Origin of the sequence: Mycolicibacterium aromaticivorans JS19b1 = JCM 16368 (assembly GCF_000559085.1) — a bacterium.
Classification (GTDB): domain Bacteria; phylum Actinomycetota; class Actinomycetes; order Mycobacteriales; family Mycobacteriaceae; genus Mycobacterium; species Mycobacterium aromaticivorans.
Map to the genome: position 1 here is coordinate 2,630,295 of NZ_JALN02000001.1, position 113,765 is coordinate 2,744,059.

At 67.2% G+C, this 113,765-nt stretch carries 116 protein-coding genes and 3 tRNA genes (2 of these 119 cut by a window edge); 59 read left to right on the forward strand and 60 right to left on the reverse strand.

The genetic code is table 11. The annotated features are described in order from the left end of the window. On the reverse strand, positions 1-690 hold the 5' end (the start) of the coding sequence (locus Y900_RS12735) for an arylsulfatase (protein ID WP_036342182.1). 921 nt of this gene lie to the left of the window's left edge; 690 of the gene's 1,611 nt are visible here — the first part of the coding sequence; it begins with the start codon at positions 688-690; its stop codon lies off the left edge, out of view. Positions 691-827: 137 nt separating this feature from the next. On the opposite strand from Y900_RS12735, the gene Y900_RS12740 reads away from it, so the two are divergent. Continuing rightward, a complete protein-coding gene (locus Y900_RS12740; protein WP_036346610.1) occupies positions 828-1,187 on the forward strand; it encodes a hypothetical protein in 360 nt (119 codons plus the stop codon). Between the two features lie 286 nt (positions 1,188-1,473). Beyond that, positions 1,474-1,890, forward strand: a complete 417-nt coding sequence (locus Y900_RS33900) for a hypothetical protein (RefSeq protein ID WP_237752551.1) — start codon at positions 1,474-1,476, stop codon at positions 1,888-1,890. A gap of 45 nt (positions 1,891-1,935) precedes the next feature. On the opposite strand, the gene Y900_RS12750 is transcribed toward Y900_RS33900, so the two are convergent. Further along, positions 1,936-2,541 carry a TetR/AcrR family transcriptional regulator gene (locus Y900_RS12750; RefSeq protein ID WP_036342186.1) on the reverse strand — a complete coding sequence of 202 codons (606 nt, stop codon included), beginning with the start codon at positions 2,539-2,541 and terminating at the stop codon, positions 1,936-1,938. Positions 2,542-2,968: 427 nt separating this feature from the next. On the opposite strand from Y900_RS12750, the gene Y900_RS12755 reads away from it, so the two are divergent. Both Y900_RS12755 and Y900_RS32870 read left to right on the forward strand, forming a co-directional pair. Then, positions 2,969-3,883, forward strand: coding sequence for an SDR family NAD(P)-dependent oxidoreductase (locus tag Y900_RS12755; protein ID WP_081845091.1), 915 nt, complete (start codon positions 2,969-2,971; stop codon positions 3,881-3,883). 740 nt (positions 3,884-4,623) lie between these two features. Further along, positions 4,624-4,815, forward strand: a complete 192-nt coding sequence (locus Y900_RS32870) for an LmrA/YxaF family transcription factor (protein WP_202807778.1) — start codon at positions 4,624-4,626, stop codon at positions 4,813-4,815. A 28-nt stretch (positions 4,816-4,843) separates the two neighbouring features. Here Y900_RS32870 and dnaB read toward each other — a convergent pair whose 3' ends face one another. The 9 genes from dnaB to Y900_RS12805 all read right to left on the reverse strand — a co-directional run bounded on the left by dnaB (position 4,844) and on the right by Y900_RS12805 (position 14,548). Next, positions 4,844-7,078 carry a replicative DNA helicase gene (gene dnaB, locus Y900_RS12765; protein ID WP_036342191.1) on the reverse strand — a complete coding sequence of 745 codons (2,235 nt, stop codon included), beginning with the start codon at positions 7,076-7,078 and terminating at the stop codon, positions 4,844-4,846. Positions 7,079-7,561: 483 nt separating this feature from the next. After that, positions 7,562-8,020: a 50S ribosomal protein L9 gene (gene rplI / locus Y900_RS12770; RefSeq protein WP_036342194.1), complete on the reverse strand. Its 459-nt coding sequence runs from the start codon at positions 8,018-8,020 to the stop codon at positions 7,562-7,564. Positions 8,021-8,037: 17 nt separating this feature from the next. After that, positions 8,038-8,292: a 30S ribosomal protein S18 gene (gene rpsR, locus Y900_RS12775; protein ID WP_005142196.1), complete on the reverse strand. Its 255-nt coding sequence runs from the start codon at positions 8,290-8,292 to the stop codon at positions 8,038-8,040. A 61-nt stretch (positions 8,293-8,353) separates the two neighbouring features. Next, entirely contained in the window at positions 8,354-8,875 is a 522-nt protein-coding gene (locus Y900_RS12780) for a single-stranded DNA-binding protein (protein WP_036342206.1), read from the reverse strand. 104 nt (positions 8,876-8,979) lie between these two features. After that, positions 8,980-9,270, reverse strand: coding sequence for a 30S ribosomal protein S6 (gene rpsF / locus Y900_RS12785; RefSeq protein ID WP_036342207.1), 291 nt, complete (start codon positions 9,268-9,270; stop codon positions 8,980-8,982). Between the two features lie 111 nt (positions 9,271-9,381). Next, entirely contained in the window at positions 9,382-10,020 is a 639-nt protein-coding gene (locus Y900_RS12790; protein ID WP_036342209.1) for a DJ-1/PfpI family protein, read from the reverse strand. Then, complete coding sequence (locus Y900_RS12795; RefSeq protein ID WP_237752687.1) at positions 9,989-11,563, reverse strand: glycosyltransferase family 87 protein; 1,575 nt, start codon at positions 11,561-11,563, stop codon at positions 9,989-9,991. The genes Y900_RS12790 and Y900_RS12795 overlap by 32 nt, the downstream gene beginning before the upstream one ends. 68 nt (positions 11,564-11,631) lie before the next feature. Further along, positions 11,632-13,968, reverse strand: coding sequence for a transglycosylase domain-containing protein (locus Y900_RS12800; RefSeq protein WP_036342213.1), 2,337 nt, complete (start codon positions 13,966-13,968; stop codon positions 11,632-11,634). Between the two features lie 145 nt (positions 13,969-14,113). Then, entirely contained in the window at positions 14,114-14,548 is a 435-nt protein-coding gene (locus tag Y900_RS12805) for a DUF5318 domain-containing protein (RefSeq protein ID WP_036342215.1), read from the reverse strand. A gap of 111 nt (positions 14,549-14,659) precedes the next feature. Between Y900_RS12805 and Y900_RS12810 the strand changes: the two genes are divergently transcribed. The 5 genes from Y900_RS12810 to Y900_RS12830 all read left to right on the forward strand — a co-directional run bounded on the left by Y900_RS12810 (position 14,660) and on the right by Y900_RS12830 (position 19,210). Continuing rightward, entirely contained in the window at positions 14,660-15,514 is an 855-nt protein-coding gene (locus Y900_RS12810; protein ID WP_036342217.1) for a DUF1707 SHOCT-like domain-containing protein, read from the forward strand. Positions 15,515-15,654: 140 nt separating this feature from the next. After that, positions 15,655-16,200, forward strand: a complete 546-nt coding sequence (locus tag Y900_RS12815; protein ID WP_036342219.1) for a PadR family transcriptional regulator — start codon at positions 15,655-15,657, stop codon at positions 16,198-16,200. Between the two features lie 57 nt (positions 16,201-16,257). Next, entirely contained in the window at positions 16,258-17,361 is a 1,104-nt protein-coding gene (locus Y900_RS12820) for an inositol-3-phosphate synthase (protein WP_036342221.1), read from the forward strand. A gap of 71 nt (positions 17,362-17,432) precedes the next feature. Continuing rightward, positions 17,433-18,359, forward strand: coding sequence for an Rv0045c family esterase (locus Y900_RS12825; RefSeq protein ID WP_036342224.1), 927 nt, complete (start codon positions 17,433-17,435; stop codon positions 18,357-18,359). Between the two features lie 65 nt (positions 18,360-18,424). After that, the gene (locus tag Y900_RS12830) at positions 18,425-19,210 is read left to right on the forward strand and encodes an LLM class F420-dependent oxidoreductase (RefSeq protein ID WP_036342227.1); all 786 of its coding nucleotides are present in this window, start codon (positions 18,425-18,427) and stop codon (positions 19,208-19,210) included. Here the strand turns inward: Y900_RS12830 and Y900_RS12835 are convergent. Next, positions 19,207-20,379 (reverse strand): cytochrome P450, encoded by a 1,173-nt coding sequence (locus Y900_RS12835; protein ID WP_036342229.1) that lies wholly within the window; start codon positions 20,377-20,379, stop codon positions 19,207-19,209. The genes Y900_RS12830 and Y900_RS12835 overlap by 4 nt on opposite strands. 112 nt (positions 20,380-20,491) lie before the next feature. On the opposite strand from Y900_RS12835, the gene Y900_RS12840 reads away from it, so the two are divergent. The 4 genes from Y900_RS12840 to Y900_RS12855 all read left to right on the forward strand — a co-directional run bounded on the left by Y900_RS12840 (position 20,492) and on the right by Y900_RS12855 (position 24,257). Then, complete coding sequence (locus tag Y900_RS12840; RefSeq protein ID WP_036342232.1) at positions 20,492-21,157, forward strand: GntR family transcriptional regulator; 666 nt, start codon at positions 20,492-20,494, stop codon at positions 21,155-21,157. 113 nt (positions 21,158-21,270) lie between these two features. Beyond that, entirely contained in the window at positions 21,271-22,995 is a 1,725-nt protein-coding gene (locus tag Y900_RS12845) for an ABC transporter substrate-binding protein/permease (RefSeq protein WP_420329816.1), read from the forward strand. Beyond that, positions 22,995-23,735, forward strand: coding sequence for an amino acid ABC transporter ATP-binding protein (locus tag Y900_RS12850; protein ID WP_036342234.1), 741 nt, complete (start codon positions 22,995-22,997; stop codon positions 23,733-23,735). The genes Y900_RS12845 and Y900_RS12850 overlap by 1 nt, the downstream gene beginning before the upstream one ends. A 63-nt stretch (positions 23,736-23,798) precedes the next feature. Further along, positions 23,799-24,257, forward strand: coding sequence for a MarR family winged helix-turn-helix transcriptional regulator (locus Y900_RS12855; RefSeq protein ID WP_036342236.1), 459 nt, complete (start codon positions 23,799-23,801; stop codon positions 24,255-24,257). Between the two features lie 38 nt (positions 24,258-24,295). On the opposite strand, the gene ggh is transcribed toward Y900_RS12855, so the two are convergent. Further along, a complete protein-coding gene (ggh, locus tag Y900_RS12860; RefSeq protein ID WP_036342238.1) occupies positions 24,296-25,636 on the reverse strand; it encodes a glucosylglycerate hydrolase in 1,341 nt (446 codons plus the stop codon). A gap of 52 nt (positions 25,637-25,688) precedes the next feature. On the opposite strand from ggh, the gene Y900_RS12865 reads away from it, so the two are divergent. Continuing rightward, the gene (locus Y900_RS12865; RefSeq protein WP_051660041.1) at positions 25,689-26,393 is read left to right on the forward strand and encodes an SDR family oxidoreductase; all 705 of its coding nucleotides are present in this window, start codon (positions 25,689-25,691) and stop codon (positions 26,391-26,393) included. A gap of 81 nt (positions 26,394-26,474) precedes the next feature. Here the strand turns inward: Y900_RS12865 and leuS are convergent, their stop codons facing one another. Continuing rightward, positions 26,475-29,342 carry a leucine--tRNA ligase gene (gene leuS / locus Y900_RS12870; protein WP_036342241.1) on the reverse strand — a complete coding sequence of 956 codons (2,868 nt, stop codon included), beginning with the start codon at positions 29,340-29,342 and terminating at the stop codon, positions 26,475-26,477. 223 nt (positions 29,343-29,565) lie between these two features. Between leuS and Y900_RS12875 the strand changes: the two genes are divergently transcribed. Genes Y900_RS12875 through Y900_RS12885 form a run of 3 tightly spaced genes read left to right on the forward strand, consistent with a single transcriptional unit; the run spans position 29,566 to position 31,881 of the window. Next, positions 29,566-30,513 carry an LpqN/LpqT family lipoprotein gene (locus tag Y900_RS12875; protein WP_036342243.1) on the forward strand — a complete coding sequence of 316 codons (948 nt, stop codon included), beginning with the start codon at positions 29,566-29,568 and terminating at the stop codon, positions 30,511-30,513. Positions 30,514-30,536: 23 nt separating this feature from the next. After that, a complete protein-coding gene (locus tag Y900_RS12880; RefSeq protein ID WP_036342245.1) occupies positions 30,537-30,878 on the forward strand; it encodes a hypothetical protein in 342 nt (113 codons plus the stop codon). A gap of 16 nt (positions 30,879-30,894) precedes the next feature. Beyond that, positions 30,895-31,881, forward strand: a complete 987-nt coding sequence (locus tag Y900_RS12885; protein WP_036342247.1) for a bile acid:sodium symporter family protein — start codon at positions 30,895-30,897, stop codon at positions 31,879-31,881. Here Y900_RS12885 and Y900_RS12890 read toward each other — a convergent pair. Continuing rightward, positions 31,868-32,473, reverse strand: a complete 606-nt coding sequence (locus tag Y900_RS12890) for a YqgE/AlgH family protein (RefSeq protein ID WP_036342250.1) — start codon at positions 32,471-32,473, stop codon at positions 31,868-31,870. The genes Y900_RS12885 and Y900_RS12890 overlap by 14 nt on opposite strands. 71 nt (positions 32,474-32,544) lie before the next feature. Here Y900_RS12890 and Y900_RS12895 point away from each other — a divergent pair, with 71 nt between their 5' ends. The 4 genes from Y900_RS12895 to Y900_RS30255 all read left to right on the forward strand — a co-directional run bounded on the left by Y900_RS12895 (position 32,545) and on the right by Y900_RS30255 (position 37,747). Next, positions 32,545-33,816, forward strand: coding sequence for an MFS transporter (locus tag Y900_RS12895; RefSeq protein ID WP_036342253.1), 1,272 nt, complete (start codon positions 32,545-32,547; stop codon positions 33,814-33,816). Between the two features lie 74 nt (positions 33,817-33,890). Beyond that, positions 33,891-34,664 carry a TIGR03084 family metal-binding protein gene (locus Y900_RS12900; RefSeq protein WP_036342255.1) on the forward strand — a complete coding sequence of 258 codons (774 nt, stop codon included), beginning with the start codon at positions 33,891-33,893 and terminating at the stop codon, positions 34,662-34,664. Positions 34,665-34,706: 42 nt separating this feature from the next. Continuing rightward, on the forward strand, positions 34,707-35,282 hold the full coding sequence (locus Y900_RS12905) for a molybdopterin-dependent oxidoreductase (protein WP_036342257.1): 576 nt from the start codon (positions 34,707-34,709) through the stop codon (positions 35,280-35,282). After that, positions 35,279-37,747 (forward strand): putative bifunctional diguanylate cyclase/phosphodiesterase, encoded by a 2,469-nt coding sequence (locus Y900_RS30255; protein WP_051660042.1) that lies wholly within the window; start codon positions 35,279-35,281, stop codon positions 37,745-37,747. Before Y900_RS12905 ends, Y900_RS30255 begins: the two co-directional genes overlap by 4 nt. Here the strand turns inward: Y900_RS30255 and Y900_RS12915 are convergent. Further along, positions 37,657-38,169, reverse strand: a complete 513-nt coding sequence (locus tag Y900_RS12915) for a hypothetical protein (protein WP_036342258.1) — start codon at positions 38,167-38,169, stop codon at positions 37,657-37,659. The genes Y900_RS30255 and Y900_RS12915 overlap by 91 nt on opposite strands. Positions 38,170-38,176: 7 nt before the next feature. Beyond that, the gene (locus Y900_RS12920; protein WP_036342260.1) at positions 38,177-39,637 is read right to left on the reverse strand and encodes a CCA tRNA nucleotidyltransferase; all 1,461 of its coding nucleotides are present in this window, start codon (positions 39,635-39,637) and stop codon (positions 38,177-38,179) included. 72 nt (positions 39,638-39,709) lie between these two features. Between Y900_RS12920 and Y900_RS12925 the strand changes: the two genes are divergently transcribed. From Y900_RS12925 to Y900_RS12960, 8 genes are all read left to right on the forward strand, one after another. Beyond that, a complete protein-coding gene (locus Y900_RS12925; protein ID WP_192827508.1) occupies positions 39,710-40,504 on the forward strand; it encodes an NUDIX hydrolase in 795 nt (264 codons plus the stop codon). Further along, complete coding sequence (locus tag Y900_RS12930; protein ID WP_036342262.1) at positions 40,501-42,831, forward strand: DUF6049 family protein; 2,331 nt, start codon at positions 40,501-40,503, stop codon at positions 42,829-42,831. The genes Y900_RS12925 and Y900_RS12930 overlap by 4 nt, the downstream gene beginning before the upstream one ends. Next, positions 42,828-46,355, forward strand: coding sequence for a murein biosynthesis integral membrane protein MurJ (gene murJ, locus Y900_RS12935; protein ID WP_051660043.1), 3,528 nt, complete (start codon positions 42,828-42,830; stop codon positions 46,353-46,355). The genes Y900_RS12930 and murJ overlap by 4 nt, the downstream gene beginning before the upstream one ends. Positions 46,356-46,426: 71 nt before the next feature. Beyond that, positions 46,427-46,990 (forward strand): RNA polymerase sigma factor SigM, encoded by a 564-nt coding sequence (gene sigM / locus Y900_RS12940; protein ID WP_036342264.1) that lies wholly within the window; start codon positions 46,427-46,429, stop codon positions 46,988-46,990. Positions 46,991-47,002: 12 nt separating this feature from the next. Then, positions 47,003-47,497 (forward strand): RsmA family anti-sigma factor, encoded by a 495-nt coding sequence (locus Y900_RS12945; protein WP_081845093.1) that lies wholly within the window; start codon positions 47,003-47,005, stop codon positions 47,495-47,497. A 79-nt stretch (positions 47,498-47,576) separates the two neighbouring features. Then, a complete protein-coding gene (trxB, locus tag Y900_RS12950; RefSeq protein WP_036342266.1) occupies positions 47,577-48,548 on the forward strand; it encodes a thioredoxin-disulfide reductase in 972 nt (323 codons plus the stop codon). Then, a complete protein-coding gene (gene trxA / locus Y900_RS12955) occupies positions 48,545-48,877 on the forward strand; it encodes a thioredoxin (protein ID WP_036342267.1) in 333 nt (110 codons plus the stop codon). The genes trxB and trxA overlap by 4 nt, the downstream gene beginning before the upstream one ends. A gap of 202 nt (positions 48,878-49,079) precedes the next feature. After that, positions 49,080-50,327, forward strand: coding sequence for an N-acetylmuramoyl-L-alanine amidase (locus Y900_RS12960; protein WP_192827509.1), 1,248 nt, complete (start codon positions 49,080-49,082; stop codon positions 50,325-50,327). Here the strand turns inward: Y900_RS12960 and Y900_RS12965 are convergent, their stop codons facing one another. The 9 genes from Y900_RS12965 to rpmH form a co-directional block, all read right to left on the reverse strand. Next, the gene (locus Y900_RS12965; RefSeq protein WP_036342270.1) at positions 50,328-51,056 is read right to left on the reverse strand and encodes a hypothetical protein; all 729 of its coding nucleotides are present in this window, start codon (positions 51,054-51,056) and stop codon (positions 50,328-50,330) included. A gap of 228 nt (positions 51,057-51,284) precedes the next feature. Then, a complete protein-coding gene (locus Y900_RS12970; RefSeq protein WP_036346629.1) occupies positions 51,285-52,286 on the reverse strand; it encodes a ParB/RepB/Spo0J family partition protein in 1,002 nt (333 codons plus the stop codon). A 12-nt stretch (positions 52,287-52,298) separates the two neighbouring features. After that, complete coding sequence (locus Y900_RS12975) at positions 52,299-53,231, reverse strand: ParA family protein (RefSeq protein WP_036342271.1); 933 nt, start codon at positions 53,229-53,231, stop codon at positions 52,299-52,301. Beyond that, positions 53,228-53,935, reverse strand: a complete 708-nt coding sequence (gene rsmG / locus Y900_RS12980) for a 16S rRNA (guanine(527)-N(7))-methyltransferase RsmG (protein WP_036342272.1) — start codon at positions 53,933-53,935, stop codon at positions 53,228-53,230. Before rsmG ends, Y900_RS12975 begins: the two co-directional genes overlap by 4 nt. A gap of 47 nt (positions 53,936-53,982) precedes the next feature. Next, complete coding sequence (locus Y900_RS12985; RefSeq protein ID WP_036342274.1) at positions 53,983-54,546, reverse strand: Jag family protein; 564 nt, start codon at positions 54,544-54,546, stop codon at positions 53,983-53,985. Positions 54,547-54,580: 34 nt separating this feature from the next. Beyond that, positions 54,581-55,660, reverse strand: a complete 1,080-nt coding sequence (yidC, locus tag Y900_RS12990) for a membrane protein insertase YidC (RefSeq protein WP_036342275.1) — start codon at positions 55,658-55,660, stop codon at positions 54,581-54,583. Further along, positions 55,653-55,931 (reverse strand): membrane protein insertion efficiency factor YidD, encoded by a 279-nt coding sequence (gene yidD, locus Y900_RS30900; RefSeq protein ID WP_081845094.1) that lies wholly within the window; start codon positions 55,929-55,931, stop codon positions 55,653-55,655. The genes yidC and yidD overlap by 8 nt, the downstream gene beginning before the upstream one ends. Further along, the gene (rnpA, locus tag Y900_RS12995) at positions 55,928-56,284 is read right to left on the reverse strand and encodes a ribonuclease P protein component (RefSeq protein WP_036342276.1); all 357 of its coding nucleotides are present in this window, start codon (positions 56,282-56,284) and stop codon (positions 55,928-55,930) included. The genes yidD and rnpA overlap by 4 nt, the downstream gene beginning before the upstream one ends. 18 nt (positions 56,285-56,302) lie before the next feature. Next, the gene (rpmH, locus tag Y900_RS30905; protein ID WP_046365060.1) at positions 56,303-56,446 is read right to left on the reverse strand and encodes a 50S ribosomal protein L34; all 144 of its coding nucleotides are present in this window, start codon (positions 56,444-56,446) and stop codon (positions 56,303-56,305) included. Positions 56,447-57,004: 558 nt separating this feature from the next. Between rpmH and dnaA the strand changes: the two genes are divergently transcribed. The 10 genes from dnaA (at position 57,005) to Y900_RS13045 (ending at position 68,910) form a co-directional block, all read left to right on the forward strand. After that, a complete protein-coding gene (gene dnaA, locus Y900_RS13000; RefSeq protein WP_036342278.1) occupies positions 57,005-58,507 on the forward strand; it encodes a chromosomal replication initiator protein DnaA in 1,503 nt (500 codons plus the stop codon). Between the two features lie 511 nt (positions 58,508-59,018). Beyond that, positions 59,019-60,206: a DNA polymerase III subunit beta gene (gene dnaN, locus Y900_RS13005; RefSeq protein ID WP_036342279.1), complete on the forward strand. Its 1,188-nt coding sequence runs from the start codon at positions 59,019-59,021 to the stop codon at positions 60,204-60,206. Between the two features lie 27 nt (positions 60,207-60,233). After that, a complete protein-coding gene (gene gnd / locus Y900_RS13010) occupies positions 60,234-61,127 on the forward strand; it encodes a phosphogluconate dehydrogenase (NAD(+)-dependent, decarboxylating) (protein ID WP_036342280.1) in 894 nt (297 codons plus the stop codon). A gap of 9 nt (positions 61,128-61,136) precedes the next feature. Then, the gene (gene recF, locus Y900_RS13015) at positions 61,137-62,285 is read left to right on the forward strand and encodes a DNA replication/repair protein RecF (protein ID WP_036342281.1); all 1,149 of its coding nucleotides are present in this window, start codon (positions 61,137-61,139) and stop codon (positions 62,283-62,285) included. Beyond that, complete coding sequence (locus Y900_RS13020; protein ID WP_036342282.1) at positions 62,282-62,845, forward strand: DUF721 family protein; 564 nt, start codon at positions 62,282-62,284, stop codon at positions 62,843-62,845. Before recF ends, Y900_RS13020 begins: the two co-directional genes overlap by 4 nt. Before the next feature lie 223 nt (positions 62,846-63,068). Next, entirely contained in the window at positions 63,069-65,081 is a 2,013-nt protein-coding gene (gene gyrB, locus Y900_RS13025) for a DNA topoisomerase (ATP-hydrolyzing) subunit B (protein ID WP_036342283.1), read from the forward strand. A gap of 38 nt (positions 65,082-65,119) precedes the next feature. Next, positions 65,120-67,651 carry a DNA gyrase subunit A gene (gene gyrA / locus Y900_RS13030; RefSeq protein ID WP_036342284.1) on the forward strand — a complete coding sequence of 844 codons (2,532 nt, stop codon included), beginning with the start codon at positions 65,120-65,122 and terminating at the stop codon, positions 67,649-67,651. Between the two features lie 29 nt (positions 67,652-67,680). Further along, entirely contained in the window at positions 67,681-68,565 is an 885-nt protein-coding gene (locus tag Y900_RS13035) for a DUF3566 domain-containing protein (protein ID WP_036346632.1), read from the forward strand. A 69-nt stretch (positions 68,566-68,634) separates the two neighbouring features. Continuing rightward, positions 68,635-68,708, forward strand: a tRNA-Ile gene (locus Y900_RS13040). Between the two features lie 129 nt (positions 68,709-68,837). Beyond that, positions 68,838-68,910: transfer RNA gene (locus tag Y900_RS13045), tRNA-Ala, on the forward strand. Between the two features lie 21 nt (positions 68,911-68,931). On the opposite strand, the gene Y900_RS32395 is transcribed toward Y900_RS13045, so the two are convergent. Together Y900_RS32395 and cwsA are read right to left on the reverse strand one after the other, a co-directional pair. Continuing rightward, entirely contained in the window at positions 68,932-69,078 is a 147-nt protein-coding gene (locus Y900_RS32395; protein WP_157838251.1) for a hypothetical protein, read from the reverse strand. 200 nt (positions 69,079-69,278) lie between these two features. Then, complete coding sequence (gene cwsA / locus Y900_RS13050) at positions 69,279-69,689, reverse strand: cell wall synthesis protein CwsA (protein WP_036346635.1); 411 nt, start codon at positions 69,687-69,689, stop codon at positions 69,279-69,281. Positions 69,690-69,795: 106 nt separating this feature from the next. On the opposite strand from cwsA, the gene Y900_RS13055 reads away from it, so the two are divergent. Then, complete coding sequence (locus tag Y900_RS13055; RefSeq protein WP_036342285.1) at positions 69,796-70,323, forward strand: peptidylprolyl isomerase; 528 nt, start codon at positions 69,796-69,798, stop codon at positions 70,321-70,323. Between the two features lie 67 nt (positions 70,324-70,390). On the opposite strand, the gene Y900_RS13060 is transcribed toward Y900_RS13055, so the two are convergent. Together Y900_RS13060 and crgA are read right to left on the reverse strand one after the other, a co-directional pair. After that, positions 70,391-70,810, reverse strand: coding sequence for a PH domain-containing protein (locus Y900_RS13060; RefSeq protein WP_036342286.1), 420 nt, complete (start codon positions 70,808-70,810; stop codon positions 70,391-70,393). Between the two features lie 155 nt (positions 70,811-70,965). Beyond that, a complete protein-coding gene (crgA, locus tag Y900_RS13065) occupies positions 70,966-71,247 on the reverse strand; it encodes a cell division protein CrgA (RefSeq protein WP_036342287.1) in 282 nt (93 codons plus the stop codon). A 49-nt stretch (positions 71,248-71,296) separates the two neighbouring features. Here crgA and Y900_RS13070 point away from each other — a divergent pair, with 49 nt between their 5' ends. Both Y900_RS13070 and Y900_RS13075 read left to right on the forward strand, forming a co-directional pair. Further along, complete coding sequence (locus Y900_RS13070) at positions 71,297-72,088, forward strand: DUF881 domain-containing protein (RefSeq protein WP_051660045.1); 792 nt, start codon at positions 71,297-71,299, stop codon at positions 72,086-72,088. A gap of 28 nt (positions 72,089-72,116) precedes the next feature. Then, positions 72,117-72,800, forward strand: a complete 684-nt coding sequence (locus Y900_RS13075; protein ID WP_036342289.1) for an aminodeoxychorismate/anthranilate synthase component II — start codon at positions 72,117-72,119, stop codon at positions 72,798-72,800. Here the strand turns inward: Y900_RS13075 and pknB are convergent. From pknB to Y900_RS13110, 7 genes are all read right to left on the reverse strand, one after another. Then, on the reverse strand, positions 72,784-74,667 hold the full coding sequence (gene pknB, locus Y900_RS13080) for a Stk1 family PASTA domain-containing Ser/Thr kinase (RefSeq protein WP_036342290.1): 1,884 nt from the start codon (positions 74,665-74,667) through the stop codon (positions 72,784-72,786). The genes Y900_RS13075 and pknB overlap by 17 nt on opposite strands. Beyond that, entirely contained in the window at positions 74,664-75,944 is a 1,281-nt protein-coding gene (locus Y900_RS13085) for a serine/threonine-protein kinase (RefSeq protein WP_036342291.1), read from the reverse strand. Before Y900_RS13085 ends, pknB begins: the two co-directional genes overlap by 4 nt. 66 nt (positions 75,945-76,010) lie before the next feature. Next, on the reverse strand, positions 76,011-77,486 hold the full coding sequence (pbpA, locus tag Y900_RS13090) for a D,D-transpeptidase PbpA (protein ID WP_036342292.1): 1,476 nt from the start codon (positions 77,484-77,486) through the stop codon (positions 76,011-76,013). After that, positions 77,483-78,886, reverse strand: coding sequence for a peptidoglycan glycosyltransferase RodA (locus tag Y900_RS13095; protein WP_036342293.1), 1,404 nt, complete (start codon positions 78,884-78,886; stop codon positions 77,483-77,485). Before Y900_RS13095 ends, pbpA begins: the two co-directional genes overlap by 4 nt. Then, positions 78,883-80,469 carry a PP2C family protein-serine/threonine phosphatase gene (locus Y900_RS13100; protein WP_036342294.1) on the reverse strand — a complete coding sequence of 529 codons (1,587 nt, stop codon included), beginning with the start codon at positions 80,467-80,469 and terminating at the stop codon, positions 78,883-78,885. Before Y900_RS13100 ends, Y900_RS13095 begins: the two co-directional genes overlap by 4 nt. After that, a complete protein-coding gene (locus Y900_RS13105) occupies positions 80,466-80,933 on the reverse strand; it encodes an FHA domain-containing protein FhaB/FipA (RefSeq protein WP_036342296.1) in 468 nt (155 codons plus the stop codon). The genes Y900_RS13100 and Y900_RS13105 overlap by 4 nt, the downstream gene beginning before the upstream one ends. A gap of 150 nt (positions 80,934-81,083) precedes the next feature. Then, a complete protein-coding gene (locus Y900_RS13110; RefSeq protein WP_036342298.1) occupies positions 81,084-82,532 on the reverse strand; it encodes an FhaA domain-containing protein in 1,449 nt (482 codons plus the stop codon). Positions 82,533-82,757: 225 nt separating this feature from the next. Between Y900_RS13110 and Y900_RS13115 the strand changes: the two genes are divergently transcribed. Beyond that, positions 82,758-82,840: transfer RNA gene (locus tag Y900_RS13115), tRNA-Leu, on the forward strand. Between the two features lie 62 nt (positions 82,841-82,902). On the opposite strand, the gene Y900_RS13120 is transcribed toward Y900_RS13115, so the two are convergent. Next, positions 82,903-84,054: a GGDEF domain-containing protein gene (locus tag Y900_RS13120; protein WP_081845095.1), complete on the reverse strand. Its 1,152-nt coding sequence runs from the start codon at positions 84,052-84,054 to the stop codon at positions 82,903-82,905. 162 nt (positions 84,055-84,216) lie between these two features. Then, positions 84,217-85,317, reverse strand: a complete 1,101-nt coding sequence (locus Y900_RS13125) for a GGDEF domain-containing protein (protein WP_051660046.1) — start codon at positions 85,315-85,317, stop codon at positions 84,217-84,219. Positions 85,318-85,469: 152 nt separating this feature from the next. Here Y900_RS13125 and Y900_RS13130 point away from each other — a divergent pair, with 152 nt between their 5' ends. Further along, complete coding sequence (locus Y900_RS13130; protein WP_036342300.1) at positions 85,470-85,739, forward strand: YdeI/OmpD-associated family protein; 270 nt, start codon at positions 85,470-85,472, stop codon at positions 85,737-85,739. Here Y900_RS13130 and Y900_RS13135 read toward each other — a convergent pair. Beyond that, complete coding sequence (locus Y900_RS13135; RefSeq protein ID WP_036342302.1) at positions 85,736-86,341, reverse strand: TetR/AcrR family transcriptional regulator C-terminal domain-containing protein; 606 nt, start codon at positions 86,339-86,341, stop codon at positions 85,736-85,738. The genes Y900_RS13130 and Y900_RS13135 overlap by 4 nt on opposite strands. A gap of 76 nt (positions 86,342-86,417) precedes the next feature. On the opposite strand from Y900_RS13135, the gene Y900_RS13140 reads away from it, so the two are divergent. From Y900_RS13140 to Y900_RS13160, 5 genes are read left to right on the forward strand one after another with little or no spacing between them, the layout of a single operon-like run. Then, on the forward strand, positions 86,418-87,401 hold the full coding sequence (locus Y900_RS13140; RefSeq protein ID WP_036342304.1) for a nitrilase-related carbon-nitrogen hydrolase: 984 nt from the start codon (positions 86,418-86,420) through the stop codon (positions 87,399-87,401). Next, positions 87,398-89,029: an amidohydrolase gene (locus Y900_RS13145; RefSeq protein WP_036342306.1), complete on the forward strand. Its 1,632-nt coding sequence runs from the start codon at positions 87,398-87,400 to the stop codon at positions 89,027-89,029. The genes Y900_RS13140 and Y900_RS13145 overlap by 4 nt, the downstream gene beginning before the upstream one ends. Next, complete coding sequence (locus tag Y900_RS13150) at positions 89,026-90,369, forward strand: APC family permease (protein ID WP_036342308.1); 1,344 nt, start codon at positions 89,026-89,028, stop codon at positions 90,367-90,369. The genes Y900_RS13145 and Y900_RS13150 overlap by 4 nt, the downstream gene beginning before the upstream one ends. Next, on the forward strand, positions 90,366-91,109 hold the full coding sequence (locus Y900_RS13155) for a YqjF family protein (protein WP_051660047.1): 744 nt from the start codon (positions 90,366-90,368) through the stop codon (positions 91,107-91,109). The genes Y900_RS13150 and Y900_RS13155 overlap by 4 nt, the downstream gene beginning before the upstream one ends. A gap of 27 nt (positions 91,110-91,136) precedes the next feature. After that, the gene (locus Y900_RS13160) at positions 91,137-91,412 is read left to right on the forward strand and encodes a hypothetical protein (protein ID WP_036342311.1); all 276 of its coding nucleotides are present in this window, start codon (positions 91,137-91,139) and stop codon (positions 91,410-91,412) included. Here Y900_RS13160 and Y900_RS13165 read toward each other — a convergent pair whose 3' ends face one another. The 7 genes from Y900_RS13165 to Y900_RS13195 all read right to left on the reverse strand — a co-directional run bounded on the left by Y900_RS13165 (position 91,413) and on the right by Y900_RS13195 (position 95,902). Further along, positions 91,413-92,186 (reverse strand): cyclase family protein, encoded by a 774-nt coding sequence (locus Y900_RS13165; protein ID WP_036342312.1) that lies wholly within the window; start codon positions 92,184-92,186, stop codon positions 91,413-91,415. A 9-nt stretch (positions 92,187-92,195) separates the two neighbouring features. Further along, positions 92,196-93,029 carry an acyl-CoA thioesterase domain-containing protein gene (locus Y900_RS13170; protein ID WP_237752552.1) on the reverse strand — a complete coding sequence of 278 codons (834 nt, stop codon included), beginning with the start codon at positions 93,027-93,029 and terminating at the stop codon, positions 92,196-92,198. Between the two features lie 26 nt (positions 93,030-93,055). Continuing rightward, entirely contained in the window at positions 93,056-93,397 is a 342-nt protein-coding gene (locus tag Y900_RS13175; RefSeq protein WP_036342315.1) for a GNAT family N-acetyltransferase, read from the reverse strand. Between the two features lie 8 nt (positions 93,398-93,405). Continuing rightward, positions 93,406-94,371, reverse strand: coding sequence for a pirin family protein (locus tag Y900_RS13180; RefSeq protein ID WP_036346653.1), 966 nt, complete (start codon positions 94,369-94,371; stop codon positions 93,406-93,408). A 28-nt stretch (positions 94,372-94,399) separates the two neighbouring features. Then, on the reverse strand, positions 94,400-94,816 hold the full coding sequence (locus Y900_RS13185) for an EVE domain-containing protein (RefSeq protein WP_036342316.1): 417 nt from the start codon (positions 94,814-94,816) through the stop codon (positions 94,400-94,402). Positions 94,817-94,946: 130 nt separating this feature from the next. Further along, the gene (locus Y900_RS13190) at positions 94,947-95,258 is read right to left on the reverse strand and encodes a hypothetical protein (protein ID WP_131536164.1); all 312 of its coding nucleotides are present in this window, start codon (positions 95,256-95,258) and stop codon (positions 94,947-94,949) included. Positions 95,259-95,302: 44 nt separating this feature from the next. Then, positions 95,303-95,902, reverse strand: coding sequence for a TetR family transcriptional regulator (locus Y900_RS13195; protein ID WP_081845096.1), 600 nt, complete (start codon positions 95,900-95,902; stop codon positions 95,303-95,305). A gap of 57 nt (positions 95,903-95,959) precedes the next feature. Between Y900_RS13195 and Y900_RS13200 the strand changes: the two genes are divergently transcribed. After that, the gene (locus tag Y900_RS13200) at positions 95,960-97,099 is read left to right on the forward strand and encodes a 3-ketosteroid-9-alpha-monooxygenase, oxygenase component (protein WP_036342322.1); all 1,140 of its coding nucleotides are present in this window, start codon (positions 95,960-95,962) and stop codon (positions 97,097-97,099) included. A gap of 3 nt (positions 97,100-97,102) precedes the next feature. Here the strand turns inward: Y900_RS13200 and Y900_RS13205 are convergent, their stop codons facing one another. Next, positions 97,103-97,513: a WhiB family transcriptional regulator gene (locus Y900_RS13205; RefSeq protein ID WP_036342324.1), complete on the reverse strand. Its 411-nt coding sequence runs from the start codon at positions 97,511-97,513 to the stop codon at positions 97,103-97,105. Positions 97,514-97,642: 129 nt separating this feature from the next. On the opposite strand from Y900_RS13205, the gene Y900_RS13210 reads away from it, so the two are divergent. From Y900_RS13210 to Y900_RS13235, 6 genes are read left to right on the forward strand one after another with little or no spacing between them, the layout of a single operon-like run. Next, the gene (locus Y900_RS13210; RefSeq protein WP_036342325.1) at positions 97,643-98,383 is read left to right on the forward strand and encodes a helix-turn-helix domain-containing protein; all 741 of its coding nucleotides are present in this window, start codon (positions 97,643-97,645) and stop codon (positions 98,381-98,383) included. Beyond that, the gene (locus tag Y900_RS13215; RefSeq protein WP_036342327.1) at positions 98,380-99,168 is read left to right on the forward strand and encodes a C40 family peptidase; all 789 of its coding nucleotides are present in this window, start codon (positions 98,380-98,382) and stop codon (positions 99,166-99,168) included. Before Y900_RS13210 ends, Y900_RS13215 begins: the two co-directional genes overlap by 4 nt. A 47-nt stretch (positions 99,169-99,215) precedes the next feature. Beyond that, on the forward strand, positions 99,216-99,575 hold the full coding sequence (locus Y900_RS13220; RefSeq protein WP_036342329.1) for a DUF4226 domain-containing protein: 360 nt from the start codon (positions 99,216-99,218) through the stop codon (positions 99,573-99,575). Positions 99,576-99,633: 58 nt separating this feature from the next. Beyond that, positions 99,634-101,034 (forward strand): DUF4226 domain-containing protein, encoded by a 1,401-nt coding sequence (locus Y900_RS13225; protein WP_036342331.1) that lies wholly within the window; start codon positions 99,634-99,636, stop codon positions 101,032-101,034. A 1-nt stretch (position 101,035) separates the two neighbouring features. Then, positions 101,036-101,353, forward strand: a complete 318-nt coding sequence (locus Y900_RS13230) for an ESX-1 secretion-associated protein (protein WP_036342333.1) — start codon at positions 101,036-101,038, stop codon at positions 101,351-101,353. After that, positions 101,350-101,655, forward strand: coding sequence for a DUF2694 family protein (locus tag Y900_RS13235; RefSeq protein WP_036342336.1), 306 nt, complete (start codon positions 101,350-101,352; stop codon positions 101,653-101,655). The genes Y900_RS13230 and Y900_RS13235 overlap by 4 nt, the downstream gene beginning before the upstream one ends. Before the next feature lie 4 nt (positions 101,656-101,659). Here Y900_RS13235 and Y900_RS33440 read toward each other — a convergent pair whose 3' ends face one another. The 7 genes from Y900_RS33440 to Y900_RS13265 are packed head-to-tail and all read right to left on the reverse strand — an operon-like array spanning position 101,660 to position 105,607. Further along, entirely contained in the window at positions 101,660-101,785 is a 126-nt protein-coding gene (locus Y900_RS33440; RefSeq protein ID WP_272945549.1) for a hypothetical protein, read from the reverse strand. Positions 101,786-101,822: 37 nt separating this feature from the next. After that, positions 101,823-103,076: a lipase LipE gene (gene lipE, locus Y900_RS13240; RefSeq protein ID WP_036342337.1), complete on the reverse strand. Its 1,254-nt coding sequence runs from the start codon at positions 103,074-103,076 to the stop codon at positions 101,823-101,825. Continuing rightward, positions 103,073-103,558, reverse strand: a complete 486-nt coding sequence (locus Y900_RS13245; RefSeq protein ID WP_109751069.1) for a peroxynitrite isomerase — start codon at positions 103,556-103,558, stop codon at positions 103,073-103,075. Before Y900_RS13245 ends, lipE begins: the two co-directional genes overlap by 4 nt. Positions 103,559-103,582: 24 nt before the next feature. After that, positions 103,583-103,990 (reverse strand): VOC family protein, encoded by a 408-nt coding sequence (locus Y900_RS13250; protein ID WP_036342341.1) that lies wholly within the window; start codon positions 103,988-103,990, stop codon positions 103,583-103,585. Positions 103,991-104,037: 47 nt separating this feature from the next. After that, positions 104,038-104,445 carry a VOC family protein gene (locus tag Y900_RS13255; RefSeq protein WP_036342343.1) on the reverse strand — a complete coding sequence of 136 codons (408 nt, stop codon included), beginning with the start codon at positions 104,443-104,445 and terminating at the stop codon, positions 104,038-104,040. Positions 104,446-104,472: 27 nt separating this feature from the next. Then, complete coding sequence (locus tag Y900_RS13260) at positions 104,473-105,114, reverse strand: class I SAM-dependent methyltransferase (RefSeq protein ID WP_036342345.1); 642 nt, start codon at positions 105,112-105,114, stop codon at positions 104,473-104,475. Positions 105,115-105,166: 52 nt separating this feature from the next. Continuing rightward, on the reverse strand, positions 105,167-105,607 hold the full coding sequence (locus Y900_RS13265) for an STAS domain-containing protein (protein WP_051660048.1): 441 nt from the start codon (positions 105,605-105,607) through the stop codon (positions 105,167-105,169). Between the two features lie 458 nt (positions 105,608-106,065). Here Y900_RS13265 and Y900_RS13270 point away from each other — a divergent pair, with 458 nt between their 5' ends. Next, positions 106,066-106,929 carry a rhomboid family intramembrane serine protease gene (locus Y900_RS13270; RefSeq protein WP_036342347.1) on the forward strand — a complete coding sequence of 288 codons (864 nt, stop codon included), beginning with the start codon at positions 106,066-106,068 and terminating at the stop codon, positions 106,927-106,929. Between the two features lies 1 nt (position 106,930). On the opposite strand, the gene Y900_RS13275 is transcribed toward Y900_RS13270, so the two are convergent. The 4 genes from Y900_RS13275 to Y900_RS13290 all read right to left on the reverse strand — a co-directional run bounded on the left by Y900_RS13275 (position 106,931) and on the right by Y900_RS13290 (position 110,267). Next, positions 106,931-107,383: a hypothetical protein gene (locus tag Y900_RS13275; protein ID WP_051660049.1), complete on the reverse strand. Its 453-nt coding sequence runs from the start codon at positions 107,381-107,383 to the stop codon at positions 106,931-106,933. 75 nt (positions 107,384-107,458) lie between these two features. Further along, complete coding sequence (locus tag Y900_RS13280; RefSeq protein WP_036342353.1) at positions 107,459-108,079, reverse strand: LutC/YkgG family protein; 621 nt, start codon at positions 108,077-108,079, stop codon at positions 107,459-107,461. Beyond that, complete coding sequence (locus Y900_RS13285) at positions 108,076-109,530, reverse strand: lactate utilization protein B (RefSeq protein WP_036342356.1); 1,455 nt, start codon at positions 109,528-109,530, stop codon at positions 108,076-108,078. Before Y900_RS13285 ends, Y900_RS13280 begins: the two co-directional genes overlap by 4 nt. Further along, positions 109,527-110,267, reverse strand: a complete 741-nt coding sequence (locus Y900_RS13290; RefSeq protein WP_036342359.1) for a (Fe-S)-binding protein — start codon at positions 110,265-110,267, stop codon at positions 109,527-109,529. The genes Y900_RS13285 and Y900_RS13290 overlap by 4 nt, the downstream gene beginning before the upstream one ends. 156 nt (positions 110,268-110,423) lie before the next feature. On the opposite strand from Y900_RS13290, the gene Y900_RS13295 reads away from it, so the two are divergent. Together Y900_RS13295 and Y900_RS13300 are read left to right on the forward strand one after the other, a co-directional pair. Then, positions 110,424-112,325 carry a potassium transporter Kup gene (locus Y900_RS13295; RefSeq protein WP_036342361.1) on the forward strand — a complete coding sequence of 634 codons (1,902 nt, stop codon included), beginning with the start codon at positions 110,424-110,426 and terminating at the stop codon, positions 112,323-112,325. A 36-nt stretch (positions 112,326-112,361) separates the two neighbouring features. Then, positions 112,362-113,570 (forward strand): FAD-dependent oxidoreductase, encoded by a 1,209-nt coding sequence (locus Y900_RS13300; RefSeq protein WP_036346657.1) that lies wholly within the window; start codon positions 112,362-112,364, stop codon positions 113,568-113,570. A gap of 42 nt (positions 113,571-113,612) precedes the next feature. Here Y900_RS13300 and Y900_RS13305 read toward each other — a convergent pair whose 3' ends face one another. Beyond that, positions 113,613-113,765: the final stretch of a TetR/AcrR family transcriptional regulator gene (locus Y900_RS13305; protein ID WP_036342363.1), read on the reverse strand. 468 nt of this gene lie beyond the right edge of the window; only the last 153 of its 621 coding nucleotides appear in the window; its start codon lies beyond the right edge, outside the window; the stop codon is at positions 113,613-113,615.

The following is a 113,765-nucleotide window of genomic DNA, read 5'->3' on the forward strand; positions in this document are numbered from 1 at the left end:
CAGTGCGTCCGGTCCCGCGTCATAGCGGCCGTGGTAGGCGGCGATGGTTTCCTGTGGCGCGTGCAACGGCCAATGCGGCGCCTGGAAGGGCAGGTAGGCGAAGAAGGGTTGATCCTCGGCGTTCTCGGGACGTTCACGGAGATACCGCAGCAGCGTGTCGGTGTACGCATCTGACGAGTAGAAGTCCTCGCCTACGGTGACGAACTGATCGTCCTCGGTGAACATCGTCGGCACCGGAGAAGGCCGGCCACCCCCGCGGGTGCCGTAGTGGCTGGCACCGGCCGGCAACAGGGCGAAGGAGCGGTCGAATCCCCTTGCCCACGGCGACCTGTCGATCGTGTCGCCCAGATGCCACTTGCCCGACATGAGCGTCAGGTAACCGGCGTCGCGAAGCAGTTCGGGCAGCGCCACGACCCGGTCGTTCAGATACCCCTCGTAGCCGGGGGCGCCGCGGAACTCAGGGGCGGCCATCTCGAGCATCGTGCCGATTCCGGCGACGTGGTGATCGGCTCCGGTCAGCAGCATCGCCCGCGTCGGCGAACACGCCGGAGCGGAATGGAAATCGGTGAGCCTGACGCCCCGGTGGGCCAGTCGATCCAGGTTCGGGGTATTGATCTCACCGCCGAACGCGCCGATATCGGAGAATCCGAGGTCATCGGCCACGATGACCAGAAAATTGGGACGAGTCACGCTGAAGCATCCTGTCACGGCCCACCACCAGACCCGCCGTTAAAGTGTTATTTCACCCGCGCCGCCACCTAGGTCTCTCGCGAACGCCGTCGCTTGGTTGGCGGGCTGGGGATTCTGCGAGGTCTAGCGTGGGCGGAATGGGTTTGTTCAGCCATGAGGAGTTCCCGGATCCGGCCGCCGGCGGTGGTGGTGGTGGAGCTGTTGAGCGAGCTCGGGGTGCCCAGGTGGACGAGTACGGGGTGGATGAACCTGTGGTCGTGGGTCCGGGGTTGCCGCCTGAGGATGGTTCGTGCGGTCAGTTCACTGTGCAGTTTCACGTGTCGACGTCAATGCTGACCGGGCTGACACGTATTGCGGGCCTGCGTGGGGTGAGCGTGCCTGAGGTGTGCCGGCAGGTTATCGGCGTGTTTGTTGCCCAGCAGGAGGGTGAGCTGGGCGCATTGCTTGCCGCCGAGGCCGAGGCGGCTGATTACCGGCCGAGTTTGGGCGAGGCGTAGCCGGGCTGAATCGCCCACTGGCACATCAGATTTCCCTCAAACCGGATCTTCGAAGTCCGGGCCGCCGCACACCGGTCATCGTTTTGGAACCCGGCACTACCGGACGACCGATAACCGACGTCCCCGCCAGACCGACATGAGGCGAGCTGGCGCGCACGTCGGTAAGGACGGCCGATTGTCATAGGACGACGACCGGGTCGCTCGACATGCGGCTCGCTCCGCTAGACCTCTCCGCAGGATCTGCAGGAGATCGGTGGCCGGAACACCCAGAGCTGCGATGGGGGCAGTGTTGCGAACACAGCCATCCCGCCGTCGAGCCCGGGGCGCCGGGCCGGCCGCGGCCGTCGGGTGGTCAGCGCGGCAATTGGGCCGAGGGCAGGGCGGCGCGGCCGGGCTATCGACGGGCCGACGCGCGCCGGGGCCTGAGGTCCGCGATGCGGTCGAGGACGTCGTCGAGTGCGGTTGCCAACGGGGCGGGGTCGCGGCGGACCTGCGCGAGCAGCATCCCGCCTTCGACCGCGGCCAACAGCACGGTCGCCAGGCGGTTGGGGTCCGCGGTGCGGCGCAACTCGCCCCGGTCGTACATGGCCTGCAGGCCGGCGGCGAACACGACGACTGGGACGACTACGACCAGACGATGGCCCAACAGCGCCGGACAGCGGTCCTCATCCGGCCCGACCGGGTCTACAGCAACCGCAACTGACTACGGAGCACGGCACCGGTTCGCGGAGATCCGTGCGGTGTTGCATCAGGCGGCCTGCGCCGTGGCGAAGGAAGCGATGTGATCGATCGTGGTGTTCAGTGCGGTCCACAGCGGCTCGGCGTCGCGCAAGGCCTTGGATACCAGGAGCCCGCCCTGCAGGGCCGTCAGCAACGCCAGGGCCAAGCGGTCGACGTCGGCGCCATCGTCGAGCGCGCCGCGGGCCCTCATCGCGAACAGGCCGTCACGGATGGCGCCCCGCCACCGTCGATAGCCGACCACGACGTCGTCTCGAGCGGCCTCGTCACGATCGGACAGCTCGCTGGCCAACGAACCCAGCGGGCAGCCACCCCGAAAGTCGTTGGCCCGCGCCGTTTCCACGATGACCTCGGCCCAGCTGCGCAACGCGTCGATGTCGTCGAGGCGCGCGAGCAGGGGTTCGTGAAACCCGACGAGCGTGTCGCTCCAATGTTTGATCACCGCGCACGTGAGGGAGTGCTTGTCCTTGAAGTAGTGGTAGATCTGCGATGCGCTGACGCCGGCAGCGGCCTGGATGTCTTCGGCACTGGTGCCCGCCACACCCCGCTGATACATCAATCCGGCGGCGGCGACCACGATGCGGTCGCGGGTCGCCTGACCCTTGCGCGTGATCATTGGTCGAGGATAGCGGTTTTGGTGTTGACATTCCAGATTGGCTGCGGTTTCCTGGAATGACCAATCCAGACGAGTTGCCGCCTGGCAACAGACGACGTACGCCAGCTAGGCGCCGTCGAGCGTCGGTAATAGCTGTTCAAAGACAATAAGGCTCGTGCGTGCAGGCGCGTTCTCGGCGGGTCGGTCGATCGTTCGACCATTGCTCGCGGGCCCATTTTTTGGAATTGACATTCCAGATTTCCTGGGTCAAGGTTGTGGAATGAGCAATCCAAAGTCTGGACGGGGCGGCCGCGACACAGCGCCACGATCTGTTCCATCAACAGCTACGCCTTAGAGCCACCTGGAGGCGAAACATCCTGCCCCGCAACGCATCCAGGCGCAACAGTCCCAATATTCACACCGCGATTCTCAAGATGAGGAGTTGTCCATGAGCAAGAACCCTTCCCCGAGCGGCCGTTTGCGAGGCCAAACCGTCTTGGTCACCGGCACCACCAAGGGTGGCATCGGGTACGAGACCGCCCGCCTTCTCGGTGACGAGGGAGCTACCGTCCTGACCCATGCCCGTACCCCGGAGGCGGCGCGCGTCAGCGTTGAGAGCCTCGTCGTCGACGGCAATGGTGCGGGCACGTTCGTCCCGGTCGCCGCCGATTTGAGCTCGATCGCAGGCGCGCGAGCGCTCGCAGAGGCCGCCCGCGCCGCCGCCCCCCAGGGCATCCATGGTCTGGTCAACAACGCCGGCGCCGGGTACAACGAGCGGCGGTTGTCCCCTGATGGCATCGAGATGACGATGGCCATCAACCACGTCGCGGTAGCCGCACTGACCGACGCGCTCCTGGATTCGTTGCACGCGGGTGCGGAGTCCTTGGGACGACCGTCGCGGGTCGTGAGCATGACCGCGTTGATCGAAGGGCGCGGGAACGTCGAAACCGACTGGTCCTTCCCGGGCAAGTACTCCCAGACTCAGGCCTACTTCAACGCCAAGTTGACCAACCTGTTGTGGGTCTATGCGATGGCGCGCCGGCTCGACGGGCTGGGGATCACCGTCAACGCGGTCAGCCCCGGCAGTGTGAACAGCGGGTTCGGCGCCAAGGCCGGCGGGGTCTTCGGGCTGATGATGAAGCTGGGCTCACCGTTCTACGGCCACGCCAGCAAGGGCTCCGCCGGGGTCATCCGGATCATGACCGATCCCGCCCTGGCTACCGTCACCGGCGGCTACCACACGCCATCGAAGCAAAAGAAGTCCTCCAAGAAGTCCCGCACCGAGCACCTGCAGGAGCAGGTCTACCTGCAGACCGAACGCACCCTGCGTGTCCACCGCGACAACCAACAGGAACGTCGGTGATGACCGCGCATCACAGCGTGTCGAGTAGCGGGTCACCGCGGCCGAACGAGTGCGTCAGCAGCAGATGGTGATCGTGCGCGCGCTTGTAGGACGTCGACGCTGAGCTGGCCGCTACGCCGCGGTGTAGCGGTGTAGCGGTGTAGCGGTGTAGCGGTGTAGCGGTGTAGCTGCCAGCTCACCATCAGCCCGCCCGACCAGGCGTGGTCTTTCCGGCTGGTGCGCGCCCGACGGGAATCAGAGGAATCGGAGAGGGGGATCAGGTCAGCGGACCCCACAGCGACGGATCTCGCCGACCTGGCCAGAAGCGATGACAGCCAACCATTCGGTCACCGAAGCGCACCGACTGACTGCCAAGGGGCGGGCCACGCGGGAGCGAAACGTCGTGGCAGCAGCGCAGCTGATGTACGACCGCGGCGTCGCCGGGACGAGCCTCGGCGACGTCCAGAAAGCGGCGGGCGTGGGTCCCTCACGGTCTACCACTACTTCGGGGATAAGGAATCCCTCATCAGGGCCGTCATCGCCCACCGCCTGCACACCGTCTTGGCCACCCTCGACGGGCTGGACAGCATGGAGGGGTTGCGCGCCTGGCGAGACGTCGTGGTCGACGCCCAGCGCCAACGCACCGCCGCCGGCGGCTGCCTGGTCGGGGAACTGGCCGAGCCCTACCCTCAGTGGCGCGCCGACCTCGCTGACGGAATCGACCAATGGGAGACCGCGATCCGCACGGGTCTACAGGCCATGTGCAACCGGGGGACCCTGTGTGCCGCACGGCCAACCCCGAACGCCTCGCGACCGCGCTGCTGGCGGCAGTGGAAGGCGGAACACTGCTCGCGCAGGTGCGCCGCGACCACGCGCCGCTGGCAACCGCCCTCGACGAGGTCCTCGATCGCATCGAGCACCTGCGGCCCCGCCGCGCGCCGCCCCGCCGCTGAGGCGGCAGCACTGCACATCCGATGACCGTTACCGCGCCATGTTCGTGAACCGCGACAAATGCAGCTGGTGCGCCACCGTGACCGTACGCGTCGGCCCCGCACGGTGTTTCGCGACGATCAGATCGGCCTCACCACCCCGCGGGTCGTCGGTCTCGAAGGCATCGGGCCGGTGCAGCAGGATCACCATGTCGGCGTCCTGCTCGATGGAACCCGACTCGCGAAGGTCGGCCAGCATCGGCTTCTTGTCGGTGCGCTGCTCGGGACCGCGGTTCAGCTGGCTCATCGCGACAACCGGAACTTCCAGTTCCTTGGCCAAAAGCTTGATCTGCCTGGAGAATTCGGAGACTTCTTGCTGGCGCGACTCGACTTTCTTTCCCGACGTCATGAGCTGCAGGTAGTCGAGCACGATGAGCCGCAATCCCGCCTTCTGATGAAGCCGGCGGGCTTTCGCGCGGATCTCCATCATCGTCAGGTTCGGCGAATCATCGATATACAAAGGGGCTTCGCTGATTTCGCTCATCCGGCGCGCCAAGCGCGTCCAGTCGTCGTCGGTCATCTTTCCCGAGCGCATGTCGGCGAGCTTGATCTTCGCTTCGGCCGAGAGCAGTCGCATCACGATCTCGGACTTGCTCATTTCCAGCGAGAACACGATGCTCGGAAAGCGGTGCTTGATCGAGCAGGACCGCAAAAAATCCAAGCCCAGAGTCGAGTTGTGGGTCGGGATCATCGCCCGCCCCGCGAGGTACATGTGGTCGCCGTTGTCGACCTCGACGCATCGAACCGGAACGCTCGCGATCGGCCGAACGTCGGTGATGAAGCGCGACGACACCCGCACGTTCCCGCCGGCCCGCCGTTCCTTGTGCAACAAGGCTTTCCGCGTTAGCCCGAACACCTCGTCATCGGTGGAGAAGTTCAGGATGAACGCCGTCGAGCTTGCGACGCGGCGGCAGCCATAACCAAGGCTGACGATCAACTCGAACACGTCATCGGCCAGGCGCGCATCAGTCGTCGAAAAATCAACCGACCCGTCGCTGCTCACCACTCCGCTGGCATCCAACAACCCGCCAAGCACTGCGCGCCGCTGCGCTTCGGAGGCACGCAAGTATTCGGCGGGAATCTGCGTGGCTTTGAGGGCGCCGATCTCGCTGCCCTCGCCCTCGACTCGCATGACGATCTCGGGTTCGGCTGGACCCATTCCCTGGCCCAGCCACACCCCCAGGGTGTATGGCGGCACATGGAGTGGACGATCCGCCGCCTGGAGGGGCTTCGAATTGGCCACCGCGTGGTTCCGGAGCAATGTCTCCGCAATGTCGCGCGTAGTCCTCACAAGCGCTGACTTCCGCGAAGCGCGGGTCTCGGTCAGCCACTGGTGCTCAGCGTCCGCGATCAGGACTGTGCCGTCGGAGAATTCGACCTCGTAGCACGGCCTGCCCACCATGACGTCCGTTGCCGCGACCACACGCGTGGGGCGTCCGTCGGCATCGATCAGGTAGTCCCCGACCGTGACCTCGCCCATCGTGGTCCAGCCCGTCGGAGTCGGCAGCGGCGTGTCCAGAGCCAGCGCCTTGCCCATACCGGGCCTGGCCGCCACCACGATCATCTGACCCGGATGCAGACCGTTGGTCAACGCATCGAGCTCCTCGAAGCCCGTCGGCACGCCCTTGGAAAGACCGCCGTTCGAGGCGATGGCGTCGATCTCGTCCATCGTCGGCTGCAGCAGATCTTCCAGCGGCAGGAAATCCTCAGCGGTGCGTCGCTCGGTGACGTCGTAGATCTCGGCCTGTGCGCGGTCCACGATCTCGTTGACGTCGGCACCTTCTGCGCCGGCGTAGCCGTATTGGACCACCCGGGTGCCGGCCTCCACGAGGCGCCGCAACAACGCCTTCTCCGCCACGATGCCCGCGTAGTACCCCGCGTTGGCCGCGGTGGGCACCGTCGAGATGAGCGTGTGGAGATACGGTGCGCCACCGATGCGGCGCAGCAGCCCGCGGCGGTCCAGCTCGGCGGCGACGGTGACGGCATCCGCGGGCTCACCGCGGCCGTAGAGGTCCAGGATCGAGTCGTAGACGTTCTGATGGGCCGGCCGGTAGAAGTCACCCGGGCGCAGCCGCTCCAACACATCGGCGATGGCGTCCTTGGACAACAGCATGCCGCCCAACACCGATTGTTCGGCTGCCAGATCCTGGGGAGGCTGGCGACCAAAGTCCTCAGACGGAGGAGGACTGTCCATCCCGGGCTGACCGAGATCGTCGACGACCGCCATTGGGCTGCCCCCACCTCCTCTTGAATCCGTCGAACTTCTGTTCGATGCACTATCAGAGGTGTACCCCACGCCCCCGACAAGCATTCGGCGTCACGATGATGAACCGCACTGCCGACGGCTCACGCTAGACGTTGCTGGGGCCCTCGCAAACCGAGCCTGTTCATCAACCTGTTAGTGGTTTGTGGATAGCTGGCAAAAGAGGTGTTGAGTCGTTGGGGAGAACCTGTGGATGACCGGCCGATTTTGGGTTATCCGCCCAGCTAAACGCAGGGTAGCGCCAGGTGAGTGTTGTGGATGGCAAGTTCGTCGGCGTGTCGGCCTCGGTTGCGATCTCGGGCGTGTTGTGTTGCCGGAGGTTATGCGCCAGGTTAACGGACGGTTAGATTAGCTGTGGCGACCCCGCCCGGAAGTGTTCGCCAGAAATACAGCAATTCCCCGGGGGCAGCCTCGCAGGGCCGCCACCCGGGGAATTGACGCGGACGGCTAACTCTGGGCCACGACGTCGACGGTGATGTCGACGTTCACCTCGGGGTGCAGGTGCACTCCGACGGTGTGGGCGCCAGTCGCCTTGATGTGTGCCTTGGGCAGCTGCACGGTGCGCTTGTCCAGGCTGGGTCCGCCGGCCTTCTTGATGGCGCCGACGATGTCGTTGGCGGTCACCGAGCCGAACAGCTTGCCCGAGTCCGCGGCCGACTTCACCGGCAGCTGGATCGAACCCAGCGCGGTGATGGCGGCCTTGATCTCGTCGGCGTGCTCACGATCGCGCACGGTCTTGGTCTCGCGGGCACGACGGATTTCGTCGGCCTGCTTCTGTGCACCGCGGGAGGCCACAATGGCCAGGCCGCGCGGCAGCAGGTAGTTGCGTCCGTAGCCGTCCTTCACCTCGACGGTGTCGCCGGCGGTTCCGAGGTGCTCGACCTCAGCGGTCAAAATCAGCTTCATCTCGATACTTCCGTTCTCTACCGCGCCGCCGACGTGAACGGCAGCAGAGCAACCTCACGCGCATTCTTGACGGCGATCGCGATGTCGCGCTGGTGCTGCACGCAGTTACCGGTCACCCGGCGGGCGCGGATCTTGCCGCGCTCGCTGATGTAGGTGCGCAGCAATTGCGTGTCCTTGTAGTCGATGTCCTGCCCCTTCTTCGAGCAGAACACGCATTTGCGGGTCTTGACCGGCTTTTCCGGTGCGGGACGCCGCTTGTTGGTCTTGGCCATGGGTCAATCTCTTTCGTTCTTCACAGTCGCGCCGTTGGCGCACAAAGGATTTCGTTGGGTATCAGAAGGGCGGTTCGTCGTCACCGCCGGCGAACGAACCCGACGCCGGGGCACTGCCCCACGGGTCGTCGCCCGACTCACTGGCCGCTGCTGCCGCCGGACGGGAGCCCCCGCCACCGCCGCCGCCGAAGCCGCCACCACCGCCGCCGCCGCCGCTGCGCGAGGCCTTGTTGACCTTGGCGGTGGCGTAACGCAGTGACGGGCCGATCTCGTCGACCTCTAGCTCCACAACGGTGCGCTTCTCGCCCTCACGGGTTTCGAAGGAACGCTGCTTCAGCCGGCCCTGAACGATCACCCGCGAACCGCGGGTGAGGCTCTCGGCCACGTTCTCGGCCGCCTCACGCCAGATGTTGCAGCGCAGGAACAGCGCCTCGCCGTCTTTCCACTCATTGGTCTGACGGTCGAACGTGCGGGGTGTGGACGCCACCGTGAAATTGGCGACGGCTGCACCCGACGGGGTGAACCGCAGTTCGGGATCGGCCGTCAGATTTCCGACGACGGTGATGGTCGTGTCACCGGCCACAAGGTCCTCCTGGCATAGGCGGATGGATTCACCGCGAAGCCTACGTAAGAGCTCCGACGCGCGGCGCGCTTATCCACTCAGCGGATAGTGAGTCCGAGCTGGACTCAGTGCTTATCGGTCCGCATCACCTTGGTCCGCAGCACGGACTCATTCAGGTTCAGCTGCCGGTCGAGCTCGGACACGGTGGCCGGCTCGGCCTTCACGTCGACGACGGCGTAGATGCCCTCGGCGTGCTTGGCGATCTCGTAGGCCAGACGGCGCCGGCCCCAGATGTCGACCTTGTCGACCGATCCGCCGTCACTCCGGATGACGTTCAGGAACGTCTCCAGGGACGGGGCAACGGTGCGCTCGTCGAGAGTGGGGTCAAGGATGACCATGATTTCGTATGGACGCATGGGAACCTCATCACCTCCTATGGTCGTAGCGGCCACGGCGTGTCCGTGGCAGAAGGGTCGCCTGCGTCGGCAACCTGCACAGGGTACCGGAGTGCAGGCTGATCAGCGAAATCAGTTCCGCTGGCCGTAGTACTCGAGCGCCAGCTGCAAGGTGGCATCGGAGACCTGGTCCACCGCGCCGGCCTGGAACGGCGGCTGCGGGTCGTACTCGATCATCAGCTGGCTGGCCTCCGCGGCCCGCCGTCCGACCAGCAGCTCGACCAGCCGCAGCGCCATGTCGATGCCACTGGATACCCCGGCTGCGGTGATGATGCGCTCCGGCAGATGCTCGACGACCCGCTGCGGGGTGTAGATCGCGCCGAAAGACTCCAACAGCTCGGTGGCCCGCCAATGCGTCCCGGCCGTCAAACCGGTCAGCAGGCCCGCGGCCGCCAGCACCAGGCTGCCGGTACACACCGAGGTGGTGAAGGTGGTGTGCCGGTGCACCTCGCGGACCCAGTCCAGGACTGTGGTGTCCTCGACGAGCGTGCGGGTGCCGATTCCGCCGGGGAACACCAGGATGTCGGGTTCGGTCACGTCGTCGAAGGTGGCGTCGACCGTGAGCCCGAGCATTCCATTGTCGCTGCGGACCTCGCCGCGACGATGCCCGACGAACACCACGTCGATCGACGGGATGCGCTGCAGGACCTCGTAGGGGCCGATCGCATCCAGAGCGGTGTTACGCGGGAACAGTGCTATCGCGACTTGCATCCGGTGCCTCTTCTTCTTCGGACGCATCGGCCGCTGCCGTCGCACGTGGGCGCAACCACCGCGGGAACCACGTCGGGTACGCGTCGGCGGCGCCGTCGAACACGCCCCCGGCGGGATCGTCCACCCGGCCGCCCCACCGCACCACATCCAACTCAGGCCGGTAGATCTGCCGCACGACCAACACGATCAGGGCCACCACCGCGATGTCGCGCAGCAGCACGGTGGCGGTGAACCACTGCTCGGGCAAGCCCTTGTTTGCCTCGCCGTACAAGTAGTACATCCGCGGAACCCACACGAGCATGTCGATGGTCATCCACGCCAACAGAATTCGGCGCTGCGGCAGGGCCAGCACCGCCAGCGGCACCAGCCACAGCGAGAACTGCGGACTCCACACCTTGTTCACCAACAGGAACGCCGCCACCGTGAGGAACGCGAGCTGCGCCACCCGGGGCCGCTGCGGCGCGGTCAGGGCGATGTACGCGATTGCCGCACAGCACAACACGAACAGCACGGCGACGACGACGTTGAGGATCACCGGCGGCTGCCAGAAACCCAGGTTCGTGTCGAAGCCGTCCCAGCCGGTGAACGACTTCACCACGTTGTACAGGGAGTCCATGTCATCCCCGCGCCGGGAGTTGAGCCGGAAGAACTCCGACCAACCGCGCGGAAACAGGACCATCACCGGGAGGTTCACCGCGAACCAGGCACCCACCGCAGCCACCACGGTCTTGGCGGCGTCGGGCATCCGATCGGTGCGGATCGCCAGCACCAACAACGGCAGCAGCAGCAGTGCCGGATACAACTTGGCCGCCACCCCGAGACCGATCAGGATTCCGGCCAAAACCGGCTTCTTGCGCGCCCACGCCAGCAGGCCACCGATCGCCAAAGCCGTTGCCAGCGCATCGAAATTGGTGAAGATCTGGAAGATCAGAACCGGGGACGCGGCCACCAGCGCGGCATCCCACACGCGCCGGCCCGCCAGCCACGACGACGCCCACACCGTCGTCAGCCAGGCCAACGCCAGCCCGATCGCCGCGAAGTTGAAGAACATCACCACTTCGGCGACCGCAGGCAGCGACACCATCTTGGCGACCGCTGTGTAGGTCTTGGCCAGTGCCATCGCCACGTACTGGTACACCCCGGTCAGCACGGGATATTCCATATAGCGCACCGCGGGCTTGCCGTCGTAGCGAATCTGCGGCCGGCCGCTCGAGTCCGTCTCGATCCAGCTCGACTTGTACGGAAAGCGGCCCTGGCTCAACAACTCTGCGCCGTAGAGCGGCACGGTGTCGGAGTAGCACAGCTCGAAGTAGGCGCGTTGATTCTGCCAGTTGGCCACCCGCTGATCGGGTGAGCCGGTACCCACCGTCTGCAGACACGGCGCCTTCGTCGACCAGCCCAGCGCCAGCACCACCAACGCCATCAGGAACATGACCCGCAACGGGGTGAAGATCCGGGTTCGGCCGATCAACGCGTGCCGGCCCACCGGACCGCCCACGACTTCCGAGAGTGCCGCGCCGACAGTGTCATTGCGGCTCGGCATGTCACGGTCGTCAGCGCTGCGCCGATCCTCGGCCAGCGGTGCGGGTGAGACGGTGGCGCGGCCGTCGATCACGGCGGCGGAGGCGGTAGCTGCACGCCGGGGTCACCACCGACCGGTGCCGGCTGGTCCGGCCCACCCGGTGGTGGCGGCGGCGGACCACCGCCCGGCGGAATCGTGATGGTGGTCGGCGGTCCGAGCGGAATCGTGATGCCCGGTGCCACTTCGATACTGGGCTGGATGACCGTCTCCGACGGCGGCGCGGGCGGCGGAGGCGGCGGCGGCGGGACACCGGCGTATCCGCCGATCTCGGTCGGCTTGGGGAACGACTCGTTTTCGGTGCCCTTCAGCGCGCCGTCCATCGTGGCCTTCCAGATGTCCGACGGGATGCCCGAGCCGTACACCTGCCCGCCCGACGACGTGACCAGAGGCTGCGTGCCGTCGGTGGTACCGACCCAGACAGCCGTCGACAACGACGGGGTGTAGCCGACCATCCACGCGTCGCGGTTGGCGTCAGTGTCGCCGAGCTGATTGGTTCCGGTCTTGGCCGCCGACGGCCGGCCACCCGCCAGGTTATGTCCGCGCGAATAGCCGGCGATCGGCTGCATCGCCGCGGTCACGTTGTCGGCGACCGCCTTGGGAATGCGCTGCTCGCCGCTGTTGTCGGCGGTGCTGGCGTCGAAGAGCACCTCACCGCGGGAGTTGACGACCTTCTGCACGAAGTGCGGCTTGTGATAGACGCCGGAGTCGGCCAACGTGGCGTAGGCCGACGCCATGTCGATCACCCGCGACTGGTACTGGCCCAGCACCACACCATTGTTCGGCGGGCCGCCCTTGCCGTCCTCGGACAACGTGTGGGCAACCCCGGGGAAGCTTTCCGCAACGCCGGCCCGGTGCGCGGCGTCGGCCACATCACTCGGGCCGTTCTTGAGCTTGAGCATCAGCCGGTAGTAGGAGGTGTTCAGCGAACGCTTGAGTGCCTCCGCGATGTTGCAGACACCGCAGCCCTCACCCTCGACGTTGGTGATCTTGATCCCGTTCACGGTGACCGGGGAGCTGTCGATCTGATAGCCCAGCCCCATGCCCTGCTCGAGCGCGGCCACCAACGCGAACACCTTGAACGACGAGCCGGTGGGCAGACCGGCCTGCGCGAAGTCGAAGCCCTGCGCGTCCGAGCCGCCGTAATAGGCCTTCACTCCACCGGTTCTCGGGTCGATGGACACCACCGCCGACCGCATGTCCGGCATCTCGCCATTGAGATACTTCGACACCGCGTCCTCGGCGGCTTTCTGCGCCTGCGGGTCGATCGTCGTGGTGATCTGCAGGCCCTGGGTGTTCAGCGTCTGCTCATCGATGTTGAACAGGTCGAGCAGTTCCTTGGTGACCTGACGTTCGATCAGGCCGTTCGGCCCGGTCGTGACGTTGTTCGAACGGGCCTGCTCCGGCGACACCGTCGGCGGGAAAACCTGTTGGGAGCGTTCGTCCTTCGACAGCGCGCCCATCGACACCATGCCGTCGAGCACCCAGTTCCACCGCTTGGCCGCACCATCGGGGTCGACCGCGGGATCCAGGGTCGACGGCCGTTGGATCAGCGCGGCCAGCAGCGCACCCTCGGCGACGGTCAACTGCTCGACCGGCTTGTCGAAGTACGCCTTCGACGCCGCGGCGATGCCGTAGGCACCGCGACCGAAATAGATGATGTTCAGATACGCCTGCAGGATTTGGTCTTTGGACCACTCGCCGGTCATCTTCGTGGAGATGACGAGCTCCTTTGCCTTGCGCACCAGGCCGCCGACCCCGGATCGGGCGTCACCGACGAGCGCGTTTTTCACATACTGCTGGGTGATCGTCGACCCGCCCTGAAGGTCGCCGCCGAAAAGGTTGTTCTTGAGCGCGCGAGCAAAGCCGGTGAAGGAAAAGCCCGGATTGCTGTAGAAATCGCGGTCTTCGGCGGCCATCACCGCGTTGCGGACCTGGACCGGCACCTGGTCGATGTTGACGTCGACCCGGTTGCCTTCCGGCGGAACGATTTTCGCCAGTTCGGAGCCGTCGCTCGCCAGGATTGTCGACACCTGGTTGGTGCGCAGATCCCCGGGCTGAGGCACCTTGACGATCAGGTAGGCCATCCCGAAGGTGATCAGCGGCAGCACGATCAAGACAACGGCGGCCAGATACACCGACCGGCGTACCCACTTCCAGTTGACCTGCTGGGAGAAGGTCGGCGGCTTGACCGGTGGCGGGCCACCCGGGCCGCCGGAACCACCCGGGCGGCGCGACGGAGGCGGCGGAAGCTTCGGCGGCGGAGTGCCGTCCAGAGCGGCCTTGACCACGTCGACCGGGTCCCGCAGCAGCGGCGGGGTGTCGCGCACCGGTTCGATGATCGACGTCAGCCGGTCATCGGGCGGCACCTGCCTGCGGGGCGCCGATCGGGATGGGCCGGAGCCGTCGCCCGCCGCCGGGAAGCGCGTCGTCGGTGGCTCGGAGCCACCGGACGCACCCTCGGCCCCTGCGCCCGTGCGGTTGTCAGTGGCAGGCCGGTCCGGACGCCCGTCGCTATTCACTGGCCGTACGCGCGCCGGAGCGCGCCGTCTGGGTGCCACGGCGTCCTCGCGTCCCGTTGGTGGGGCGCGGCGTTCCGAGCACGTAGGACTTGACCAGGTGATTCCACTCGCAGGTCCGGCATACCTCCACCACGTGTACCGAGAATTCGTCGAATCGAGTCGCCAGCAACACCAGCTCCTCGGCGGTGCGCGCGGATCCCGAAACCGCACCCAGGTGATCACCGAACACCCAGGACACCAATGTCAGCGGCTCCTTGCGGCAGATCGGGCACATCACCGAACTGGGCTTGCCGTGAAACTTGGCGGCGCGCAACAGATAGGGATTGGCGTCGCAGACCTCCGAAACCCCAGTTCGACCGGAGTACACCTCGGCCAGCAGGGAGCGTCGCCGGAGGGCGTAGTCCACCACCTGTCGCTGCAATCGCACGAGGACCAGAGTACGTCGGGGATCTGGGCAACGACACGCAACCGACTCGCAGTGCCGCCGAATACGCGGCTGGTCTGCGCTCTTGGTGCCCGAACTCTTACGATCACCGCCGTGGCGACATCGCAGACGGCCGGCACGCGCGCCAAGGACACCGACCGCAATGACACCTGCCAGATTTTGGACACCGCGCTGTCCGAGGGGCAGCTGTCGATGGCCGAGCACGAGCAGCGGGTGAAGGCGGCAACCTCGGCGACGACGCTGGGCGACCTCCGCGCCCTGGTCTCCGACCTCCAAACCGCGAACGCGCCGGTGCAGCTGCCCACGCTGCGCAGGCCGCGGCCGGCGGGCCCGGGAACCAATGGAAGCTGGGGTATCCGGCTCGCGATCATGGGTGTTCTCGTGGTGCTCGGCATCGGCATTGGCTGGGGGCTGTACGGCAACACGCCCTCACCGCTGAATTTCACCTCCGATCCGGGCGCCAAATCCGACGGAGTTGCTCCGATCGTGCTGACGCCGCCGCGTCAACTGCATTCGCTGGGTGGTCTCAACGGGCTCTTCGAGCAGATGAAGAAGAAGTTCGGCGACACCAATGGCAACCGCCTGGTCATCTATCCCGAGTACGCGTCGTTGACCCGGCCCGACCCCAACGACGACCGCCGCGAACTCAACTACTCCTACCGCGGTGGCTGGGACGATCCGACCACCTCGGGGGCCAGCAACGACGCCAAGCTGGTGGACCTGAGCACGTTCGACGCCAAAGCAATCGTCGGCGTGCTGCGGGGTGCTCCGGAGACCCTGGACATGAAGCCCGGCGACATCAAGAGCACCTATCTGATCATCGAGCCCAGCCGCGACCAGACCGTCCCGGGGACGTTGACGATCTCGGTCTATGTCTCGAGCGACTTCGGCAGCGGCTACATCCAGCTCAACCCCGACGGCTCGCAAAAACAGATCAATTACCCGTAACGGGCGAGCGCGGCTCGGGCGTGACACTCGGCGGTACTGGCGCGGAAACGTGCGCACTCAAGTAGCGCCAAATATATCGCTCCGATACTATCGCCGGAGGTGTCGAAGTGTCGTAACGGCCGAGCAAAGGAGGTGACCCGGTGCTGGAGCTCGCGATCTTGGGTCTTCTCCTCGAGTCCCCCATGCACGGTTACGAACTGCGCAAACGACTGACGGGCCTGCTCGGGGCATTCCGCGCCTTCTCGTACGGCTCGCTCTACCCGGCACTGCGCCGGATGCAGACCGACGGATTGATCGTCGAAGACACCGCCCCCGCGGGGACCACGGTGTTGCGCCGCGCCCGCCGGGTGTACCAACTGACCGATACCGGCCGCCAGCGGTTCGCCGAACTGGTGGCCGACACCGGCCCGCAGAACTACACCGACGACGGCTTCGGTGTGCACCTTGCATTCTTCAACCGCACACCGGCCGAGGCACGGATGCGGATCCTGGAAGGCCGCCGGCGCCAGGTGGAGGAACGACGCGAAGGTCTGCGGGAGGCCATCGCGCGGGCGAGCAATTCGTTCGACCGCTACACGAAACAACTGCATCAGCTGGGCCTGGAGTCCAGCGAGCGGGAAGTCAAGTGGCTCAACGAGCTGATCGCCGCTGAGCGGGTGGCCCAGAGCCACCCAGACCAGGCCTGACGCGGCCAGCAGTACCTGAACAGCAGCCAGTAGAAGTACGAGTTAGGAGAACGTCCCATGACGGAGCACAACGGAGCGTCGACAGATGTGCGGGTCGCTATTGTCGGCGTCGGCAACTGCGCGTCCTCACTGGTCCAGGGCGTGCAGTACTACCAGGACGCTGACGCGAACGCCACCGTTCCCGGCCTGATGCACGTGAAGCTCGGCCCTTATCACGTGCGCGACGTGAAGTTCGTCGCCGCGTTCGACGTCGACGCCAAGAAGGTGGGCTTCGACCTGTCCGAAGCGATCTTCGCCTCGGAGAACAACACCATCAAGATCGCCGACGTGCCGCCGACCGACGTCGTGGTGCAGCGCGGCCCGACACTGGACGGCATCGGCAAGTACTACGCCGAGACCATCGAGATCTCCGACGAGCAGCCCGTCGACGTCGTCAAGATCCTCAAGGACAACAAGGTCGACGTGCTGGTCTCCTACCTGCCGGTGGGCTCCGACGAGGCCGACAAGTTCTACGCCCAGTGCGCCATCGACGCCAAGGTCGCGTTCGTCAACGCCCTGCCGGTGTTCATCGCCTCGGACCCGGTCTGGGCCAAGAAGTTCGAGGACGCCGGTGTTCCGATCGTCGGCGACGACATCAAGAGCCAGGTCGGTGCGACCATCACCCACCGCGTGATGGCCAAGCTGTTCGAAGACCGCGGCGTCACGCTGGACCGCACCTATCAGCTGAACGTCGGCGGCAACATGGACTTCAAGAACATGCTCGAGCGTGAGCGTCTGGAGTCCAAGAAGGTTTCCAAGACCCAGGCCGTGACGTCCAACCTCACCGGCTCGCTGGCCGGCAAAGTCGAGGACAAGAACGTCCACATCGGCCCGTCGGACCACGTCGCGTGGCTCGACGACCGCAAGTGGGCCTACGTCCGCCTCGAGGGTCGCGCCTTCGGCGACGTGCCGCTGAACCTTGAGTACAAGCTCGAGGTGTGGGATTCGCCGAACTCGGCCGGCATCATCATCGACGCCGTGCGTGCCGCGAAGATCGCCAAGGACCGCGGTATCGGCGGCCCGATCATCCCCGCGTCGGCCTACCTGATGAAGAGCCCGCCCAAGCAGCTGGCCGATGACATCGCGCGCACAGAGCTCGAGGAATTCATCGCCGGTCAGTAATTCTCAGCACGAGAGTGCGGTCAGATCCGACTGGGACGCCCCATCGCGATCTGGCCGCACTTTCGCGTTAGATGGACCGGGTGATCTCCGATGACGCGCTGATCGGACTCGACGAGTTCGCCCTGCTGCCCGAGAATGCCGAGCAGGCCGGCGTGAGCGACGAATTGCCGCCGGTCACCCGGATCGAGTCCGGCCCGATCAGCGCGCTGAAGTGGGGTGCCGAGCCGCCGCGGATCGTGTTCCTGCACGGTGGCGGCCAAAACGCGCACACCTGGGACACCGTCATCCTCGGCCTGGGCGTCCCGGCGCTGGCCATCGATCTGCCCGGCCACGGCCGCTCGGCCTGGCGAGACGACGGCGACTACGGCCCCCGGCTCAACGCCGACACGCTGCGGCCAATCCTGAACGACTGGGCCCCCAGCCCACGACTGGTGGTGGGGATGTCGCTGGGTGGACTGACAGCGCTGCGCATCGCCGCCCTCGAGCCGGCGCTGGTTCCCGAACTGGTCCTCGTCGACGTCACGCCGTCCGCCCCGGAACGTCATGAACAGATGAGCCAGGCCCAGCTGGGCGCGGTCGCGTTGACGCAAGGCGAACGCACGTTCCCGAGCTTCGCCGCGATGCTGGACGTCACCGTCGCCGCCTCGCCCACCCGAAGCCGGGACTCGCTGCGCCGCGGCGTCTTTCACAATTCGAAGCAGCTGCCCGACGGCACCTGGACCTGGCGCTACGACTCCTTCCGCAAGCGCGCCGACTCAGGCGAGGGGCTACCGGCGTCGTTCGCCGGTTTGTGGGGCGACGTCCCGTCCATCACGATGCCCACCACGCTGGTGCGGGGCGCCAATTCGTTCTTCGTCAACGACGAGGACGCCGACGAATTCGCCCGCAATGCACCGGGTTTCCAGCGGGTGATCATGGTCCCCGACTCCGGTCACTCCGTACAGGGTGACCAGCCGCGCGCGCTTGTCGAGATACTGCGCGGCGTGCTCGCCGGCTGAGCCGTCCCCCGCTGGGAATACCGGCGTCGCGCGATACGTACGGTTGAGATACGTACGGTTGAGGTGTGACCTATCCCATTCGCATCGGCGTGCAACTGCAGCCGCAACATGCCCCCGACTACAACCAGATCCGCGATGCCGTCCGCCGCTGTGAGGACATCGGCGTGGACGTGGTCTTCAACTGGGACCACTTCTACCCGCTGTTCGGCGACCCCGATGGTGCGCACTTCGAGTGCTGGACCATGCTGGGCGCCTGGGCCGAGCAGACCTCCCGCGTCGAGATCGGCGCGCTGGTCTCCTGCAACTCCTACCGCAACCCGGAACTGCTGGCCGACATGGCCCGCACCGTCGACCACATCTCCGGCGGCCGGCTGATCCTCGGTATCGGGTCAGGCTGGAAGCAGAAGGACTACGACGAGTACGGCTACGAGTTCGGCACCGCGGGCAGCCGCCTCGACGACCTCGCGGGCGCACTGCCACGGATCAAGTCCCGGCTGGCCAACCTGAATCCGGCCCCGACCCGGGACATCCCGATCCTCATCGGTGGACAGGGTGAGAAGAAGACGCTGCGCCTGGTCGCCGAGCACGGCGACATCTGGCACGGGTTCACCAACGCCGAGACCTACCCCGGCAAGGCCGAGGTGCTCGACCGTCACTGCTCCGACGTCGGCCGCGACCCCGCCAAGATCGAACGGTCATCGGGCGTCGAGGGCCGCGACCGCGACACCATCGTCGCCAACGCCGAGGCGCTCACCGGACTCGGCGTGACTCTGCTGACCGTCGGCTGCGACGGACCGGACTACGACCTCGGCGCCGCCGAGGCTTTGGTGCGCTGGCGCGACAGCCGTTAGCAGGGATCGAACTCCAGCGGCAGGGATTCCAGCCCGAAGGTGCCGGCGGGCCACAACGTGGTGGCCTCGCCGGCCAACCGGTAATCCGGGATGCGCGCGTGGAATTCCTCGATGGTGAGCCGTAATTCGCGGCGGGCCAGGTGCGAACCCAGGCACCGGTGGATACCGCCGCCGAAGCCGAGGTGCACGGCCTTGGCGCTCAGGTCCATCTCGTTTGCGGTGTAGGCATACGGTCCGTCGCGGTTGGCGGTGAACAGCATCAGCATGACCTGCGAATTCGCCGGGATCGTCACGCCTTCGACCTCGACGTCGGCGGTCGTTACGCGCGGCACACCGGGCACCGGGCCATCGAGACGCAGCACCTCTTCGATGAACGGCGGGATCAGCGACGGGTCTGCTGTCAACCGGTGACGCAGCACCGGATCGTTGGCCAGGTTGAGCAGAGCGAAGCCGATGGCACCGGTGACGGTGTCGAGTCCGGCCAGGACGATCAGGAAGCACAGCCCCAAGATCTCGGCATCGGTCCACGCCTCGTCGCCGTCGAGGGCCAGGATGTTGCTGAGCATGTCGTCGCCCGGGTGGCTCCGCTTGATCTCCAGCTGTTCGGCCAGGAAGGTGAAAAGGGCTATGCTGCAGTCGATTACCGACTGTGACTGCTCGCTACCCAGTGATGCGATGTCGGCACCCTTGATGATCCCGCTGACCCAGCCGAGGAACTTGGGCAGGTGCTCCAACGGCAGCCCGAACAGCGTCAAGATGGCCTGGGTGGGGAACTTGTAGGACAGGTCGGCGACGACGTCGCAACAACCCAGCGGAGCGAACTTGTCGATGTGCCCGCGCAGCTGTGCCCGCAGTTCCCCATCCATCGCTTCCATGCGTTTGGGTCCGAACATCGGGTCCAGCACCCGTCGATAGTCCGCGTGCTTCGGCGGATCGATCGCGATCGGGATCATCGAGATGGCGTTGGCAACGCCGTCGAAAGCTTTCGCCGACGAGAACAACTCGGGGTGCTTCTGGGCGAAGCGGACCCCCTCGTAACTGGTGATCAACCACATCTGCCCGACCCGATACACCGGGCCCGGTCTACGCAGATGGTCCACGGCCGCCGTGCGCCCGCTCGGGACCGGCGTAGCCGCGTAGTAGCCGTCGGGCATTTCCGTCGTCGTCATGGTCGGAGAGTAACGAGACTCACAGTCTCGTTACCTGGGATTGCCCGAGATACCCGCAAGTAACCGGCAGGATTGCCACAAGTGCACTCGTCTGGTCACCCCGGAGAGGGAAATGCCCAAACGGTATGGGGTCAAAGAGAAAGACCTGGTTGTCGCCCACGTCCTGGACTTACTGCTCACCGGTCGGCTGCGGTCGGGAGATCGCGTGGACCGCAACAAGATCACGGCTGCCCTGGGTCTGAGTCGGGTGCCCGTCCAAGAAGCCCTCAACCAACTCGCACACGACGGCATCCTTGAGTCGCGCTATCACCGCGGCGCGTTCGTCCACCGCTTCGATGCCGACGTCCTGCGCGAACACCATGAAGTCCACGGCCTACTGACCGGTGCTGCATCCGCGCGGGCCGCCGCCGATCCCCGGCCCGACGTCCTCGACCGGCTCGCCGAGCCGATAGCCGTCATGCGCGCCTCATCCGACTCACGGGCCTTCCTCAACGCGGCCGACCTCTTCAGAGCCATCGTCCTCGACGAGTACGCCGGCCCGCGACTGAGCGCGGGCATTCGGGCCTCGCGCGGGTTCATGCCCCACGAATTCTGGGCCAGCTACCCGGACACGGTGAACCAGCTTTTGCCGCTCGCCGAAGCTGAACACGCCGCGATCCACCGCCGTGATCCCTCATCCGCCCGGCAGGCCTGCCTGGACCGCACCGACCTGATGGCCGACGTTCTCATCGGGGACCTGCGCCGACGTGGGGTGCTCACCGACTTGGGTTCCGTCTGATCGCAAGGCGCGACGGGATTGCCGCGGGCAGTACCTTGCTAATGATGGCTGAACTCTGCGACCGGGCACCGCGGGCCGGCATACGCCTGGCGGCACTGCTCTCGGTCCTGTTGATGATCGCCGGCCTGGTGGCCGCCGCGCCGGCGGGGGCAGACCAGTGCGCGCCGCCGGGGGTCGAGTCGGCCAGCGCGCTGCCGACGAACCTCGCCGCCGCAGCCAAGGGGCCGGACGAGGACAAATACACCACCGCCACGGCGCAGCCGTTGACGTCGGTCAACCGTGACGCACTCGGCCTGGTCACGCCCGGCACGCTGACGGTCGGCACGCTGTCGGATGCACCGCCGAGCATCTGCATCGACTCGAAAGGACAGTTCACCGGATTCGACAACGAACTGCTGCGGGCGATCGCCGACAAGCTCGGCTTGAAGATCTCGTTCGTCGGCACCGAGTTCTCCGGTCTGCTCGCCCAAGTCGCCGCCCGCCGCTTCGACGTCGGGTCGTCGTCGATCACCACCACCGACGCGCGCCGGCGCACCGTGGGTTTCACCAACGGCTACGACTTCGGCTACTTCTCCCTCGTGGTGCCGTCCGGTTCGGCCATCACCGGATTTCAACAACTCGGCCCCGGCCAGCGAATCGGCGTGGTGCAGGGCACCGTTCAAGAGGCCTACCTCGTCGATACCCTGCACCTGCAACCGGTGAAGTTCCCGGACTACAACACCGTCTACGCCAGCCTCAAGACCCGCCAGATCGACGCCTGGGTGGCGCCCTCGCAGCAGGCGGTCGGCACGGTCAAGCCCGGCGATCCGGCTCAGATCGTCGAAAACACCTTCAGCTTGGACAATTTCGTCGCCTACGCGGTCGCGAACGAGAACAAGCCGCTGATCGACGCCCTCAACTCCGGCTTGGACGCCGTGATCGCCGACGGCACGTGGTCGAAGCTGTACTCGGAGTGGGTGCCGCGTGCTCTGCCGCCGGGCTGGAAGCCGGGCTCGAAAGCGGCGCCGGTTCCGCAGCTGCCTGACTTCGCCGCGATCGCCGCCGCGCACCAGAAACCCGCCTCGGTCGGGGTGGCGCCGAAATCGGTGCTGACCCAACTGCGGGAGTCGTTCCTGGATTGGGACCTCTACAAGAGGGCCATCCCGGACCTATTGACCACCGGGTTGCCCAACACGCTGATCCTGACGGTGTGCGCCAGCGTGATCGGACTGCTGCTCGGCATGGTGCTGGCCGTGGCAGGGATCTCCCGGTCGCGGTGGCTGCGCTGGCCGGCCCGGATCTACACCGATATTTTCCGGGGGCTGCCCGAGGTGGTGATCATCCTGCTGATCGGGCTGGGCATCGGGCCGGTCGTGGGTGGCATCACGGACAACAACCCCTTCCCGCTCGGTATCGCCGCACTCGGGCTGATGGCCGCGGCCTACATCGGCGAGATCTTCCGCTCCGGCATCCAGAGTGTGGATGCCGGGCAGCTGGAAGCGTCCCGTGCGCTGGGGTTCAGTTACTCCTCCTCAATGCGGTTGGTGGTGGTCCCCCAAGGCGTCCGCCGGGTGCTGCCCGCCCTGGTGAACCAGTTCATCTCGCTGCTCAAAGCGTCGTCGCTGGTGTACTTCCTGGGTCTGGTGGCCAGCCAGCGCGAGCTGTTCCAGGTGGGTCGCGATCTCAACGCACAGACCGGCAACCTGTCGCCGTTGGTGGCGGCGGGCCTGTTCTACCTGTTGCTGACCATCCCGTTGACGCACTTGGTCAACTACATCGACGCCCGGTTGCGCCGCGGCCGAACGCAATCCGACGAGGATCCGCTGGCGCCGAGCGCAACGAGCCAGGAGATGGTGTGATGGCCTCGCTTCCTGAACCGGTCTCGTTGGCCTGCAAGGATATTCATCTCGCCTTCGGCCCCAACAAGGTGTTGCGCGGTGTGAACTTGGACGTGCCCGCCGGTACCACGACGGCGGTCATCGGCCCGTCGGGCTCAGGGAAATCCACCCTGCTGCGCACCCTCAACCGGCTCTACGAACCCGACCGCGGGGACATCCTGCTGGACGGCAAGTCGGTGCTGACCGACGATCCCGACGCGTTGCGCCAGCGCATCGGCATGGTGTTCCAGCAGTTCAACCTGTTCCCGCATCGCAGCGTGGTGGACAACGTCGCGCTCGGGCCACGCAAACTCAAGGGGCTGTCGGCCGGCGAATCCCGCGAGCTGGCGCTGGCCCAGCTGGACCGGGTCGGTTTGAAGCACAAAGCCGAGGTGCGACCGGCCACGCTGTCCGGTGGTCAGCAGCAGCGGGTGGCGATCGCGCGGGCGCTGGCGATGGCGCCGCAGGTGATGTTCTTCGACGAGGCGACTTCGGCGCTCGACCCCGAACTGGTCAAAGGGATCCTGGCGCTGATCGCCGAGCTCGGCTCGGACGGGATGACGATGGTCGTGGTCACCCATGAGATGGGGTTCGCCCACTCGACCGCGGAGTCGGTGGTCTTCATGGACTACGGCCAGGTGATCGAATCCGGGCCGCCCGATCAGATCTTCAGCGCCGCCGAGACCGAGCGTCTGCAGCGTTTCCTGTCGCAAGTTCTCTAACTCGGGCGCGTAATGGCGCGTATCGCGCGGTTGACAACCGCGGACAGGTTAGACTAGCGAACTATGATTGAGGCCGAGCCGCAGGTCACTGACCTGTCCGGGGACCTGCAGCGGGTCCTGTCGAAGCTCTTTTCGGTCTTGCGCCGCGCCGACACCAAGTCCACCACCGCCGGAGCCGACCTCACCCTCGCACAGCTGTCCATCCTGCTGACCCTGCTGGATCAGGGTCCGATCCGGATGACCGAGCTGGCCGCACGCGAACGGGTGCGCACCCCAACCACCACAGTGGCGATCCGCCGGCTGGAAAAGCTCGGACTGGTCAAGCGGTCGCGTGACCCCTCGGACCTGCGGGCCGTTCTCGTCGAGGTGACGCCGCAGGGGCTGGTGCAGCATCGCGAAGCGCTGGCGGTCCGGCGGGCGAACCTGGCCGCGTTGCTCTCGAAGCTGAGCGACGAGGAGCGCGAGACCTTGGCCAAGGCACTGCGACCGCTGGAGCGGTTGGCCGAGCAGGCCGAAAGCTAGTTCAGCCCCGGCGGGCAGGAGCGAAGCGACTCGGGGAGCTAGCCGAGCCAATCGAGGACCGCGGCCGCGGTCCAGGACTGTTGCATGCTGCCCAGCGGCTCGCCGGTGAACGGTTCGTAGTACTCGGCGAAGGTACCGTCGCTGGCCTGTCGAAGGCCTTCCTGGCGCAGCAACAGCGAGCGCTCCGACCATCCGCGGCGCGCGAACGCCCACGAGAACAACCATGTCAGCACCGGCCAGACCGGCCCGCGCCAATACTCGCGCGACCGAAAGTCCTTGGACACCGGCGATGTCGACGGGATCACCGCGTACCGCAGGTCCGGATGCCCGCAGAACCGCGGGCCTTCCAGTACCCGCAACAACGCCCGTTCCCGGTCGTGCGGTAGGCCGCCGCACAGCAGCGGAGCGAACTGCGCGGCGGTCTCCGTCGCAATCCACTTGTCGGCTCTCACGTCGAAATCGCGTGCGGCGCCGGTCCTTTGATCAGTGGTCTCGACGACGCCGGCCCGGAACCGCTCGGCCCACGAGTAGAGGTCGCGGACGTCGGCGTGGGGCCGCTTGTAGTCCTCGCCGATATTGGCCAGCACATCGCAGGCGACCGCGAAAATCGCTGACACGAAGACATCTTCGACCGCGAAGCTCATCACCTTCGGCAGCAGATCGTCGTCGTAGCGGACCGACTTCATCTCCTCGAGCAGCCACAGATACCGGTCGTACTCGGTGTCCGACGGGCGCTGGCTGGCGTCGGTGACAATGTGGGTGTCCTCGCGCTGATACTCCGGGAGGTTCCCCGGAATCACGTTGGCGTAGGCGGAATCCCAGCGCGGCGAGTTGTCCATGCCGGACTCCCAGCCGTGATACAGCGTGACGCGACCGTGCTCGTTCTGATCGCGGGCCTCGGCCAGCCATCGGTGCCAGCGCACCAGATCCGGCCACCGACGATCCAGAAACGACTCGGCGACCGCGCGGGTGGAACGGCCCCTGGTGCGGGCTCGGTCCAGAATGCGTTGCACCGCAATGGCATGCACCGGCGGCTGGGTGATCCCCGAGGTGTGCCTGGTGCGCGGGGCGTGCGCTGCCAATGCCGACGTGGCCCAGCGGGCCGGGCCGGGGAAGTATCCGTCGACGCCGTTGGCGAACACGATGTGCGGGATCATCCCGTTGGTCCACTGCGCGGACAGCAGGGTGTCCAGTTCGACGACAGCGCGCTCGACGCTCAGCGGTGCCAGGCCGACCGCGACGAACGCGGCGTCCCAACTCCACATGTGCGGGTAGAGCAGCGGCGCCGCGGAGGTCATCACACCCAGGTCGTTACCGCGCAGCAGGTAGGCCGCGCGGGCCGCCAACTGTGTCGGGCCGAAGCTCGGGTCATATGCCACGCGTTCATTCTGCGGCGCGAACCTGCGAAACGCAGATCGGTAGGGTAAGTGAATGGCGATCGGTGGGCAGGAGCGAAGCGACCCCGGTAAGAAAACAGCCTTGATCACCGGTGCCAGTGGCGGGATCGGATCGGCTATTGCCGATGCGCTGGCCCCCACCCACACCCTGCTGCTGGCGGGCCGTCCGTCTGACCGCCTGGACGCCGTCGCCACCCGTCTCGGTGCCACCACCTGGCCGTTGGACCTCACCGATCCCGCCGGGATCGAAGCCGCCGCCGAGCCACTCGCCGAACTGGACGTGCTGGTCCACAACGCCGGCGTCGCCTACCCGGGACGGTTCGACGAGTCGACGCCCGAGCAGTGGCGGGCCTGCTTCGAGGTCAACGTGACCGGCGCCGTCGCTCTCACCCAGGCGCTGCTCCCGGCGCTGCGCGCGGCGCGCGGGCACGTCGTGTTCATCAACTCCGGCGCCGGTCTGAACGCCTCACCCGGACTGGCTGCCTACTCGGCCAGCAAGTTCGCCCAGCGGGCGTTCGCCGATTCACTGCGCGCCGACGTCCCCGAGTTGCGGGTCACCAGCGTGCACCCAGGCCGGGTCGACACCGAGATGCAGCAGGACCTGGTCGCCTACGAAGGCGGGCAGTACGACCCGGCGAAGTTCCTCAAGCCGGAAACCGTCGCGCGGATCGTCGCCGAGGTGATCGCCGGCCCGCCCGACGCGCACACCCACCAGGTGGTGGTTCGGCCGCGCGGTTAGCCTCGCGCCGAGATCGACGTTTTGCGGCGATCTACTCGCACTTTCCCTGCCAGTTGTCGGTTTGGGCGAAAAGGGGGTGGGTCAGACGACGAGGTTCACCAGCCGGCCCGGCACCACGATGACCTTCTTCGGGGTGGCACCTGCCAGGAAGGCCTGGACCTTCTCGTCGGCGAGCGCGGCCGCTTCGAGGCCGGCCTTGTCGGCGTCGGCGGCAACGGTGATGCGTCCGCGCACCTTGCCGTTGACCTGCACCGGGTACTCGACGGTGTCGGTGACCAGATACTGCGGGTCGGCGACCGGAAACGGTCCGTGCGCCAACGACTTCGAATGGCCCAGCCGCTGCCAGAGTTCCTCGGCCAGGTGCGGCGACAGCGGCGCGACCATCAAGACCAGCGGCTGCAGCGCCGCCCGCGCAGTGACGCCCTCCTTGGTGAGGTGGTTGGTGTACTCGATCAGCTTGGCCGCGGCGGTGTTGTTGCGCAGGCCCGCATAGTCCTCGGACACACCCTCGATCGTGCGGTGCAGCAGCCGCAGGGTGTCCTCGTCGAGCGCCTCGTGTTCGGAAGCCCTTGTCTCACCGGTGGACTCGTCGACCACAAGCCGCCACACCCGCTGCAGAAAGCGGTAGGCGCCGACGACATCCTTGGTCGCCCACGGCCGAGACGCCTCCAGCGGGCCCATCGACATCTCGTACACCCGCAGCGTGTCCGCTCCGTAGCCGTCGCAGATCTCGTCCGGGGAGATCGAGTTCTTCAGGCTCTTGCCGATCTTGCCGAACTCCTGGAACACCTCTATGTCGCCGTCGTCACCGGGCAGGAAGAACTTCCCGTCCCGCTCGACGACGTCGGCCGCCGGCACGTACGCGCCGCGGGAGTCGGTGTAGGCGAAGGCCTGGATGTAACCCTGGTTGACCAGGCGGCGGTATGGCTCGCGAGAGCTGACGTGTCCGAGGTCGTGCAGCACCTTGTGCCAGAAGCGCGAGTACAGCAGGTGCAGTACCGCATGCTCGACGCCACCGACATAGAGGTCCACTCCCCCGGGATCTGCCGGGCCGTGCTCGGCCGGTCGCGGGCCCATCCAGTACTGCTCGTTCTCCTTGGCGCAGAACTCGTTTGGATTGTGCGGGTCGGCGTAGCGCAGTTCGTACCAGGAGCTGCCCGCCCACTGCGGCATCACGTTGGTGTCGCGAGTGTAGGTCTGCAGGCCGTCACCGAGGTCCAGTTCCACCGTCACCCAGTCGGTGGCTTTGTTCAGCGGCGGGGACGGCTCGCTGTCGGCGTCGTCCGGGTCGAACATCACCGGTGAGTAGTCGGCGATATCGGGCAACTCCACCGGGAGTGCCGATTCGGGCAGCGGGTACGCCCGGCCGTCGGCGTCGTACACAATCGGGAACGGCTCGCCCCAGTACCGCTGCCGCGCGAAAAGCCAGTCCCGCAGTTTGTATTCGACGCGGGCGCGTCCGCGGCCGTCCGCCTCCAGCCGCTCGGTGATCGCGCTCTTGGCGTCCGCGACGCTCAGGCCGTCAAGGTAGCTCGAGTTCACCAGCGCACCGTCACCGGAATACGCGGCCTCGGAAATATCTCCGCCCGAGATGACTTCCACGATCGGCAGACCGAATTCGGTGGCGAACTCCCAGTCGCGCTGATCGTGTCCGGGGACGGCCATGATCGCGCCGGTGCCGTAGCCGACCAGGACGTAGTCGGCGATGAAGACCGGAACTTGTTGTCCGTCAGCCGGATTGATCGCGGACGTGCCGAGGAACACGCCGGTCTTGGTCTTGTTCTCCTGGCGTTCCAGATCGGACTTGGCCGCGATCGAGCGCCGATAGGCCGCCACCGCCACGGCCGGGGTGTCGGCGCCGTTGGTCCACCGCGGGTCCACACCGTCCGGCCACTGCGCGGCCGTGAGCTGGTCCACCAGCTCGTGCTCGGGAGCCAGCACCAGGTAGGTCGCGCCGAAAAGAGTGTCGGGCCGGGTGGTGAAGACCTCGATGTCCGCGCCGTCGGCGTCGAACAACACCGACGCTCCGGTGGATCGACCGATCCAGTTGCGCTGCATGGTCTTGACCTTCTCCGGCCAGTCCAGCACCTCGAGATCGTCGAGCAGCCGATCGGAGTAGGCGGTGATGCGCATCATCCACTGCCGCAACCGCTTCCGGAACACCGGGAAGTTGCCGCGCTCACTGCGGCCGTCGGAGGTGACCTCCTCGTTGGCCAACACGGTGCCCAGCCCCGGGCACCAGTTCACCAGCGAATCGGCCAGATAGACCAGCCGGTAGCCGTCGATGACGTCGGCTCGCTCACCCGCGGAAAGGGTGGCCCACTGCCTGCCGTCATCGAGAGTGCGCGCACCGGAATCGAATTCGGCGACCAGATCGGCGATCGGACGGGCCTTGTTCTGGTCGGTGTCGAACCAGGCGTTGTAGATCTGTAGGAAGATCCACTGAGTCCACTTGTAGAAGTCCACGTCGGTGGTCGAGAAGCTGCGCCGCTGGTCGTGCCCCAGACCGAGTCTGCCCAGCTGGCGGCGAAAATTGACGATATTGGCCTCGGTGCGGATCCGCGGATGGGTACCGGTCTGGATCGCGTACTGCTCGGCGGGCAGGCCGAAGGCGTCGAAACCCAACGCGTGCAACACATTGCGTCCGGTCATCCGGAAGTAGCGCGCATAGACATCGGTGGCGATGTAACCCAGCGGATGCCCGACGTGCAGGCCCTCACCGGAGGGGTAGGGGAACATGTCCTGGACGAACATCTTGTCGTCGGGAACCGCCGAACCGTCGGCGGGTGCCAGTGACCCGACCGGGTTCGGCACATCGAAGGTGCCCCACGACTGCCAGTTGTCCTGCCAAGTGCGCTCGATCCGGCCGGCCAGCTCGGCGGTGTAGCGGAACCGCGGGGTGTCGGCGTCGGCGCTGCCCTGCGGTGCGGCGGTCGGGGTTTCGGTCACGCACACAGGGTATAAGGGCCGCTCGCGGGTCCACCCTCGCGATAGCGCTGTGTGACCCCGGTCGCACCCTGTGCAACAGCCCGGTCTCGGATGGATTGCAGTGCGGTCGACGGTTGGTTCCAGGTCTGTTCCAGCCCTATCCGGGCTGCCCGGCAGGCCGATACAGTCGGCCTCCTGACAAGGGGCCTCACCTGGCCCGACCGTGTCGAAAAGGACAGCTGCGATGATCACGAATGCCCGTAACTGGCGGGTGGTAGTAGGTGGGATGGCCGCCGGTACAGCCGCCGTCCTCGGTTTCACCGGCGCGAACGCGTCAGCGGATCCGGTCGTTCCCGTTCTGCCCGCGCCCGTCACCGTCACCCAGACCGTCACCGTCGCCCCCGAGGTCGCGGCCGCGAACGCGGTCCCCGCCGCAGTGCCCGCGGCGGCACCGGCCGCCGTCCCCCAGGTCGCCGCTGTTCCGCAGGCCGCCGCCCCGGCCGTCGCGCCTGCCGTGGCGCCTGCCGTGGCCGCACCGGAGACCCTGGCCCCCGCCGCGTCCGGCACCCTTGCCGACTTCTTCAAGGACAAGGGCGTCAAGATGGAGCCGCAGAAGGCCAGCGGCTTCACCGCGCTCAACCTGGTGCTGCCGATGCCGCGCGGCTGGACCGTCGTGCCCGACCCGAACGTCCCCGACGCGTTCACCGTGCTCGCCGACCGGCTCGGCGGTGACGGTCTGTACACCTCGAACGCACAGCTGAAGGTGTACAAGCTGGTCGGCGACTTCGATCCGAAGGAAGCCATCACCCACGGCTATGTGGACAGCCAGCAGCTGTTCAACTGGCAGGCGACCGACGCCTCGCTGGCCGATTTCGGCGGTTTCCCGTCTTCGCTCATCGAGGGCACCTACCGCGAGAACGACATGACGCTGAACACCTCACGCCGCCACGTCATCGCCCAGTCCGGCCCGGACCGCTACCTGGTGTCGCTGTACGTGACGACCGCCGCCAACCAGGTGGTCGCCACCGCTGACGCGACCGACGCCATCGTCAACGGCTTCCGGGTGGCGTCGCCGACGGCCGCGCCGCCCCCCGCTCCGGCACCCGCAGCGGCACCGCTGGCCGATGCGTCGGCGCCGGCCCCCGCGCCCGCTCCGGCCGTCCTTCCCCCGGTGCCCGCTCTGCCGCACTGAACCCGGGCTCGTATTGTGGCCCCATGTTCATCGTCGGCCTGGTGTGCCTGGCAATGGCCGTCCTCGTCGGCGGCTCAGGCGCGTGGACGCTGACCCGACCGCCCAGCGCTGACGTCACCGCGCAGGTGATGCGTGCGGTCGCACCGACCCAGTTGGCCGCCGCCGTCATGCTGGCCGCCGGCGGAGCCGTCGCCCTCGCCGCGCCCGCGCGTACCGGGCTGCTGGTCCTGATCGTGTGCGTGATCGGCGCGGTCGGAACGATCGGCGCCGGGTCCTGGCAAGGCGCCCGATACGCCGCCAGACGAGAAGCTCAGGCCGGCGGCTGCGCGGGGAGCTGCGCGAGCTGCACTCTGTCCTGCAAGTGAGTCACTCGGCGACCTGATGAGGGCGCTGCGTCGCGGCTCCGGAGTCGACCCGTTCCTGCTGCTGCTCATCGCGGTCGTCCTGCTGGCCACTGTGCTGCCTGCCCGCGGTGCGGCGGCCGACGCACTGTCGCTGATCACCAAGATCGTCATCGCCCTGCTGTTCCTGCTGTACGGCGCCCGGCTGTCCCCACAGCAGGCCTGGCACGGGGTACGGCAGTGGAAGCTGCACCTGCTGGTGCTGTCCACCACGTTCGTGGTGTTCCCGCTGCTCGGGCTCGCGGCCCGAGCGCTGGTTCCGTCGGTGCTGACCGACGATCTGTACACCGGCCTGCTGTTCCTGTGCCTGGTGCCGTCGACCGTGCAGTCCTCGATCGCGTTCACCTCGATGGCACGCGGGCACGTGTCGGCGGCGATCGTCAGCGCGTCGCTGTCGAACATCGTCGGCGTCTTCCTCACACCGCTGCTCGTTCTGGTGCTGATGCCGCTCGGCGGGGCACCCCGGGTCGACGGGTCGGCGGTGGCAGACATCGTGCTGCAGCTGTTGGCGCCGTTCGCCGCAGGTCAGCTGCTGCGCCGGTGGTTGGCGCCGGTGGTGACCCGGCACGCGGCGTTGACCAAGGTCGTCGACCGCGGCTCGATCCTGCTGATCGTCTACGCCGCGTTCTCGGTGGGGATGGCCGAGCACATCTGGAGCAGCGTGCAGCCGTGGCGGGTGGTGGCCGTCGCCGCGGTTAGCGCGGTGGTGCTGGCGGCGGTGCTGGCCTTCACCTGGATCACCGGCAGACTGACCCGGCTAGATCGCGCGGATGCGATCGTGCTGTTGTTCTGCGGGTCGAAAAAGAGTCTGGCCTCCGGGCTGCCGATGGCACTCGTGCTGTTCCCCGCCGCCAGCGTGGGCTTGATCATGTTGCCGCTGATGCTGTTTCACCAGATCCAGCTGTTCGTCTGCGCGGTGATCGCCACCCGGCTTGGCCGCGGGGCGACGGCAGTCAGTTCCGGCTGACGTCGATCGGATGGGTCGCCAGCAGCGACAGCGGTAACGGCTGGCGCCGCAACACCCGCGACCACAAGTCCACCCGCTGCTCGACCAGCACATCGGAAGGCAACGCGGACAACACAATCCAGTCGTCGCGTTCGATCTCGCCCTCCAGCTGGCCGATGGTCCAGCCGGAGTAGCCTGCGAAGATCCGCACCCCCTCGACGGCCGGGGCGATCAGATCGGGGTCGGCGTCCAAGTCGATCATCACCATTCGGCCGGCAACATGGCGCATACCGGGCATGCCCTGCGGATCGGTGCCCACCCGCAGCGTGCCCAGACACAGCGCGGCGTCACGCTTGACCGGCCCGCCGATGAACATCGTCTTGGGCTTGGCGGCCAATTTCGACCACTGCGGCAACACGTTGTAGACAGCGGTCTCACTGGGGCGGTTGAGCACCACACCCAAAGTGCCGCCGTCGTTGTGCTCGACGACGTAGATCACGCTGCGCCGAAACGTCGGCTCCATGAGATCGGTGTTGGCCAGCAGCAACGTTCCCGGTCGTACCCGATTCGCCGCAGGCGCGACGAAATCTTCGGGGTCCTCGGACTGTGCCACCCCACCATCATGGCATCAGGTAGGTGTTGCTGTGGTAACGGGCGCGTGTGGATATTTGTACTGTTGGTCCGATGGTCGACGCCCGCGCACCCGGTTCGCTCTGGCGATCCGTGCGCAGCCTGCCCGAGTTCTGGCGGTTGCTCGAGTTGCGGACCGCCAGCCAATTCGGTGACGGGTTGTTTCAGGCCGGGCTCGCCGGCGGGTTGTTGTTCAACCCGGAACGAGCGGCCGATCCGTGGGCGGTAGCGGGCGCATTCGCGGTGCTGTTCCTGCCGTACTCGATCGTCGGCCCGTTCGCCGGAGCACTGCTGGACCGCTGGGATCGCCGGGCGGTCCTGGTCGCGGCGAACCTGGCCCGGCTGGTATTGGTCGTCGGCGTCGCCGTGCTGCTGGCTGTCGGGGCCAGTGACCTGACCGTGCTGTGCGGTGCGCTGATCGTCAACGGCTTCAGCCGGTTCGTCACCTCAGGACTGTCGGCGGCGCTGCCACACGTCGTGCCGCGCCAGTCCGTCGTGGTGATGAACTCCGTCGCGACGGCCACCGGAGCCACCGCCACATTCCTGGGCGCGAACTTCATGCTGTTGCCGCGCTGGCTGTTCGGCTCCGGCGATGCGGGCGCGGCCACCATCATGTCGATGGTGGCGGTGCCGATCGCGGTCGCGTTCGTGTTGTCGCTGCGCTTCCCGCGGCACGTGCTCGGGCCTGACGACACCGCCCGCGCCGTGCACGGTTCGGTGTTCTACGCCGTCACCACCGGGTGGATCTACGGCGCGCGCACGGTGCTGACCACGCCCACCGTCGCTGCCACACTGTCCGGCCTCGCCAGCCACCGGATGGTGTTCGGCATCAACACCCTGCTGGTGCTGGTCATTGTTCGGCACAGCGACACCCCGGCCGTGGGTGGTCTGGGCACCGCTGTCATCTTCGTCGCGGCCACCGGCGGCGGCGCGTTCCTGGCCAACGTGCTGACTCCGATGTCCATCAAACGGTGGGGCCGATACGCGACCGCCAACGGGGCGTTGATGTGCGCGGCGGTCATTCAGCTGACCGGCGCCACCCTGCAGTTGGTGGTGATGATCGTGTGCGGGTTCCTGCTCGGGCTGGCCGGCCAGGTCGTCAAGCTGTGCGCCGACACCGCCATGCAGATCGACGTCGACGACGCGCTGCGCGGACATGTGTTCGCCGTGCAGGATTCGTTGTTCTGGGTGTCGTTCATCGCCGCCATCACCGTCGCCGCGGCGGTGGTCCCGGCCGACGGCCACTCGCCCGTCCTGGCTTTGACCGGCTCGGTGGTCTATCTCGTCGGCCTGGCGGTGCACAGCGCGGTCGGGCGTCGCGCGTGATCTCGGCGCGCAAACCGCCGACAGGCGAACGACAGCGCGCCGAAATCGCTCGGGGCCGGGACTAGGTTCGATCCATGGCAGCCGCGGACCCGATCATCGACGACCTGCGCGACGAAAGCGATGCGCTCGACGCCCTCGTCGCGCCGCTCGGCCCGTCCGGCTGGGCGCAGCCCACACCGGCGCCCGGCTGGACCATCGCCCATCAGATCGCACACCTGCTGTGGACGGATCGGGCGTCGCTGCTGTCGATCACCGACGAGCCCGCGTTCGGTGAACTGCTCGCCGCGGCACGGGCCGACCCGTCGGGCTTCGTCGACAAAGCCGCCGACGAGCTGTCGCTCACCCCGCCCGAGCAGCTGCTGGCGCAGTGGCGCGAGACCCGCAGGCAGCTGCACGCCGCGCTGCGCGGGGTGGCCGACGGCCGCAAGCTGGCCTGGTTCGGGCCGCCGATGAGCGCACCGTCGATGGCCACCGCACGGCTGATGGAAACCTGGGCGCACGGGCTGGACGTCGCCGACGGTCTCGGTGTCGCGGTCGCTCCGACGTCCCGGCTGAAATCGATCGCCCACCTCGGCGTGCGCACCCGCGACTTCGCGTTCACCGTGCACGGACTCACCCCGCCTGCCGAGCCGTTCCGCGTCGAGCTGACGGCGCCCGACGGCAGCTGCTGGGCATGGGGGCCCGGGGACGCGGCCCAACGCGTGACCGGGTCGGCGCTCGACTTCTGCTATCTGGTCACGCAGCGCAGGCCGAGCGGCGAGCTCGACGTTGCCGCCGAAGGAGCCGATGCCGCAAGGTGGCTCGGCATCGCGCAAGCCTTCGCCGGGCCGCCCGGCCAGGGACGCTGACGTACCGGCCGATCGTTGCTTTGGGCAGTATCATCGCCCTTCATGCGCAACCGCCTCCTGGCCGCCATCGCGGCGGGGACGGTAGGCCTCGCGGTCGGCGGGTGTGCGAGCAGTCCCGCGCAGGACCACAGCTCCTCGGCCGCAGCGGATTCGGAATCCGGCCAGGGGCGCAACCCCTACGCGCTCGGGACCGTGGATCCGCCGGCTCCGAATGCGCCGGTGCTCACGGTGACCGGCGGGACGACGTCGCTGTCGCTGACCATCGACCAGCTCAATGCCATGGGCCACGCGACCATCTCGATCGACGAACCCTTCGTCAACAAGCGCGAGACCTACAGCGGTGTGCCGCTGGCGGCCGTGCTCGCCGTGGCCGGAATCGCCGATACCGCAACGATCGACACCGACGCGATCGACCACTACCACTACGTCAGCGTCGTCAAACCGATGATCGACTCGCAGGCTTTGATCGCCACGCAGCGTGACGGCGCGCCGATTCCCTACGACCAGGGCGGGCCCATCCGGATCGTGTTCCCCGACCGCACCCCGCTGTCATCGGCGCTGGAAGCCTGGAACTGGAGTCTGACGTCGATCACGGTGAAGCATCCGGCCGGCTCGTGATCACCGACCGCTGGCTCACCCCGCCCGGCCCTCGGCTGACCCTCAACCGCGGCCAGCAGCTCGTCGCGGCCGTGCTGGTGATGCTGCTCATCGCGCTGGTCGCGATCGGCTTTCAGTCCTCGGCCGATCAAAACGCGTACAGCCAGCACAGCGCCCGCAGCGAAGCCGCAACCACCAACACGTTGTTCACCGTGCGCGACTCGCTCACCTACATCGACCGCGCGCAGCAATACCTGCTCGGCGTGGTGCCCCGGCGCGACGTCCAGCTCGCCAGGGCGATGCTGGCTCAGCGCCTGCGGGTTATCGCGACCAACGGCCTGACCGCCGCCGACAGCACCGGCCCCGACTACCGCGCGGCACTGGCCGCCCTCGACGCGGTGGTCGCCAAGGCGCCGCCCGGCCTGCTACCTGTCGGGCAGCGCGACCAGTGGGCCGGCACCATCCTGCCGCGTTCCGAGGCCCTCTCCGAGCGGGCCCACGAGCTGGCCACCGACAACCAGGTGGAACAACACCGGATGGATCGCCTCGCGGAGCGGAACCTGCTGCGCGGCAGGGTGGTCCAACTGGCCATGCTGATCTCCGCACTGATCCTCGCAGCGATTCTGCTGTGGTGGGTGTCGGCCAACGTGGTACGCCAATACCGAAGCGCCCGAAAGGCTTTCGACGACGAGCGGGAAGTGCTGCGCCAGACCGAATTTCGCCTCGATCGGGTTTCCGCGCTGGAACGCGGGCAGGCGCAGATCCTGGAACGGATCGCCACCGCGGGCCCGGTGTCATCGGTTCTGCGCCAGATCGTGCAGCTGGCCGCCGACGTCTCCGGGGCACCGGCGGTGAGAATGTCGATCGGCAGGCGCACGGTGATCTACCCGCCGGGTGCCGACGTGTCGGGAACGCCGGCTTGGACCGGTGTCGTCACCGACAATGTCGACGGGTCAGGGACGCTTCAGGTGTTCGGCGACGCCGAGGCGCTCGACGAACTCGCCCACACCGCCCTGGTGCGGTGCCGTGATCTGGCGGTGCTGTCACTCGAACGCGATGCGTCCGCGCGGCGGCTGTCCTACCAAGCCAGCCACGACGCCCTCACCGGCCTGGCCAACCGCAGCCTGCTGCTCACGCGGCTGTCGAAGAGTCTGCTGCTGTCCCGTCGCCGCGGAACTCCGCTGGCGCTGCTGTTCTGCGATCTGGACCGCTTCAAGATGGTCAACGACTCGATCGGGCACGCCGGCGGAGACCAGCTGCTGATCGAGGCGGCGCGGCGGCTGTCGGGCACCGTGCGCGAAAGCGACACCGTCGCACGACTCGGCGGCGACGAGTTCGTGGTGCTCTGCCCGGAGCTGCCGGACCGCACCCAGGCCCTCGCACTGGCCAACCGGATCCGCACCGCACTCAGCGTCCCATACACCATCGACGGCAAGGAAGCGTTCGTCGACGTCTCCATCGGCATCACCTTCGCCGACGAATCCACCGTCTCCGGTCACGAACTGATGCGCGAAGCCGACGTGGCGATGTACCGGGCCAAGCTCACCGACGGCCACCACATCAACGTGTTCGACTCGACGCTCGAAGCCGAGGTCGCCCAGCGTCTGGATCTAGACGCCGCACTGCGGCACGCCGTGGAGCGTGGCGAGCTGCGGTGCTCCGCCCAACCGATCGTGGTGCTCGACACCGGAGTGATCACCGGCTTCGAGATGCTGCTGCAGTGGCACCGCCCAGGGCTGCCCGTCCTATATCCCGGTGCGTTCATCCCGCTGGCCGAGGACAACGGGATGATCGTCGAGATCGGCCGGTGGGTGCTGCACGAGACCATTCAGACCCTCGCGCAGTGGCGCGCCGACGGGCTGGCGCTCGACCTGACGATGTCGGTCAATGTGTCGCCCCGCCAGGTGCGGGAAACCGGCTTCGCCGAAGAGGTACTGCAGATGCTGGCCGCGGCCGGGTTGCCGCCCGAGGCGCTGATGATCGAACTCACCGAACACGCACTGGTCGACCTGAGGGTGGCCCACCCGACACTGGCGAGGCTCCGCGAGGCCGGCGTCAGCGTCTCCCTCGACGATTTCGGCACGGGATATTCGTCGCTGACCCAGCTGCGCACGCTGCCCGTCGACCAGATCAAGCTCGACCGCTCGTTCGCCGCCGCCCTCGACGAGGGCGACGACAAGCAACGCGCCGTGGTGCAGTCGGTGGTTGCCCTGGCCAGAGCGCTGTCGCTGGACCTGGTGGTGGAAGGCATCGAGACCATCGCCGAGCGCGACACCCTGCTGGATCTCGGCGCCGACAAGGGGCAGGGCTTCCTCTATCACCACCCCGTGCTGTGGGACGCCGCCCGCGCGCTGCTCGAATCGGGCGGGGTGTGCCCTGTGCCGTCGGACGGCGGCTACACCGGACTGGCGTCGTCGGAGAACCCGTCACCGTCGGAGTCGACGACCGTGACGTCCCAGCTGCCGTCCCCGTCGGTGTCGACGTAACCGGTGTCGAACCCGCCGTCGGGCCCGCTCCGCAGCACCCGATCGGCCAGCCCGTCGCGGTCGACGTCCAGCATCCGGTCCTGGCGTCCGTCACCGTCGAAATCGATCGGCCCGTCCGCCGTGTGCTCGACGCCGTCGAGACCGAACCAGCGCAGCGGGCCAATCGGGCCGGCCGGCGTCATCGCCCACGTCCCCGACCCGTCGTCGGTGAAGACGTGCTCCGCGGACCCGTCATCGAGGTCGAACGCAGCGTGGTCGGCCAGCCCGTCGTCGTCGAAGTCGGCTAGCGCATCGTCGAAGGCGCCGTCGCCGTCGAGGTCCAGGCGCACCCCATCGAGCTCACCGTCACCGTCGACGTCCACCCCGGGGTGACCGCTGAACATCGCCGCCGTGCCGTCGCCGTGTCCCAGGCAGTAGTCCATACCTACCTCAGACGCCGGGCTGGTCCTTCTCGTTCCGTTCGGTCCACCACGCCAACAGTGCTGCGACGGCCTCATCGTGCTCGAGCGGGCCGCGGTCCAGCCGCAGCTCCTTGAGGAATGACCAGGCCTGCCCCACCAGTGGGCCGGGCGGGATGTCGAGCAACCGCATGATCTCGTTGCCGTCCAGGTCCGGGCGCACCCGTTGCAGATCTTCTTTGGCAGCCAGCTCCGCGATACGCGCCTCGAGCTCGTCGTAGTTGGCCTGCAGCCGCGCCGCACGCCGCTTGTTGCGGGTGGTGCAGTCCGCGCGGACCAGTTTGTGCAGCCGGGGCAGCAGCGGCCCGGCGTCGGCGACGTAGCGGCGTACCGCCGAATCCGTCCACTTGCCGTCGCCGTAGCCGTGGAACCGCAAATGCAGGTACACCAGCTGCGACACGTCGTCGACCATCTGCTTGGAGTACTTGAGCGCCCGCATCCGCTTGCGCACCATCTTGGCCCCAACCACCTCGTGGTGGTGGAAGCTCACTCCCCCATCGGATTCATGGCGGCGGGTGGCCGGCTTGCCGATGTCGTGTAGCAACGCCGCCCAGCGCAACACCAGGTCGGGCTCGCCGGGCTCCTCGAGTTCCATGGCCTGCCGCAGCACGGTCAGCGAATGCTGGTAGACGTCCTTGTGCTGATGGTGCTCGTCGATGGCCATCTGCATGCCGCCGATCTCGGGCAGCACCACCTCGCCCATCCCGGTGTGGACCATCAGGTCGATGCCTGCGACCGGATCCATGCCCAGCAGCATCTTGTCCAGCTCGACGGCCACCCGCTCGACCGTGATCCGTCCGAGCTGGGGCGCCATCTCCACGATCGCGCGACGCACCCGATCGGAGACGCCGAACTGTAGTTGGGAGACGAAGCGCGCCGCCCGCAGCATGCGCAGCGGGTCATCGCCGAATGACACCTCGGGCGCCGCCGGGGTGTCCAGGATCCGCTGCCGCAACGCGGTCAGCCCGCCCAGTGGGTCGATGAAGTCGCCAGGACCGTCCGCGGTGATGCGCACCGCCATCGCGTTGACCGTGAAGTCGCGGCGCACCAGATCGTCCTCGAGCCGGTCGCCGTAGCGGACCTGGGGGTTGCGGGACACCTGGTCGTAGCTGTCGGCGCGGAAGGTGGTGATCTCCAGCCGCTCGCCGTATTTACCGACGCCGACCGTGCCGAACTCGATGCCGGTATCCCACAGCGCGTCGGCCCATGGCCGCACGATCCGCTGAACGACCTCGGGCAGCGCGTCGGTGGTGAAGTCGAGGTCCGGGTTCAGCCGGCCGAGGACGGCGTCGCGCACACTGCCGCCGACGAGGTAGAGCGAGTGGCCGGCGGCGTCGAACAGGGCACCGACTTCACGCAACAACGCACCCTGCCGATTGAGTGCGACGAGGGCCCGGGCGAGCAGTTCGACGTCGTGGGTGGCTTCGGACACGTGGCAGAAGCGTAGTCGTGTACCGGCGAGTGCGGTCGGGACGCCATCGGTGTGCCAGCTACTATCGCTTGGGTGTCGGACGGCGAACAGGCCAAACCACGACGGCGCCGAGGGCGTCGCCGCGGCCGTCGCGCGGCCGGTCCGGCAAATCCCAACCCGGCGGACGCCGGCGCCGCCGAAACCTCGGACACCACCACCGGATCCCCCGCCGTCAACGGCAGCAACGGTCAGCCCCGGCCGGGCAAACCCGGCCGTCCCCGCCGGGCGCCGGCGCGACTGCGCACAGTCCACGAAACCTCCGCGGGCGGACTGGTCATCGACGGCATCGACGGGCCTCCCGAAGCTCAGGTGGCCGCCCTCATCGGGCGGGTCGACCGGCGCGGGCGGATGCTGTGGTCACTGCCGAAGGGCCACATCGAACAGGGTGAAACCGCCGAGGAGACCGCGATCCGCGAGGTCGCCGAGGAAACCGGTATCCGCGGGCAGGTCCTGGCCGCGCTCGGCAGCATCGACTACTGGTTCGTCACCGAAGGCCGGCGCGTGCACAAGACCGTTCACCACTACCTCATGCAGTTCTCCGGCGGTGAACTGTGCGACGAGGACATCGAGGTCACCGAGGTCGCGTGGGTACCAGTCGGTGAGCTCCCCAAACGGCTGGCCTACGCCGACGAACGTCGCCTGGCCGAGGTCGCCGGCGAATTGATCCAACTCCTGCAGTCCGACGGCGTCGCCGCGCTGCCGCCGCTGCCGCGCACCAGCCCTCGCCGGCGGCCCCAAACGCATTCCCACACCCGCAACCGTCGCTCGGACGATTCAGGACCGCGTCAATCCGGCCCGCGGACGAACGGCTGCGGACCGGGAACGTGACCACGCCGAGGCGGGTCGGCAAGCTGCCCCGGATCGTGCTGGTCCTCGGTTTCCTTGCCTTGCTCGCGATGCCAACGACCGCGCCGGCCGCCGCCGGCGAGCCCGGGTCGGCGCCCTTCCTGCAAGTGCGGGTGGACAGCGTCACCCCGGATCTGATCACCACCACCAGCGAGCCGACGGTCACCGTCACCGGCACCGTCACCAACGTCGGCGACCGTCCGGTGCGTGACGTCGTCGCCCGCCTCGAACGCGCCTCCGCGGTGAGCTCTTCGGCCGGGCTGCGCACCAATCTCGACGGGGCCAACGACCAGTTCCAGCCCGTCGGGGAATTCACCGCGATCGCGCCCGATATGCAGCGTGGACAGGCGGTCGGGTTCACCTTCAGCTATCCGCTCCGCTCGCGCACCGCGCCGTCGCTGGGCGTCGAACAGCCCGGGGTCTACCCGCTGCTGGTCAACATCAACGGCACCCCGGACTACGGCGACGCCGCCCGACTCGACGACGCCCGCTTCCTGCTGCCGGTCCTGGGTGTGCCGCCCGACCCGGCCAGCACCTCGGCCGATGCCCTGACCGACGTCGTCCCCCCGGACACCACCAAACCTGTTGCGGTGACCATGTTGTGGCCACTCGCCGACAAACCGAGGCTGGCTCCCGGGGTACCGGGTGGCACCACACCGGTGCGGCTGATGAACGACGACCTGGCCGTGTCGCTGGCCGCGGGTGGCCGGCTGGACTCACTGCTGTCGGCGGTCGATTTCGCCACCAGCCCACCGGTGGATCCCGGCGGCGACACCGCGCGGGCGCTGTGCCTGGCGGTCGACCCGGATCTGCTGGTCACCGTCAACGCGATGACAACCGGCTACGTCGTCTCCGACTCCCCCGACGGACTCGGCGCCGCCTCCCACCCCGGCACCGGGCAGGCCGCCGCGGTGGCCTGGCTGGACAAGTTGCGCGCCCTGGCCAAGCGGATGTGTGTCACATCCACGCCTTACGCGCAAGCCGATCTCGGCGCACTGCAACGGGTCGGGGACGCCGGGCTCGACGCCGCGGCAACCATCAGCGCGAGCGACATCATCGATCACATCCTGGGCGTCGCCTCGTTGCGCGGCGCGACGGTCCTCGGTGACGGACCGCTGACGCCCGCCGCGGTCGACCTGCTCGGCAGCCAGGGTTCGACGGTCGCAATCGCGGCCGCCAACTGCTCCGCCCAGGACTCCGCGACCGGGGAGCCGATGACCGCCGACGTGACCCCGCGCCGGGTCGCGCCGAAAGTGGTGGTGGCGCCGTTCGACCCGGCCGTCGGCGCCGCCCTGGCCGGGGTGGGTACCGACCCCGATCTGCCCACCTATCTTGATTCGTCGCTGGACGTTCCGCTCGACCACGACTCGATGGTCGCGCGGCGTCAGGACGCCATCGCCTCCATGCTGTGGCGGGCGCTGCAGCCGAGCGCCGAGCCGCGCCAGCAGATCCTTCTTCCCCCGCTGAAGTGGAGCCCGCAGCCCAGTGACGCGCAGTCGATGCTGACCGCGCTGGCCACCACGATCCGCTCGGGACTGGCGTTCGCCCGGCCGCTCGGCGACGTCATCAGGGAGGCGGCGCAGGCCGGCCCCGGTCCCGGCCCCGATCTGCCTCGGGACACCCGAGGCGGCTTCGACGACGATGTCGTCTCCACGGTCAACGGACAGAACGGCCGGTTGTGGGGGTTGACCGCCGCGCTCACCACCGATCCGCGCACCGGGCTGACCGGCCCGCAGTACACCGCTCCGCTACGCGAGGACATGCTGCGCGCCCTGAGCCAGACCGAGCCGCCCGATGAGCGCAACGATCTTGCCCGGCGCCGGCTGGGTGTCGTCGGTGCGACGATCAACGACCTGTTCGGCGCGGTCACCATCGTCAACCCGGGCGGTTCGTACACGCTGGCGACCGAGCACAGCCCCCTGCCGTTGGCGGTGCGCAACGACCTGGCTGTCCCGATCCGGGTCCGCCTGCAGGTCGACGCCCCGCCCGGGATGACCGTCACCGACCTCGGCGAACAGGAGATCCCGCCGGGATACCTGCCACTGCGCGTCCCCATCGAGGTGCACTTCACCCAGCGAGTCGCCGTCGACGTCACACTGCGCACCCCCGACGGGCTGCAGCTCGGTGAACCGGTGCGCCTGTCGGTGCACTCCAACGCCTACGGCAAGGTGTTGTTCGCGATCACGCTGATCGGCGGCACCGTGCTCGCGGTGCTCGTCGGACGCCGGCTCTACCACCGCTTCCGCGGCCAGCCCGACCCGGCCGACCTGGACCGCCCGCGCCGGGCCAGCGCCGAGGGCCACCGATGAAGCCGCCGCCTCGCCGGCCGGTCGCCTACGTCCGGCCCGGCCCCCGCACCCGCGCGGTGCGCGCCGAACTGTCCGACGCCGCGGTGGTGTCACGATCCTGGGGCATGGCGCTGGCCACCCTGGTCAGCCGCATCACCGGGTTCATCCGTATCGTGCTGCTGGCCGCGATCCTCGGTGCCGCACTGTCCAGTGCGTTCACCGTCGCCAACCAGTTGCCGAACCTGATCGCGGCGCTGGTGCTGGAGGCCACCTTCACCGCGATCTTCGTCCCGGTGCTGGCCCGCGCCGAGCGCGACGACGCCGACGGCGGCGAGGCGTTCGTACGCCGGCTGGTCACGCTGGCCACCACCCTGCTGCTGGTCGCCACCGTCCTGTCGGTCGCGGCGGGGCCGCTGCTCGTGCGGCTCATGCTCGGCCAGGACCCGCAAGTCAATCAGCCGTTGACCACCGCGTTCGCGTATCTGCTGCTGCCGCAGGTCATCTTCTACGGGCTGTCGTCGGTGTTCATGGCAATCCTGAACAACCGCAACGTGTTCGGCCCGCCGGCCTGGGCCCCGGTGGTCAACAACGTGGTCGCGATCGCCACTCTGGGGCTGTATCTCATTGTCCCGGGCCAGCTCTCGGTCGATCCGGTGCAGATGGGCAACACCAAGCTGCTGGTGCTCGGCATCGGAACGACGCTGGGTGTGGTGGCTCAGACCGTGGTGCTGCTGGTTGCGATCCGCGCCGAGCGGATCAGCCTGCGCCCGCTGTGGGGCGTCGACGATCGGCTCAAACGGTTCGGCGCGATGGCCGGCGCGATGGTGCTCTATGTGCTGATCAGCCAGATCGGTCTGGTGGTCGTCAACCAGATCGCCAGTACCGCGGCCGCCTCCGGCCCGGCGATCTACAACTACACCTGGCTTGTGCTGATGCTGCCGTTCGGCATCATCGGCGTCACCGTCCTGACGGTGGTGATGCCGCGCCTGAGCCGCAACGCCGCCGCGGACGACACCCCTGCCGTGCTGGCAGACCTGTCGCTGGCCACTCGGCTGACGATGGTGACGCTGATCCCCATCGTCGCGTTCATGACCGTCGGCGGTCCGGCGATGGGCAGCGCACTGTTCGCCTACGGCAAGTTCGGCGAGGTCGACGCCAACTACCTCGGTGTGGCGATCAGCCTGTCGGCTTTCACCCTGATCCCCTACGCGCTGGTGCTGCTGCAGCTGCGGGTGTTCTACGCCCGCGAACAACCGTGGACACCGATCCTGATCATCGTCACGATCACGGTCGTCAAGATCGTCGCATCGCTGGTGGCCCCGCACCTGACCGGGGACAAGGAACTCGTCGCCGGCTACCTGGGCCTGGCCAACGGTCTGGGCTTCCTGGCCGGCGCCATCCTGGGTTACGTGCTGCTGCAGCGGGCGCTGAAGCCACCGCGCGGCACCCTGCTCGACCTCGCCGTGATCCGCACGATTCTGATCACCACCGCAGCATCACTGCTGGCCGGGCTGATCGCCTACGTCATCGATCGGCTGCTCGGCCTCAAGGTGCTCACCGAAAACGGTGGCGGCGCGGGGTCGCTGCTGCGGCTGCTGATGCTCGGCGTGATCATGCTGCCGATCCTCGCGGCGGTGATGCTTGCCGCGCGGGTTCCCGATGCGGTCGCCGCGTGGGGTGCGGTCAAGCGCCGCATCACCCGCACCCCGCCGCAGACCGGCACTTCACTCGCTGCGCTCGACCGGCCGCAGGTCCCGAGGCGGTTCCCGTACCCTGAGCACAGCAATTCGTACGGAGCCACCGGCTCGACGGGGAAAGGACCGGAGGTGAACGACCAACCCTCGGGCAATACTCCCGCTGAGCCGCTCGGAGACGCCACGACGAAGATCCCGCGCCAGGCCGCGGACGACTTCCAGCCCGATGTGGCACCCGAGGTGCACCTCGGCACGGTTCCCTCAGCCGTGCCGCCCAAGCAGCCCAACGCCGACTTCGCCGGTGACCCGACCCGCGAACCGCTCGGCTTCGACTCCCCGCGAGAACCGGCGATGGAATCCGGCGCCGCGGCCGACGAGGACACCCACCTGATTCCGGGGGCCAGCATCGCCGGCGGGCGTTACCGGCTGCTGGTCTCGCACGGCGGCCCACCCGGACTGCAATTCTGGCAGGCTCTCGACACCGCGCTGGACCGGCAGGTGGCGCTCACCTTCGTCGACCCCGATGGCACCATGCCAGATGAACAGGTGCAGGAAATCCTCTCCCGCACACTCAAACTCAGCCAGATCGAACGGCCGGGCGTCGCTCGGGTTCTCGACGTCGCCAACACCGGTGCCGGTGGTCTGGTGGTTTCGGAGTGGATTCGCGGCGGCTCACTGAAGGAAGTCGCCGACACCTCGCCCTCGCCGATCGGCGGAGCGCGCGCCGTTCAGTCGCTCGCCGCGGCGGCCGATGCAGCGCACGGCGCCGGCGTCGCGCTGTCGATCGACCATCCCAGCCGGGTGCGGGTCAGCATCGAAGGTGATGTCGCACTGGCATTCCCGGCGACGATGCCCGGAGCCACCCCCGAGGACGACATCCGCGGTATCGGCGCCGCCCTGTACGCCCTGCTGGTCGACCGGTGGCCGTTGCCGGAGAAGGGTGTACCCAGTGGGTTGGAGCCCGCCGAGACCGACCCGACCGGTGAGCCACTCGAACCGCGTGCGATCGACGGCGCCATCCCGTTCCAGATCTCCGCAGCGGCAGCGCGCTCGGTGCAAGTCGGCGGTGGAATTCGTTCGGCTCCAACCCTTTTGAACCTGTTGCAGCAGGCCACCGCGACAGCCGACCGCACCGATCTGATCGAACCTGTCGATCCTGTCGGCGGCCCGGCCGCAGCTCTGCCCGCCGAGCCGGCGGATGCCGAAGCCCAGGCCCGCCGTAGGCGCAATCTCCTGATCGGCGTCGGAGTGGGAGCCGGAATCCTGGTGATCGCGCTGATCGTGCTGGCCTCGGTGCTCAGCAGTATCTTCGGCGACGTCGGTGGTGGGCTCAAGGGTGACCAACTCGGTCTGAACCCCTCGACCTCGCAGACCGCCGACACCAATGCTCCCGCCGGCGGGAGCACCGTCAAACCCGTCAAGGTGACTGTCTTTTCACCGGGCGGTGGCGCCGATAATCCGGACAAGGCCGAGCTGGCCGTCACCGGCGGACCCGGCACCGGCTGGTCCACCGATACCTATACCGACCCCAATCCGTTCCCCAACTTCAAGAACGGCGTCGGCCTGCTGCTGCAGCTGCCCCAGCCCACCACGGTCGGCAGTGTGTCTTTGACGGTGCCCAGTACCGGTACCCAGGTGCAGATCCGCTCCGCGTCGTCGGCCAACCCCACCACCTTGAACGACACCACCGTGCTGACCCAGCCCACCACATTGCAGCCGGGCGCCAACACAATTCAGGTGAATGCGAAGGCACCGACCACCTACCTGGTGGTGTGGATCTCCACGATGGGCACCACCGACGGCAAGAACAAGACCGAGATCTCCGGGCTGACGGTCAAGGCCGCTTCGTAAGGCTTCTCGGTCCTCCACAGCCGTCCCCCAGGTGAAGTGCCTGCGGACGGCGGGAAACCTACTGTCCGGCCATGCTCAGCTTCCTCGGCCCGGCCGTCGTGCGCAGCGATGCCCAGCTGCTGGCCGCCCACGTCGCCGGCGACCGCTACGCCTTCGAGGAGCTGCTGGGCCGACACCACCGCCGGCTGTACCAGCTCGCGCGCCGGAGGACCCGCAGTCCTGAGGACGCCGCCGACGTCATCCAGGACGCGATGCTGGCCGCGCACCGCGGTGCTCCCGCGTTTCGCCACGACGCGGCGGTCGGCAGCTGGTTGCATCGCATCGTGATCAACGCCTGCCTGGACCGGGTGCGCCGCAGTGCCGCACAGCCACCGACCGCGCCGTTGATCGACGAGCACGGAGTCGGTGACCGCACCGGCGAAGTCGACACCGCGCTACTGGTGCGGCGCGCGTTGATGCGCCTGCCGGCCGATCAGCGGGCCGCTTTGCTCGCTGTCGACATGCATGGTTACTCGGTGGCCGACGCGGCCGCGCTTCTCGGCATTGCCGAGGGCACCGTGAAGAGCCGGTGCGCGCGGGGACGAGCGCGGCTGAGTAGCCTGCTGCGCCCCGACGGCGCGGCCAGGCGCAGCTGACACACTGGTCGGGTGGAGCCCACGCACACCGTTACACCGGCGTCTGACGGCCCCGCAGCCCATGCGCGGCGCCCGGCCGCGCGGACCGGCCGGCTCGTGGCCGCCGGCATCGGCGCGGCGGCCGTGCTCGCCGCAATCGGACTGGGCACCGCGGCACTGCTGACATCCGGCGGGCCCGCCGCGAGCACCGCGACCAGCGCGAGCATGATCACCGTCACCCCGAAAATGCCGATCAGCAGCCGTGAGCTCAACTCACTGATCGCCCGCGGCCCGGACTTCGGGCCGCTGGCCGATCCCAATCGGCGGGCCGCGTGCCTGAGCGCACTCGGGTATCCCGGATCGGTGCAGGTCCTGGGTGCCGAGCAGGTGCAGGTCAACGGCAAGCCCGCCATCGTGCTGGTGCTACCCGGCGACCAGCCCGATGTGATCGTGGGCGTCGCCGTCGCCGCCTCGTGCAGCTCGGTGGACACCGGGCTGATCGCCGACACCACCGTGCGACGCCCATAGTGCACGGCGGGGAACAGCGCGGCCTACCCTGTTGTTTGACCAGGTGCCCCGGAAGGGCACCCGACGCAGAAAGGCTGGTATGAGCGCCAACCCAGTTCATGACGTCATCGTCATCGGATCAGGCCCCGCCGGCTACACCGCGGCCATCTACACAGCCCGCGCGCAGCTGCAGCCTCTGGTCTTCGAGGGCACGTCGTTCGGCGGCGCCTTGATGACCACCACCGAGGTGGAGAACTTTCCCGGCTTCCGTTCGGGCATCACCGGCCCGGAGCTGATGGACGAGATGCGCGAGCAGGCCCTGCGCTTCGGCGCCGACCTGCGGATGGAAGACGTCGAATCAGTCGACCTGGACGGACCCGTCAAGAAGGTGGTGACCGGCGACGGCGAAACCCACCTGGCCCGGTCGGTCATCCTCGCGATGGGCGCCGCGGCCCGCTACCTCGGCGTCCCCGGCGAACAAGAGCTGCTCGGCCGCGGCGTCAGCGCCTGCGCCACCTGCGACGGCTTCTTCTTCAAGGAGCAGGACATCGCGGTCATCGGCGGCGGCGACTCCGCGATGGAAGAGGCGACGTTCCTGACCCGCTTCGCGCGCAGCGTCACCCTGGTGCACCGCCGTGACGAGTTCCGCGCGTCGAAGATCATGCTCGAGCGCGCCCGCGAGAACGACAAGATCACGTTCCTGACCAACACCGCGGTCGACGCGGTCGAGGGTGACACCACCGTGTCGGGGCTGCGCGTTCACAACGTGCTGACCGGGGAGGAATCCACGCTGCCGGTGACCGGTGTGTTCGTCGCGATCGGCCACGATCCCCGCTCCGAACTGGTCCGCGGCGCGGTCGAGCTCGACCCGGAGGGCTACGTGCTGGTGCGCGGCCGCACCACCGCCACCTCGATCGACGGCGTGTTTGCCGCCGGCGACCTCGTCGACCACACCTACCGGCAGGCCATCACCGCGGCCGGGATGGGCTGTTCGGCCGCGATCGACGCCGAACGCTGGCTGGCCGATGCCGACGACACTGCAACCACCGAGATGATTGGAGCACACCAATGAGCGAAGGCGGCGCGACCGTAACGGTCTCCGACGACTCCTTCTCCCAGGATGTCTTGTCCAGCAATACCCCTGTGCTGGTTGATTTTTGGGCCACCTGGTGCGGTCCGTGCCGGATGGTCGCCCCCGTCCTCGAGGAGATCGCCACCGAGAAGGCCGGCGCCCTGACGGTGGCCAAGCTCGACGTCGACGCCAACCCGGCGACGGCCCGCGACTTCCAGGTGGTCTCGATCCCGACGCTGATCCTGTTCAAGGACGGTCAGCCGGTGAAGCGGATCGTGGGCGCCAAGGGCAAGGCGGCGCTGCTGCGGGAGATCGCCGACGTCGTCTGACCCTGACGGACCAACTTCTTGCTCCTCCCCCGTCCAGGCATGCGGTGACGCTGTCGCCGCATGCCTGAGACGATTCCGTTATCAGCAGCCTCGCCTGCCGTTTTCCGGAATGCGGTGAGGTTCTGAGAGAATGCTTCCTAGCCTGTGTGCAATCGTCAGCCCTGGCGATACTGAGCTGACAACGGCGATCGAAGGGCCCTGTATGTCGAGTCTTCGCCACGGTGCCGGGGGCGATGCCTCCTCGCACCGGAGCGGTCGTGATGACGTGTTGCGCCGCGGTGACCGCAGCAACGCCGTCGTCGAGATTCGCGAAGCGCTCTCCGCGCTCGGCCTGGTCGACAATCCTGACGCGAACCTCACCACCGGTAAGCGGGTGGCGGTCGATGTGTTCGACGCCGACCTCGACCATGCGGTGCGCGCGTTCCAGCAGCGCCGCGGCCTGCTGGTCGACGGGATCGTCGGTGAGGCCACCTATCGCGCACTGAAGGAAGCCTCCTACCGGCTGGGCGCCCGCACCCTGCTGCATCAGTTCGGTGCACCGATGTACGGCGACGACGTCGCGACGCTGCAGGCCAAACTGCAGGAACTCGGGTTCTACACCGCTTTGGTCGACGGCTACTTCGGCTTGCAGACCCACAACGGGCTGATGTCCTATCAGCGCGAGTACGGCTTGTCCGCCGACGGCATCTGCGGCCCGGAAACGTTGCGCTCCTTGGACTTTCTGGGTTCACGCGTCACCGGCGGCTCGCTGCATGCCATCCGCGAGGAGGAGCAGGTCCGCCGCTCGGGACCGAGGCTGTCCGGCAAGCGGATCATCATCGATCCGGGCCGCGGCGGTTCCGACCACGGCCTGATCACGCAGGGCCCGGACGGCCCGATCAGCGAAGCAGACATCTTGTGGGACTTGGCAAGTCGGCTCGAGGGCCGAATGACCGCGATCGGCATGGAGACCTTCCTGTCCCGGCCGGCCAACCGCAGCCCGCTGGACGCCGAACGAGCCGCCACCGCTAACACCGTCGGCGCCGATCTGATGATCAGCCTGCGCTGTGAGACCCAGCCCAGCCCGTCGGCCAACGGCGTGGCGTCGTTCTACTTCGGCAGCTCGCACGGTTCGGTATCGACGATCGGTCGCAACCTGGCCGACTTCATCCAGCGAGAAGTGGTGGCGCGCACGGGATTACGTGACTGCCGGACCCATGGCCGGACCTGGGATCTGCTGCGGCTCACCCGGATGCCGACGGTTCAGGTCGACGTCGGCTACATCACCAACCCGCGGGACCGGTCGATGCTGGTGACCAGTCACTCGCGCGATGCGATCGCCGAGGGAATCTTGGCCGCCGTCAAGCGGCTCTACCTGCTGGGCAAGAACGACCGGCCCACCGGCACGTTCACGTTCGCCGAGCTACTCGCCCACGAGTTGTCGGTCGAACAGGCCCGGCCCGCTTTCTGACTAGCCGCGAACCTCGGCGCCGGCGCCGACCGGCTGCTGCAGCTGTGCACTTTCCAGCAGCCGTTCCAGTGCGGCCTCGACTTCCGCTTTCCAGCCCAAGCCCTTGTCCAGCTCGAGCCGCAGCCGCGGGAAGTACCGATGCGGCGCGACGACAGTGAAGCCGACGTCGAGCAGGAAGTCGGCGCTGATCATGCACTGGTCGAAGGAGCAGTCCCCCAACACTTCGACGGCCGGACGCAACGCCGGGTCGACGGCGTCGGGGTCGAGCAGTTCCCCGGCGTCGGCGGTGCGGCCGAACGCCTCGAGGGCTCGCACGCCACGTCGAACCAGTTCGTTGACCACCTGGCTGATCAACGCGTGCGGGAGTTCATCGGCCTGCCCCGACTCGATTCCGATCGAGGTCAGCAGAACGGCGTCCGCGCTGACCGGTCCGGTCGGGAAGAGTTGCGCGCGCGGTACCGCCCGGGGCGGGGCGTACAACACGTAGCCGAGGCACGGCTGCTCGTCATCCGACGCCGATCCGTCGGCGGGCGTCGTGCTGGCCACCTGACCACACGACCCCCACTCCAGCATGACCATCGACAGCCACGCTTCCTTCTCGAACTCAGGATCCGGAAGGTAGTCACCGCCAAGCGTCGCGGGATCGACTTCCCAGAACACACATCTGCGCGCGTGCTTGGGTAGTTGCTCGAATCCTTCGAGCCGAAGCGGCGTGATACGGACGGACACTAACCTCCCCGGCTTTCTTGCGATGCGGATGCGCGCAACAGCCCCTCCAGGATAGGAGAGGCGACCAGGGCCGTGCCAGTGATGGAGTAGCTACCCGAGCCGACGGTCGGTTGGAGCGGAATTCGTTGGCACACTGCGCGATTCCTCGCTGGATACATTCGGCAGCGAACGCGGACCGAAATTGGCGTCACTGTGACGGAACTGGCTGGTGTCGTCGTACCTGGAATTTCAGCCTGCAGGCCGGTTCATCATGTCCACAATGCGCTGCAAATCGTCCACCGAGCCGAACTCGACGACGATCTTGCCCTTGCGCTTACCCAGGCTCACCGTCACCCGGGTGTCGTAGGTACTCGACAGCCGTTCGGCGACATCTTGCAGGCCGGGCATCTGGATCGGCTTGCGCCGCGGCGCGGGGGGCGTCTTGGTGTCGGACCGGTTCGCCAGGGTGACGGCTTCCTCGGTCGCCCGCACCGACAATCCCTCGGCCACGATCCGCGCGGCCAGTTCTTCTTGGGCCTCGGCGCCCGCTTCCAGTGCGAGCAGCGCGCGTGCGTGCCCGGCCGACAGCACGCCGGCAGCCACCCGGCGCTGTACGGCGATCGGCAGGCGAAGCAACCGGATCATGTTCGTGATCACCGGACGCGACCGGCCGATCCGTGCCGCGAGTTCGTCGTGAGTGACCTCGAACTCGTCGAGCAATTGCTGGTAGGCCGCCGCCTCTTCCAGAGGATTGAGTTGGGCGCGGTGGATGTTCTCCAGTAGCGCGTCGCGCAGGAGGTTGTCGTCCGCGGTCTCCCGGACGATCGCCGGGATGGTGGCGAGGCCGGCCTCCTGCGCTGCGCGCCAGCGCCGCTCCCCCATCACCAGCTGATAGCGCACCGGCTTAGACATTTCGCCGGTCGCTGCGCTACTGACCGCCGATCCGGCTGCGGATTGCGGCAGCGCCCGCACCACGATCGGCTGCATGAGCCCAAACTCGCGAATCGAGTGCACCAGTTCGGCAAGAGCCTCTTCGTCGAAGACCTGGCGCGGTTGGCGTGGATTCGGCTCGATGGCCGACGGGTCGATCTCGCGGTAGACCGCCCCGACGCTGTCCACGTCCAGCGGCGCTCCCCCACCGATCACCACGTCGGCGGCCGCAGCCCCGAGACGGGGACCACCATCGGCCGGTCCGGTCGGGATAAGCGATGCGAGACCGCGGCCGAGGCCGCCCTTGCTCTTCGATGACATGTGCGCCTCCACCTATGCCCGGGTAGCCCGTTGCGCGAGCTCTTTGCTTGCGTCGAGATAGCTCATGGCACCTCGCGAGCCGGGATCGTAGTCAATGATCGTCATGCTGTATCCGGGTGCTTCCGAAACTTTGACGCTACGTGGAATCACGGTCGTCAGTACCTTGTCGCCGAAATAGTTGCGCACTTCGGAGGCGACCTGGTCGGCCAACTTCGTACGGCCGTCATGCATCGTGAGGATGACGGTCGAGACGGTCAGCTGAGGATTGAGGTGTGCCCTGACCATTTCGATGTTTCTCATCAACTGCGAAACACCCTCCAGCGCGTAGTACTCGCACTGGATCGGGATCAACACCTCGGGGGCCGCGACGAGCGCGTTGATGGTGAGCAGCCCGAGCGAGGGCGGGCAGTCGATAAAGACGTAGTCGAAATCCGAATCGTCGAGAGCGGCCAGCGCATTGCGAAGCCGGTTCTCCCGCGCCACCATGCTGACGAGTTCGATCTCGGCGCCGGCGAGGTCGATCGTCGCCGGCACACAGAACAAGCGTGGGCTGTGTGGACTCTGCCGGATGGCCGCCTGTAGCGGTATTTCCCCCAGGAGCACCTCGTACGACGACGGGGTACCCGATTGGCGATCGGCGATCCCGAGGGCGGTGCTGGCATTGCCCTGTGGATCGAGATCGACCACCAAGGTCTTTAGTCCTTGGACCGCGAGGGCGGCCGCCAGGTTCACCGCGGTGGTCGTCTTGCCCACCCCGCCTTTCTGGTTGGCGACGGTGAAGACCCGTCGCCGACCAGGTCGCGGCAGCTGGCCGGCCGCGGTGTGCAGGACCTGCATCGCGCGTTGTGCTGCTGCGCCGATCGGGGTCTCGAAGTCGTCCGGCGGGTTCCATGTTTCACGTGAAACATCGGTTCCGGAGGGATCCGGGTTCGATGGGACGGTCATGATCCCCTTTTCTCCGATGTTCGCGCGGATCTCTTCTTCCCGCCTGGCGCTCGCTCCCCCCGCACCGCGATCACCACGGTCGCGGGAGGATCCGAATAGCTCTCGCCACATCTCACCACCCTCACATCGGTTGCGCCCAACGACAGCATCCCGCGCCGCCCCTCGACGACTTCCTCCTCCGCACGTTCGCCCTTCATCGCCAGCATGCGCCCGCCGGGCCGCAGCAGCGGAAGGCTCCATCGCGTCAGCTTGTCGAGTGATGCCACCGCGCGAGACACCACCACGTCCGCGCCACCGGCCGAAGTACGGACGTCCGGTTCCTCCGCCCGGCCACGGATGACCTCGATCGGGAGCGCGAGTGCCGCCACCGACTCCTCGAGGAACTCCGTGCGGCGCAGCATCGGCTCGATCAGCATCACCCGAACGTCGGGTCGCGCGATCGCGATCGGCAATCCGGGCAGGCCGCCGCCGCTCCCGATATCGAGAACCCGGGCATCGGGCTCGATGAGCTCGGCCACCGCGACGCTATTGAGGATGTGGCGCTCCCACAACCGCTCAACTTCCCGCGGGCCGATCAATCCGCGCTCGACGCCCGGGCCGGCGAGCAGATCCGCGTAGCGTTGAGCCAGATGCACCCGGTCGCCGAAGACGACCTCGGCCGCCGACGGCGGAGGGGGCGCGATGCCATGTTTCACGTGAAACATCCTCCGGTCATAGTGGCGTCCGGGTCACGAACTACACAGATGTAACTTCAGCCCTTTAGGACGACGACGCGGCGCGACGGCTCCACGCCCTCGCTCTCGCTGTGCACGCCGTCCACGGCCGCCACCGCGTCGTGCACGATCTTCCGCTCGAAAGGAGTCATGGGGGCCAGTTCCTCGCGATCACCGGACTCCAGCACGCGGCGGGCGACCTTGTCGCCCAGTGCGCTGAGCTCTTCGCGGCGGCGGCGGCGCCAGTTCGCGATGTCGAGCATCAACCGGCTGCGCTCCCCCGTCTTCTGGTGGACGGCCAGCCGGGTCAGCTCCTGCAGTGCATCGAGGATCTCGCCCTTACGGCCAACCAGCTTCGAGAGGTCCTCCCCGCCGTCGATGCTGACGATCGCGCGGTTGCCCTCGACGTCGAGGTCGATGTCGCCGTCGAAGTCCAGGAGGTCCAGCAGTTCCTCCAGATAGTCGCCGGCGATCTCGCCTTCGGCGACCAGGCGCTCCTCGAGGTCCTCGCCCTTCACTTCGCCCTCGTCCGAGGTCTGGTCAAGGTCGTTGTCGACCGCGACGTCAGACTCGGTCACTTCAGTGGTGTCGGCATCCGCCATGTGTCTCTCCCTCTTTCGCCGGAGCGATCTCCGGTCAACGCTTACGTTTCTTGGGCCGCGCTCCCGGGCGCGGTGTGCGGCTGGCCGACCCGTCGGCCGCCTTCGTCGACTCGCCGTCGGTTTCGCTCTCCGCGTCGCCGGCAGCTTCGTCGGTCGCCTCGACCGCGGCACCGTTCGTCCCGGCGGGCGCACCCTTCTTCGGCTTGGTCGGCTTCACGCCGGGCGCCGGGGCGTTGGCGGCCCGACGGGCCAGCGCCTCTTCCTTCTTGGCTTCTTCTTCCTTCTCGATCCGGCCGAACACATAGTGCTGCTGGCCGAAGGTCCAGATGTTGTTGGACACCCAGTAGATGATGATCGCGATCGGCAGGAACGGACCGCCAACGACGACACCGAGCGGGAAGACATAGAGCGCGAGCTTGTTCATCATCGCGGTCTGCGGGTTGGCTGCCGCCTCCGGACTCTGGCGCGCGACCGACGCCCGGCTGTTGAAATAGGTGGCGATACCGGCGAGCACCATCAGCGGAATGCCGACGGCGATCACCGCGGGTCTGCTGAAGTCGAAGTTCTTGAACGCCTCCAGGCCCGAACTCTGGGTCATGCTCGCGCTGAGCGGGGCACCGAACAGATTCGCATCGAGGAAATGCCCGACGTCGGTTGCGCTGAAGAAGTAGTTGCCGGTGGCCCGGTTCTCTTCCACCGAGAGACCGAGCTGACCGAATCCGTGCTGGGTCCGGTTGAAGGAGCGCAACACGTGATAGAGACCGAGGAACACCGGGATCTGCGCGAGCATCGGCAGACAGCCGAGAATCGGATTGAACCCGTGTTCACGCTGAAGCTTCTGCATCTCCAGCGCCATCCGCTGGCGATCCTTGCCGTACTTTTTCTGCAGCGCCTTGATCTGGGGCTGCAACTCCTGCATCTGCCGGGTGGTGCGGATCTGGCGGACGAACGGTTTGTAGAGCAGAGCACGCAGGCTGAAGACCAGGAACATCACCGACAACGCCCAGGCGAAGAAGTTCGTGGGTCCGAGGATGGCGGCAAACAGCTTGTACCAGAGCCACATGATCCCGGACACCGGGTAATAGATGACGTCCAGGCTGAACCAATTAAACATGCGTGCTCCTGCGTTCGTTGCACTCGGACCCGGGCACCTGCGGGCGCCGCTCGGGTATTGGGTCCCATCCTCCCCGATGCCACGGACCACACTTCCCCAGCCGGATCACGGTCAGCCAACCACCGCGAATCAATCCGTACTCGGTCAGCGCGTCCACGGCGTACTGACTGCATGTCGGGGTGAACCGACAGGTCGGCAGTCGCAGTGGCGAGATGGTGTGTCGGTAGAGCTCGACGAGGAATATCACGACGCGAGCCGGGAGATGGCTCACTGCCTCTTCTCCATCAACGAGTGGGTCCGCCGGATGCTCGTTCGCAGCTGCTGTTCGAGGCGGGCCGAGATCGCGTCGCGGCTACTGGGCAACGCGCGGATCACGATGCGCTCATCTGCGGTCAGATCCGCGAGAACAGATCGAGCGACGTGCCGCAGACGGCGAGACACCTGGTGTCGCTGCACCGCGTTGCCGACCGACTTCGACACGACCAAGCCGATCCGGGGTCCGTCGACGCTGTCGACCATCCGTCGTGCGTGCACGACGAGATCCGGCTGCGCCGCTCGCACCCCGTGCTTGATGGTGGCGCCGAACTCCGCAGACCGTGTCATCCGGAACTGGGCCGGGAGCACGCCGCGTGATCCCGTGGATCAGGCAGTCAGTGACTGACGACCCTTGCGGCGCCGGCCCGACACGATCGCGCGCCCGGCGCGCGTCCGCATACGCAGACGGAAGCCGTGAACTCGCGCCCGGCGCCGGTTGTTCGGCTGGAAGGTCCGCTTGCCCTTGGCCACGGCTATATCTCCTCGTCGTTTGGCGGCCGCTGTCCGGAGCACACGCTTGCGCGTGTACACCGGCGTTCGCGACCGCCGTTGGTAAGCTCTGGTCTCGCTCTAACCGGCGCGGTCCCGAATCGGTCGCAGCCGTATCGCCGACGTATGGGCGACTGTTCGAGGGTACTGACCTCACTTCCCCTGGTCAAACCGCCTTGTCGTGCCGTCGATCACCGCACTGATCCCCTGCTGCCTCAGCCGTCACCGTTCCCGCAGGGCTCCGTTATCTCGTCGTGATCCGAATGTTGCAGAACGGTTGGCACCCGCCCCGAAAACTGTTAGCTTCTGCCAAAGCCGTTTCAGATCGAGGCGGCGCGCAATCACCAAGCGGGGGAACAGGTCGGCGAACGGTCCACACGAGATCAATGCGGGGATTACTGCCGACCCGCGACCCTGCGCCGATATGCTCCGAGGCGAACCGACTGTCCTGTCCACACCTGTGGATAACTATGTGGACAGATCGTTCGTCGGCTCAGCTATTGGTTTCTTGCCCGACCTTGCGACCAGGGGGATCTGTCGTTGACCGATGATCCCGGTTCAGCGTTCGCCACGGTGTGGAGTTCGGTTGTCGCCGAGCTCAACGGCGACGGAACTGCGGACCAGCGCCCCAGTAACGGAACTGGTGGCGATGCACCGCTGACTCCGCAGCAACGCGCGTGGCTCAAGTTGGTTCAACCACTCACGATCGCCGAGGGCTTCGCCCTGCTGTCTGTGCCGAGCAGCTTCGTGCAGAACGAGATCGAACGGCATCTGCGGACCCAGATCGTCGACGCCCTCAGCCGGCGCCTGGGTCAGCGGGTCGAACTCGGTGTCCGGATCGCTCCGCCCTCGCTGGAAGCCGACAACGAACCCGCCCCAGCGGAGCCGGCCGTCGTCGACTCCGACCTCGACGAGGTGGACGAAGACCGCGAGGCGCTCGCCAGCGCTCACGAGACCTGGCCGAGTTACTTCATCGAGCGGCCCCGCAGTAACCCGTCGGCCGAAGCGCCCGGCATCAGCCTCAACCGCCGCTACACCTTTGACACGTTCGTCATCGGTGCTTCAAACCGGTTCGCCCACGCGGCGGCCCTGGCGATCGCCGAGGCGCCGGCTCGCGCGTACAACCCCTTGTTCATCTGGGGTGAGTCCGGACTGGGTAAGACCCACCTGCTGCACGCCGCCGGAAATTATGCGCAACGGCTGTTTCCCGGCATGCGGGTGAAGTACGTCTCCACCGAAGAGTTCACCAACGACTTCATCAACTCGCTGCGCGACGACCGTAAGGTCGCGTTCAAACGCAGCTATCGCGACATCGACGTGCTCCTGGTGGACGACATCCAGTTCATCGAAGGCAAAGAAGGTATTCAGGAAGAGTTCTTTCATACCTTCAATACGCTGCACAACGCCAACAAGCAGATCGTGATCTCGTCCGACCGGCCGCCCAAACAGCTGGCGACCCTCGAAGATCGGCTACGGACCAGGTTCGAGTGGGGACTGATCACCGACGTCCAGCCGCCCGAACTCGAAACCCGCATCGCGATCTTGCGGAAGAAGGCGCAGATGGAGCGCCTCGACGTCCCCGATGACGTCCTGGAGCTCATCGCCAGCAGCATCGAGCGCAACATTCGCGAGCTCGAGGGTGCGTTGATCCGTGTCACCGCGTTCGCCTCGCTGAACAAGACACCGATCGACAAGGCTCTCGCCGAGATCGTGTTGCGTGACCTGATCGCCGATGCCGGCACCATGCAGATCAGCACCGCGGCCATCATGGCGGCCACCGCCGAGTATTTCGACACCACCGTCGAGGAATTGCGGGGGCCGGGCAAGACCCGGGCACTGGCTCAATCGCGGCAGATCGCCATGTATCTGTGCCGTGAGCTCACTGACTTGTCACTGCCCAAGATCGGGCAGGCGTTCGGCCGTGACCACACCACGGTCATGTACGCGGAGAAGAAGATTCGCGGTGAAATGGCCCATCGGCGTGAGGTGTTCGATCACGTCAAGGAGCTCACCACCCGGATCCGCCAGCGTTCCAAGCGCTGAAATCTCCACTTTTTCTGTCATCGCCGCGAAAAACTTCGGCCACTGTCGTACCACCCGTCACACTCTGGGCTTGTGTACACGGTTGTGGACAACACCTCACATCGCGGCGGAAGTATCGGAATGACAATGAACAACCACCGGCTGTGCACACCAGTCCTGTGATTCGCCCCCGGTCATGCACAACTGGTCCACATGGCGTCACACCGCCGGAGCAGGCAATCGGTCGGCTAGTCCACAGGTTGCACAGGCCCTATTACTATTACCGTTCTCTCTCTTCCATTTTCTTCTTTGAAGACAGGGTTGGGGAGCAGCCGGTTCACAGCGCATCCGGCACGGTGTCGCGGCGCTCTTGTCACCGCGATCGATTAGCTTTCAAGATGGCGCCCGACGCTCTACGGTTGTTCTTCTGACTGCCGTTCAGCGGCTGTCGCTCACAGATCGCGCCCATCCGTGCTCCGGCACGCGGTGGACTCTGGTCGGGGTTATTGGGTGATGAAGGGACTATGTAGACGTGGCAACGACGACGGTTGGCTCCGACCTGAAGTTCCGCTTGGTGCGGGAGGACTTCGCCGACGCGGTGGCCTGGGTTGCCCGTAATCTTCCGACCCGGCCGACGGTCCCGGTGCTGGCCGGCGTGCTGCTCACCGGTACCGATGAGGGTTTGACCATCTCCGGCTTCGATTACGAGGTGTCGGCCGAGGTCCGGGTTCCCGCCGAAATCGCCTCTCCTGGAAGTGTTTTGGTGTCCGGTCGGTTGCTGTCCGACATCACCAGGGCGTTGCCGGCCAAGCCGGTGGACGTCAGCGTCGAAGGCACCCGCGTGGCGCTGAGCTGTGGAAGCGCTCGGTTCTCGCTGCCGACCATGGCTGTCGAGGACTACCCGGCGCTGCCGGAACTGCCCGAGGAGACCGGTGTCATCTCCGCCGATCTGTTCGGTGAGGCGATCGGCCAGGTGGCCGTTGCCGCCGGTCGCGACGACACGCTGCCGATGCTGACCGGGATCCGGGTGGAGATTTCCGGTGAGACAGTGGTTTTGGCCGCGACCGACCGGTTCCGGTTGGCCGTGCGTGAACTGACCTGGTCGACCTCCTCCCCCAGCCTGGAAGCCGCGGTGCTGGTGCCGGCCAAGACGTTGGCCGAAGCGGCCAAGGCCGGGACGTCCGGCTCTGAGGTTCACCTGGCTCTGGGTGCAGGTTCGGCAGTGGGCAAGGAAGGCCTGTTGGGCATCCGTAGCGGCGGCAAGCGCAGCACCACTCGCCTGCTCGACGCCGAGTTCCCGAAGTTCCGTCAGCTGCTGCCCGCCGAGCACACCGCGGTGGCGACCATCGGAGTCGGTGAGCTCACCGAAGCGATCAAGCGTGTGGCATTGGTTGCCGATCGAGGCGCGCAGGTCCGGATGGAATTCGGCGACGGAGTCTTGCACCTGTCGGCCGGTGCCGATGACGTCGGCCGCGCCGAGGAAGACTTGGATGTCGAGTTCGCCGGCGAGCCGCTGACGATCGCCTTCAACCCCACCTACCTGACCGACGGTCTGGGGTCGCTGCATTCCGACCGGGTGACGTTCGGATTCACCACTCCCAGCCGCCCAGCGGTGTTGCGCCCCGCGAATGCGGAAACACAGGTAGATGGCACCGGACCGTTCCCGGCTGTTCAGACCGACTACGTATACCTGTTGATGCCGGTCCGTCTGCCAGGCTGACCGGATCCCCGACGTAGAGAGGCAGTCATGCAGCTGGGTTTGGTCGGTCTTGGCAAAATGGGCTTCAACATGCGCCAGCGGTTGCGCGAAGGCGGACACGAAGTCATCGGGTACGACCCCAGACCCGAAGTCACCGACGTTCCGACCCTGGCCGCGCTCGCCGAGGCGCTCAGCGCTCCACGGGTGATCTGGGTAATGGTGCCGTCCGGGCCGATCACCGATGACACGATCAGCTCGCTGGCGGAGGTGCTCAGCCCGGGTGACCTGGTCGTCGACGGCGGCAACTCCAAGTACACCGAAGATGGTCCGCACGCGGAATTGCTTGGCAAGAAGGGTATTTCGTTTGTCGACGCTGGTGTGTCCGGCGGCATCTGGGGTCTGGCCGAGGGCTACGGCCTGATGGTCGGCGGTAGCGACGAGGACGTCGCGCGGGTGATGCCCATCTTCGACACGTTGCGTCCGCCTGGTGATCTGGCCGACGGTTTCGTGCATGCTGGCCCGGTCGGTGCGGGTCACTACGCCAAAATGGTCCACAACGGTATCGAGTACGGGCTCATGATGGCCTACGCCGAGGGATACGAGTTGCTGGCTGCCGAACCGCTGATCACAGACACGCAAGCGGTGATCCAGGCGTGGACCAACGGCACTGTCGTGCGGTCGTGGCTGCAGCAGCTGCTGGCCAAGGCTCTCAAGGAAGACCCCGCGTTCGACGCGATCTCGGGTTACACCGAGGATTCCGGCGAGGGCCGCTGGACGGTGGAAGAGGCCATCCGTCACCGGGTGCCGATGCCGGTGATCGCAGCGTCGCTGTTCGCACGTTTCGCATCGCGGCAAGAAGATTCGCCGACGATGAAAGCTGTTTCGGCACTGCGTAATCAGTTCGGTGGGCACGCGGTCAAGCGGGTCTCGGTGTCGGGATAACCAGCCGCAATGTATGTCCGGCACCTGACACTTCGCGACTTCCGGTCGTGGGAAGGTGTTGATCTCGAATTGGCGCCGGGCCGAACGGTGTTCGTCGGACCCAACGGGTTCGGAAAAACGAATCTTGTTGAAGCGCTGTGGTATTGCGCAACGCTGGGATCGCACCGGGTCGCCACCGACGCGCCTCTGATCCGCGCCGGCGCCGAACGCGCGGTGGTATCGACCATCGTCGTCAACGAAGGTAGGGAACTGGCGATCGATCTCGAGATCGCGGCCGGGCGAGCCAACAAGGCTCGACTGAACCGTTCCCCGGTACGCAGCACCCGCGACATCCTCGGTGCGGTGCGCGCCGTGCTGTTCGCGCCCGAGGATCTGGCTTTGGTCCGCGGCGATCCCGGCGAACGCAGGCGCTACCTCGACGAGCTTGCCTCGGTGCGGCGGCCGCGGGTCGCGGCGATCCGCGCCGACTACGACAAGGTGCTCAAACAGCGCACGGCGTTGTTGAAATCCGCTGCAGGAGCACGCTTTCGAGGTGATTCCGGGGTGCTGGAGACCCTCGACGTGTGGGATGGCCACCTGGCCGCGCACGGGGCACAGCTGATGGCGGCCCGGATCGAGCTGACGAATCTTCTGGCACCTGAGGTGGAGAAGGCTTATCAGCTGTTGGCTCCGGCGTCTCGTCCGGCGGCGATCAGTTATCGCAGCAGCGTCCTCGACGGGACGGACGACGGTCACGACGCCGAGTATCTCGAGGCCGCTCTGCTGGCGGGACTGGCGGCGCGGCGCGGCGCGGAACTAGAACGCGGGATGTGCCTGGTCGGACCACACCGCGACGACGTGGAACTGCGGCTCGGTGATCAGCCGGCCAAGGGGTTCGCCAGTCACGGCGAATCCTGGTCGATGGCATTGGCGTTGCGGCTGGCGTCCTATGAACTGTTGCGCACCGAGGGCAGCGAACCGGTGCTGATCCTCGACGACGTGTTCGCCGAGCTGGACAACGCGCGGCGGCGGGCCTTGGCCGGTGTGGCCGCCGACGCCGAGCAGGTACTCATCACCGCGGCCGTCGGGGAAGACATCCCGAGCGATTGGGACGCCACCCGGATCGGCATCAGCTTGCGTGACGACGACGGCGGCCGGATGTCGGAGGTGGTGACATGACCGAACCAGAGGACGAGCCGGCCGGTCCGCCCGAGCACCTCGCGAATCTGGCCGGGATGGATCTGGTGCGCCGCGCATTGGAGGAAGCCCGCGGTGCGGCCCGCAGCCAGGGCAAGGAAGTCGGTCGTGGCGGCCGCTCTCCCCGGGCCAGGCGAGGCGCCGAGCGGGGCAGTCGCCGGACCTGGTCGGGGCCCGGGCCGGATCGCCGTGATCCACAGACGTTCGGGACAGCCGCCAACGACCTGGCGAAATCGCGCGGTTGGACGGGCCGGGTCGCCGAGGGCGCGGTGTTCGCGCAGTGGGCGACGGTGGTCGGCGAGCAGATCGCCGAGCACGCCCAGCCGATCGCGCTGCGCGACGGTGTGTTGAGCGTGGCCGCCGAATCGACCGCGTGGGCGACCCAGTTGCGGATGGTGCAGTCGCAGCTGTTGGCCAAGATCGCCGCCGCGGTCGGCGACGGGGTGGTGAAGTCGATGAAGATCACCGGTCCGGTGGCTCCGTCGTGGCGAAAGGGTCCGCTGCACATCTCTGGGCGCGGGCCGCGCGACACCTACGGGTGAGCCGCACCACCACTGTCGGCTGACAGCCACGAGACGCGCGCCGACCACAGTGTCAAGCGTCACCACGTATGCCGATCCGCGAAATTCCGTGCACGGGTCAACTAGGTGTGTAGAAACGCGGCCGCAGAATCAGTCCGGAACGCACTTACCGGTAGACTGGACAAGACCCGCGCGCGGCCGGTGACACCGTGCGCTTGCGAACCCCAAGGAGAGCGTTCCGCTAGTGGCTGCCAATGAACAGTACGGTGCCGACTCGATCAAAGTCCTCGAAGGCTTGGAGGCGGTCCGCAAACGTCCCGGTATGTATATCGGTTCCACCGGAGAGCGAGGACTCCATCATCTCGTCTGGGAGGTCGTCGACAACTCGGTTGACGAGGCGATGGCGGGTTTTGCCACCACGGTGACGGTGCGGATCCTCGAGGACGGCGGCGTCGAGGTCACTGACGACGGCCGCGGAATCCCGGTTGCCATGCACGCCACCGGGATCCCCACCATCGACGTGGTCATGACCGTCCTGCACGCCGGCGGCAAGTTCGAGGAGGGCGCCTATCAGGTGTCCGGCGGTCTGCACGGCGTGGGCGTCTCGGTGGTGAATGCGCTGTCGGTGCGGTTGGAGGCCGATGTCCGCACCGCCGGCTACGAGTGGTTCCAGACCTATGACCGGTCGGTGCCCGGCACTCTGCGCCAAGGCGAGAAGACCAAGAAGACCGGCACGACGATCCGATTCTGGGCCGATCCGGACATCTTCGAGACCACCACCTACGACTTCGAGACCATTGCGCGCCGGCTACAGGAGATGGCGTTCCTCAACAAGGGCCTGACCATCGAGTTGACCGACGAGCGGGTGACCCCCGAGCAGGTCGTGGATGAGGTGGTCAGCGATACGGCCGAGGCGCCGAAGTCGGCCGAGGAGAAGGCCGCCGAGGCAGTTGCGCCGCACAAGGTCAAGCACCGGGTGTTCCATTACCCGGGCGGTCTGGTCGACTTCGTCAAACACATCAACCGCACCAAGAACTCGATCCAGCCCAGCGTCATCGACTTCGACGGCAAGGGCGAGGGCCACGAGGTCGAGATCGCGATGCAGTGGAACGCCGGCTATTCGGAGTCGGTGCATACCTTCGCCAACACCATCAACACCCATGAGGGCGGTACCCACGAAGAGGGGTTCCGTGCCGCGCTGACCACGGTGGTCAACAAGTACGCCAAGGACAAGAAACTCCTCAAGGAAAAGGACGCCAACCTCACCGGCGACGACATCCGCGAAGGCTTGGCCGCGGTGATCTCGGTGAAGGTTTCCCAGCCGCAGTTCGAGGGGCAGACGAAGACGAAACTCGGTAATACCGAAGTGAAGTCGTTTGTTCAGAAGATCTGCAACGAGCAGCTGACCCACTGGTTCGAGTCCAACCCGACCGAGGCGAAGACCGTCGTGAACAAGGCGGTATCGTCGGCCCAGGCGCGGATCGCGGCGCGCAAGGCGCGAGAGCTGGTGCGGCGCAAGAGTGCAACCGATATCGGCGGCCTGCCCGGCAAGCTCGCCGACTGCCGTTCCACCGATCCCAGCAAGTCCGAACTGTATGTGGTGGAGGGTGACTCAGCCGGCGGCTCGGCAAAGAGCGGCCGCGACTCGATGTTCCAGGCGATCCTGCCGCTGCGCGGCAAGATCATCAACGTCGAGAAGGCCCGCATCGACCGGGTGCTGAAGAACACCGAAGTCCAGGCCATCATCACCGCGCTGGGTACCGGCATCCACGACGAGTTCGACCTGGCCAAGCTGCGCTATCACAAGATCGTGCTGATGGCCGACGCCGACGTTGATGGACAACACATTTCGACGCTGCTGCTGACGCTGTTGTTCCGGTTCATGAAGCCGCTGGTGGAGAACGGCCACATCTTCCTGGCGCAGCCGCCGCTGTACAAGCTGAAGTGGCAGCGCAGCGAGCCCGAGTTCGCCTATTCCGACCGCGAACGCGACGGTCTGCTGGAGGCGGGTAAGGCGGCCGGCAAGAAGATCAACGTCGACGACGGTATCCAGCGCTACAAGGGTCTCGGCGAGATGGATGCCAAGGAGCTGTGGGAGACCACCATGGACCCGACGGTCCGGGTGCTGCGGCAGGTCACCCTTGATGACGCCGCTGCGGCCGACGAGCTGTTCTCCATCCTGATGGGCGAAGACGTCGAGGCACGTCGCAGCTTTATCACTCGCAACGCCAAAGACGTTCGCTTCCTTGATGTTTAGTGACGCACCGCCCTTCGTAGGGACAACAGAGGAATCACATGACTGACACCACCCTGCCCCCCGGCGACGAGGCCGGCGACCGCATCGAACCGGTCGACATCCAGCAGGAGATGCAGCGCAGCTACATCGACTACGCGATGAGCGTTATCGTCGGTCGTGCGCTTCCCGAGGTTCGTGATGGCCTCAAGCCGGTACACCGGCGCGTGCTCTATGCCATGTTCGACTCCGGATTCCGGCCGGACCGTGGCCATGCCAAGTCGGCGCGGTCGGTCGCCGAGACGATGGGTAACTACCACCCGCACGGTGATTCGTCGATCTACGACACCCTGGTGCGCATGGCGCAGCCGTGGTCGCTGCGCTACCCACTGGTCGACGGCCAAGGCAACTTCGGCTCACCGGGCAACGATCCGGCGGCCGCCATGCGGTACACCGAGGCCCGGCTGACGCCACTGGCCATGGAGATGTTGCGTGAAATCGACGAGGAGACAGTCGATTTCATCCCGAACTACGACGGCCGCGTCCAGGAACCCACTGTCCTGCCGAGCCGGTTCCCGAACCTGTTGGCCAACGGATCCGGCGGTATCGCCGTCGGCATGGCCACCAACATCCCGCCGCACAACCTGCGTGAGTTGGCCGAAGCCGTCTACTGGTGCCTGGAAAACCACGAAGCCGACGAAGAGGCGACGCTCGCCGCGGTCTGCGAGCGAGTCAAGGGGCCCGACTTCCCCACTCACGGTTTGATCGTCGGATCCCAAGGCATCCACGACGCCTACACCACGGGCCGCGGCTCGATCCGGATGCGCGGTGTCGTTGAGATCGAAGAGGATTCGCGCGGTCGCACCTCGATCGTGATCACCGAGTTGCCGTATCAGGTCAACCACGACAACTTCATCACCTCGATCGCCGAGCAGGTCCGCGACGGAAAGCTCGGCGGCATCTCCAATATCGAAGACCAGTCCAGTGACCGGGTCGGCCTGCGGATCGTCGTCGAGATCAAGCGCGACGCCGTGGCCAAGGTGGTGCTGAACAACCTCTACAAGCACACCCAGCTGCAGACCAGCTTCGGTGCCAACATGCTGTCGATCGTCGACGGTGTGCCCCGGACGCTGCGCCTGGACCAGATGATCCGCTACTACGTTGCACACCAACTCGACGTGATCATCCGGCGCACCCGGTACCGGCTGCGCAAGGCCAACGAGCGGGCCCACATCCTGCGCGGTCTGGTCAAGGCGCTGGATGCCCTCGACGAAGTCATCGCGTTGATCCGCGCGTCGGAAAGTGCCGACGTGGCCCGGGTGGGCTTGATGGACCTGCTCGACGTCGACGAGATCCAGGCGCAGGCCATCCTCGACATGCAGCTGCGCCGCCTGGCCGCATTGGAGCGCCAGCGCATCGTCGACGATCTGGCCAAGATCGAGGCCGAGATCGCGGACCTGGAGGACATCCTCGCCAAGCCGGAGCGGCAGCGCGCGATCGTCCGCGACGAACTCGAGGAACTCGCCGACAAGCACGGCGATGACCGTCGCACCCGGATCGTGGCCAACGACGGCGACGTGTCCGACGAGGACCTGATCGCCCGCGAGGACGTCGTCGTCACCATCACCGAGACCGGTTACGCCAAGCGCACCAAGACCGACCTATACCGCAGCCAGAAGCGCGGCGGCAAGGGTGTGCAGGGCGCCGGCCTCAAGCAGGACGACATCGTGCGGCACTTCTTCGTGTCGTCGACGCACGACTGGATCCTGTTCTTCACCACTCAGGGCCGGGTGTATCGAGCCAAGGCCTACGAGCTGCCGGAGGCCTCGCGTACCGCACGCGGCCAGCACGTGGCCAATCTGCTGGCGTTCCAGCCCGAGGAGCGGATCGCTCAGGTGATCCAGATCAAGAGCTACGAGGACGCGCCATATCTGGTGCTGGCCACCCGCAACGGCCTGGTGAAGAAGACCAAGCTCACCGACTTCGACTCCAACCGCTCGGGCGGAATCGTCGCGATCAACCTGCGCGACGGCGACGAACTGGTCGGTGCGGTGCTGTGCTCGGCGGAGGAAGACCTGTTGCTGGTCAGTGCCAACGGCCAGTCGATCCGGTTCTCGGCCACCGACGAGGCGCTGCGGCCGATGGGCCGGGCCACCTCGGGTGTGCAGGGCATGCGGTTCAACGAGGACGATCGACTGCTGTCGCTCAACGTCGTGCGGGAGGGAACGTATCTGCTGGTGGCGACCGCCGGTGGTTACGCCAAGCGCACCGCGATCGAGGAGTACACCGCCCAGGGCCGCGGCGGTAAAGGCATCCTGACCATTCAATACGACCGGCGACGTGGCAGTCTGGTGGGCGCATTGGTGGTCGATGAAGACAGCGAGTTGTACGCCATCACCTCAGGTGGCGGTGTCATTCGCACCGCTGCACGTCAGGTCCGCAAGGCCGGACGCCAGACAAAGGGCGTTCGCTTGATGAACCTGGGTGAGGGCGACACACTGTTGGCTATCGCCCGCAATGCGGAGGAGCAGGACAGCACGGACGAAGTGGGCGGGCTGGACTCCGAATCCGACGACTCGTCCGACGAGACGTAGCGCGGCGGGGCGACAGGTTAGGAGTGGTGGTGAGCGCACCGAACGAGCCGGGCCAACCCGGACCGAGTGAGGGCCCGGCCAACGGGCCCGGCTCGGCCGAGCGGACCGGTCCCCGACTCACCAATGGCGAGTCCGGCGAGGCCCCACCGTGGCAGCGCGGTGCTGCGCGAGCGCGGCAGGGCGGGACACCCCAGCGACCGGCCGGTGAGGGGCAACCTCGCCAGGCGCAGCCGGGAGGCCCGGGCCTCGAGCAACGGGTGAACCGTTTCATCAGCGGCACCGCCGCACCCGATCTTGGGTCGGGCGGTCCGCAACAGTCGGAGCGAAAGCCAGAGCCCCGGGCCGAACTTCGTCCCGACGCCCGGCCCGAAGTCCGGCCGGAGCCGCGCGCCGAGGGCAACCGTCCCGAGGGCTATGTCAGCGAGCTACCGGATCTGTCGGGCGTCGCCCCGCCCAAGCCGGTTGCGCAGCAACGCAAACCGGCGCCCGAGCAGCCGGCGCGATCGGCCGGGCAGTCCACCCGCGTTCAGGTGGGTGCCAACCGCGCTCGCGGGCCGGTGCGGGCCAGCATGCAGATTCGGCGCATCGATCCATGGAGCGCACTGAAGGTGTCGCTTCTGCTGTCGGTGGCGTTGTTCTTCGTGTGGATGGTCGCGGTGGCATTCCTGTATCTGGTGCTGGGCGGTATGGGCGTGTGGAGCAAGCTGAACAGCAACGTCGGCGACTTGCTGACGGCAACCAGCGGTGGCGGCGGCGAGCTGGTGTCCAGTGGCGCGATCTTCGGGGGAGCGGCGCTCATCGGACTGGTGAACATCGTGCTGCTGACGGCGATGGCCACGGTCGGAGCGTTCATCTACAACCTCAGCACCGACATCGTCGGCGGTATCGAGGTCACGCTGGCCGACCGGGACTAGCGCCGGTGCACCGGTTTGGGTGCAGCACCCCCGGTGCGGTAATCTCGGCGCTCGGTCGTATGCAAATACGGGCCTATAGCTCAGGCGGTTAGAGCGCTTCGCTGATAACGAAGAGGTCGGAGGTTCGAGTCCTCCTAGGCCCACGATGTCTCGGTCATCGGGAAGGGCGCCCGTGCGGATTGCATTGCTGTTGGCAGTGTTGGTCGCGGGCGCCGCGGTCATTCGGGCCCGTCGCGGCGAGGTTTGGCACACGCTCGACGATTGAGACGTACGGGGCCTTAGCTCAGTTGGTAGAGCGCTGCCTTTGCAAGGCAGATGTCAGGAGTTCGAATCTCCTAGGCTCCACAAGAATGGCGCGAGGCGCAATCAGCCCCTGGCAGGTACCGCCAGGCGACGCGGAAGCGTCTTCTTGCACTGGCGACAGGTGAACGTGTCCTTGTCGATGAACAGCGTCTGCTCGTGGCTGCAGATCGCGCACTTGACCTTCTGATGCGAAAGGCTCCCCCAACCCATGCCGAACATAATGCACGTTAGGGCGGACGCGGCAAAGCAAAATCGCTGACAGACCGCAACATGTAATTGAGTAGTTCAGCAAACTAAGATTCGCCGCTGTCGCGGGCAGGGCGATCGCGACCGCAAATGTTGTTGCGCAGCAACCGGACTCAATACCCAGCGGCATACCGACGGCCGGCAACAGCCGCCTCGCTGCCGGGTCAAATCTTCGGCGACACCTCGACGCTCGGCGGCAGCGCGGACGGCTCGGGCGTCGACGATCGCCTCGTGATCACGAACGCCACAGCCCCGCCGACGGTTGCCAGCCCCAGGAAGCCGAACACGAACAGCCGCCGCCTGCGCCGCCGATGCTGCGCCGTGCGGACGTCGTGAAGAACCTGCGGAAGCTCGGCCACCACCTGCTTGACCGCCTCGAGTTCGGCCCCGACTTCCTGCTGCACGGCACGGGCCTCGCGGGCGCGGCGCCTGAGCGCGACTGCGGCCGATTCCGCTGAATTCGCGGTGATGCCGACCACGCCGCGGGTGATGTCCACCGGGCCTACGGCGGTGTAGTGCAGTCCGCGGTTGAGCCGCTCGCGCGATGTGAGTTTGGCTTCATTCTTGCGACCCATGTCCATCCTCCCGACCGGTGGCGCGCTGATGCCGTCAACACTGCCACAGCGCCACGGGGGTGGCCGCGGGATCGGGCACCGGCTCCTAGTGGCACACTGAGTTCCCGTGACGAGCGACATCGCAACCGCAACAGCGACCCTGCACACGAACCGCGGCGACATCAAGATCGCCCTGTTCGGTAACCACGCCCCCAAGACCGTCGCCAACTTCGTTGGTCTGGCTCAGGGCACCAAGGAGTACTCGACGGAGAACGCGTCGGGCAGCACCTCGGGCCCCTTCTACGACGGCGCCGTCTTCCACCGCGTCATCGACGGATTCATGATCCAGGGCGGTGACCCGACGGGCACCGGCCGCGGCGGCCCGGGCTACAAGTTCGCCGACGAGTTCCACCCGGAGCTGCAGTTCGACAAGCCCTACCTGCTGGCGATGGCCAACGCAGGGCCGGGCACCAACGGTTCCCAATTCTTCATCACTGTGGGCAAGACCCCGCACCTGAACCGTCGGCACACCATTTTCGGTGAGATCGTCGACCCCGAATCGCAGAAGGTCGTCGACGCGATCGCCACCACGGCGACCGATCGCAACGACCGGCCCACCGACGATGTGGTGATCGAGTCGATCACCATCTCCTGACCGCATTGAGGCAGTACTGAGGGCGAGGATTCCGCGGAATCCTCGCCCTCAGTGCTCTCTCACCGGGCTAGCGGCGGCCGGCGAATCCCGCGTCGGTCAAGGCGTCCAGAACATCGACCGGGTCGGTTCCCAGGTCCCACCGGCTGAGCACGATCAGCCGGTCGGCGGTCGTGTCGACCTCGAGCAGTCGTGTCTTGCGGCCGATCCGGCGGAACTCGGTGATACGGATCAGCGTGATATCGGCTCGCGACAATGTTTGGGCGCGGAACCACCCGCGATACACCAGCGCGTCACCGGTGATAGCCAGCCGGGGTCGTGCTCGCCATGATCCGACCGCGAACGCGACCAGTCCGAGCGCAGCAATCCCGGTGAGAATCCTGCCGGGCACGTCTGTGATGACGGTCACACAGACGATTGCCATCAAAAGGCCGCCGATCGCCAGAGCTGCGATGGCGGGAGTTTTCGGCGCCCACTCAGTTTGCTGCACGGCTGTCCTCGGCACCTCTACCGCGTGGTATGCAGTTATCCACAGGTGCTATCAACAATGGGGATGAATCACACGCGTGTGATTGGGTGACCAGGAGGTTGCCAGCCTGGGAACGGCGTTCGCACAGCATGGGGCCGCCGGGGTGTCGCAGCCGCTCAGCGCCACCGCATCGTCAGCAACAACCCGGAGATCATGAAGCCGAAGGCGATCGCGTAGTTCCAGGGGCCCAACTTGGCCATCCACTGCAGCGCGCTCGGGGTGTCGTAGCCGGACGCGGCGAGCTGGAACACCAGCAGCCAGGCCAGCCCGATCAGCATCAGGCTGATGAACAGCACCACGAACCACACACTCGACGGGCCGGCCTTCACCTTGACCGGAGTGCGGCTCACCGGATTGACCGTGAAGTCGTTTTTCTTGCGAACCTTGGACTTGGGCATGGGTACCTTCGGGCCGGGATCTTCTGCGACGATGGTGCGCAGATCGCTTATGAGATTAACGCAGCGGCGCCGTGACCCGACAATTCCGGCGGCAGCGACGACGGGTGCCCAGCGCTCGCCGTGGCGGTTCGGCGTCCCGGTGGTGTGCCTGCTGGCGGGCGTTCTGCTGGCCGCCACCCACGGTGTGTCCGGAGGCAGCGAGATCCGCCGCAGCGACTCACCCCGGCTCGTCGACCTGGTGCACGACGCGCAGCAGTCGGTCGACCGGCTCAGTGCCCAGCGCGACGCCCTGGCGTCCCAGATCGACTCCACGCACGGCGGGGGATCCGGCACCGCGCTCGCGGCCATGCAGGCCCGCGCCGACGAGCTGGCCGCCACTGCCGGACTGAATCCGGTACACGGGGCCGGCCTGGTGGTCACCCTCTCCGACGCCCAGCGCGACGCCAATGGGCGCTTCCCCCGCGACGCCTCCCCGGACGACCTGGTGGTCCACCAGCAGGACATCCAGGCCGTGCTCAACGCCCTGTGGAGCGCCGGCGCCGAGGCGATCCAGATGCAGGATCAGCGCATCATCGGGACGTCCGCTCCGCGGTGCGTCGGCAACACCCTGCTGCTGAACGGGCGTACGTACAGCCCGCCGTACAAAATCACGGCGATCGGGGACGCGTCCGCGATGCAGGCCGCACTGGCGTCGGCTCCCCTGGTCACGCTGTACAAGCAGTACGTCGTGCGGTTCGGCCTGGGCTACAGCGAGCAGGTCCGCGACGATGTCCAGGTCGCGGGCTACACCGAACCGGTGCGGATGCGCTACGCCCAGCCGGCGGGCCCGGTGGGCTACTGAGCTGCACCACCCCGGGTAACCTGGCCGGATGCAGGTTTTGGTCGTCGACAATTACGACAGCTTCGTATTCAACCTCGTCCAGTATCTGGGCCAGCTCGGGGTTGACGCGCAGGTCTGGCGTAACGACGACGAGCGCCTGGCTGACGTAGCCCGCGTCGCCGCCGAATTCGACGGGATCCTGCTCAGCCCGGGACCGGGCACGCCGGAACGTGCCGGAGCCTCGATCCCATTGGTGCGCGCGTGCGCCACGGCGGGCACCCCGCTGCTGGGTGTGTGCCTCGGGCACCAGGCGATCGGTGTGGCATTCGGTGGGACGGTCGACCGGGCCCCCGAGCTGCTGCACGGCAAGACCAGCACCGTCTATCACACGAATATCGGTGTGCTGCACGGACTTCCGGACCCCTTCACGGCGACGCGCTATCACTCGCTGACGATCCTGCCGGAGACCATGCCGGCTGAACTCGAGGTGACCGCGCGCACCGAGGGAGGTGTCGTCATGGCCGTCCGCCACGTGGAGTTGCCGATCCACGGCGTGCAGTTCCACCCGGAGTCGATCCTGACCGAAGGCGGTCACCGGATGCTGGCCAACTGGCTGGGCTTCTGCGGGCACGCCCCCGAAGAGTCGCTGGTGTGCCGCCTCGAGCAAGAGGTCGCCGACACCGTGCGGCATGCCCTCGGCGGGCAGGAGCGATCGGCTACGACGCAAAGCTGAGGGTGATCGTCGCGCCGAAGTTCACGGCGCTCTGCGGCGCCGGGCTCTGCGACACCACGGCATGGGACGGCTGACCGCTGTTCTGCACGTCACCACCCTTGTCCAGCCCACCGGTCCAGCCGAGGCCGCGCAGCCGCGGCTCGGCGTCGGTCCAGAACATGCCCCGCAGGTCGGGCATCACGAACTGATTGCCCTTCGACACCTTGATCTGGATCACGGTGTCTTGGGGCACGGTCTGCCCGTTGGGGGGATCGGTACCGACCACCTGGCCGGACGGCTCGGTGCTGTCCGTCGGAACCGGCAGCGTCTTGGGGAACCCCGATGCCGTGAGGATCTGTTGAGCGACGTCGACCGTCTGGCCCGCGACCACCGGCACCTCGGCGGTTTGCGGGCCGTTGCCGACGACCACCGTGATCTCGTTGGTGATCGCCGAGGTCTGGTTCGCGGGCGGAACCGTCGACAGCACCTTGTCCTTCTGGTCCGGCGTGGACGGTGAGTTCACTTGCTTGAACTTGCCGAATCCGGCGTCCCTGAGTTTCTGGACGCATTCGCCGTAGGACAGGTTGTTGGAGCAGTCCGGAACCTCTCGCTGCTCAGGCCCGGTCGAGACGTTGATCACGACTTCGTCGCCGGCGCCGGCCTGTGAGTTGGCCGCCGGATCGGTGTCGATGACCTTCTCCGGAGGCACGGTGTTGTCCGGCTTCTGCTGAGTGCGGATCTTGAAGCCCTTGTTCTGCAAGGCGGCGATCGCGTCGGCCTGGCTCTGCCCGCGGACGTCGGGCACCTGCAGATTGCGTGGATTGCCGCTGACCATGTTGATCCCGATGGTCACCACCACGGTCAAGATGGCGAGCACCGCGACCACGATCAGCCAGCGGCCGATGGACCCGCCCGCGCGGTCGTTCTCGACGAGCGCCCCGTGCCGCGGGAATTCGTCGGTCTCGTCACCGCGGGAGGGCATGGCCGGCGCCGCGTTGAGCAGCGAGGTCCGTTCGGCGGCGCTGAGCACCTTCGGCGCCTCGGGAGCCTCGCCGTTGTGCACCCGCACCAGGTCGGTACGCATCTCGGCGGCGGTCTGATAGCGGTTGTCCGGGTTCTTCGCCAGCGCCTTGAGCACCACCGCATCCAGCTCCGGCGAGATGCCCGAATGCTTCTGCGACGGTGGCACCGGGTCCTCGCGGACGTGCTGGTAGGCCACCGCCACCGGGGAATCACCGATGAACGGGGGCTCGCCGGTGAGGATCTCGTAGAGCACGCAGCCCAGCGAGTAGACGTCGGAGCGTGCGTCGACCGGTTCGCCGCGGGCCTGCTCGGGCGACAGGTATTGCGCCGTCCCGATCACAGCCGCGGTCTGGGTGACGCTGTTGCCCGCGTCGGCCAGTGCGCGCGCGATGCCGAAGTCCATGACCTTCACCGCGCCGGTCTTGGAGATCATGATGTTCGCCGGTTTGACGTCGCGGTGGATGATGCCGTGCTGGTGGCTGAAGTTGAGCGCCTGGCAGGCGTCGGCGATGATCTCGATGGCCCGGCGGTACGGGATGGGGCCGTCGGTGTGGACGATGTCGCGCAGGGTCACGCCTTCGACGTACTCCATCACGATGTACGGCAGCGGACCGTTGGCGGTCTCGGCCTCGCCGGTGTCGTAGACGGCCACGATCGCGGGGTGGTTCAGCGCGGCGGCGTTCTGGGCCTCGCGGCGAAACCGCAGGTAAAAGCTCGGGTCGCGGGCCAGGTCGGCGCGCAGCACCTTGACCGCGACGTCGCGGTGCAGACGTGTGTCGCGGGCCATGTGCACCTCGGACATGCCGCCGAAGCCGATGATCTCGCCCAGCTCGTAGCGGTCGGAGAGGTGCTGTGGGGTGGTCATCGCGGTTTCTCGTCAGTGTGAACAGCCTCGGACAGCGAGCCGGCATCCACGCTGGCAGCGCTGAATCGGGGTACCCCGATCTGTCCTCCAGGATTACCGGCGATGTGGTGATCCGTCCAACCCGACGGCGCCGCCTGGCTGGAGGGGGTGACGGTGTCGGTGACGGTCTGTTCTACGGGCTTGTTGTCCTTGCGGTCCTTGTCGGCCAGCACGATCAGGATGGCGCTGATGATCGCCAGGGCGCCCAGTACGCCGGCCGCCCACAGCAGCGCCCGCTGACCAGAGGAGAACGTGCGCCGCGGCGGCGGCGGGCGGTGGCTGCCGGTGTTGGCCCGCGGGCGCGTACCGGTGGGCGGGGCGGCGGCAGGCATCCGCGGCGAACTGCCCGGGATCGACGCCGGGGTGGCGCGAATGGTCGGCGCCGAGTTGGGCCGCGGCGGACGCCGACCCGCCCGCACCGCGGCGGTCGCGTCGGCGAACTGCCCACCATTGCGGTAACGCATGCCCGGGTTCTTCACCAGGGTGATCTCGATCAGCTCGCGCACATTCGGCGGGAGGTCGGCAGGCAGCGGCGCCGGCGTCTCCTTGATGTGCTTCATCGCCACCGTCAGCGCGCCGTCACCGATGAACGGCCGCTTACCCGAAACCGCTTCGTAGCCAACAACTCCCAGCGAGTACACATCACTGGCGGCGGTGGCGTCGTGACCGAGCGCCTGCTCGGGGGCGATGTACTGGGCGGTGCCCATCACCATTCCGGTCTGGGTGACCGGCGCCGCGTCGACGGCTTTGGCGATACCGAAGTCGGTGAGCTTCACCTGACCGGTGGGCGTGATCAGGATGTTGCCCGGCTTGACGTCGCGGTGAACCAACCCGGCGGCGTGGGCCACCTGCAGCGCGCGACCGGTCTGCTCGAGCATGTCCAGGGCGTGCCGCAGCGACAATCTGCCGGTGCGCTTGATCACCGAGTTCAGCGGCTCACCGTTGATCAGCTCCATCACCAGGTAGGCGGTGCGACCTTCGCCGTCCATATCGGTCTCGCCGTAGTCGTGCACGGCCGCGATGCCGGGGTGGTTCAGCATGGCGACGGTGCGCGCCTCGGCGCGGAAGCGTTCGACGAACTCGGGATCCGACGAGAACTCCTGCTTGAGCACCTTGACCGCGACCCGGCGCCCCAACCGGCTGTCGACCGCCTCCCACACCTGGCCCATGCCGCCGGTGGCGATCAGCCGCTGCAGCCGGTACCGGCCGGACAGCGTGACTCCTACGCGCGGGCTCATTGCTTGCCTCGCTTCGCTCGCCTGCTGAGGCTCATTGCTTGCCTCGCTTCGCTCGCCTGCGCGGGCTCATGACGCCCCCTGCAATGCCGCTGCGATCGTCGCCCGGCCGACCGGGGCGGCCAGCGCGCCGCCGGTGGCGTTCAACCGGTCACCACCGTTTTCGACGAGCACCGCGACCGCCACTTTGGGGCTCTGTGCTGGGGCGAAGGCGATGTACCAGGCATGGGGAGGGGTGTTGCGAGGGTCGGTACCGTGCTCCGCGGTCCCGGTTTTGGATGCGATCTGCACGCCGGGGATCGCCCCTTTCTGCTGGGTCATCTGTTCGGCGCCGATCATCAAATCCGTAAGTTTAGCGGCGACCTGCGTCGATACGGCACGCCGCTGTTGCTGAGGTGCCGCCGTGCTGATGTTCGACAGGTCCGGCCCCTTGAGACTGTCCACCAGGTAGGGCTGCATCATCACACCGGAGTTGGCGATCGTCGCCGCCACCAACGCGTTCTGCAAAGGTGTCACCGCCACGTCTTTCTGACCCATGCTCGACATCCCCAGCGCGGCGGCGTCGGCCATCGGGCCGATGGTCGACTCCGCTACCTCCAGCGGGATTGGCGCTGGTGGGCTGTCGAACCCGAACGCCTGCGCGGTGTTGCGCAGAGCGTCAGCACCCACCCGGATACCCAGTTCCACGAAAGCGGTATTGCACGAGCGGGCAAACGCCTCCCGCAGAGACGCGGTGGGAGCGCTGCCGCACGGGGCGCCGCCGTAGTTCTCCAGGGTCGCGGTGCTGTTCGGGAGCTGTATCCTGGGGGCGCTGGTGAGCTGATCGTTGTCGGTCACGCCGTTCTGCAACGCCGCCGCGGTAGTGATCACCTTGAACGTGGACCCGGGCGGGAAAGTCTCGGCGATGGCCCGGTTGGTCAGCGGCGAGGCGGGGTCGTCGCGCAGCTGCTGCCAGGCGGTGCCCTGCTCTTCGGTGTCGTGGGTGGCCAACAGGTTGGGGTCGTAGGACGGCGAGGACACCATCGCCAAAATTTTTCCGGTGGACGGCTCCAAGGCCACCACCGAGCCGCGGCAGCCACCCGTGCAGCCCCGCTGCATCGCTTCCCACGCGGCTTGCTGAACGCGCGGCACGATCGTGGTGTCGACGTTGCCGCCGCGCGGGTCGCGACCGGTGAAGAAGTCCGCCAGCCGGCGGCCGAACAAGCGCTGATCGGAGCCGTTGAGGATGCCGTCCTCGGCGCGCTCGAGACCGGTGCTGGAGTAGCGCAACGAGTAGAACCCTGTAATCGGTGCGTAGACAAGGGGATTCGGATAGACGCGCAGGAAGCGGTAGTGGCCGTTGGTGGACACCGAGTAGGCCAGCAGCTGTCCGCCCGCGGTGATCTGGCCGCGCTGGCGTGAGTACTCGTCAAGCAGCACACGCTGGTTGCGTGGGTCGGCGCGCAGACCATCGGCGCGGAAGACCTGGGTGATCGTCGCGTTGAGCAACAGCAGCACGATCAACGCCATGATCATCACCGAAATGCGGCGCAGGGAGGTGTTCATACGCGCTCGATCACCTCGGTGCTCGACGACGCGATCGGCGCATGTGGATTGGTGATGATCGGGCGACGGGCGGCGTGCGAGATCTTCACCAGGATGGCCAGCAGCAGATAGTTGGCCACCAGGGACGAGCCGCCGTAGGACATCCACGGTGTGGTCAGGCCGGTCAGCGGGATCAACCCCGTGACACCGCCGACGACGATGAACAGCTGGATCGCCAGCGTCGAGGCCAACCCGGCGGCCAGCAGCTTGCCGAAGCTGTCGCGTACGGCGATCGCGGTACGGAGCCCGCGCACGATGACGATCGCGTAGAGCATCAGTACCCCGGCCAAGCCGACCAGACCCAGCTCTTCACCGACCGCGGCGGTGATGAAGTCCGTCGACGCGGCGGGCACCGTGCCGGGCTGGCCGTTGCCCAGCCCGGTGCCGAAGATGCCGCCGGTTGCGAAACTGAACTGCGACTGCACCATTTGATAGCCGGTGCCTTCGGGGTCGCCGAACGGATCCAGCCAGGTCTGAACCCGCACGCGCACATGGCCGAACAAGTAGTAGGCCACCACGCTGCCTGCGGCGAACAGCGTCAGACCGATGACCACCCAGCTGAACCGCTCGGTCGCGATGTAGACCATCACCAGGAACGAGGCGTACAGCAGAAGCGAAGTGCCCAAATCCTTTTCGAATACCATGACACCGACCGAGACGATCCAGGCCACCAGCAGTGGCGCCAGGTCGCGCGGGCGAGGCACGTCGGTGCCGAGGAAATGCTTGCCGGCGGTGGTGAACAGGTCACGCTTGGCCACCAGCACCGCGGCGAAGAAGATCAACAACAGGATCTTGGAGAACTCGGCTGGCTGAATACTGAAGCCGGGGAACCGAATCCAGATCTTCGCACCGTTGGTCTCGGAGAAGTGACTGGGCAGCAGCGCTGGGATCGCCAGCAGCACCAGCCCCACCAGACCGCAGGTGTAACCGTAGCGGGCCAAGATGCGGTGGTCTTTGAGGAAGACGACCACCAGCGCGAAGCCGAGCACGCCGACCAGCGTCCAGAGCATCTGCTGTTCTTCGCTGGGTCCGTGTTGCGGGGCGATCGCACCGCCGACCAGGTCGAGGCGGTGGATCATCACCAGGCCAAGTCCGTTGAGCAGCGCGACAACTGGTAGCAGGACCGGGTCCGCGTAGGGCGCGAATCGCCGGATGGCCAGGTGCGCGCACACGAAAAGGGTGAGGAACGCCAGCGTCGAACTCGCCAGATCCCAGCTGATGCCCTGCTCCTGATTGGCCTCGACGATCAGCAGTGCCACGACGGTGATGAGGGTGGCGAAGCACAACAACGCCAGTTCGGCGTTGCGGCGGGTCGGTGTGGCCTGCGCCAGCGCGACGGGTGCCTGCGGTTGGGTACTCATGCTGCCGCCCGGCAGTCGGTGCCCGGCTTCTGCGGCGCTGCGGGTAGTTGGGTCACCGTCGGAGCAGGGCTCGGCGCAGGCGTCGGAGCAGCCGAAGACGTTGGGGTGACGCCACTTTCAGTGGGAGAAGGGGCGGGGCTCGACGAGGCCGCCGGTGGCGGTGGCGTGCTCGGCGACGGGGCGGGTGCCGAAGAGGAGGTCGGCGCGGGCGCCGACGGCAAAACCGATGCGGCCGTGGGAACGGGCGCCGGCCCCGGCGCGGGAGATGCGCTCGGAGCCGGAGTCGGGGTGGGGGTCGGTGTGCTGGTCGGGGGCGGCGCGCACGGGGGCAGTACCGAGCTGTGCGCCAGTTCCCGTAGCTGCCCGATCGCATCGTCGAGGGTTCCGGCCGGGAGCCCGGCCGAGACCTGTGCGCGCTCCGAGGGCCGAAGATCCTGCAGTCGCATCAGTTGGCAGCCCAGCGAGTCGGTCGGCTGGCCGTAGCTGATCTGCGACAGCTCGTTGCGGTCGTTGAGGCAGCCCAGCAGGTACGGCTCCTGAAGCTGATAGCCCAGGATCGAGCCCTGGATACCGCGCATGATCGCGACGGTGCCGTTCTCAGCGCTGACGTAGTAATTGCTGCGGATGATCTGCCTGCCGACCGCGAGCCCGGCGAGGACCACCAACAGGACCAGGGCGGCGGCGATGATCATCCGCCGCCGCGAGCGCGGCTTGGGTGGGGGCTCGGGCTCGGCCACAACGCGCTTGGCGGGCGCAGGCCGGGGGTTGAAGGCCGAGGCGCGCCCGGCCGCGGTGTTGGGCGGGGCGACGTGGTCGTCGTCCCCCGAGACCGCACCGGCCAGGATCGGCTGCGTCTGGCCGCCGTAGTCATGGTCGACCACATCGGCCACCACCACGGTGACGTTGTCCGGTCCGCCCCCGCGCAGCGCCAGTTCGATCAGCCGGTCAGCGCTCTCGGCGACGTCGTCGATCTGCAGTGCTTCCAGGATGGTCTCCTGGCTGACCGGGTCGGACAAGCCGTCGGAGCACAGCAGATAGCGGTCGCCTTCCTTGGCCTCCCGCATGATCAGCGTCGGCTCGACCTCGTGACCGGTGAGCGCGCGCATGATCAGCGAGCGCTGCGGATGGCTGTGGGCCTCCTCCGCGGTGATGCGCCCCTCGTCGACGAGGGTCTGCACGAAGGTGTCGTCCTTGGTGATCTGGGAGAGCTCGCCGTCGCGCAGCAGATAGCCGCGGGAGTCACCGATGTGGACGAGGCCAAGTCTGTTGCCTGCGAACAGGATCGCGGTCAGCGTGGTACCCATGCCCTCGAGCTCGGGCTCCAGCTCGACATGCGCGGCGATCGCGGAGTTGCCGTCGCGCACCGCGGAGTCGAGTTTGCTCAGCAGATCGCCGCCGGGCTCGTCGTCGTCGAGGTGTGCCAGCGCGGCGATCACCAGCTGGGATGCCACCTCGCCGGCCGCGTGCCCGCCCATGCCGTCGGCCAGGGCAAGCAGGCGCGCGCCCGCGTAGACGGAGTCCTCATTGTTGGCGCGCACCAGGCCCCGGTCACTGCGGGCGGCGTAGCGAAGGACAAGGGTCACGGGCGCAACTCGATCACCGTCTTGCCGATATGCACCGGCGTGCCAACCGGAACGCGTACTGCCGTCGTCACCTTCGCCCTGTCGAGGTATGTGCCGTTGGTCGATCCTAGGTCTTCCACGTACCAGTCGGCACCGCGCGGCGACAGCCGGGCGTGCCGAGTCGAGGAGTAATCATCGGTCAGTACCAGCGTGGAGTCATCAGCGCGGCCGATCAGGACTGGCTGGGTGCCCAAGGTGATCCGGGTGCCTGCCAGCGCTCCCTCGGTGACCACCAGGTAGCGGGCGGCGTGCCGTTGCTGGCGGGACGGCAACAGCGTGCCGCGCAGCGCCAGGCCCCGGCGGACCATCACCGCGCCGGTCGGCGCGTAGATGTCATTACGCAGGACGCGTAACACCGACCAGATGAACAGCCACAGCAACAGCAGGAAGCCGGCGCGCGTCAGCTGCAGAACTAACCCCTGCATCTGGCGTCCTCTCCGTCCTCGTGCACCGCTCGTCGTCCCCGCGGTACCAGCAGGCACCGGGCCGACTTCGGCACCGTCACGATACTTGGACGCCGGTGGGTACGCGGGTGAAGCCACTCCGCGTAAACCAAGCTGCGACCTTCGCCGACCTCAGTGAACGCGGACGATGATCTCGGAGTGGCCCAGCCGGATGACGTCGCCGTCGGCCAGCTGCCACTCCTGCACCGGGGCGTTGTTCACCGTGGTCCCGTTGGTGGAATTCAGATCGGACAGCAACGCAACCTGGCCGTCCCACCGGATTTCCAGATGCCGGCGCGAGACGCCCGTGTCGGGCAGCCGGAACTGGGCATCCTGGCCGCGGCCGATCACGTTGGCACCTTCGCGCAGCTGATAGGTGCGTCCGCTGCCGTCATCGAGCTGCAGGGTGACCGCGTGTCCCGCGGACGGGTATTCGCCCTGGGCGGGCGGCTGGGCGTACCCGCCGTATCCGCCACCGGCGGGCTGGCCGTAGTCGTAGTCCCGCCCGGCGGGTTCGGGGTAGCCGCCCTGCTCGTATCCGCGGCCGGCCGACTGACCGTAGTCCGGCTGGCCGTACTCCTGGCGGCCGTAGCCGCCGGCCGGCTGGCCGTAGCCCTGCTGCTCATAGCCACCCTGGTCGGGGTAGGCGGGGCGAGGCTCGGGACGGCCGTAGCCGGCGTCCTCATGACGGCCCGGACCGCGGCCGTAGTCATAGTCGCTGGACGGCGGACCCTGAGGCGCGTAACCGCCACCCTGCGGCGGGCCGTAGGACGGGGCGCCGTATCCCGGCGGCGGGCCCTGCCGGTAACCCTGGTCATAGCCCTGGCCCTGGTCGTAGCCCTGGCCGCCGTAGCCGCCGGCCGGGGGACGCTGCTCGGGAGCCTGGCCGCCGGCATAACCGCCCTGGCCGTAGCCGCCCTGCTCGGGGTAGGCCGGCCGCTGGCCGTAGCCCTCGTTGGGCGGGGGCGCGTAGCCGCCCTGCTCGGGCGGGTAGGGACCGCGCTGCTCGGGGACGCCGCGCTGCTCGTCCTGTGGGCGCGGGTAGCGCTCGTCGTAGTAGTCGTCGCCGGGCCGCCCCTGACCCTGGTCGCCTCGGTAGGTGGGGTCGTTGCTCATCGCTGGTACTCCTGGTTCTGCGGTGTACGCCTGGTTCGATTCTGGCGGGGCGGTTGTGGCGAGGGACGGGTGGGGGTCGACGTCAGGGTTGACGACGCCGCGCGCACGGTACTGGCCGGTGTGCAGATTCGGCGACTGCTCGAACCTGACGACCAGCTCACCATACGTTTGCCATCCCTGATCACGGATGTAGCCGCCCAAGTGTTTGGCAAAAGTGTCCGTGGTGAGATCGCGATCGGCGCTGACCTTCTCGAAGTCAGCTGGACTGAGCGTAATGACGTACTCATTGGGAGCCAAAAATCGTTCATGGGGAAGGGTTTGCACACCTGCAGAGGCTTCCCGCCGCAGCGCGGCTTCCACCTCCGCCGGGACGATTGATCCGCCGAAGACCCGGGCGAACGCGTCGCCCACGGTGTTCTCGAGTTTGCGCTCGATGCGTTGAACCAGACCCCTCTGGTTACTCATCTCACCGCCTAGCTCGAGTACGTGTGCGTGTTGCGTCGACGCTTGTTCACCTTGATGCTATCGGCCCAGGTCGACACGCCGTCACCATGAGAATTCTGAGAATCGCGTTAGACCAGGTCAGAGCCCCCGGGATGGCACTGTGACGCAGGCCGCTAGGCTGGTCCGAGCCGCGGGCGCGAGTTGAGGTGCACCCCCTCGACCGTGATACGCTCCCTCGGTTGTTTCGGGCGAGTGGCGGAATGGCAGACGCGCTGGCTTCAGGTGCCAGTGTCCTTCGGGACGTGGGGGTTCAAGTCCCCCTTCGCCCACACAAGTGGAGAAAAACCCCGGCTTCCGGCCGGGGTTTTTCTGTTGGCGGCAGGCGCTGAACTCAATCCGGGTTGCTGGCCTTGGTATTCGACTGAGTCCGTCCGCGGCGGGGTAGATGCTGGTGCTCACCGTCTCCGGGCATGTCGGCGGCGTGGCTGACCTGATCTCCGCCGGCGCGCTTGGCCGCGTACATCGCGGCATCGGCGGCTTCGACGAGTTCGTCGAGGAGCCCCAAGTTGAATTGAGAGCCGTTCTTCAACGGCGCGCAGGCGGTGCCGATGCTCGCCGTCACCGGTACCGGCAGCTCGGCGATGGCCCGGCGCAGCCGTTCGGCAACCACCTCCGGTGGATCGGGGTGGTCGACGTCGGCGATGACGAATTCCTCGCCGCCGGACCTGCCGATGATGGCGGAGTGTCCACAGTTGTCGGCCAGCGCTGCGCTGATCCTGATCAGCGCAGCGTCGCCGGCCGCGTGGCCCGCGGTGTCGTTGAGGTTCTTGAAGCTGTCCAGATCGATGACGATGACCATCAGCCGGCTGGCCTCGGTGTCGTTGCGCATGATCAGCTCGTAGGCCGATTGGTGGAACGACCGTCTGTTGTGCAGCCCGGTCAGGGGATCGCGGCCGGAGCTACGCAGGTCGACCCGCAGTGTCTGCGCGAGCGACAAGACCCCGAACGGTAGGCCCACGTTGAGCGTTGCCACGATCGCCACCGCCGCGGCCGTCAGATAGATGTCGCCGGTCGAGGAAACAAGCCGGGCGGCCAGGATCACCACGCAGATCGCGGCTATCGCGCCGTTGGCCACCACCTCGTGGGCGGTGTGGAAATAGGCGACGAAGCCGCCGATCACGGCGAACGTCGCGCACCCCATCAGGCCTACGTAGTCGTTGGAATAGGACAGCGCGGCGGCGGCGATGGTCGCGGTGGAGGTGAACGAGAACGCCAGTGACTGGCGGCGGGTGGGCCAATGCAGCAGAAACGGCACCGCTGCCGCCAACGCCAGCGCCGCGGCGACGACGCAGATCGTGACCGCTACCGGGCCGTCCGGACCTTGCGGGCTCTTGATCATCAACGCGGTCGACGATGCGAGAGCCAGGGTCGCGGTGAAGATCAGCGTCCGCCAGATCCCCTGCTGGTCGCGGTCATGCAGGTAGACGCTGATCCAGTCGTATTGGTCGGCGTGACGGGGTGGCAGCGCTCCCCACCGAAGCATGTGTCATCCCCATTCCTACGGGAAGTCGTGCCGTGATTGCGGAATCGATTTTGCCAGCTGTCAGCCGAATCGCTCAGTCGTTGGTTTCTCGCCGGGTCCGGCAACGGCGTTTCGACAGTCCGAGTGCCGGATTGTCGATCCCCCGAACGCCGGGGGTCTCTGTCAGCGGTCGATGCGGGCGGGTCGGCTGATCCGCGTCTGGTTGCCGCCGGCCCGCTTGGCCGCGTACATGGCGGCATCGGCGGCCCGGATCAGATCGTCCATCGCGGCGACACTGTCCCAGCGCACGATGGCCGCGCCGACGCTAGCGGTCACTGGTTGGGGCAGGGCGGCGATCGCCAGACACAGCTGGGCGGGCAATTCCTCGGCCAGCTCGGCGGGCACGGCGTCGACCACGATGAACTCCTCGCCGCCGAACCGTCCGATGATCGCCGAGCTGTTGCTGTTCTCTCGAAGCGCCCAGCCGACGGCGGTCAGAGCCTGGTCGCCGGCGATGTGGCCGTAGGCGTCGTTGAGCTTCTTGAACTTGTCGAGATCGATCATCACGACGATCAGGTGAAGATCGTTCCCGGGCGATGTCAGCAGTAGCGTCGCCCGCTCGTAGAAGGCGCGCCGGTTCAGGACACCGGTGAGCGGGTCTTGATCAGAGCGCACCACATCGGCGCCCATGGTGCGCATCACCGCCTGGATCGCCAACGGAAAGGCGAGGTTCAGTTCGACCACCAACCACCAGCCGGCTGCGGCGACAGCCCAGCCGTAGTTCGGGACGACGCGTATCGCGCACAGCGCGCTCACGGCCATGCCGAGGACGACGATGAACGTGATCGCTTTCGAGTTGTGGAAGAACGCGGCGTAGCCGCCGATGATGGCCATGCCGCTGCAGCCCATCAGGGCGACCATGGGATAGGACTGCATCACGCAGCCGACGGCGATGAGCGAGCTGCCGAAGCAGGCCATCCGCAACGATTGCCGCCGGTTCAGCCAGCCTCGCAGCCACAGGGTGCAGTAGGTGATCCCGGTGAGCACCGCGGCGGTGCCGAACGTCCACGCCCATATCGGCGGCACGTTGCGCATGGTCGGGGTGGCTGCGCCCATCAACATCAAGCCCGCCGAGATCAGTGCCATCAACACCCTGGTGGGCCATGCCAGGCCGCGCGCCCTCAAATACCCGGACAGCCAATCGAACTGGTCGGGCAACCGCCACCATCGCGCGAGCGGCCCCCCGGCCTGAGTGCCCGGTCCGACGGCCCGCTGGTCGGTCACCGCGCCGTCGCTCCCCGCATGGCGTCCACGGTAGCCCGAGCAAATCGGTAGCGAGGCGAAATATCGACGGCGACAGAAAATAGATCCTGCGTGAGCCGACTCGGACGGCCAGCCGCCGTCCAGGGCGGCGTTGGACTGGCTAACCTGTTTGGATGGGCACGCAGACCATCCCCGGCGGAGTGGTGCACAAGCTTCCGGCGGATTTGCGGACTGCGCTGCTGGGCAACGACACCGCGCTGGCGGCCTGGAACGACATCACGCCCCTGGCGCGCAACGAGTTCATCTGCTGGATCGAGGACGCCAAACAGCAGAAGACCCGCGAGCGACGCATCCGCCGCACCCAGGAGGAGCTTGAAGAGGGTATGCGACGGCCCTGCTGCTGGCCGGGTTGCAAGCACCGCGAGCGCACCGGCAAGGCCTAGCCACCCGGTTGGAGGCCGCGCAGCAGTACCGCCAACCCGTACTCGAATGCGTCGTCGGCCCGCGCGGGCGTGGGCGCTCCGGTCGCGAGCGCGGCGGCCAGTTCGGGCCCGACCTCGGCGCCTGATTCCCACGGCTCCTCGGGCGCGGCGAGATCCAGGGCCGACCCCAGCACGAAGCAGTCCATCAGAGTGATGGCCCGCAGCGTGTCGGCGGCGTCGAACCCGGCGCGGTGCAGGGTCACCGCCAACATGTTGTACATCCGGATGGCGTGGCTGCTGTTCACGGCGTAAGCGGTCAGCAGGGGGATCAGCCGCGGATACCGGGCGTAGCTGCGGCGGTAGGACCGCAAGATGTCGGCGACCGCCTCAGCCCACGGTCGGTCCGGTTGGTCGTCGGGAAGCTGCACCTCGGACATCGCGCGCTCGCGCAGCAGCTCGACGATCTGGCCGCGGCCCGACACGTGGTTGTACAGCGATGACGGACTGACCTTTAGTTTCCGCGCAAGGTCGGGCATGGTGAATTCGCCGGTGGCACGCACCAAGTCCATGGCGGCCGACGCGATCCGGTCGGTCGACAACAGCGGTGTCGGCGGACGGCCCATCAAAGTCTCTCTTCCTCTTGCGAAGAAGTATGAGCCAGTTCACACTAAAACGAAATAGATTCGTTTTAGGAGTTCGATGATCACCTTGACTGCCCGAGCGCCCGAACCGCTGTCCCGGTCGGCGCCCTCGCAGCGCCCGCCACTGCGGGTCGGCCTGGTCCAGCACCGGTGGCGACCGGACCGCTTGGAACTCCTCGCCACGGTGCGTGCCGGGATCGACACCGCCGCGGCTGAGGGTGCATCGGTCGTCTTCCTGCCGGAGATCACCTTGCTGCGCTATCCGGCAGATCGCCCGGCCGGGGCCAACCCCGCGGCACTTGCCGAGGATCTGGAGAACGGCCCCACCTTCGACCTGGCGGCGAGCGCGGCGCGGGCCAACGGGATCTTCGTGCACGCCTCGCTCTACGAACGCACCGCCGAGGTGAGCGACGGCCTGGGCTACAACACCGCGATCCTGGTCTCCCCCGGCGGCGAACTCGTCGGCCGGACCCGCAAGCTGCACATCCCGATCTCGGCCGGCTACTACGAGGACACCTATTTCCGGCCCGGCCCCGACGCCGACCCGTATCCCGTCTATGCGCCGGACGGGCTGGACGCTCGCATCGGTATGCCGACCTGCTGGGACGAATGGTTCCCCGAGGTCGCGCGGAACTACTCGCTCGCCGGCGCCGAGGTGGTCGTCTACCCCACCGCCATCGGATCCGAGCCGGTCTTCCCCGACTTCGACACCCGGCCGCTGTGGCAGCAGGTCATCGTGGCCAACGGCATCAACAGCGGCCTGTTCATGGTGGTGCCCAATCGGGTCGGCGACGAAGGGACCGTGACGTTCTACGGGTCCTCCTTCATCTCCGATCCGTACGGCCGGGTTCTGGTACAGGCACCGCGCGACGAGGAGGCCGTCCTTATCGCGGACCTCGACCTCGATCAGCGCCGAGATTGGTTGGAGCTCTTCCCTTTCCTGTTGACCCGACGGCCTGACACCTACGCCGCGCTGACCCGGCCCGTGGTCGCCGACGAGCCCTACGGCGCCGGTCACGCCGCGACGGCGGTGGTCAAATGAGCTCGACGCTCTTCACCGGCGGTGTGGTGTGGACCGGTACGGGGCAGGAGTTCGACGCCCTTCTGGTGACCGACGGGGTCGTCCGCGCGCTGGGTGGGCAAGCCCGAGACCTGGCTGCCGGTGTGGACTGTGAGCACGTCGACCTCGCCGGCGGGTTCCTCATGTCGTCCTTCGGCGACGGCCACGCACACCCGCTGTACGGCGGGCTGGAAGCAGTCGGACCGCCTGTCCGGGGCTGCGGCACCGTCGACGAAATCGTCACTGCTGTCAAGGTTTACGCCGAGGACCACCCGGACGAGGAATGGATCGTCGGCGCCTCTTACGACGGCAGCCTGGCCGAGGGCGGACTGTTCGATGCCCGCTGGCTGGACGCTGCCGTGCCGGACCGCCCCGTGGTGCTGCGGGCCTGGGACTACCACACCGTGTGGTGCAACACCGCGGCGCTCGAGCGGGCCGGTATCACCGCCGACACACCGGATCCGGTTCTCGGGGAGATCCCCCACCGACCGGACGGCTCCGTCTTGGGCACGTTGCGGGAGTGGGGCGCAACGGATTTGGTGATGAACGTGATGCCGGCGCGCGACGAGCGGGAGCGCATCGGCGCGCTCGGCACGGCCGCCGACTATTACCTGGCTCGCGGCGTCACCTGGGTGCAGGACGCGTGGGTCGAACCTGGTGACGTCGCCACCTATGTGGAAGCGGCCCGCCAGGGCGCACTGCGGATGCGGTTCAACCTCGCGTTGTACGCCGACCCGCGGCACTTCGATTCGCAGATCGAGCAATTCGCGGCGTCGCGGCGAGCGGTCGAGGAGGCCGGCTCGCCGCTGCTGACCGCGAACACAGTCAAATTCTTCGCCGACGGCGTCGTCGAGAACGAGACGGGTGCCTTGCTGGCACCGTATTGCTCGGGACTGCACAGCCACGGTATGCAGAACTGGGAGGGCGACTCGCTGGCCGAGGCGGCACGTCGGGTCGACGAGCTCGGACTGCAGATCCACATCCATGCCATCGGCGACGCCGCCGTCCGCCAGGCACTCGACGCGATCGAGCACACCTTGTCGCGCAACGGGACTCGCGACCGCAGGCCGGTGATCGCCCACGTACAGCTGGTGGACGACACTGATATCGGCCGGTTCGCGGAGCTGGGCGTCATCCCCAACATGCAGCCGTTGTGGGCGCAGATGGACGCGCTGATGACGGTGCTGACCATCCCCCGGCTCGGGGTCGAACGCAGCGACCGGCAGTACCAGATGCAAACGCTGAACCGATCCGGCGCAGCGCTGGCGTTCGGCTCGGACTGGCCGGTGTCCTCGGGTGCCCCACTGGACGGCATCGCCGTGGCGACGTCCCGGCTCACCGCCGAGGGCCAGCCCGACGGCGGTTGGACACCGCACGAGATCGTGCCGATCGAACGCGCGCTGTCGTCGTACACCGGCGCCGTCGCCTACCAGGCCTATGCCGAAAACACCTGGGGAGTGGTCACTCCCGGCGCCAGCGCCGATCTGGTGTGGCTTGACCAGGACCCGCGGAACACACCGCCGCTGGATCTGCCACACGTGGGCATCCACGCCACATACTTGCGCGGTGCGCAGGCCTACCGGGCTGACGAAGGAAAGGTACGACCATGACCGCGGAATTCATCGCCGACCCCCATGAGGGGCACCTGAAACGAGCGCTCGGCCTGCCGTCGCTGGTGCTGTTCGGCTTGGTCTACATGGTCCCGCTGACCGTGTTCACCACCTACGGCATCGTGACCGAAACGTCGGGCGGCCGCCTGCCGCTGGCCTACATCGTCACACTCATCACGATGGTGTTCACCGCACTGTCCTACGCGCGGATGGCGGCGGCGATTCCGGTCGCGGGTTCGGCATACACCTATACCCAGCGCACTTTCGGCGCCCCTGTCGGCTTCCTGGCCGGGTGGTCGCTGCTGCTGGACTACTTGTTCCTGCCGATGTTGAATTATCTGGTCATCGGGCTCTATCTGAACGCGGCGCTACCGGCGCTCCCCGCGTGGGTCATCGTCCTTGTGTCGATAGCGATCGTCACGGTGCTCAACATCATCGGCATCGTGTCCGTCGCGCGAGCCAACTTCCTCATCATCGCCATCCAGGCGATCTTCATCGTGGTGTTCGTCGCCCTCGCGGTCGCCAAGACCACCGGCTACGGGAAAGTCGACCTGCTGTCGCCCTTCACCGGTGACGGCACCGCGGGCGGCATGAGCCCGATCCTGGCCGGCGCGGCGATCCTGTGCCTGTCCTTCCTCGGTTTCGACGCGGTCTCCACGCTGTCCGAGGAGGCGCGTGACGCCAAACGCACGGTGCCGCAGGCGATCATGATCGCGACGATCGTGTCGGGGATCATCTTCATCCTGCTGTCCTACGTGTCGCAGCTGGTGTTTCCGTCCAACAAGTTCGCCGACGTGGACACCGGTTCGACCGACGTGATGATGGCCGCGGGCGGGGCGTTCGTCAACACCTTCTTCACCGCGGCCTACGTGGCCGGTGCGCTTGGTTCGGCGCTGACCTCGCAGGCGTCGGTCGCCCGAATCCTGTACGCGATGGGCCGCGACGGCATCCTGCCGCGCAAGGTCTTCGGGCATGTCTCCGCCAAGTACAGCACCCCGGTGTACGCCATTCTCACGGTCAGCGTCATCTCGCTGCTCGCGATCTGGATCGATCTGACGATCCTGGCGTCGGTTGTCAGTTTCGGTGCGCTGGTGGCGTTCTCGGTGGTGAACCTGTCGGTGATCAAGCACTACTTCGTCGACATGCGGGAACGGAACATCCTGCTCAACGTGATCGCACCGGTGATCGGCTTCCTGCTCACCGCCTGGCTGTGGACCAGCCTGTCGGGCACCGCGCTCACGATCGGATTGATCTGGCTGGCAATCGGATTCGTCTGGCTGCTGGTCGTCACTCACGGCTTCCGTCGGCCCACCCCGGTGTTGGACCTGGAATACGAGTGAGCCCGCAGGGCTCGGACCCACTGGCCGGCTACCCCGTGGTCGCCCCGCCGCTGCCGGGGCGGGTGTGGTTCGACCAGAGCTGGCTGGATCTGACGTTCGTGCACTGGCCGGTGCGCCCGGCCGACATCGCGCACCTCTACCCCGCCGGCGCACGCCCGGATGTGTACGAGAGCGTGACATACGTCGGGCTGGTGCCGTTCCGGATGGGTGACACCGCAGTCGGTCCGACCCCGCCGGTGCCGTACTTCGGTTCCTTCGCCGAAACCAACGTCCGGCTCTATTCCGTGGACGACGCGGGCCGGCACGGCGTGCTGTTCCGGTCGCTGGAAGCCGCCCGGCTGGCGGTGGTTCCGGCGATCCGCATCGCCATGGGTATCCCCTACACCTGGGCCCGGATGCGGATCACCCGGACATCGGATCAGATCAGCTACGACAGTGTTCGCCGCTGGCCGCAGCGCGGGCTGCGGAGCCGGGTGACGGTGCGGCCGGGCGAACCGGTCGAACCGACAGAGTTGGAGACCTGGCTGACCGCGCGCTGGGGCGCCCACACCCGCAAGGCCGGCCGGACCTGGTGGGTGCCGAACTATCACGGCCCGTGGGCTTTGCACTCGGCGCGGGTGGTGGACCTCGACGACGAACTTGTCGCCGCCGCCGGGGTGCGCACCGCCGGGGAACCGCTACGGGCGCTCTACTCCCCCGGCATGCGAACCCAGTTCGGCCGTCCGATCGCGGTCGGCTGAGACTCCGCTCGCAGTAAGCTCACAGCCATGGCTGTGCGGGTGCGGATCTCGAGGGCGCTGATGGCCGCCGCATGCGGCGCGCTGTTCATGGCCGTGCCCGTCGGGGTCGCCGCCCCTGCCAATGCCTGCCCGACCGGGCATCTGGCCGACCCGATCACCGGACAGTGCTATGTGGCCAACGGTGTGCCGAGTGTCGGTGGCATCCCATGCATTCCGGGCAAGTCGATGGGGACCTGCCTGGGTATTCTGCAGAACCAGTCGCCGCCCGGCGGCGGGCCGCCGGTCGGCGGGCCCTGGCCGTAGTCAGTCGTCGAAGATCGCGACCGCGCGGGTCCATCCCGCGGATGCGGCATGAATTTTCACCGGGAAGCAGGACACCTCAAAGCCGTTGGCCGGCAGCGACTCCAGATTGTGCAGCTTCTCGATATGCGAGTAGCCGACCGTGCGTCCGGCGCGGTGACCTTCCCAGATGATCGACGCGTCGTGGTCAACGGCGTACCGCTGTGCGGTGTAAGAGAACGGGGCGTCCCAGCTCCAGGCGTCGGTTCCGGTGAGTCGCACCCCGCGCTCGAGGAGATAGAGGGTGGCGTCACGCCCCATACCGCACCCTGTGCCGACGTAGTCGGGCTGTCCGTATCGCGTGCCGGCACTGGTGTTGACGAGCACGATCTCCAGGGGTGCCAGGCGATGCCCGATGCGTTCCAGCTCGGCCTCCACGTCGGCGGCGGTCACCACGTAACCGTCCGGGAAGTGCCGGAAGTCGAGTTTGACCGCCGGCTGCAGGCACCACTCCAGCGGCACCTCGTCGATGGTGATCGCGCGCTTGCCACCGTCCATCGTCGACGCGTAGTGGTACGGGGCGTCCAGATGTGTGCCGTTGTGTGTGGTGATCCGCACCCGCTCGATGGCCCAGCCTTCGCCGTCGGGGAGATCGTCGACGGTCGCGCCGGGGAAAAACGACACCACTTCGGCGGCGGTCTGCTTGTGGTCGTAGTAGTCGATCTCCGGCAGATGCCCGGGCGGATCCGAGGGGATGCCGGCCTGCAACGGGACCGAGATGTCGACGAACCTTCTCATGGCACCTTTCTACGCCCTGGGGTGAAACGATTCGGCGGGGTTCACCAAGCCGACGGTGATCGCGTTGCCGATCTGCCCGTGTGCGTCGAACACCGCGACAGCACCGCACGCGATCCCGTCATTGCTGTTGTGGGATGTCGCCGCCAGGCCGATGTAGTCCCCGACCGGCTCGCGCGCCAGGGTCAACGTGTAGTCGGCGTTGATATAGCGCAAACCGCCTGTGCCCCAATGGGATGTCGCACTGGCTGCGTCGGCGGCCATCGCGACGGTGACGAACGGGGAGGTCGCCTCGCCGTCGACCAGCGCGCGGACCTGCCGGATCCAGGCGTACTTGGGGCCGGTGGCGTCGTGCCATTCGGTGAAGGCCATCGCTCCGCCGGACTCGCCCTGTCCCCCGTAACCCCAGACGAACATCATCAGGTCGTCGGGCAGCGGACCGGGATCCGGCGGCAGTGGCGGCATCGTCACCGGCGAGGACCAGATGTCGCCGGCCGGGTGCTCGCCGCGGCGCAGGAACATCGCACTGGCCCGGGACACCACGGTGTCGTTCTGGATCAGTTCGGCGTCGACCAACCGGATGCGACGGCCGTCGCGGCGAATCGTGGTGCGCACTTCCAGGGACGTGATCGCGGTGGGCCGCAGCAGGTCCACGGTCAGCCGGGCCGGTACGAAGCCGGGGGCGCCGCCCAGCTGCTCCAGGGCCCGCGCCAGGATGCCGCCCACGACGTGACCGCTGATCGTGGGACCCCAGGGCCCCTGCGATGCCGGGCCGGGCAGCAGCACGTCGCCGTCCGACACCAGATACGCCCGCGATGCACCCGCCGAGTCGCCCAGATCCGTCACGAGGTCACACGATAGCGGCGCCCAAGTCAGCTGCTCAGCACCCGCTGTACGTAGCGTTCGGTATCCGCGGTCGCGGGGTCCGTCACGTCGTCGAACTCCGGGTGCTTCTCGATGTACTTCGCCACCATTGGGCACGCCGGCACGATGCGCAGCCCGGCGTCGCGGGTGGCGGCCAGCGCTTCGCCGACCATGATGCTGGCCAGTCCGCGTCCTTCGAACGCGTCCTCGACCTCGGTGTGGTGGAAGATCCGTTGACCGTCGTGGTCGACGTAGTCGGCGACGCCGACCTGCTCGCCCTCGACGGCGATGGTGAATTGGTCCCCGCCGGCGGTGACGGTGGTGTCGGCGCCCGTTTTGTCTTGTGTCATGGAACTCCTCAGGTTCGGCGGCGCGGCCGCAATCGGATGGCGGGCAGCGCGGGTGCCGGTAATCGCTGGACGGAACCCGGGTACCCACTCACGGCGCCGAAGCGATCGTCGCCGCTTTCCCATTGCCGGCGGTACTCGGCGATCTCCTCGTGGCTGCGGCCGACGAAGTTCCACCACATCAACAGTTCCTCGGTGAACGGCGTCCCGCCCAGCAGCAGCATCCGGGCGGCCAGGCCGGCCGCATTGTGCAGCCGCAGCGTCGTGGACCCGGTTCCCAGGTAGGCCAGCTGCCCTGACTCGAGCGCCCGCCCGGCCACCTCCACCTGACCGAGATCGAGCAGGACGCCGTGCTCGAAGGAGGGATCGACGTCGAGGTCGAGGGTGCAGCCGGCGGCCAGATCGACCTGGGCGCCGAGCAGCGGTGTGAAGGTGTGCACCGGAGAGCGCTGGCCGGCCAGCTCACCGAGGAACACCCGAATGGATGCCTCCCCACGGGAAAACGGCTCGGGGACATAGTGATCGAAATCCCGGGCGGCGTTGCGATCCGCATCCGGCAGCGCCACCCACAGCTGCGCGCCGTGCAGGATCGTGGTCGACGGCGTCGACACCTCCGAGTGGCAGATCCCCGCCCCGGCGGTCATCAAGTTCAGCTCGCCTGGGCGGACGGTCTGGTGTACACCGGCGCTGTCGCGGTGCTCGATCTCGCCGCGGAACAACCAGCTGACGGTCTGCAGCCCGGTGTGCGGATGCGGGGGCACGTCCATGCCGGCGTCCTCGCGTACGTCGTGCGGGCCGTAATGATCGGCGAAACACCAGGCGCCGATCAGCGAGCGCCCACGTTGGGGCAAGGTTCGGCGCACCGGAAGCGCGCGCGGACCACCGAGCGGCACCTCGCGGGGCTCCAAAATCTCCACGCCATCGAAAATCGTTGCACGGCAGGGCACTTCACGCGGAGCGGCCTCGAGGTTGCTCACCACCCCGAGCTTACCCGCGGCGCGTCGCTCAGGCCGCGAGCTGCTGGGTCATCGCCGAACGAATGAGCAGGAAGTCCGGCTCCTCGATGCGGAACACCCCGAACCGGAACTTGTATCCCCAGCGCTGCGGATCGACAACGAATTCCAGCTGGTCCAGCAGCGGTCGGATGGGTGTCGCCGTGCAGGGCAGGAACTCCATGGCGCGCCGCCAGGGGTGCGACGGGTGCTCCTGGTACGGCTCGTCGCCGGTGACCCGACCGATGGCGGTGAACGCCTGCAGCGACTCCCCGTGCTCGAGTGCGGTTTTCGGCGAATAGAAGATGTTCCAATCGCCACGGGCCATTCTGCGCAGCATGTGCGGCTTGCCATGGTTGGCCTGAGTGAAGCCGCCGGCGACGCCGCGTTGTACGTGGTCGGCGCTGACGGTATTGATCCTGTACGGCATGGGCTCACGCTAGGTCGGGGGTCCGACAGGTCTGCGCAGCAGCTAAGCCCGTGCCCGCGAGCGTCACGCCAGAGTCGCATTCGGCGCCCAGCGTGACCCTGGAGTGACGCTCGGCGGGCGGCTCCCGCAGCTAGTCGGCGCGGGCGTCGGACGACGGGCCGCGACCATCGGCCGAGATGTCCGGCGCGAAAAGCTCCGGGCTGATCGACGGGTCGACGGGCTCGTGCGGCGCCTCCGTCGACTCCCCTGCGGCGGCCCGCTTGCGATCAGCACGCCAGTCGCGCAACAACAGCACGATGCCCACCACCGCGAGCACGACCACCGCGATGGCCGCATAGGTGCTGTCGGTCAGCACCGCCACCACCAGTGCGATCAACCCGGCCAGGGCTACCGCGACCACGATCCGCACCCGCGCGCCTCCCAACGTCTGCTGTGTCGACACAGTTCTATCCGCATACCGACTCCCCTGCCCGGGAATTGCCGCAGTCAGCGAGTCGCGGGCGCCGACACCGGCGCGGCGCTCAGCATCGCGGCGAGCATCGTCACGATCTCCTCGAGACTGTCGGCGTCGGTGTCGCCGGATTCCACCCGCCGCTCGTGGTCGGCGAGCAGGGCGAACATCGCGGTCGCGACGGCACCGACTCGGTTCTCCCGGGCGCTGCGGTCCTTCAGCGGAACCAGCCTGGCCAGCGCGTCGAGGATCCGTGGCCACGCCGATTCCGCCGGGCTCTGCGGTTCTCGATTCAGTCGGATCCGCACCACCTCGAGGAACCGCGCGTAATGGGTGCCTTCACTGTGAAAGAACGGCCCGACCAGGACTCGCAGGACGGCGTGCGCGTCGGCCATCTGCTCCCCCGACATGCGGTCCAGCAGGGCTTGCCGCTCGACCTCCATCGGGGTCAGGCGTCGGGCCACCACCGCATCGATCAAGTCCTGTCTGCTGCGGAAGTAGTAGTTGACGGCGGAGTTGTTGCGTTGGCCTGCGGCCACCGCGATCTCCCGCAGGGGCACCTCGAAGCCGTGCTCGGCGATCAGCCGTTCGGCGGCGTCGAGCAGTACTTCCCGAGATCGGGCACCGCGGTCCACGTCGAGCAGTCTAAATCAATGCTAGGCAGTTTTAAGCACATGTGCTTAAATGAGCGCATGAACCAGATCCGGGAGATCGACCCCGGCACGCCGATGACGCGTTACGCGCGCGGTTGGCACTGCCTGGGCCTGGCAGAGGATTTCCGCGATGGCAAGCCGCACGGCATCAACGCGTTCGGCGGCAAGCTGGTGGTGTACGCCGACTCACAGGGCGACATCCATGTGCTCGACGGCTACTGCCGGCACCTGGGTGCCGACCTCGCCATGGGCACGGTCAAGGGCGACAACCTGGCCTGTGCGTTCCATGACTGGCGCTGGAACGGCGCGACCGGCCGGTGCGTCGAAATTCCTTATGCGCGAAGAGTTCCCAAGCTCGCCCGCACCCGCAAGTACCAGACCATCGAGGTCAACGGGCAGCTGTTGATGTGGCACGACCCGGAGGGCTCGACGCCGTCGGCAGAGCTCACCCCGCCGACCATCGAGGGCTACGACGAGGGCCAGTGGTCGAAGTGGGCGTGGAACTCGATGGTCATCGAGGGTGCGCACTGCCGCGAGATCGTCGACAACAACGTCGACATGGCGCACTTCTTCTACATCCACTACGCCTACCCCACGTTCTTCAAGAACGTCTTCGAAGGCCACACCGCCAGCCAGTACATGGAATCCAAGGGGCGCCAAGACTTCACCGAGCACCCGGAACGGCTGTGGGAGGGCACCAAGCTGCGCTCGGAGGCCACCTACTTCGGGCCGTCGTACATGATCAACTGGCTGCACAATGACCTCGGACCGGACTTCACCGTGGAATCGGTGCTGATCAACTGCCATTACCCGATCGACCAGAACTCGTTCATGCTGCAGTTCGGCGTCTCGGTGCAGAACATGCCGGGGCTGTCCGACGAGAAGGCGGCCAAACTCGCCCAGTCGTATTCGAAGATCTACGAGGTCGGCTTCCTGCAAGACGTCGAGATCTGGAAGCACAAGACGCGGATCGAGAATCCGCTGCTGTGCGAGGAGGACGGCGCGCTCTACCAGTACCGGCGGTGGTACGAACAGTTCTACGTCGACGCCGCTGATGTCACCGCGGACATGACCGACCGCTTCGAGCTCGAGGTGGACACCACCCACGCCTACGACGTATGGCAGCGTGAGGTCGACGAGAACATGCAAAAGCGTTCTGAGGCAACAACAGCGAGCTGATGCTCACGCCGCGGTGCGCGGCCGCCCCAGCGGTAGGTGTACGACGGTTGCCACCTCGGCGGGCAACGCTTCGCTGCGGGTCAGTAGTTCGGCGCTTTCCGGCAGTTCGCGCGGATTGAGCTGGCCGTCGGCGATGCGCCGCAGGACGTCGTGCGCGTGCGCCAGCTGATGGCGCTTGCGGTATTGGCCGCCGGGCAATTTGATGCCTGCCCACACCCCGTACTCCTCGCCGCTCTCGACGGCGCTTCTGGCGCAGGCGCGCTGCTGGGCCAGCGGGCACCGGCGTAGGCAGATGGTCCGGGCGCGGGTGGCGGACTGTTCGTAGACGCGGGCCTTGGCCGCACCGTCGCTGGCGTCGTCATCGGCGTAGCCGAACCAGAGATCGGGCTCGACCGAGCATGGGCGGTAGTTCATCGGAGCCTCCTTGGCCGGATTCAATGACGGAAGCGTATATGCGAGATTCCGATGACGCAAGAGGAACGTAGAAAGAAACGTATAAACCGACAGCACTGTGTACGATCCGTATATGGCTGGAGCCGCACCGTGAGCCGAGAGGCGGCGGGCGCGGCCATTCGGACTCTGCGTGAGGCGAGGGACTGGTCGCTGGCCGAGCTGGCCGCCGCCACCGGGGTCAGCATCATGGGCCTGAGCTTCCTGGAGCGCGGTGTTCGCAAGCCGCACAAAGGCACAGTTCAGAAGGTTGAAAACGGGTTGGGGCTACCGCCCGGCACCTACGCGCGGCTCGTCGTTGCCGACGATCCAGCCGCTGAGATCGCCCAATTCCTGACCGGCGGACCGGCCGAATCAGTGTCGCCGCGGACCACCACCGGCATCGTCGTCAGCCGGCACAGTGACGCCGATGTGCTCGAGGCACATGCCGAAGCGCACCTGGAGTCGCTGAACTCGTTGATAGCTCGCTTGCCGGCGGAGACGTCAAACGAATATGAAACGTATATTCAGTCCGTGATCGAGCAATGCGTGAAGGCCGAGCTGCTGGCGGCCAATTCCTGGCGCGTCGCGGTCAACGCCGGGGCCGAATCGGTGGACCGCCTGATGACCCACCTCAAGTCCCTGGAAGCGATCCGGAGCGGGCTGTTGGCCCGCATGCCGGGCAGTATCAGCGCGCGCTTCGACCAGGCGTGCGCCCGCTCGGAGCTGCCCGAACCGGTGATCGCGACACTGATCGGAGTCGACGTCGAGCAGCTGTGGGACATCCGCAACCGCGGAGCCATCCCACCCGGAGTCCTGCCGCGGGTGCGGGCGTTTGTCGAGGAGAGGTCATGACCGCCCCCGAGGTGGAGATCCTCAGCCGGGCCCATGCGCTGTTCTCCGGCCGGCAGGCGGTGGGCGTGCTCGATACGGCACCTGCTGTGGCGTCGTCCCCGCGCGAAGGGTTGCCCACCGCCTACCACCGTGCGGCCGACCGGCGACGCACCGAACTCGACGGCGCCCGCCGCGTCGACGCCGAGGTGTCGGCGATCCTGGCCCGTGTTCAGCGCGACCACCGGGAGGCTCAACGGCAGACCCGTGCCGTGCTCGACGCCGCCCATGCCGATGCCGCCGCCACCCCGGACAACCCGGTCGCTCAACGAGAGTTGTTGCGGCGCAGGGCCGCCCGGCTGCGCGCCCAGCACGCCCACGTCCTTGCCGCCCGCCGTAGAGCCCGGCGCCGCCTCGCGCTGTTGCGCGCGCTGGGATATCGCCGGGGGCAGCGCAGGCTGCCGGCACCGAATTCGCGGGCCGCGCTGGCGGTGCGCGCCGCGCTGTCACGGCTGGGTTGTCCGTACGTGTGGGGAGCGACCGGACCGGATCGCTTCGACTGTTCAGGCCTGGTGAAGTGGGCCTACGCCCAGGCGGGGGTGCCACTGCACCGCACCACCTACGACCAGATAAACGACGGGATTCCGGTGCCGCGTTCCCAAATCCGCCCCGGCGATCTGGTGTTCCCGCATGCCGGCCATGTCCAGATGGCGATCGGCAACGGACTGGTGGTCGAGGCGCCCTACTCCGGTGCGAACGTCCGGATCAGCCGGCTGGGTTCCGATATCGCGATCCGCCGGCCGGCGTAGCCGAGTGGTGAGTTGTTCGGCGAAATCTCGCTGAGTACCGTCGACCCATGGCAGAGCACGTCGGAGCGTCGGCCGAGGCCCTCGAGTCGGCCCGATCGCTGCTGGCCGCGCGGGACCGCGACCTCGCCGAGGCGGACGCCGAACTGGCCGAGGTGGTGTCGGCCGCGCATGCCGCCGCGACCGAGGCGATTCGCAAGCTCGACGCAATCAACGCCGAGATCGAGGCGGCTCTCGCGCAGAACGCTGTCACCGCGCCCCTCGAGGGCCGCGAGTTCGCGCGGTTCCTGCTCGCCAAGCAACGCGAAATCAGCGATGTGCTGATCGCCGCACGCGCCGAAGCCGACGCCAAAGCCGTGGTGCTCCAGCGACTTCTGGATCGCTATCGGGTGTCGTCCACACCTGCCTGACGGGTGAATTGTCACCCGAACACCGCCTGGATACAGTCGCCGGCATGAGAGGGTACCGGTGGCGAGTTATCAAGACCTGCTCGACGTGATTGCGCGCGTCGGTGCGGTCACCGGTGACAGCCAGGCCTGGCTGACGGGGCTCTCGGACACCGACCTCGCCACGATCACCAGCCCGGTCAGTGTGGTGTCGCCGAGTGCAATCGACAACGTAGTGGCCAAGATTCGCGCTCAGCATCGGGCGGCATTCGACCCGGCGGCACCCATCGACCAGGCCCCGGGCATAGGGGAGGGGCTGGCCGCCGAGGCCATTCGGACGGCTGAAACATCTCTGGCACAACAGAATTCGAGGAGCGCGCAGCTCGACCTGCAGGTGATCACCGCGGTGCTCAATGCGCATGCCGTCCACTCGGCTGGCCGGGAAGCCCTCGACGGTCTGCAGAGGGACATCGAGGCCGCCGTCGCGGCCCGCACCGACCTTGACACCCCGGCCGGTGCTCGCGCGTTCCAGCGGTACCTGATCGACAAGCTGCGCGACATCAAGACCGTGGTGGAGACCGCGGGACTGGACGCCACCTCGAAGGCATCGTTGGCCGCCGCGCTGGCGTCGCTGTACGTCGGTGCCACCCCGGACTCCGCGGTCGAGACCGCACCCGACGCCGGCCCGGCGGCCGCGAAACCGGCAGAGCGGGCCGTCGACATCCCGCCGGATCTCGGCCCGGACCCGTTCGCCGACGCCCTGTTGCCCGACGACCTCGCGCCTCCGCCGGCTGACCCCGGCGCCACCGTCGGCCAACCGGTCGCGGCGCCGATGATCCCACCCATGGCCGCGATCCCCGCGATGGGCGGCGGATCCGGCGGGGGCGTGCCCGCTGGCCCCAGCCCCATGCCGCAAGCGTTCGACAACCTCACCCCGCCGCGAATGCCGTCCGCAGACATCTCTGACCTGCTCGACGACCCGTTGCCGGATGAGCCGATCGACGACACCCCGATCGATCCGGCGCCCGACGACGACAGCGGCGTGGGGGAGGAGGCCGATGGGCCGCTTCCGGACGACTCGACCGTCGTCACCCTGCCCACCGGTGAAACGGTGACCGCGCCGACGCCTCAACTGGCGGCAGCCATCAGCGCCGCGGTGGCCGGAACACCGATCCCGGAGGCGTTTCGACAACAAGGCATCATGATCCCGGCCCCGGGCACCGCGGTGTCGCATCCTGTCGACGCCGCCCGGGTGTTGCCCGGTGATATCGGGATGCTGACCGACCGGCATGCGCTGGCGTTGGGCAACGGCAAGGCGGTTCTGAACAACCAGATCCAGCCCATCGCCAGCGTCGCAGGCCCGAGCTTCCTAGGGTGGGAGCATCCGCCTGAGCCGGGCGCCGAAGCCACGACTCCGAGACCAGACCGACCCGCGCCGACCCGGCCCGCGGTGACAGCCGAACCACCGGCGATAGGAGAGTGACATGGCAGAGCGCATCCACGTGGTACCCGACGAGCTGCGCCGCGCGGCCCGCGACCACCAGAACACCGCGGAGCAGCTGAGCACGGTGCCTGCCGGGCACGCCGACATCCTCGCCAGTCTCGACTCGCTGGGCCCGATCTTCGGTGAGCTGCGCGACGCCGGCCGCGAACTGCTGGATCAGCGGCGTGCCTGCTACGAGCAGCAGGCCGCGGCCCACGCCGAACTCGCGACCAATCTGCGCCGCGCCGCCGACGTCTGGGAACACCAGGACAGCGCTGCCGCCACCGAGCTCGGCCGCATCACCCAGGATGGTTCATGACCGAACCCGATCCCGAGTTCGACGCGGCCCACCCCAGCGGGCACATCCTGTTCCGGTCGTGCCGTGGTGGTTACCTGCACAGCGTGGCCCTGGCCGAACCGGCGATGGACGCCGACGCGCAGACCCTGGCGCAGGGCATACTGCTGACGGCGGACGTGTCGTATCTGAAAGCGGTGCTGCAGGTGCGCGCCGAGATCGTGGCGGCGGGCCACACCCCGTCAGACGATGTGGCGAGCAGCCGCGACCTCGAGCTGGCCACCGAGGTGCTGCGGCAGCATCGGCTGCGGCCCGACGAATCCTGACCGGTTACCGGTCGCCGTCGGCGGAGGCAACCTCCGGCGGCACAACGGGATTCGGGCCGAACAGCTCGCGCGCCCGCTGCAGCAGGGCACGCACCTCGTCGAGTTGTTGCTGCAGCAGCGAGTCACCCATGGTCGGTACGTTATCGACCGTGCCGGGCCGGCACAATTCACCCGCGGACGCGGGCGATCTCAGCGTTGATGCGATTCAGCACGTCGGTGTAGCGGCCCGCTTCGCGGTGCTGTCCGGGTTTACCGCTGCTGACCAGTCCGACCGACAGTCGGCGTTCCGGATCCGCCCAGACCGCGATGTTGGTCAGCCCGGTGTGGCCGACGGCGCCGGGTGCGTCGCGTCCGAACGGCCCGAACCGGGTGGACCCGAGCATGTAGCCGGTGCCCCAGCGCATCGGTGCGAACCCGGTCGCGATATCGGGCCGCAGCCGGCGTGCGGGTGCCGCCGCCGCGCGCAGGGTCTCCGGCCGCATGACCCGGACGCCATCGAGTTCACCTCCACGACAGAGGATTTCGGCGAAGCGCGACAGCTCGTCGGCGGTGGACACCGTGCTGGACGACGGGACGACGCCAGTCAGGAACAGCGGGGTGTTGGAGAAGGGGATGATCTGCTGCGGGGTTCCGCCGACGGCGGCCCGGAACGCCTTGGCGATCGGCGCAGGCAGCGGTTTACCCGTCACGTGGCTCGGCGCGACCAGCGGGACATCCTGTTCTGCCACGCCGTAGTTCGTCCACCGGAACCCCAGCGGGTCCAGGATGTCCTCGGCGAGGATGTCGCGGATGTTGCGCCCGGTTGCGGCCGAGACGATCTCGCGGACCAGCGGACCCCAGGTCAGCCCGTGGTAGATGTGCATCAAGCCGGGACGGTGGATGGGTCTGAGCTCACCGAGTTTCTCGCGCGCGTAAGCACTCTCGTTCATCCGCTTGAGGTCCGGTCGCGGCCCGGTGGCGAACGGCACGCCGGCGCTGTGGGTGATCACGTGCCGGATGGTGGTGCGGTCTTTGCCGTGGCTGGTGTAGTTCGGCAGGTAGTCGCAGACCCGGTCCTCGAGGGAGAACTCGCCCCGCTCGACGAGCATGTGCACCACCGTCGTACTGATGGCCTTGGCCGCGGAGTACACGCAGAACGGGGTCTCGACCGTGACCGGTACCTTCTCGGCGTCCGGCGGGTCGGCCGGACCGTTTCCCCAACCGTGGCCGATCGCGCGGTTGAGCACAATTTTTCCGTTGTGCCGCAGGCATAGTTGGATGGCGGGGTGCATCCCTGCGGCGTACCAGTGCCGCACCGATTCCCAGATCCGGTCGGCGGTGGCCGCCGAGATGTCGGCACGGTCCTCGGCGCCGACGTCGGTGACGGCGTCGAGGTCGGCCGGGACGCGAATCCGGCCGTCCCCGGCGGGGGAGTGGCTCACCCCTGCTGCCGGTGCAGGGTCGCGGCCAGATGGTGGGTGAGCGGCACGCCGACAGCGGCCATCCGCACGTTGTAGGCGAGCTCGTCGCCGGTGAGTTGGAACGAACGACTCAGGGCGGTAACGCTTTTCGCTGATCTAGAGAGTCCGATGGCGGTCGAGTCGAGCTGGATGTCCAAACCGTCGCCGGTCACCGACAGCGTGCCTTCGTCGATCTCGGTGACCCCGGTGGGATGAGCGACGACGAGTTCGATGCGGCCGGCCGACGGCACCCGGAGGTAGCCGGTCTCGGCGTGCAGGGGCCGGCCGTCTGCGGTGGCTCGGGTCCGCTGCGAGTAGGTCAAGAAGGGCTTGCCGATGTGTCCTACCGCGATCTCTTCGATGTAGTCGAACGTCTCGATGGTCGGGTACTCGCCGGTACCGGCGCCGGTCCAGGTGCCCAGCAGGGGCGCCAGGACCGCGACGTCGGGATGAAGCTCGGGCACGATGCCCAGAGTACGGGCCGCGATCTACATCGGGCCGACGAGCTCGACCCAGTTGCCGTCCGGGTCGGCGACGAACATCCAGCCCATACCGGGTACCGCGGTGAACTCGGCGAGCTCCTGGGCGATCTCGTATCCGGAGGCCTTGACCTGCGCGGCGGCCGTGGTGGTGTTGGCCACCACCACGGTGTAGTAGCGGATGCCGGCCGCGGCCGGCCCGCCGCCGGGCGTCGCGGGCGCGGCCGGCGGCTGGTCGAGGGTGATCAGCTTGAGCACGTTGTCACCGAGTGCGTAGCGCTTCATGGTTCCGCCGGGGAAGTCGAGGTCGCCGGTGAAGGGCAGGCCCAGGAAGTTCTCGTAGAACTCGACCATCGGACCCAGGTTGGTGGTGACCAAACCGACTTCGATGTTCTTGGCGAGTAGCTCGATGGCCATGGTGTTCCTCTGCGTTGAGTGGGTGACGTCGGACGGAAAAGCGGTGTTCAGATCGGGCCTGCGAGCTCGACCCAGTTGCCGTCGGGATCGGCCACGAAGAACCACCCGATACCGGGCAGGGCGGTGAATTCGGTGAGCGGCTCGACGATTTCGTACCCGGCGGCGGTGACCTGGGCGGCCACCTCGGTGACGTTCGTGACGACCAGCGAGATGTAGCGGACACCGGTCTGCGCGCGTCCACCGCCGGGAGTGAGCGCTGCGGGAGGCGGCTGGTCGTAGGTCACGAGTTTGAGGGTGTTGTCACCGATCAGGTAGCGCTTCATGGTTCCGCCGGGAAAGTCCAGATCGAGCTGAAACGGCAGCCCGAGGAAATTCTCGTAGAACTCGACCATCGGAGCCAGATCGGTGGTCACCATACCGATCTCGACACTGGGGGCGAGCAGCTCGACGGCCATGGTGTCGAAGGATACGGCCCGGGTCGGTCAGGACGCGGGCTTCGTCCCGATCGTGATGAGGTCGAACACGGCTTTGGTCCACAGCGGCCGGTGCACCCGGTGCTGCTCGCTGATCGTGAAACCGGCGTCGGTGAACAGCGTGCGCATCTCCCGCGCCGACGGGTTGTGCGCGGCACTGGCCGGCGAGTTGGTCAGCTGGCCGACCAGCGGCAGTTGCGGCGGGCTGATCGTCGCGACCGCCGCCAGTCCGCCGGGCCGCAGCACGCGGTGGAATTCGCGCATCGCCGCAGGCTGGTCGAAGAAGTGAAAGGCCGACGTCGAGACGACCGCGTCGAGCGCCTCGTCGTCGAACGGCAGTTGCTCGGCCGGCCCCTTGCGCCACTGCACCTTCGGGTCGCGTGCCTTGGCCTGCTTGAGCATGCCTTCGGACATGTCCACCCCGTACACTTCGTCGGGCTGCAGCTCGGCTTCAATGCGAGCCGCGAGAATTCCTGTGCCGCAGGCGATGTCAGCGATTCGGCGGGCACCGTGGGCGCGCAGCTCGTCGATGACCTCGTCTTGTGCGGGCTGGTAGACCCATTGCTGCAGACGGGGATGGTCGTAGAGCGGTGCGGCGACGCTCCAGAACCGTGTCACCAGGTCGTTGAGATTGCGACCGCGTGTCGCCATGGCACTCGCCTTCGCTAGAACCGATCGGACCAGTCTAGGAAGGGACAGCCGGCTACTTCGCCAGCGGAGCCAACTGCAGATGGGTGTGCGGGCCGCGGGCGAGCGCGGCCACCGCCGAGACGATGTTGCCCGCCGTGGTGACCAGCCCCTCCGGATCGCAGACCCGCAGCACGCGGGCAACCGCGGGGCCGGGGACCAGCACCCAGTCGATCCCGCGCCGCGAGCACCGCACGGTGAGGGTGTGCAGTGCCGTGAACCCGTCCGTCGCGAAGAAGTCGAGCTTCGACAGGTCGATCACGAGCTGGTGGTATCCCGAGATGTGGTCCTCGACGTAGCCGACCATGTCACCGGCATTCGACGCGTCCACCTCGCCGACTGCGGCGATGAGCAGGGTGGTCGCGCTGAGCTCTCTGGACCGGAAGGCTCCACGGTCAGTGCGGTCGCGGCCCGGGCGGGTGACAGCCAGGGGTCCCGCGGTGATGGCTGAAGTCATGGCGCCTCCATCAGTGGTACTCCGCGATGCCGGATGTGCCTGCCGAAGCTGTTCGAATAGAAGCATTGCTGCGAAAGTTCTCGAGCCCTTGCGCGCTAGCGTCTCCCGGCGGCTGTGAACTCAACCTGGGGGAAATGTACTACGGAATCAGTTGTGTGGCTACGAATTGTTGCAGATAGCTATATCGGCACTTCAACACCGATTCAGGTGTCCCGAAAATGGGACGCGATGGTGCGGATATGGCAAATATTGACGCAGTACGAAATTGAATCCGAAGGTTTGCTGCCGAACACTCCTGTCACCGTGGCCGAGCCGGTGTCCGGTGGCGCTGGTCGGACACGATGCGCTGGTACGGGTCCGGTTGCCGACGACGGAATCCGTACCGCGCCGGCGGCGTCGGCAACGCCATCGCAGGTGCGGCGCCACCGGCCCGGCACAGTATCTTCGGGGGCAGGACTATGAGCATCCCTTACACACCGCAAACTCCGGCGGGCACACCGACCTGTTACCGCCATCCCGACCGCCCGACCTACGTGCAATGCAGTCGCTGTGGTCGGCCGATCTGCCCTGAGTGCATGCGCAGCGCTGCGGTCGGCCACCAATGCATCGACTGCGTGGCGGCGGCCGGGCAGAGTGTGCGCCCAGCCCGCACCGGCGCGGGCGGCATCCGGCGCGCCGGCCTGCCGTATGTGACCTATGCGCTGATCGCGGTCAATGTGGTGATGTTCGTGCTGCAGATGACGTCGAAAGATCTCCAGCGTGAGCTCGTACTCTGGGCGCCCGGCGTTGCGGGGGGTGAGTACTTCCGGCTGATCACCTCGGCGTTCATGCACTACGGCGCCATGCATCTGCTGTTCAACATGTGGGCGTTGTACGTCATCGGGCCGCCGCTCGAGGCCTGGCTGGGCCGGCTGCGGTTCGGTGCGCTGTACGGTCTCAGCGCGCTGGGGGGTTCGGTGCTGGTGTACCTGCTCGCTCCGATAGGGGCCGCCACCGCGGGCGCGTCAGGCGCGGTCTTCGGATTGTTCGGGGCGACGTTCGTGGTGGCCAAGCGCCTCAACCTCGACGTGCGCTGGGTCGTCGTGCTCATCGGGATCAACCTGGTGCTGACGTTCACCGTGCCGTCGATCAGTTGGCAGGGCCACGTCGGCGGGTTGATCATCGGGTCGCTGATCGCGGCGGTCTACACCTACGCCCCGCGGGAACGCCGCAATCTGGTGCAGGGCGGCGTCTCCGCGGCAGTGCTGGTGGTGTTCGCGGCGCTGATCTATTGGCGCACCGCAGAGTTGATCGGTCAGTACGGCGCGCTGATCACCGGCTGACTCAGAGCCGGGTCAGCCAGAACGGGTAGGTGAACGTCCCACCCGGTGCGCCGTCGCAGCCGACGTCGAACGACGATTCCATGGTTCCCGACAGGGTCTTGGCATCCCAGGTGAAGACATCGCGGGTGGGGATGACCGGGCCGTAATAGATGTCGCCGCAGCGCAATCCGTCGGGATTGTCGACGGTCATCGTGTATTGCCCGTTGTTCAGCGTCGCGATGCCGTACCAGGGGTAGGCCTTGGCGATCGGCATGGGGTTGGCCGAGACGCGGACGCAGGTCGGCGAAAATACGATCTCGCCGGGGCAGGGGGCGGCCCCCCACGCCCAGGTATGGAAGTCCCGGCGATCGGGGATGATGAAGTTGTAGTTGCCGGGCCACAGTTCTGCGGACGCCGGCGGGGCCAACGTCACCGCAGCCGCCGTGAGCGCAATGCCTATCGCCAAAGTCCGCAACGCCCGGCTCCCTTCGTAGCTCCGCTGTAGAAATCTATGCCGTGCGGCCGTGAGAAATAAGCGGATTCCGCAATGTCACCTGGTGACCACCAGCACGTCAAGTCTGCGGGGACCGTGCACACCTTCGACCCGGTTGAGTTCGATGTCGCTGGTGGCGCTCGGTCCGGAGATGAAGGTCAGCGGTCGCCCCGGGTCCAGGGCGGCGAACGCCTGCGGGACGGTGTCGACGATCTGGTCGGTGAAGACGACGCAGATGTGATGGTCGGGGACCAGGGTCAGCGCTCGGCGGCCTTGGGTGGGGCCGGCGTCCAGGACGATGGTTCCGGTGGCCGCGACGCCCAGGGCACATCCGGTGACGACGGCGCCGGCAGCGTCGAGTTCGGTTACCGCCACAGGGTTTTCCCGGCTGTCGACGACGGTGTCGATGCCGTCGACCCACTCGGTGGGCAGTCCGGACGGTATCGCCACCCGGGTGCCCGCACCCGTCAGCGCAGCGACGGTGGCCGCGATCTCGGCGGCCTCGACGCGCAGCACCTGGGCCTGGTATTCGGCGACAGTCCGCGCGAAGGTCTCCGCGCCACCGGGTCCGCGCGCGGGCTCCCGGTCGTAGTCGCGCGGCACCTGGACGGGCTCGGGCGGGGCTGCGGCGAGTGCCCCACGGATCCGGTCGAGGACGATGCGACGAGTCTCGTTCATCGGGACGCCTCGTCGTGGGTTCGGGCCCACCACTGCCGGAACGTCTCCGCGGGCGGCGCGGGCACGTCGCGGCTGGTGGTCCAGCGCGACGCCGGCCAGGGTAGGGCGGTGATGCGCTGATCGGCACCCGCCGCCAGCCGCCCGGCCCCGAGGAGCTTCTCGGCTGCGGCGAATCGTCTGGGCGAGGCCATCGTCCACGCGGCGGCGCCCATCGCCAGGTCTTGACCGATCGCCCGATGGTCGTCGACCTGTGCGGCCCGCAGGTGCACCAGGATCGAGGGGATGTCGATCCGCACCGGGCACGCGTCGAAACACGCGCCGCACAGCGACGACGCGTACGGAAGCGAGGCGTTGGGGTCGTCGTGCCCGCGCGTCCCGGTCAGCTGCGGGCTCAGGATCGCGCCGATCGGGCCGGGATAGATCGAGCCATAGGCGTGGCCGCCGGTGCGTTCGTACACCGGGCAGACATTCAGGCAGGCGCTGCAGCGGATGCAGTGCAGGGCGGCGCGGCCCACCGCGTCACCGAGCGCCGCGGTGCGGCCGTTGTCCAGCAGGACCAAGTGGAACTCCTGCGGTCCGTCACCGGGATGCACACCGGTCCACATCGAGGTGTAGGGATTCATCCGTTCAGCCGTCGATGAACGCGGCAGCAGCTGCATGAACACCTCGAGGTCGGTGAACCGCGGCACCACCTTCTCGATGCCCATCACCGTGATCAGCGTCTGTGGCAGGGTCACGCACATCCGGCCGTTGCCCTCGGATTCGACGACGGCCAGTGTCCCGGTTTCGGCGACCGCGAAGTTCGCACCGCTGACGGCGACCCTGGCGGACAGGAACTTTCGACGTAGATGCGCGCGGGCCGCCATCGCGAGTACACGCGGATCGTCGGTCAGCTCACCGGCATCGGGCATCTCCCTGGCGAAGATCTCGCGGATCTCGGCACGGTTGCGGTGGATCGCCGGAACGAGAATGTGGCTGGGTGTGTCGTGCCCGAGCTGCACGATCAGCTCGGCGAGGTCGGTCTCGATCGCTGCGATGCCTTCGGCTGCCAGATGCTCGTTGAGCCCGATCTCCTGGGTGGCCATCGACTTGACCTTGACCACCTCGTCGGCGCCCGTCTGGCGGATCAACCCGGTCACTATGCGGTTGGCTTCGGCGGCGTCGCGCGCCCAGTGCACCACGCCGCCGCGGGCCACCATATTGGCTTCGAGCTCCTCGAGCAACTCCGGAAGCCGGGCCATCACGTCTTGCTTGAGTGCGCTGCCCGCGGCCCGCAGCTGCTCCCAGTCCGCGCATTCAGCAACGGCGGCAAGCCGTTTGGTGCGGATGGTTCTGGTGGCGTGTCCGACGTTGCGGCGCATCTGGGTGTTGGCCAGCTCCCGTCGTGCAGCCTGCGGGAACGGTTCGGTGCCGCGCAGATTGCCGATGCCGGGTATGCCGAGGAATGTCATGGCGCCTCCGTCGCGGCCAGGATCTCCGCGAGGTGGACCGTGCGCACCGCCGAACGCATCCGGCTCAGGCCGCCGCCGATGTGCATCAGGCACGAACTGTCCCCGGCCACACACACTTCGGCGCGCGAGGCGATGACTGCCGACATCTTGTCGGCCAGCATCGCGGTGGAGGTGTCGGCGTTCTTGATCGCGAAGGTGCCACCGAATCCGCAGCAGGTGTCCGCGTCGGCGAGCTCCACCAACGTCAGGCCGCGCACCTGGCGAAGCAACTCCAGAGGCTTGTCACCGACACGCAACAGCCGCAGCGAATGACAGGTCGGGTGATAGGTGACCCGGTGCGGATAGTAGGCACCGACATCGCGCACAGCGAGCACGTCGATCAACAACTCGGACAGTTCATAGGTGCGTGCCGCCAACGCCTCTGCCCGCCGCGCCAGCGCGGTGTCGCCGGCCCGGCGGGCCGCCATCGCATGCTGATGGCGTACCGACCCGACACATGATCCGGACGGCGCGACCACCACATCGCATCCGCTGCTCTCGAACACCTCCACGTGGTGGCGGACCAAGCCGGTCGCCTGCCCGAGATAGCCGGTGTTGATGTGCATCTGACCGCAACACGTCTGGTCGCTAGGGAAGACCACCTGATGCCCGAGCCGCTCCAGCAATTCGACAGTCGCGATCGCGGCCCGCGGAAACATCGCGTCGGCCAGACAGGTCGCGAACAAGGCGATACGCATCAACCCCACCGTACCGTCACAAGCGCATCGCGGGAACCGGCAGGAGGCGTATTCACGAAATGTCCGGTCAGCCCTGGCTATCCGTCGCGGACAGTTACCATTGGCCTCCACGTCGCCGGGACCCGACGCCGGGCGCACCGAGGAACGGGGTGGGGAGTGAGCACGGCGACCAAGGCCCGCACCGGGATAGTCATCGGTGCCCTGGGTGTGGTGTTCGGTGACATCGGCACCAGCCCCATCTACACGGTGCAGACGCTGTTCAACCCGGGCGACCCACACCCCGTTCCGATCACCCCCGCCAACGTCTACGGCGTGGTGTCATTGATCTTCTGGTCGGTGATGATCATCGTCACCCTCACCTACGTCACCTTGGTCATGCACGCCGACAACGACGGTGAAGGCGGCGTGATGGCACTCATCACGCTGGTGCGCAGGCTCGGACGCAGGTCCAGCCCGCGAGTCATCGCGGCGTTATCGGCGCTCGGAATCCTTGGTGCTGCATTATTTTTCGGGGACAGCATGATCACCCCCGCCATCTCGGTGCTGTCCGCGGTGGAGGGTCTCAAGGTCGTCGACCCGTCACTGTCGGAGCTGGTGGTGCCGATCACCGCGGTCATCATCGTCGGGCTGTTCGCGGTACAGCGGCGCGGCACCGCCGCGGTGGGACGGTTCTTCGGCCCGGTGATGATCGTCTGGTTCCTGGTGATCGGCGCGTGCGGGGTGCGCGGCGTCTCCGGGCATCCGCAGATCCTCAAGGCACTGTCGCCGACGTACGCGCTGGAGTTCATCTTCGGCCACTTCCACATCGCGTTCTTCGCGCTAGCCGCCGTCGTGCTGTCGGTCACCGGCGCCGAGGCGCTTTATGCCGACATGGGCCACTTCGGCCGTAAGGCGATAACCTGGGGCTGGCTGGGTCTCGTGCTCCCGGCTCTCGTACTCAACTACCTCGGCCAGGGTGCCCTGCTGCTGGGCAACCAGAGTGTGGTGAATGCGCCGTTCTTCCTGCTCGTGCCGCATGGCTGGGAGCTCCCGATGGCGATATTGGCCACCGCGGCGACGGTGATCGCGTCGCAGGCGGTGATCACCGGCGCGTACTCGGTGGCCTCGCAGGCAGCGCAACTCGGCTACCTGCCGCGGCTGCGGATCGCCCACACCTCGGCGTCGTCGATCGGCCAGATCTACGTCCCGTGGATCAACGGGATGCTGATGGTGGCGGTGCTGATCCTGGTGTTCGCGTTCCGGAGTTCGGCGGCGCTGGGCTACGCCTACGGGATGGCCGTCACCGGGACGATCACCATCACCACGCTGTTGTTCCTGTACATCGCGCACACCCGGTGGCGGTGGCCGCTGTGGATGGTGGTCATCGGCGGCGGTGCACTGCTGACGGTGGACCTGATGTTCCTGGCCGCCAACCTGACCAAGCTCGTGCACGGCGCGTGGCTGCCGCTGCTGATCGGCCTGGTCACCTTCACGGTGCTGATCACCTGGCAGCGGGGCAGCGAGATCGTGGTGAGGGCCCGCGACAAAGCCGAGGGGCCGTTGCAGCCCTTCATCGAAGAGATCAACAACCACACCCCGCCCTACCCGCGGATCCCTGGGACCGCGGTGTTCCTCAACCGCGAGAGCGAGACGGCTCCGTTGTCGATGCGGGCCAACGTCGACCACAACCACGTCGTGCCCGAGCGGGCTATCATCCTGTCGATCGTCGTTCCGCCGTCGCCCCGGGTGCCCGACGGCGAGCGGATCACCGTCGACGACCTCGGTGACCCGGATGACGGCATCTATTACGTGGCAGCCCAATTCGGTTACATGGAGCGACCCGACGTCCCGGCGGCGTTGCGGTTGGTGGACCCGGCCGACGTCGGCGGCGCCATCGACCTCGACAGCACCTCCTACTTCTTGTCCAAGATCGAACTGGTTCCCGGTGATCAGCCGACGATGGCGCCCTGGCGCAAGAGGATCTTCATCGCCACATCGTTGATGGCTGCGGATTCCGCGGGATACTTCGGGCTTCCGACCAGTCAGACGGTGCTGATCGGTTCGCGTATTCAGGTTTAGCTCCACGTGTCCACCCGCCGTGACTACGGTGTGCCCATGACCGACTCCACGACGGTGGCGATCGTCGGCGGCGGCCCCGCCGGCATGGTGCTCGGACTGCTGTTGGCCAGAGCCGGCATCGAGGTCACCGTGCTGGAGAAGCACGCCGACTTCCTGCGCGACTTCCGCGGCGACACAGTGCATCCCACGACCCTGCGACTTCTCGACGAGCTCGGCTTGGGCGAGCGTTTCGCGGCGTTGCCGCAGAGCAAGGTCGATCACGCCGAGTTCACCGTGGGCGACACCTCGCTGACGATGGTGGACTTCCGCAGACTGCGCCAGCCCCACCCGTACATCGCGATGGTGCCGCAGTGGGATCTGCTCAACCTGCTCGCCGAAGCCGGTCAGGCGGAGCCGACGTACACGCTTCGGCTGTGCCACGAGGTGACCGGGCTGCTACGCAGCGGGGCCCGGGTAGCCGGGGTTACCTACACCTCGCCGGACGGCGACGGCGAACTGCGGGCCGACCTGACTGTGGCATGCGACGGCCGGACGTCGGTCGTGCGGCAGTGCGCGGGCCTGGTGGCCCGGGATTTCCCGGTGCCGTTCGACGTGTGGTGGTTTCGGCTGCCGCGGGACAGCAGCGCCGAATACACGCTGATTCCCCGGATCGCCCCCGGACGTATGGTGATCATGATTCCGCGGGAGGGGTACTTCCAGCTCGCCTACCTGATCCCGAAGGGCAGCGACGCGCGACTGCGGGCACGCGGGCTGGACGCACTCAAGGCCGAACTGGCCGAGCTGATTCCGGAGGCCGACACCGACAGCCTGACTACGCTCGACCAGGTCAAGTTCCTCGACGTCCGACTCAACCGGCTCAGTCGCTGGCACACCGACGGACTGCTGTGTCTCGGCGATGCGGCTCACGCGATGTCCCCGGTCGGCGGCGTCGGCATCAACATGGCCGTCCAGGACGCGGTAGGCGCGGCGACACTGCTGGCCGGCCCGCTGCGGCGCGGCGCTGTGACCGACCGCGACCTGGCCGCTGTCCGTAAGCGCCGATTGCCGCCCGCCGCGGTCACCCAGGCCGTGCAATGCCTGTTGCACAAGCGGCTGGTGGCGCCGATTCTGAACGGGCACAACGCCGATCCGCCGGCGGCGATCACCGCGCTGATCCGGCGGTTGCCATGGCTCTCGGTGATCCCGGCCTACCTGGTCGGTGTCGGGGTGCGACCCGAGCACGCCCCCGCGTTCGCTCGCCGCTAGGCGCGGCCGCGGCGAGAGACCCTGCCCCTCACCTTATTTCGTTCACGAGAAGTTCGGAACCAGGGCACGCAGCAGGTACTGCTCGACAAAGAGTCTTTTGGCGTCGACAGGACGATGCCGCCACGCGGGAGCGAGCAGGAACAACGACGCGGTGTGCAGCCAGCGCGCGGTCTCCCGCTGGTCGAGTTCGGCGTG

Excerpts from the sequence above, each read along its gene's own strand:
- Y900_RS12740 (WP_036346610.1), top strand. The coding sequence starts at position 828 with ATGGGTTTGTTCAGCCATGAGGAGTTCCCGGATCCGGCCGCCGGCGGT.
- Y900_RS12750 (WP_036342186.1), bottom strand. The coding sequence starts at position 2,541 with ATGATCACGCGCAAGGGTCAGGCGACCCGCGACCGCATCGTGGTCGCC.
- Y900_RS12755 (WP_081845091.1), top strand. The coding sequence starts at position 2,969 with ATGAGCAAGAACCCTTCCCCGAGCGGCCGTTTGCGAGGCCAAACCGTC.
- dnaB (WP_036342191.1), bottom strand. The coding sequence starts at position 7,078 with ATGGCGGTCGTCGACGATCTCGGTCAGCCCGGGATGGACAGTCCTCCT.
- rplI (WP_036342194.1), bottom strand. The coding sequence starts at position 8,020 with ATGAAGCTGATTTTGACCGCTGAGGTCGAGCACCTCGGAACCGCCGGC.
- rpsR (WP_005142196.1), bottom strand. The coding sequence starts at position 8,292 with ATGGCCAAGACCAACAAGCGGCGTCCCGCACCGGAAAAGCCGGTCAAG.
- rpsF (WP_036342207.1), bottom strand. The coding sequence starts at position 9,270 with ATGCGTCCATACGAAATCATGGTCATCCTTGACCCCACTCTCGACGAG.
- Y900_RS12790 (WP_036342209.1), bottom strand. The coding sequence starts at position 10,020 with ATGCAAGTCGCGATAGCACTGTTCCCGCGTAACACCGCTCTGGATGCG.
- Y900_RS12795 (WP_237752687.1), bottom strand. The coding sequence starts at position 11,563 with ATGCCGAGCCGCAATGACACTGTCGGCGCGGCACTCTCGGAAGTCGTG.
- Y900_RS12820 (WP_036342221.1), top strand. The coding sequence starts at position 16,258 with ATGACGGAGCACAACGGAGCGTCGACAGATGTGCGGGTCGCTATTGTC.
- Y900_RS12825 (WP_036342224.1), top strand. The coding sequence starts at position 17,433 with ATGGACCGGGTGATCTCCGATGACGCGCTGATCGGACTCGACGAGTTC.
- Y900_RS12835 (WP_036342229.1), bottom strand. The coding sequence starts at position 20,379 with ATGACGACGACGGAAATGCCCGACGGCTACTACGCGGCTACGCCGGTC.
- Y900_RS12840 (WP_036342232.1), top strand. The coding sequence starts at position 20,492 with ATGCCCAAACGGTATGGGGTCAAAGAGAAAGACCTGGTTGTCGCCCAC.
- Y900_RS12845 (WP_420329816.1), top strand. The coding sequence starts at position 21,271 with ATGATCGCCGGCCTGGTGGCCGCCGCGCCGGCGGGGGCAGACCAGTGC.
- Y900_RS12850 (WP_036342234.1), top strand. The coding sequence starts at position 22,995 with ATGGCCTCGCTTCCTGAACCGGTCTCGTTGGCCTGCAAGGATATTCAT.
- Y900_RS12855 (WP_036342236.1), top strand. The coding sequence starts at position 23,799 with ATGATTGAGGCCGAGCCGCAGGTCACTGACCTGTCCGGGGACCTGCAG.
- Y900_RS12865 (WP_051660041.1), top strand. The coding sequence starts at position 25,689 with ATGGCGATCGGTGGGCAGGAGCGAAGCGACCCCGGTAAGAAAACAGCC.
- Y900_RS12875 (WP_036342243.1), top strand. The coding sequence starts at position 29,566 with ATGATCACGAATGCCCGTAACTGGCGGGTGGTAGTAGGTGGGATGGCC.
- Y900_RS12880 (WP_036342245.1), top strand. The coding sequence starts at position 30,537 with ATGTTCATCGTCGGCCTGGTGTGCCTGGCAATGGCCGTCCTCGTCGGC.
- Y900_RS12885 (WP_036342247.1), top strand. The coding sequence starts at position 30,895 with ATGAGGGCGCTGCGTCGCGGCTCCGGAGTCGACCCGTTCCTGCTGCTG.
- Y900_RS12895 (WP_036342253.1), top strand. The coding sequence starts at position 32,545 with ATGGTCGACGCCCGCGCACCCGGTTCGCTCTGGCGATCCGTGCGCAGC.
- Y900_RS12900 (WP_036342255.1), top strand. The coding sequence starts at position 33,891 with ATGGCAGCCGCGGACCCGATCATCGACGACCTGCGCGACGAAAGCGAT.
- Y900_RS12905 (WP_036342257.1), top strand. The coding sequence starts at position 34,707 with ATGCGCAACCGCCTCCTGGCCGCCATCGCGGCGGGGACGGTAGGCCTC.
- Y900_RS12915 (WP_036342258.1), bottom strand. The coding sequence starts at position 38,169 with ATGGACTACTGCCTGGGACACGGCGACGGCACGGCGGCGATGTTCAGC.
- murJ (WP_051660043.1), top strand. The coding sequence starts at position 42,828 with ATGAAGCCGCCGCCTCGCCGGCCGGTCGCCTACGTCCGGCCCGGCCCC.
- sigM (WP_036342264.1), top strand. The coding sequence starts at position 46,427 with ATGCTCAGCTTCCTCGGCCCGGCCGTCGTGCGCAGCGATGCCCAGCTG.
- trxB (WP_036342266.1), top strand. The coding sequence starts at position 47,577 with ATGAGCGCCAACCCAGTTCATGACGTCATCGTCATCGGATCAGGCCCC.
- trxA (WP_036342267.1), top strand. The coding sequence starts at position 48,545 with ATGAGCGAAGGCGGCGCGACCGTAACGGTCTCCGACGACTCCTTCTCC.
- Y900_RS12960 (WP_192827509.1), top strand. The coding sequence starts at position 49,080 with ATGTCGAGTCTTCGCCACGGTGCCGGGGGCGATGCCTCCTCGCACCGG.
- Y900_RS12970 (WP_036346629.1), bottom strand. The coding sequence starts at position 52,286 with ATGTCATCGAAGAGCAAGGGCGGCCTCGGCCGCGGTCTCGCATCGCTT.
- Y900_RS12975 (WP_036342271.1), bottom strand. The coding sequence starts at position 53,231 with ATGACCGTCCCATCGAACCCGGATCCCTCCGGAACCGATGTTTCACGT.
- rsmG (WP_036342272.1), bottom strand. The coding sequence starts at position 53,935 with ATGTTTCACGTGAAACATGGCATCGCGCCCCCTCCGCCGTCGGCGGCC.
- Y900_RS12985 (WP_036342274.1), bottom strand. The coding sequence starts at position 54,546 with ATGGCGGATGCCGACACCACTGAAGTGACCGAGTCTGACGTCGCGGTC.
- yidC (WP_036342275.1), bottom strand. The coding sequence starts at position 55,660 with ATGTTTAATTGGTTCAGCCTGGACGTCATCTATTACCCGGTGTCCGGG.
- gnd (WP_036342280.1), top strand. The coding sequence starts at position 60,234 with ATGCAGCTGGGTTTGGTCGGTCTTGGCAAAATGGGCTTCAACATGCGC.
- recF (WP_036342281.1), top strand. The coding sequence starts at position 61,137 with ATGTATGTCCGGCACCTGACACTTCGCGACTTCCGGTCGTGGGAAGGT.
- Y900_RS13020 (WP_036342282.1), top strand. The coding sequence starts at position 62,282 with ATGACCGAACCAGAGGACGAGCCGGCCGGTCCGCCCGAGCACCTCGCG.
- gyrA (WP_036342284.1), top strand. The coding sequence starts at position 65,120 with ATGACTGACACCACCCTGCCCCCCGGCGACGAGGCCGGCGACCGCATC.
- Y900_RS32395 (WP_157838251.1), bottom strand. The coding sequence starts at position 69,078 with ATGGGTTGGGGGAGCCTTTCGCATCAGAAGGTCAAGTGCGCGATCTGC.
- cwsA (WP_036346635.1), bottom strand. The coding sequence starts at position 69,689 with ATGGGTCGCAAGAATGAAGCCAAACTCACATCGCGCGAGCGGCTCAAC.
- crgA (WP_036342287.1), bottom strand. The coding sequence starts at position 71,247 with ATGCCCAAGTCCAAGGTTCGCAAGAAAAACGACTTCACGGTCAATCCG.
- Y900_RS13070 (WP_051660045.1), top strand. The coding sequence starts at position 71,297 with ATGAGATTAACGCAGCGGCGCCGTGACCCGACAATTCCGGCGGCAGCG.
- Y900_RS13075 (WP_036342289.1), top strand. The coding sequence starts at position 72,117 with ATGCAGGTTTTGGTCGTCGACAATTACGACAGCTTCGTATTCAACCTC.
- pknB (WP_036342290.1), bottom strand. The coding sequence starts at position 74,667 with ATGACCACCCCACAGCACCTCTCCGACCGCTACGAGCTGGGCGAGATC.
- Y900_RS13085 (WP_036342291.1), bottom strand. The coding sequence starts at position 75,944 with ATGAGCCCGCGCGTAGGAGTCACGCTGTCCGGCCGGTACCGGCTGCAG.
- pbpA (WP_036342292.1), bottom strand. The coding sequence starts at position 77,486 with ATGAACACCTCCCTGCGCCGCATTTCGGTGATGATCATGGCGTTGATC.
- Y900_RS13095 (WP_036342293.1), bottom strand. The coding sequence starts at position 78,886 with ATGAGTACCCAACCGCAGGCACCCGTCGCGCTGGCGCAGGCCACACCG.
- Y900_RS13105 (WP_036342296.1), bottom strand. The coding sequence starts at position 80,933 with ATGCAGGGGTTAGTTCTGCAGCTGACGCGCGCCGGCTTCCTGCTGTTG.
- Y900_RS13110 (WP_036342298.1), bottom strand. The coding sequence starts at position 82,532 with ATGAGTAACCAGAGGGGTCTGGTTCAACGCATCGAGCGCAAACTCGAG.
- Y900_RS13120 (WP_081845095.1), bottom strand. The coding sequence starts at position 84,054 with ATGCTTCGGTGGGGAGCGCTGCCACCCCGTCACGCCGACCAATACGAC.
- Y900_RS13130 (WP_036342300.1), top strand. The coding sequence starts at position 85,470 with ATGGGCACGCAGACCATCCCCGGCGGAGTGGTGCACAAGCTTCCGGCG.
- Y900_RS13135 (WP_036342302.1), bottom strand. The coding sequence starts at position 86,341 with ATGGGCCGTCCGCCGACACCGCTGTTGTCGACCGACCGGATCGCGTCG.
- Y900_RS13140 (WP_036342304.1), top strand. The coding sequence starts at position 86,418 with ATGATCACCTTGACTGCCCGAGCGCCCGAACCGCTGTCCCGGTCGGCG.
- Y900_RS13145 (WP_036342306.1), top strand. The coding sequence starts at position 87,398 with ATGAGCTCGACGCTCTTCACCGGCGGTGTGGTGTGGACCGGTACGGGG.
- Y900_RS13150 (WP_036342308.1), top strand. The coding sequence starts at position 89,026 with ATGACCGCGGAATTCATCGCCGACCCCCATGAGGGGCACCTGAAACGA.
- Y900_RS13160 (WP_036342311.1), top strand. The coding sequence starts at position 91,137 with ATGGCTGTGCGGGTGCGGATCTCGAGGGCGCTGATGGCCGCCGCATGC.
- Y900_RS13165 (WP_036342312.1), bottom strand. The coding sequence starts at position 92,186 with ATGAGAAGGTTCGTCGACATCTCGGTCCCGTTGCAGGCCGGCATCCCC.
- Y900_RS13175 (WP_036342315.1), bottom strand. The coding sequence starts at position 93,397 with ATGACACAAGACAAAACGGGCGCCGACACCACCGTCACCGCCGGCGGG.
- Y900_RS13185 (WP_036342316.1), bottom strand. The coding sequence starts at position 94,816 with ATGCCGTACAGGATCAATACCGTCAGCGCCGACCACGTACAACGCGGC.
- Y900_RS13200 (WP_036342322.1), top strand. The coding sequence starts at position 95,960 with ATGAACCAGATCCGGGAGATCGACCCCGGCACGCCGATGACGCGTTAC.
- Y900_RS13205 (WP_036342324.1), bottom strand. The coding sequence starts at position 97,513 with ATGAACTACCGCCCATGCTCGGTCGAGCCCGATCTCTGGTTCGGCTAC.
- Y900_RS13215 (WP_036342327.1), top strand. The coding sequence starts at position 98,380 with ATGACCGCCCCCGAGGTGGAGATCCTCAGCCGGGCCCATGCGCTGTTC.
- Y900_RS13220 (WP_036342329.1), top strand. The coding sequence starts at position 99,216 with ATGGCAGAGCACGTCGGAGCGTCGGCCGAGGCCCTCGAGTCGGCCCGA.
- Y900_RS13230 (WP_036342333.1), top strand. The coding sequence starts at position 101,036 with ATGGCAGAGCGCATCCACGTGGTACCCGACGAGCTGCGCCGCGCGGCC.
- Y900_RS13235 (WP_036342336.1), top strand. The coding sequence starts at position 101,350 with ATGACCGAACCCGATCCCGAGTTCGACGCGGCCCACCCCAGCGGGCAC.
- Y900_RS33440 (WP_272945549.1), bottom strand. The coding sequence starts at position 101,785 with ATGGGTGACTCGCTGCTGCAGCAACAACTCGACGAGGTGCGTGCCCTG.
- Y900_RS13250 (WP_036342341.1), bottom strand. The coding sequence starts at position 103,990 with ATGGCCATCGAGCTACTCGCCAAGAACATCGAAGTCGGTTTGGTCACC.
- Y900_RS13255 (WP_036342343.1), bottom strand. The coding sequence starts at position 104,445 with ATGGCCGTCGAGCTGCTCGCCCCCAGTGTCGAGATCGGTATGGTGACC.
- Y900_RS13260 (WP_036342345.1), bottom strand. The coding sequence starts at position 105,114 with ATGGCGACACGCGGTCGCAATCTCAACGACCTGGTGACACGGTTCTGG.
- Y900_RS13265 (WP_051660048.1), bottom strand. The coding sequence starts at position 105,607 with ATGACTTCAGCCATCACCGCGGGACCCCTGGCTGTCACCCGCCCGGGC.
- Y900_RS13270 (WP_036342347.1), top strand. The coding sequence starts at position 106,066 with ATGAGCATCCCTTACACACCGCAAACTCCGGCGGGCACACCGACCTGT.
- Y900_RS13280 (WP_036342353.1), bottom strand. The coding sequence starts at position 108,079 with ATGAACGAGACTCGTCGCATCGTCCTCGACCGGATCCGTGGGGCACTC.
- Y900_RS13285 (WP_036342356.1), bottom strand. The coding sequence starts at position 109,530 with ATGACATTCCTCGGCATACCCGGCATCGGCAATCTGCGCGGCACCGAA.
- Y900_RS13290 (WP_036342359.1), bottom strand. The coding sequence starts at position 110,267 with ATGCGTATCGCCTTGTTCGCGACCTGTCTGGCCGACGCGATGTTTCCG.
- Y900_RS13300 (WP_036346657.1), top strand. The coding sequence starts at position 112,362 with ATGACCGACTCCACGACGGTGGCGATCGTCGGCGGCGGCCCCGCCGGC.